Source organism: Marinomonas sp. KMM3893, from assembly GCF_004352855.1.
Classification (GTDB): domain Bacteria; phylum Pseudomonadota; class Gammaproteobacteria; order Pseudomonadales; family Marinomonadaceae; genus Marinomonas; species Marinomonas arenicola.
In genome coordinates this window covers 1-115343 of record NZ_SJSC01000001.1, presented here as the reverse complement: position 1 = coordinate 115343, position 115343 = coordinate 1, and the positions used below count along the sequence as shown (strand labels likewise).

The 115343-nt window shown below is 45.8% G+C and carries 109 protein-coding genes and 2 tRNA genes (1 of these 111 running past the window's edge); 70 read left to right on the top strand and 41 right to left on the bottom strand.

Annotation, left to right across the window (positions count from 1 at the left end):
* Window positions 1–1087 carry the 3' portion of a fatty acid cis/trans isomerase gene (locus E0D71_RS00545; protein ID WP_133001358.1) on the top strand. The gene continues 1262 nt to the left of window position 1, outside the view, so only the last 1087 of its 2349 coding nucleotides appear in the window; its start codon lies beyond the left edge, outside the window; its stop codon occupies window positions 1085–1087.
* Window positions 1088–1214: 127 nt separating this feature from the next.
* Window positions 1215–2210, top strand: a complete 996-nt coding sequence (locus E0D71_RS00540; protein WP_133001357.1) for an LLM class flavin-dependent oxidoreductase — start codon at window positions 1215–1217, stop codon at window positions 2208–2210.
* A gap of 46 nt (window positions 2211–2256) precedes the next feature.
* On the opposite strand, the gene E0D71_RS00535 is transcribed toward E0D71_RS00540, so the two are convergent.
* The gene (locus E0D71_RS00535) at window positions 2257–3186 is read right to left on the bottom strand and encodes a lipid A biosynthesis acyltransferase (RefSeq protein WP_133001356.1); all 930 of its coding nucleotides are present in this window, start codon (window positions 3184–3186) and stop codon (window positions 2257–2259) included.
* Complete coding sequence (locus tag E0D71_RS00530) at window positions 3179–3889, bottom strand: 3-deoxy-D-manno-octulosonic acid kinase (RefSeq protein ID WP_133001355.1); 711 nt, start codon at window positions 3887–3889, stop codon at window positions 3179–3181. The genes E0D71_RS00535 and E0D71_RS00530 overlap by 8 nt, the downstream gene beginning before the upstream one ends.
* Before the next feature lie 107 nt (window positions 3890–3996).
* Here E0D71_RS00530 and E0D71_RS00525 point away from each other — a divergent pair, with 107 nt between their 5' ends.
* A complete protein-coding gene (locus E0D71_RS00525) occupies window positions 3997–5025 on the top strand; it encodes a glycosyltransferase family 9 protein (RefSeq protein WP_133001354.1) in 1029 nt (342 codons plus the stop codon).
* Window positions 5026–5139: 114 nt separating this feature from the next.
* Here the strand turns inward: E0D71_RS00525 and E0D71_RS00520 are convergent, their stop codons facing one another.
* The gene (locus E0D71_RS00520) at window positions 5140–6096 is read right to left on the bottom strand and encodes a hypothetical protein (protein WP_133001353.1); all 957 of its coding nucleotides are present in this window, start codon (window positions 6094–6096) and stop codon (window positions 5140–5142) included.
* Window positions 6097–6276: 180 nt separating this feature from the next.
* Here E0D71_RS00520 and E0D71_RS00515 point away from each other — a divergent pair, with 180 nt between their 5' ends.
* The 4 genes from E0D71_RS00515 to E0D71_RS00500 all read left to right on the top strand — a co-directional run bounded on the left by E0D71_RS00515 (window position 6277) and on the right by E0D71_RS00500 (window position 9646).
* Window positions 6277–6816 (top strand): DUF1285 domain-containing protein, encoded by a 540-nt coding sequence (locus E0D71_RS00515; RefSeq protein WP_133001352.1) that lies wholly within the window; start codon window positions 6277–6279, stop codon window positions 6814–6816.
* A gap of 96 nt (window positions 6817–6912) precedes the next feature.
* A complete protein-coding gene (locus E0D71_RS00510) occupies window positions 6913–8259 on the top strand; it encodes a DEAD/DEAH box helicase (RefSeq protein WP_133001351.1) in 1347 nt (448 codons plus the stop codon).
* 108 nt (window positions 8260–8367) lie between these two features.
* Entirely contained in the window at window positions 8368–9270 is a 903-nt protein-coding gene (gene gcvA / locus E0D71_RS00505) for a transcriptional regulator GcvA (protein WP_279433431.1), read from the top strand.
* A gap of 85 nt (window positions 9271–9355) precedes the next feature.
* The gene (locus E0D71_RS00500) at window positions 9356–9646 is read left to right on the top strand and encodes a pyrimidine/purine nucleoside phosphorylase (protein WP_133001349.1); all 291 of its coding nucleotides are present in this window, start codon (window positions 9356–9358) and stop codon (window positions 9644–9646) included.
* A gap of 79 nt (window positions 9647–9725) precedes the next feature.
* Here E0D71_RS00500 and E0D71_RS00495 read toward each other — a convergent pair whose 3' ends face one another.
* Together E0D71_RS00495 and gloB are read right to left on the bottom strand one after the other, a co-directional pair.
* Window positions 9726–11366 (bottom strand): LysM peptidoglycan-binding domain-containing protein, encoded by a 1641-nt coding sequence (locus E0D71_RS00495; protein ID WP_133001348.1) that lies wholly within the window; start codon window positions 11364–11366, stop codon window positions 9726–9728.
* Between the two features lie 55 nt (window positions 11367–11421).
* Window positions 11422–12195 carry a hydroxyacylglutathione hydrolase gene (gloB, locus tag E0D71_RS00490; protein ID WP_133001347.1) on the bottom strand — a complete coding sequence of 258 codons (774 nt, stop codon included), beginning with the start codon at window positions 12193–12195 and terminating at the stop codon, window positions 11422–11424.
* A gap of 103 nt (window positions 12196–12298) precedes the next feature.
* On the opposite strand from gloB, the gene E0D71_RS00485 reads away from it, so the two are divergent.
* From E0D71_RS00485 to dnaQ, 3 genes are read left to right on the top strand one after another with little or no spacing between them, the layout of a single operon-like run.
* Window positions 12299–13039: a methyltransferase domain-containing protein gene (locus E0D71_RS00485; protein ID WP_133001346.1), complete on the top strand. Its 741-nt coding sequence runs from the start codon at window positions 12299–12301 to the stop codon at window positions 13037–13039.
* On the top strand, window positions 13036–13479 hold the full coding sequence (gene rnhA / locus E0D71_RS00480; protein WP_133001345.1) for a ribonuclease HI: 444 nt from the start codon (window positions 13036–13038) through the stop codon (window positions 13477–13479). Before E0D71_RS00485 ends, rnhA begins: the two co-directional genes overlap by 4 nt.
* Entirely contained in the window at window positions 13476–14189 is a 714-nt protein-coding gene (gene dnaQ, locus E0D71_RS00475; RefSeq protein ID WP_133001344.1) for a DNA polymerase III subunit epsilon, read from the top strand. Before rnhA ends, dnaQ begins: the two co-directional genes overlap by 4 nt.
* 94 nt (window positions 14190–14283) lie before the next feature.
* On the opposite strand, the gene nhaB is transcribed toward dnaQ, so the two are convergent.
* Window positions 14284–15783 carry a sodium/proton antiporter NhaB gene (gene nhaB, locus E0D71_RS00470; RefSeq protein ID WP_133001343.1) on the bottom strand — a complete coding sequence of 500 codons (1500 nt, stop codon included), beginning with the start codon at window positions 15781–15783 and terminating at the stop codon, window positions 14284–14286.
* Window positions 15784–15960: 177 nt separating this feature from the next.
* Here nhaB and sohB point away from each other — a divergent pair, with 177 nt between their 5' ends.
* On the top strand, window positions 15961–17010 hold the full coding sequence (gene sohB / locus E0D71_RS00465; protein ID WP_133001342.1) for a protease SohB: 1050 nt from the start codon (window positions 15961–15963) through the stop codon (window positions 17008–17010).
* A 237-nt stretch (window positions 17011–17247) separates the two neighbouring features.
* On the opposite strand, the gene E0D71_RS00460 is transcribed toward sohB, so the two are convergent.
* From E0D71_RS00460 to folX, 3 genes are read right to left on the bottom strand one after another with little or no spacing between them, the layout of a single operon-like run.
* Window positions 17248–18048 carry a CsiV family protein gene (locus E0D71_RS00460; protein WP_133001341.1) on the bottom strand — a complete coding sequence of 267 codons (801 nt, stop codon included), beginning with the start codon at window positions 18046–18048 and terminating at the stop codon, window positions 17248–17250.
* Entirely contained in the window at window positions 18045–21455 is a 3411-nt protein-coding gene (gene mfd, locus E0D71_RS00455) for a transcription-repair coupling factor (RefSeq protein ID WP_133001340.1), read from the bottom strand. Before mfd ends, E0D71_RS00460 begins: the two co-directional genes overlap by 4 nt.
* A 7-nt stretch (window positions 21456–21462) precedes the next feature.
* Window positions 21463–21831, bottom strand: coding sequence for a dihydroneopterin triphosphate 2'-epimerase (gene folX / locus E0D71_RS00450; RefSeq protein ID WP_133001339.1), 369 nt, complete (start codon window positions 21829–21831; stop codon window positions 21463–21465).
* A 451-nt stretch (window positions 21832–22282) separates the two neighbouring features.
* Here folX and E0D71_RS00445 point away from each other — a divergent pair, with 451 nt between their 5' ends.
* From E0D71_RS00445 to sthA, 8 genes are all read left to right on the top strand, one after another.
* Entirely contained in the window at window positions 22283–23620 is a 1338-nt protein-coding gene (locus tag E0D71_RS00445) for a Na(+)-translocating NADH-quinone reductase subunit A (protein WP_133001338.1), read from the top strand.
* 3 nt (window positions 23621–23623) lie between these two features.
* Window positions 23624–24820: an NADH:ubiquinone reductase (Na(+)-transporting) subunit B gene (locus E0D71_RS00440; protein WP_133001337.1), complete on the top strand. Its 1197-nt coding sequence runs from the start codon at window positions 23624–23626 to the stop codon at window positions 24818–24820.
* Window positions 24813–25613 (top strand): Na(+)-translocating NADH-quinone reductase subunit C, encoded by an 801-nt coding sequence (locus E0D71_RS00435; RefSeq protein ID WP_133001336.1) that lies wholly within the window; start codon window positions 24813–24815, stop codon window positions 25611–25613. The genes E0D71_RS00440 and E0D71_RS00435 overlap by 8 nt, the downstream gene beginning before the upstream one ends.
* Entirely contained in the window at window positions 25613–26275 is a 663-nt protein-coding gene (locus E0D71_RS00430) for an NADH:ubiquinone reductase (Na(+)-transporting) subunit D (RefSeq protein WP_133001335.1), read from the top strand. Before E0D71_RS00435 ends, E0D71_RS00430 begins: the two co-directional genes overlap by 1 nt.
* Complete coding sequence (nqrE, locus tag E0D71_RS00425) at window positions 26276–26884, top strand: NADH:ubiquinone reductase (Na(+)-transporting) subunit E (protein WP_133001334.1); 609 nt, start codon at window positions 26276–26278, stop codon at window positions 26882–26884.
* 41 nt (window positions 26885–26925) lie between these two features.
* On the top strand, window positions 26926–28152 hold the full coding sequence (gene nqrF, locus E0D71_RS00420; RefSeq protein ID WP_133001333.1) for an NADH:ubiquinone reductase (Na(+)-transporting) subunit F: 1227 nt from the start codon (window positions 26926–26928) through the stop codon (window positions 28150–28152).
* A 271-nt stretch (window positions 28153–28423) separates the two neighbouring features.
* Complete coding sequence (nqrM, locus tag E0D71_RS00415) at window positions 28424–28654, top strand: (Na+)-NQR maturation NqrM (RefSeq protein ID WP_133001332.1); 231 nt, start codon at window positions 28424–28426, stop codon at window positions 28652–28654.
* A 22-nt stretch (window positions 28655–28676) separates the two neighbouring features.
* Window positions 28677–30071, top strand: coding sequence for a Si-specific NAD(P)(+) transhydrogenase (sthA, locus tag E0D71_RS00410; protein WP_133001331.1), 1395 nt, complete (start codon window positions 28677–28679; stop codon window positions 30069–30071).
* An 86-nt stretch (window positions 30072–30157) separates the two neighbouring features.
* Here the strand turns inward: sthA and E0D71_RS00405 are convergent, their stop codons facing one another.
* Both E0D71_RS00405 and E0D71_RS00400 read right to left on the bottom strand, forming a co-directional pair.
* Window positions 30158–30709 carry a hypoxanthine-guanine phosphoribosyltransferase gene (locus E0D71_RS00405; RefSeq protein ID WP_133001330.1) on the bottom strand — a complete coding sequence of 184 codons (552 nt, stop codon included), beginning with the start codon at window positions 30707–30709 and terminating at the stop codon, window positions 30158–30160.
* 36 nt (window positions 30710–30745) lie between these two features.
* Window positions 30746–31588 (bottom strand): YihY family inner membrane protein, encoded by an 843-nt coding sequence (locus tag E0D71_RS00400; protein WP_165942933.1) that lies wholly within the window; start codon window positions 31586–31588, stop codon window positions 30746–30748.
* Between the two features lie 440 nt (window positions 31589–32028).
* On the opposite strand from E0D71_RS00400, the gene E0D71_RS00395 reads away from it, so the two are divergent.
* From E0D71_RS00395 to E0D71_RS00360, 8 genes are all read left to right on the top strand, one after another.
* A tRNA-Arg gene (locus E0D71_RS00395) sits at window positions 32029–32105 on the top strand.
* Between the two features lie 539 nt (window positions 32106–32644).
* Window positions 32645–33973: a trigger factor gene (gene tig, locus E0D71_RS00390; RefSeq protein WP_133001329.1), complete on the top strand. Its 1329-nt coding sequence runs from the start codon at window positions 32645–32647 to the stop codon at window positions 33971–33973.
* A gap of 74 nt (window positions 33974–34047) precedes the next feature.
* Window positions 34048–34680, top strand: coding sequence for an ATP-dependent Clp endopeptidase proteolytic subunit ClpP (gene clpP, locus E0D71_RS00385; RefSeq protein ID WP_133001328.1), 633 nt, complete (start codon window positions 34048–34050; stop codon window positions 34678–34680).
* A gap of 13 nt (window positions 34681–34693) precedes the next feature.
* A complete protein-coding gene (clpX, locus tag E0D71_RS00380; RefSeq protein WP_133001327.1) occupies window positions 34694–35974 on the top strand; it encodes an ATP-dependent protease ATP-binding subunit ClpX in 1281 nt (426 codons plus the stop codon).
* Window positions 35975–36177: 203 nt separating this feature from the next.
* Window positions 36178–38565, top strand: coding sequence for an endopeptidase La (gene lon / locus E0D71_RS00375; RefSeq protein ID WP_133001326.1), 2388 nt, complete (start codon window positions 36178–36180; stop codon window positions 38563–38565).
* A gap of 126 nt (window positions 38566–38691) precedes the next feature.
* Window positions 38692–38964: an HU family DNA-binding protein gene (locus E0D71_RS00370; RefSeq protein WP_133001325.1), complete on the top strand. Its 273-nt coding sequence runs from the start codon at window positions 38692–38694 to the stop codon at window positions 38962–38964.
* 7 nt (window positions 38965–38971) lie between these two features.
* Window positions 38972–39048 (top strand) — tRNA-Asp (locus tag E0D71_RS00365).
* Between the two features lie 78 nt (window positions 39049–39126).
* Window positions 39127–40959 carry a SurA N-terminal domain-containing protein gene (locus tag E0D71_RS00360; RefSeq protein ID WP_133001324.1) on the top strand — a complete coding sequence of 611 codons (1833 nt, stop codon included), beginning with the start codon at window positions 39127–39129 and terminating at the stop codon, window positions 40957–40959.
* A gap of 277 nt (window positions 40960–41236) precedes the next feature.
* Here E0D71_RS00360 and E0D71_RS00355 read toward each other — a convergent pair whose 3' ends face one another.
* From E0D71_RS00355 to E0D71_RS00325, 7 genes are read right to left on the bottom strand one after another with little or no spacing between them, the layout of a single operon-like run.
* Window positions 41237–42160, bottom strand: coding sequence for a Dyp-type peroxidase (locus E0D71_RS00355; protein WP_133001323.1), 924 nt, complete (start codon window positions 42158–42160; stop codon window positions 41237–41239).
* 41 nt (window positions 42161–42201) lie between these two features.
* The gene (locus E0D71_RS00350) at window positions 42202–44052 is read right to left on the bottom strand and encodes a BatD family protein (RefSeq protein ID WP_243711888.1); all 1851 of its coding nucleotides are present in this window, start codon (window positions 44050–44052) and stop codon (window positions 42202–42204) included.
* Entirely contained in the window at window positions 44046–45800 is a 1755-nt protein-coding gene (locus E0D71_RS00345; protein ID WP_133001322.1) for a VWA domain-containing protein, read from the bottom strand. Before E0D71_RS00345 ends, E0D71_RS00350 begins: the two co-directional genes overlap by 7 nt.
* Entirely contained in the window at window positions 45797–46795 is a 999-nt protein-coding gene (locus E0D71_RS00340) for a VWA domain-containing protein (RefSeq protein ID WP_133001321.1), read from the bottom strand. The genes E0D71_RS00345 and E0D71_RS00340 overlap by 4 nt, the downstream gene beginning before the upstream one ends.
* Window positions 46788–47264, bottom strand: a complete 477-nt coding sequence (locus E0D71_RS00335) for a DUF4381 domain-containing protein (protein WP_133001320.1) — start codon at window positions 47262–47264, stop codon at window positions 46788–46790. The genes E0D71_RS00340 and E0D71_RS00335 overlap by 8 nt, the downstream gene beginning before the upstream one ends.
* Window positions 47264–48175 carry a DUF58 domain-containing protein gene (locus E0D71_RS00330; protein WP_133001319.1) on the bottom strand — a complete coding sequence of 304 codons (912 nt, stop codon included), beginning with the start codon at window positions 48173–48175 and terminating at the stop codon, window positions 47264–47266. Before E0D71_RS00330 ends, E0D71_RS00335 begins: the two co-directional genes overlap by 1 nt.
* 5 nt (window positions 48176–48180) lie before the next feature.
* Window positions 48181–49149 (bottom strand): MoxR family ATPase, encoded by a 969-nt coding sequence (locus E0D71_RS00325; RefSeq protein ID WP_133001318.1) that lies wholly within the window; start codon window positions 49147–49149, stop codon window positions 48181–48183.
* A gap of 129 nt (window positions 49150–49278) precedes the next feature.
* Here E0D71_RS00325 and E0D71_RS00320 point away from each other — a divergent pair, with 129 nt between their 5' ends.
* Together E0D71_RS00320 and E0D71_RS00315 are read left to right on the top strand one after the other, a co-directional pair.
* On the top strand, window positions 49279–49500 hold the full coding sequence (locus E0D71_RS00320) for a DUF2835 family protein (protein ID WP_133001317.1): 222 nt from the start codon (window positions 49279–49281) through the stop codon (window positions 49498–49500).
* 40 nt (window positions 49501–49540) lie between these two features.
* Window positions 49541–50581 carry a quinone-dependent dihydroorotate dehydrogenase gene (locus tag E0D71_RS00315; RefSeq protein ID WP_133001316.1) on the top strand — a complete coding sequence of 347 codons (1041 nt, stop codon included), beginning with the start codon at window positions 49541–49543 and terminating at the stop codon, window positions 50579–50581.
* Window positions 50582–50710: 129 nt separating this feature from the next.
* Here the strand turns inward: E0D71_RS00315 and E0D71_RS00310 are convergent, their stop codons facing one another.
* Window positions 50711–50920 carry a ribosome modulation factor gene (locus E0D71_RS00310; protein WP_133001315.1) on the bottom strand — a complete coding sequence of 70 codons (210 nt, stop codon included), beginning with the start codon at window positions 50918–50920 and terminating at the stop codon, window positions 50711–50713.
* 121 nt (window positions 50921–51041) lie between these two features.
* On the opposite strand from E0D71_RS00310, the gene rlmKL reads away from it, so the two are divergent.
* From rlmKL to E0D71_RS00295, 3 genes are all read left to right on the top strand, one after another.
* A complete protein-coding gene (gene rlmKL, locus E0D71_RS00305; protein WP_133001314.1) occupies window positions 51042–53219 on the top strand; it encodes a bifunctional 23S rRNA (guanine(2069)-N(7))-methyltransferase RlmK/23S rRNA (guanine(2445)-N(2))-methyltransferase RlmL in 2178 nt (725 codons plus the stop codon).
* An 88-nt stretch (window positions 53220–53307) separates the two neighbouring features.
* Window positions 53308–54165: a formyltetrahydrofolate deformylase gene (gene purU, locus E0D71_RS00300; protein ID WP_133001313.1), complete on the top strand. Its 858-nt coding sequence runs from the start codon at window positions 53308–53310 to the stop codon at window positions 54163–54165.
* A gap of 191 nt (window positions 54166–54356) precedes the next feature.
* Window positions 54357–54617 (top strand): formyltetrahydrofolate deformylase, encoded by a 261-nt coding sequence (locus E0D71_RS00295; RefSeq protein WP_133001312.1) that lies wholly within the window; start codon window positions 54357–54359, stop codon window positions 54615–54617.
* A gap of 41 nt (window positions 54618–54658) precedes the next feature.
* On the opposite strand, the gene E0D71_RS00290 is transcribed toward E0D71_RS00295, so the two are convergent.
* Entirely contained in the window at window positions 54659–55732 is a 1074-nt protein-coding gene (locus E0D71_RS00290; protein ID WP_133001311.1) for a DUF3549 family protein, read from the bottom strand.
* Window positions 55733–55878: 146 nt separating this feature from the next.
* On the opposite strand from E0D71_RS00290, the gene E0D71_RS00285 reads away from it, so the two are divergent.
* From E0D71_RS00285 to can, 5 genes are all read left to right on the top strand, one after another.
* Window positions 55879–56178, top strand: a complete 300-nt coding sequence (locus E0D71_RS00285) for a YqcC family protein (RefSeq protein ID WP_133001310.1) — start codon at window positions 55879–55881, stop codon at window positions 56176–56178.
* Window positions 56179–57030, top strand: coding sequence for a DUF1853 family protein (locus tag E0D71_RS00280; RefSeq protein WP_133001309.1), 852 nt, complete (start codon window positions 56179–56181; stop codon window positions 57028–57030).
* Between the two features lie 46 nt (window positions 57031–57076).
* A complete protein-coding gene (locus tag E0D71_RS00275) occupies window positions 57077–59098 on the top strand; it encodes an EAL domain-containing protein (RefSeq protein WP_133001308.1) in 2022 nt (673 codons plus the stop codon).
* Window positions 59099–59232: 134 nt separating this feature from the next.
* Entirely contained in the window at window positions 59233–60096 is an 864-nt protein-coding gene (locus E0D71_RS00270; RefSeq protein ID WP_133001307.1) for a putative RNA methyltransferase, read from the top strand.
* Window positions 60086–60718: a carbonate dehydratase gene (can, locus tag E0D71_RS00265; protein WP_133001306.1), complete on the top strand. Its 633-nt coding sequence runs from the start codon at window positions 60086–60088 to the stop codon at window positions 60716–60718. The genes E0D71_RS00270 and can overlap by 11 nt, the downstream gene beginning before the upstream one ends.
* 88 nt (window positions 60719–60806) lie before the next feature.
* Here the strand turns inward: can and E0D71_RS00260 are convergent, their stop codons facing one another.
* Window positions 60807–61760 carry a LysR family transcriptional regulator gene (locus tag E0D71_RS00260; RefSeq protein ID WP_133001305.1) on the bottom strand — a complete coding sequence of 318 codons (954 nt, stop codon included), beginning with the start codon at window positions 61758–61760 and terminating at the stop codon, window positions 60807–60809.
* Between the two features lie 81 nt (window positions 61761–61841).
* Window positions 61842–63038: an AGE family epimerase/isomerase gene (locus E0D71_RS00255; RefSeq protein ID WP_133001304.1), complete on the bottom strand. Its 1197-nt coding sequence runs from the start codon at window positions 63036–63038 to the stop codon at window positions 61842–61844.
* Between the two features lie 165 nt (window positions 63039–63203).
* Here E0D71_RS00255 and E0D71_RS00250 point away from each other — a divergent pair, with 165 nt between their 5' ends.
* A complete protein-coding gene (locus tag E0D71_RS00250) occupies window positions 63204–64421 on the top strand; it encodes an ROK family transcriptional regulator (RefSeq protein ID WP_133001303.1) in 1218 nt (405 codons plus the stop codon).
* A gap of 34 nt (window positions 64422–64455) precedes the next feature.
* Complete coding sequence (locus E0D71_RS00245; RefSeq protein WP_133001302.1) at window positions 64456–65946, top strand: TyrR/PhhR family helix-turn-helix DNA-binding protein; 1491 nt, start codon at window positions 64456–64458, stop codon at window positions 65944–65946.
* Between the two features lie 63 nt (window positions 65947–66009).
* Here the strand turns inward: E0D71_RS00245 and E0D71_RS17365 are convergent, their stop codons facing one another.
* The 4 genes from E0D71_RS17365 to E0D71_RS00230 all read right to left on the bottom strand — a co-directional run bounded on the left by E0D71_RS17365 (window position 66010) and on the right by E0D71_RS00230 (window position 68905).
* Complete coding sequence (locus E0D71_RS17365) at window positions 66010–66171, bottom strand: hypothetical protein (RefSeq protein ID WP_165942932.1); 162 nt, start codon at window positions 66169–66171, stop codon at window positions 66010–66012.
* A gap of 180 nt (window positions 66172–66351) precedes the next feature.
* Entirely contained in the window at window positions 66352–67173 is an 822-nt protein-coding gene (locus E0D71_RS00240; protein WP_133001301.1) for an HAD family hydrolase, read from the bottom strand.
* 112 nt (window positions 67174–67285) lie between these two features.
* Complete coding sequence (locus E0D71_RS00235; RefSeq protein WP_133001300.1) at window positions 67286–67636, bottom strand: HopJ type III effector protein; 351 nt, start codon at window positions 67634–67636, stop codon at window positions 67286–67288.
* A gap of 72 nt (window positions 67637–67708) precedes the next feature.
* Complete coding sequence (locus E0D71_RS00230; protein ID WP_133001299.1) at window positions 67709–68905, bottom strand: Bcr/CflA family multidrug efflux MFS transporter; 1197 nt, start codon at window positions 68903–68905, stop codon at window positions 67709–67711.
* 283 nt (window positions 68906–69188) lie between these two features.
* Between E0D71_RS00230 and E0D71_RS00225 the strand changes: the two genes are divergently transcribed.
* Together E0D71_RS00225 and E0D71_RS00220 are read left to right on the top strand one after the other, a co-directional pair.
* Window positions 69189–71030, top strand: a complete 1842-nt coding sequence (locus tag E0D71_RS00225) for an ABC transporter ATP-binding protein (protein WP_133001298.1) — start codon at window positions 69189–69191, stop codon at window positions 71028–71030.
* A 30-nt stretch (window positions 71031–71060) separates the two neighbouring features.
* Entirely contained in the window at window positions 71061–71390 is a 330-nt protein-coding gene (locus E0D71_RS00220) for a multidrug efflux SMR transporter (RefSeq protein WP_133001297.1), read from the top strand.
* 60 nt (window positions 71391–71450) lie between these two features.
* Here E0D71_RS00220 and E0D71_RS00215 read toward each other — a convergent pair whose 3' ends face one another.
* From E0D71_RS00215 to E0D71_RS00205, 3 genes are all read right to left on the bottom strand, one after another.
* Complete coding sequence (locus E0D71_RS00215; protein ID WP_133001296.1) at window positions 71451–73217, bottom strand: alpha-amylase family glycosyl hydrolase; 1767 nt, start codon at window positions 73215–73217, stop codon at window positions 71451–71453.
* A 110-nt stretch (window positions 73218–73327) separates the two neighbouring features.
* A complete protein-coding gene (locus E0D71_RS00210; protein WP_133001295.1) occupies window positions 73328–74554 on the bottom strand; it encodes a glycosyl transferase in 1227 nt (408 codons plus the stop codon).
* A 125-nt stretch (window positions 74555–74679) separates the two neighbouring features.
* Entirely contained in the window at window positions 74680–75501 is an 822-nt protein-coding gene (locus E0D71_RS00205; RefSeq protein ID WP_133001294.1) for an HAD-IIB family hydrolase, read from the bottom strand.
* A gap of 246 nt (window positions 75502–75747) precedes the next feature.
* Here E0D71_RS00205 and E0D71_RS00200 point away from each other — a divergent pair, with 246 nt between their 5' ends.
* The gene (locus tag E0D71_RS00200; protein ID WP_207923299.1) at window positions 75748–76638 is read left to right on the top strand and encodes a DMT family transporter; all 891 of its coding nucleotides are present in this window, start codon (window positions 75748–75750) and stop codon (window positions 76636–76638) included.
* Window positions 76639–76844: 206 nt separating this feature from the next.
* Here the strand turns inward: E0D71_RS00200 and E0D71_RS00195 are convergent, their stop codons facing one another.
* A complete protein-coding gene (locus E0D71_RS00195) occupies window positions 76845–77273 on the bottom strand; it encodes a DUF3010 family protein (RefSeq protein WP_133001293.1) in 429 nt (142 codons plus the stop codon).
* A 326-nt stretch (window positions 77274–77599) separates the two neighbouring features.
* On the opposite strand from E0D71_RS00195, the gene E0D71_RS00190 reads away from it, so the two are divergent.
* Window positions 77600–78832, top strand: coding sequence for an alanine--glyoxylate aminotransferase family protein (locus E0D71_RS00190; protein WP_133001292.1), 1233 nt, complete (start codon window positions 77600–77602; stop codon window positions 78830–78832).
* Between the two features lie 87 nt (window positions 78833–78919).
* Here the strand turns inward: E0D71_RS00190 and E0D71_RS00185 are convergent, their stop codons facing one another.
* The gene (locus tag E0D71_RS00185; RefSeq protein WP_133001291.1) at window positions 78920–79849 is read right to left on the bottom strand and encodes an EamA family transporter; all 930 of its coding nucleotides are present in this window, start codon (window positions 79847–79849) and stop codon (window positions 78920–78922) included.
* A 388-nt stretch (window positions 79850–80237) separates the two neighbouring features.
* On the opposite strand from E0D71_RS00185, the gene E0D71_RS00180 reads away from it, so the two are divergent.
* The 6 genes from E0D71_RS00180 to E0D71_RS00155 all read left to right on the top strand — a co-directional run bounded on the left by E0D71_RS00180 (window position 80238) and on the right by E0D71_RS00155 (window position 86571).
* A complete protein-coding gene (locus tag E0D71_RS00180; protein ID WP_133001290.1) occupies window positions 80238–81230 on the top strand; it encodes a tripartite tricarboxylate transporter substrate-binding protein in 993 nt (330 codons plus the stop codon).
* Window positions 81231–81315: 85 nt separating this feature from the next.
* On the top strand, window positions 81316–81756 hold the full coding sequence (locus E0D71_RS00175) for a tripartite tricarboxylate transporter TctB family protein (RefSeq protein ID WP_133001289.1): 441 nt from the start codon (window positions 81316–81318) through the stop codon (window positions 81754–81756).
* A gap of 2 nt (window positions 81757–81758) precedes the next feature.
* Window positions 81759–83279: a tripartite tricarboxylate transporter permease gene (locus E0D71_RS00170; RefSeq protein ID WP_133001288.1), complete on the top strand. Its 1521-nt coding sequence runs from the start codon at window positions 81759–81761 to the stop codon at window positions 83277–83279.
* Window positions 83280–83400: 121 nt separating this feature from the next.
* Window positions 83401–84084: a response regulator transcription factor gene (locus tag E0D71_RS00165; protein ID WP_133001287.1), complete on the top strand. Its 684-nt coding sequence runs from the start codon at window positions 83401–83403 to the stop codon at window positions 84082–84084.
* On the top strand, window positions 84047–85516 hold the full coding sequence (locus tag E0D71_RS00160) for a sensor histidine kinase (protein ID WP_133001286.1): 1470 nt from the start codon (window positions 84047–84049) through the stop codon (window positions 85514–85516). Before E0D71_RS00165 ends, E0D71_RS00160 begins: the two co-directional genes overlap by 38 nt.
* Entirely contained in the window at window positions 85513–86571 is a 1059-nt protein-coding gene (locus E0D71_RS00155; protein ID WP_133001285.1) for an ABC transporter substrate-binding protein, read from the top strand. The genes E0D71_RS00160 and E0D71_RS00155 overlap by 4 nt, the downstream gene beginning before the upstream one ends.
* Here the strand turns inward: E0D71_RS00155 and E0D71_RS00150 are convergent.
* Window positions 86558–87292 (bottom strand): AraC family transcriptional regulator, encoded by a 735-nt coding sequence (locus E0D71_RS00150; protein WP_133001284.1) that lies wholly within the window; start codon window positions 87290–87292, stop codon window positions 86558–86560. The two genes, E0D71_RS00155 and E0D71_RS00150, sit on opposite strands and share 14 nt — an antisense overlap.
* A gap of 104 nt (window positions 87293–87396) precedes the next feature.
* Here E0D71_RS00150 and E0D71_RS00145 point away from each other — a divergent pair, with 104 nt between their 5' ends.
* On the top strand, window positions 87397–88017 hold the full coding sequence (locus E0D71_RS00145; protein ID WP_133001283.1) for a methylamine utilization protein: 621 nt from the start codon (window positions 87397–87399) through the stop codon (window positions 88015–88017).
* A 112-nt stretch (window positions 88018–88129) separates the two neighbouring features.
* Here E0D71_RS00145 and E0D71_RS17525 read toward each other — a convergent pair whose 3' ends face one another.
* Entirely contained in the window at window positions 88130–88264 is a 135-nt protein-coding gene (locus tag E0D71_RS17525; RefSeq protein WP_279433424.1) for a hypothetical protein, read from the bottom strand.
* A gap of 86 nt (window positions 88265–88350) precedes the next feature.
* Complete coding sequence (locus E0D71_RS00140; protein ID WP_133001282.1) at window positions 88351–88878, bottom strand: Mpo1-like protein; 528 nt, start codon at window positions 88876–88878, stop codon at window positions 88351–88353.
* 283 nt (window positions 88879–89161) lie between these two features.
* Here E0D71_RS00140 and E0D71_RS00135 point away from each other — a divergent pair, with 283 nt between their 5' ends.
* From E0D71_RS00135 to E0D71_RS00090, 10 genes are all read left to right on the top strand, one after another.
* Window positions 89162–89833 (top strand): YoaK family protein, encoded by a 672-nt coding sequence (locus E0D71_RS00135; protein ID WP_133001281.1) that lies wholly within the window; start codon window positions 89162–89164, stop codon window positions 89831–89833.
* A 948-nt stretch (window positions 89834–90781) separates the two neighbouring features.
* Entirely contained in the window at window positions 90782–90943 is a 162-nt protein-coding gene (locus tag E0D71_RS17360; protein WP_165942931.1) for a hypothetical protein, read from the top strand.
* A gap of 455 nt (window positions 90944–91398) precedes the next feature.
* Window positions 91399–92184, top strand: a complete 786-nt coding sequence (locus E0D71_RS00130) for a hypothetical protein (RefSeq protein WP_133001280.1) — start codon at window positions 91399–91401, stop codon at window positions 92182–92184.
* 574 nt (window positions 92185–92758) lie between these two features.
* Entirely contained in the window at window positions 92759–93454 is a 696-nt protein-coding gene (locus E0D71_RS00120) for a transposase (RefSeq protein WP_133001279.1), read from the top strand.
* A gap of 228 nt (window positions 93455–93682) precedes the next feature.
* A complete protein-coding gene (locus tag E0D71_RS00115; RefSeq protein ID WP_133002075.1) occupies window positions 93683–94612 on the top strand; it encodes a hypothetical protein in 930 nt (309 codons plus the stop codon).
* A gap of 124 nt (window positions 94613–94736) precedes the next feature.
* On the top strand, window positions 94737–95255 hold the full coding sequence (locus E0D71_RS00110; protein WP_133001278.1) for a hypothetical protein: 519 nt from the start codon (window positions 94737–94739) through the stop codon (window positions 95253–95255).
* A gap of 1 nt (window position 95256) precedes the next feature.
* Window positions 95257–96144 (top strand): Kiwa anti-phage protein KwaB-like domain-containing protein, encoded by an 888-nt coding sequence (locus tag E0D71_RS00105; RefSeq protein ID WP_133001277.1) that lies wholly within the window; start codon window positions 95257–95259, stop codon window positions 96142–96144.
* Between the two features lie 101 nt (window positions 96145–96245).
* Window positions 96246–96944, top strand: a complete 699-nt coding sequence (locus E0D71_RS00100; protein WP_133001276.1) for a hypothetical protein — start codon at window positions 96246–96248, stop codon at window positions 96942–96944.
* Window positions 96945–97097: 153 nt separating this feature from the next.
* The gene (locus E0D71_RS00095) at window positions 97098–97517 is read left to right on the top strand and encodes a type II toxin-antitoxin system RelE/ParE family toxin (protein ID WP_279433423.1); all 420 of its coding nucleotides are present in this window, start codon (window positions 97098–97100) and stop codon (window positions 97515–97517) included.
* A complete protein-coding gene (locus E0D71_RS00090) occupies window positions 97517–97810 on the top strand; it encodes a HigA family addiction module antitoxin (RefSeq protein WP_133001275.1) in 294 nt (97 codons plus the stop codon). The genes E0D71_RS00095 and E0D71_RS00090 overlap by 1 nt, the downstream gene beginning before the upstream one ends.
* Window positions 97811–98127: 317 nt before the next feature.
* Here E0D71_RS00090 and E0D71_RS00085 read toward each other — a convergent pair whose 3' ends face one another.
* The 3 genes from E0D71_RS00085 to E0D71_RS00075 are packed head-to-tail and all read right to left on the bottom strand — an operon-like array spanning window position 98128 to window position 100802.
* Window positions 98128–98931 carry an ABC transporter ATP-binding protein gene (locus tag E0D71_RS00085; protein WP_133001274.1) on the bottom strand — a complete coding sequence of 268 codons (804 nt, stop codon included), beginning with the start codon at window positions 98929–98931 and terminating at the stop codon, window positions 98128–98130.
* Window positions 98928–99830 (bottom strand): ABC transporter permease, encoded by a 903-nt coding sequence (locus tag E0D71_RS00080; protein ID WP_133001273.1) that lies wholly within the window; start codon window positions 99828–99830, stop codon window positions 98928–98930. Before E0D71_RS00080 ends, E0D71_RS00085 begins: the two co-directional genes overlap by 4 nt.
* A gap of 12 nt (window positions 99831–99842) precedes the next feature.
* On the bottom strand, window positions 99843–100802 hold the full coding sequence (locus E0D71_RS00075) for an ABC transporter substrate-binding protein (RefSeq protein WP_133001272.1): 960 nt from the start codon (window positions 100800–100802) through the stop codon (window positions 99843–99845).
* 42 nt (window positions 100803–100844) lie between these two features.
* On the opposite strand from E0D71_RS00075, the gene E0D71_RS00070 reads away from it, so the two are divergent.
* The 4 genes from E0D71_RS00070 (at window position 100845) to E0D71_RS00055 (ending at window position 103403) form a co-directional block, all read left to right on the top strand.
* Complete coding sequence (locus E0D71_RS00070; protein ID WP_133001271.1) at window positions 100845–101075, top strand: hypothetical protein; 231 nt, start codon at window positions 100845–100847, stop codon at window positions 101073–101075.
* A 159-nt stretch (window positions 101076–101234) separates the two neighbouring features.
* Window positions 101235–101876 (top strand): LysE family translocator, encoded by a 642-nt coding sequence (locus E0D71_RS00065; protein WP_133001270.1) that lies wholly within the window; start codon window positions 101235–101237, stop codon window positions 101874–101876.
* A gap of 112 nt (window positions 101877–101988) precedes the next feature.
* Complete coding sequence (locus E0D71_RS00060) at window positions 101989–102432, top strand: GNAT family N-acetyltransferase (RefSeq protein ID WP_133001269.1); 444 nt, start codon at window positions 101989–101991, stop codon at window positions 102430–102432.
* Between the two features lie 176 nt (window positions 102433–102608).
* Complete coding sequence (locus E0D71_RS00055) at window positions 102609–103403, top strand: pyrroline-5-carboxylate reductase (RefSeq protein WP_133001268.1); 795 nt, start codon at window positions 102609–102611, stop codon at window positions 103401–103403.
* A 29-nt stretch (window positions 103404–103432) separates the two neighbouring features.
* Here E0D71_RS00055 and E0D71_RS00050 read toward each other — a convergent pair whose 3' ends face one another.
* Entirely contained in the window at window positions 103433–104308 is an 876-nt protein-coding gene (locus E0D71_RS00050) for a mechanosensitive ion channel domain-containing protein (protein WP_133001267.1), read from the bottom strand.
* 158 nt (window positions 104309–104466) lie between these two features.
* The gene (locus E0D71_RS00045; RefSeq protein WP_133001266.1) at window positions 104467–105942 is read right to left on the bottom strand and encodes a RimK family protein; all 1476 of its coding nucleotides are present in this window, start codon (window positions 105940–105942) and stop codon (window positions 104467–104469) included.
* A 261-nt stretch (window positions 105943–106203) separates the two neighbouring features.
* Between E0D71_RS00045 and E0D71_RS00040 the strand changes: the two genes are divergently transcribed.
* From E0D71_RS00040 to E0D71_RS00025, 4 genes are all read left to right on the top strand, one after another.
* Window positions 106204–107340: a GNAT family N-acetyltransferase/peptidase C39 family protein gene (locus tag E0D71_RS00040; protein ID WP_133001265.1), complete on the top strand. Its 1137-nt coding sequence runs from the start codon at window positions 106204–106206 to the stop codon at window positions 107338–107340.
* 166 nt (window positions 107341–107506) lie between these two features.
* Complete coding sequence (locus tag E0D71_RS00035; RefSeq protein ID WP_133001264.1) at window positions 107507–108547, top strand: low specificity L-threonine aldolase; 1041 nt, start codon at window positions 107507–107509, stop codon at window positions 108545–108547.
* Window positions 108548–108682: 135 nt separating this feature from the next.
* Window positions 108683–109621, top strand: coding sequence for a slipin family protein (locus E0D71_RS00030; RefSeq protein ID WP_133001263.1), 939 nt, complete (start codon window positions 108683–108685; stop codon window positions 109619–109621).
* 2 nt (window positions 109622–109623) lie between these two features.
* Complete coding sequence (locus E0D71_RS00025; RefSeq protein ID WP_133001262.1) at window positions 109624–110088, top strand: NfeD family protein; 465 nt, start codon at window positions 109624–109626, stop codon at window positions 110086–110088.
* Window positions 110089–110189: 101 nt separating this feature from the next.
* On the opposite strand, the gene E0D71_RS00020 is transcribed toward E0D71_RS00025, so the two are convergent.
* Complete coding sequence (locus tag E0D71_RS00020) at window positions 110190–111038, bottom strand: universal stress protein (protein WP_133001261.1); 849 nt, start codon at window positions 111036–111038, stop codon at window positions 110190–110192.
* Window positions 111039–111057: 19 nt separating this feature from the next.
* On the bottom strand, window positions 111058–112548 hold the full coding sequence (locus tag E0D71_RS00015) for a SulP family inorganic anion transporter (RefSeq protein ID WP_133001260.1): 1491 nt from the start codon (window positions 112546–112548) through the stop codon (window positions 111058–111060).
* Window positions 112549–113007: 459 nt separating this feature from the next.
* Between E0D71_RS00015 and E0D71_RS00010 the strand changes: the two genes are divergently transcribed.
* Window positions 113008–113775, top strand: coding sequence for an undecaprenyl-diphosphate phosphatase (locus E0D71_RS00010; RefSeq protein ID WP_133001259.1), 768 nt, complete (start codon window positions 113008–113010; stop codon window positions 113773–113775).
* Between the two features lie 139 nt (window positions 113776–113914).
* A partial coding sequence (locus E0D71_RS00005) for a retention module-containing protein (RefSeq protein ID WP_133001258.1) occupies window positions 113915–115343 on the top strand: 1429 nt, incomplete at its 3' end.

Below are 115343 nucleotides of genomic sequence, written 5' to 3'. Positions count from 1 at the left end.
GGTGCAGCATTTGGATATGCCGGCGGTCAGTTCAAGTAATGCCTTGCCGTTGAGTTCTTGGGTGCGTTTTTCTGAGCAGCAGAAATCGTATTTGTCCGCGAAAGCTAAGTTGATTGAGAAAGAGGTAAATGCGGGTGCGCCGATTAATTTGGACCTTATTTGGGATGGCTATGGTTATAACAAAAATGCCGCACTGACCATTTTTAGGCATTTTGATAATGCGACCGTTGTGAAAGGGCTCGTCGGGCAAAAACCCAAAACAGCATGGCTAATTGATTACCCATTATTAGAGCGTATTCACTACTTGTTGGTGGCGGGCTTTGATGTGTATGGCAACGTGGGTCACCAATTAGACACTCGTCTTTATATGGACTTTTTGCGCATGGAAGGGGAAATGAACTTCTTGCTTCTTTTGCCAAAAGACCAGCGTGAGAAAGTTCGTCAGTATTGGTACCGTGACGCCAATCAAAGCATTAAAAACTACATTTTTAGTGACTACATCAAGGTGCCAGTACAATCGCAGATTCATTATAAGACAACCCATTATCAGTCTGAACTTTATGATCAGCTGCGCGAACATTTGTCGAAGGTGCTGGACCACAGTCGTGACTTGGAAACCAGTCGTTTAACCCGCAAAGAAATTGCCACCCTGAAGCACTTACAGACGCTCAAAGGGGAAGGCTTGCGTTATTTGCCTAATACCGCGTTGGTGTTGGTGACGAAAAATGGCGCACCAAAAGAAGTGATTAGTCTGATTCATAATAAAGCACACTCGAATATTTCAAGTCTGTTTGATGAAGCGGCGGCACGTTTGCCTAATGAAGACAGCGTAACGGTTGTTAAAGGGGTGTTAGGGGATTATCCGAATGCCTTTATGGAAGTGGATGAAGGCAAGTTGAAAGCCTTTACAGAAGAGATTGCTAATATGGCAACGGCAAAGGATTATTCGAACCTGATGGCGCATTTTGGCGTGCGCCGAACGGACCCTCGTTTTTGGTCTGTCAGTGATGCGGTTGATAAATACAATCGCGAAGCGAGACCAAGAGAAAGTGGTATTCTGGATTACAACCGTTTAGAAAACCGCTAGTACGAACGTTGTTTATAGATATATCGAGATATCTCGAATCTTTTGCATTTGCTGCAAACTTTGAGCCTTGTCTATTGAGTAGATTACCCCAGATAATGGGGTATATTCTATTCAATGGACGAGCGCTATGATTCCACTTTCTATTCTTGACCTTTCGCCTATTACGGAAGGGAGCAGTATCTCTGATTCTTTTGCTCAAAGTCGGTTAATGGCTCAGCAGGCAGAGGCGAAGGGGTACAAGCGCTTCTGGTTGGCTGAACACCACGGCATGACTAATGTGGCGAGTTCTTCGCCCGCTGTTTTATTGTCTCATCTCGGTGCGGCAACGAGCACCATTCGATTGGGTTCTGGCGGTGTTATGCTGCCGAATCACTCACCTTTGATTATTGCGGAGCAATTTGGCACCTTGGCGGAGCTGTACCCGAATCGTATTGATTTAGGTTTAGGGCGAGCGCCGGGCACCGACATGCAAACCGCAAGAGCCTTGCGTCGTAATATGAACGCCGCGGTGGATCAATACCCTGATGATGTACAGGAATTGCAGCAGTTGCTGGGTAAGCCGACGAGCAATCAAAAAGTCATTGCGGTTCCAGGTCGCAATACCCAAGTGCCTATTTGGATGCTAGGGTCCAGTTTATACAGTGCGCAAGTTGCCGCTGAGTTTGGCTTGCCTTATTCGTTTGCTTCCCATTTTGCCCCCGATCAATTAATTCAAGCCTTAACCGTGTACCGTCGCCATTATCGACCAACAGAAGAAAACCCTGTGCCTCGAACGATGGCGGGTGTGATGGCTGTTGTTGCACAGACGGATGAAGAGGCCGCCTACCTATTTACTTCCGTCCAGCAGCAATTTATCAATTTGCGTCGGGGTAATAATGTGCCCTTTGCGAAGCCTGTAGAATCAATGGATGCGCTTTGGTCTGCTAGCGAGAAACACATGATTCACCATACGTTGCAGTATGCGTTTGTTGGCTCAAAAGCGTCGGTGAAGTTTAAGATGAAAAGCTTTGTCGAAAAGACAGGCATTGATGAGCTGATTGTCTCTTTTCCCATTTTTGATGCCCAGAAACGCTTGCAGGCACTGGCTCTGATGGCGGAAGTGCGAGACGAATTGAGTGCTTAATAATAAGAGCCCCACAGGTTAGGTTTTGGGGCTCTTATATTCGGCTTTACTTGTCGTTGTAAGGGGAAGGATCGCCCTTTACAGGCTGAGTTTTAAAGCGACGGTGAGACCAAAGGTATTGCTCTTTTTTGGTCGAAATAGCGTCTTCCATGAGCTTGTTGATAATGGTGGCGTTGGTCACGTCGTCTTCGGTTGGGTAGTTTTCTACTTCGGTAAAGCGGTACGTGTAACCGTTTTCTGTGCGTCCGTAGTCCAACATCAAAACAGGTGCTTTCGTCATTTTAGCGATGCGGCCAATATGAGAAATGGTGGCGCATTCGCGACCAAAGAAAGGAGCGAAAACAGAGTGCTTGCGTCCGTAATCTTGGTCGACTGCGTACCAGACTGGCTTGTTTAACTTAAGGGATTTCAGTACTTCTCGCATGTCTGAGCGTTCGATGGTTTTGCTGTAGACTTTTTTGCGTTGATGCTCCATGACCCAGTTAAACACAGGATTATTTTGGCGTTTATAAATCGGGTGCAGGTCTAGGTGACTGGCAATAAGGGTGCCGCACAAATCCAATGGCGCAAAGTGGCCGCTGATCAGAATGCAGCCTTTGCCCGCTTCAAGGGCTTTATCAACCACGGCTTGTGAGTCGAAATCCACTCTAGGCATCAGTTTCGATGCTGGCTGATACCAGGCATCAAAGGTCTCTAGAAACCCTTTGCCAGCACTAATAAAGTGTTGGCGAGTGAGTGCTTTGCGCTCTTCTGGGGTCATGTCTGGGTAGCAGATTTGCAAGTTAACGTCGCATATGTGGCGACGACGAGCGGCGGTTTTATGCAGTAATAAACCCAAGTATTTTCCCAGTGTCTGCTTGGCACGCCAAGGCAGAAAGCTGACCAGATAGGTGATGGACATGGCCAGCCAAGTTAGCCAGTATTTGGGTGCAAGTAGCTGCTTGAATGTTAATTCTGTCGTGCTTTTCTTAGCCACGATATCCCTCCAGTAAATCACGCCACTGAGCATCAGAGACGTTAAAATTTGTGTGTATTTGAGACTCTTTATCGAGTGAACGCTTTAGGCGGTTGATGTTGCCTTGAGTCCACTCGTCATGTATTTCGCGTTGCTCGCATTTGTCAAAATCAATGATCCAAACTTTTTGCTGTTTGTCGATCATGATATTGTGACAGTTAAGATCACTATGATGTATGCCGTGTCGATGAAACTCTTGTATCACATGGCCTATGTTTTTCCAGTCTACTGAGTCGCTGTTGCCGGCTTTAAGTATGTCGAATAAGTCGGTAGCGTCTTCAATGGTTTGGGTTAATAAATGGGCGCGATAAAAGCCCCATTTTTTCCGATAGATACCCGCAATCGGCTGTGGTACTGGTAAGCCAAGCTCGACCATGGTTTCAAGCAAGCTTAGTTCTTGCCAAGGGCGCGTGTCGCTTGGTTTGGTAAATAAAAAGGCGTCTTTATTAAATTTCGCGATCAATCCACCGCGTCGATAGCGACGCATGACGAAGTTTCCAAACTCGCTGTTAATAAACCACACTTCACCACGACCGTGTCCCGTGCCGATCAGGGCATTTTTCTTTTGCCAATAATCCGCTGAGAACCAGTCTGATTCAATAGGCAGAGACGCCTTGCTACACAAGAGTGTGGTGTTGGCGTCAATAATATGAGGATCCGGCATAGGGCTCGCTTAATCATTGTTCATTTATTGTGCCAGATAAATTTAGACACATTCAAAGCAGCCTATTCTATAATAATCGCCGATTTTAAACAGCACTTGAGGATAAGATGACACAAGAAAGCATTCAACGAATTGCCATAGTACGATTGTCGGCGTTGGGCGATGTTTGCCACGCAATGTCTGTGGTAACCGCAATACAAGCGCGCTACCCCGATGCCCAAATCACCTGGATAACTGGGCCTGCTGAGGCGCAATTGGTTCGTTTGATGCCGAATATCGATGTGCGCATTTACCATAAAAAATCAGGGTTTAAGGGCTTGTTCGCCTTGGGTAAGTCGCTCAAAGGCGTCAACTTCGATATTTTGTTGCATATGCAGTGGTCATTGCGAGCGAGCTTATTAACCCGAGTATTGAGTGCGAAAAGACGCATTGGTTTTGCGAAGTCCCATTCTCGTGAAAAGCAGCATTGGTTTGTTAATGAATTGGCGCCAGAGCCCACAGGAAAGCATGTATTGGATGCCTTGATGTCATTAGCGCGAGCGATTGATGTGCCGAACCAAGCACCGGCTTGGCGTTTGTCTATTCCTGAGAGTGGTCTGTCGTTGCCGGAACGTTTTGTGGTGGTGAACCCTTGTGGTTCAAAGGTAACCAAAGACTGGACCTTAGCAGGCTACCGACGTGTGATTGAGTCACTTTTGTCGAAAGGGCTTGCTGTGGTGGTGACCGGTGGGCCGAGTGAGCGAGAAATGGCTGTCTGTAATGCGGTGAGTGAAGGGCTTGATGTGTTGAATCTGGTGGGCAAAACGAGCATTGCGTCGCTGCTGGACGTGATTCAAAAAGCGGCCTTGATCATTAGCCCTGACACTGGGCCTGCGCACATGGCGACGATAGTGAATACACCGGTTATTGCGCTGTTTGCCTTATCGAATCCAAAGCGTACAGGACCGTATAATGACCAAGAGAATATTGTCAGTGTGTATCGTGAGCTGGTGGAAGAAGAGTCTGGAAAGTCGGTAGAAGCACTGCCTTGGGCAACCACGGTACATCGTGAAGACGCCATGGCTCAGTTACCCCAAGACGCGGTGATGGCAAAGGTAGATAGTGTGGTTCGTCAGCTGGGTTTGCTGGCTCCCTAGCGAGTTTTGTTGGTTCACTAGGGCAAGCGACAAGGGTGACGTGATCCGTGATCAAGAATAAAGGGTTAAACGAGGCGCGCAAGTCGCTTTTAACCCTTTATTGCTGAGTGTGTATTAAAGCAGTGCTTGTTCCGCTAGTTTTAAATCCAGAGTGGCTTTTAGCAGTCTATAAAGGTGAATCGACGCATCGATCTCTTCTTTTCGGTTGGTGAGACTTTCTATGTTCAAGCCGAGTGGCACGCCATCAGGCAGCGCCGTTTCCATAATCAATTCCAATGCGCTGCGACAGATTTTAATAGATTCATCCAATGGGGTTTCTGAACCTAGAATGCGATTTTTGGTCGCAACAGGCACCGAGATGCCCAACCACTCCATAAATTCCAATGTTTTGGCGCTACCGCAAGGTGTGAATGTCAAGATCACTCGTTTTGGCGCTACGCCTTGTGCTTTGCAAGTCTGTGCATATTGACTGATTAAGTCAGCGGTCGCTTGAGGGTTATACACCGCTTGGGAGATGAAGAATTCACAGCCCGCTTCTGATTTGTTGATTAAGCGTAGGTGCTCGTCTTTTTTCTTGGCGTGACGTTCTGCAATCGTGACGCCACCAAGATTGAAATCAAGAGGCATCTTGCCAAGAGTAGCGTAGGCTTCAGACAGTGGCAGTTTGATGTCGCCTTCAGAAGAGGGGGAGCCAACCAAAACGATGTCTTTGATATCGAAGTCATCCCACGCTTCTTGTAACCACTGGGTGAATTCTTCTGTGGAGCGTGAAGACACGGATTTGTAAGTGATCACTGGCTTGTTGGACGCGTCTTTTAGGCGTTTTGACCAAGCGCGAGGGTCGTGTGTTTCCATAAAAGGAAAAGGGCGTGGTTTATCAATACGGCTACTTTCATCTTGAATGTCATAAACGATAAGGCCATCCACTTCAATATTATCAAGGCGTTGCAATAATTTTTGGCTGATAAGGTCAAGTTGCTCGTCTTCAATGGATGAGCGTGGTGGTGTGGTGCCGATGAAGTAAACGCCGCGGCTTGGGTCGGCAAACTTGGTTGCTAATTCCGATTTCATGATGACAGGCTCTAAGTAGATGAAACGCACGTCTTATTGCGAAGTGTTTCGTTGTTCTTTAATGTTGTGTATATCCTAACAGTGAATTGCTTTCAGGATCACCTGTTTGATCTTGAATAAAACTAAAGATGAGGTGAGTTAGTTTGATCCACTGACCTTATAACGAAACAAGAGGTTCCTATGCTTGATTTAAATGCGCTTGAAAAGGATAAGAAATCTGGCTTGCCGCCAGTGCATACATGGCATCCTGAGTTCTGTGGCGACATGGATCTGGTAGTAAAAGCGAATGGTGACTGGATTCACGACGGCGATAAAATAAAGCGCCCTAAGATGGTGACCTTGTTTTCGCATATTTTATGGTATGAAAACGGCGAGTATTTTTTGGTGACGCCGGTGGAAAAAGTGCGCATACAGGTAGAGGATGCGCCTTTTTTGGTGACCAAGTGGCGTTACATTGATACCGATAAAGGTCAAGCCATTGAATTCACTACATTAACCGATGATGTGGTTGTGTTAGGGGAGGATTGCGAGCTTTGGTTGGCGGGCGAAGAGCACGCTGAACGACCTTATATTTCCATGCGTTATGGCATGAAGGCGATGCTTCACCGAAATGTTTTTTATCAGCTTGTTGAAGAGCTGGTCGCGGTCTCTACGCCGCAAGGGAATGGGGTGGGCTTGATGAGTGCAGGGCAGGCGTATTTATTAATCCCAGATGAGTGAAATCCTCGTGTGTGCGCTTGCTAGGCTGGGGTATAATAGTCCGTATTCATCACGGCCGTTAGGTTGTGTTTTCGTTTTTAGAAAGGGGTAGGTTACTTGTTGTTCAAAGATTTTGGTTTTGATAATCGTATTTTAAAATCCATCGACCATTTGGGGTTTGAGGAGGCGACGGAAATTCAGTCGCGTGCTATTCCTGAAGCCCTGGCTGGGCGAGATTTATTGGCGTCGTCTAAAACCGGATCAGGAAAAACACTGGCCTACCTTTTGCCTGCTTTGCATCGCGTTTATAAAACCCGTGCATTGTCTAAGCGCGACCCGCGTGTTGTGGTGTTGGTGCCGACTCGAGAGTTGGCTAAGCAGGTTTATGGTCAGCTGCGCTTGTTGTTAGCGGGCAGTCGTTATACTTCTATCTTGATTCAAGGGGGGGAGAACTTTAACGATCAGCATAAACAGTTGCAAAAAGACCCTCACTTCATCGTTGCAACACCTGGACGCCTGGTGGATCACCTAAAGCAGCGTCATGTGTTTTTGGAAGGATTGGAATTGTTGATTCTTGATGAAGCCGATCGCATGTTGGATCTGGGGTTTGCGGAAGCAGTGCGTGCTATTAATTCGGCGGCCAGCCATCGTTTAAGACAAACGCTGTTCTTCTCTGCGACCTTGGACAACACAGACGTCAGTGAAATCGCCAGCGAATTGCTAAAAGAGCCTTCTCGAGTCGCCATTGGTCAAGGCTATGATGAGCACAAAGACATCGAGCAGCATGTTTATCTGTGTGATCATCTGGATCATAAGCAAGACATTCTAAAACAACTTATCACCGGTCAAACCATCAAGCAGGCGATTGTCTTTACGGCAACCAAAAGTGATACCGCTCGCTTGGCTGAGATGATTGAAGGATGGGGGCTGACGACTCAAGCGCTGAATGGAAACCTGTCCCAAGCCGCACGTAATAAGGTCATGGAGAGTTTTGCGAAAGGGCAATTCACTGTGTTGGTCAGTACCGATATCGCGTCGAGAGGCTTGGATATTGCCAGCGTCAGTCATGTCTTTAACTTTGACTTACCAAAGCAAGCCGAAGAGTTTGTGCACCGTACAGGTCGTACTGGGCGCGCTGGCTTCAAAGGGGATGCTTACTCATTAGTAGGCCCTAAAGATTGGCACAATTTTAAAGCCATTGAAGCCTTTTTGCAGCGCAAATTTGACAGCGACGTCATCGAAGGTTTGGAGCCGAAGTTCAAAGGTTTGGCGCCTGCGAAACCCGCTCGTAAATTCGACAAAACGCCGGTGGCGACTAAAGCGCGTAAGGCCACTAAAAAAGCGCCGCGTAAAGCCGCAGGGCAAGAGCGTTTCCATGATAACAAGCAAGACGGTTTTGAAGCCTTTAAACTTCCGCCAAAGCGTTTTCCAACGCCAACAGACACAGGCGATGAAGACGCCTAGTCTCGCCTCGTTGAGCGATCTAATGGTTTTATAACATTGTGCGTGATTTAGCGTTTTATTGTTTGACAGTTGAGCCTAAATCACGCTATTGATTAGTTTTCCTCTTTTATTGGAGATGGGCCTATTAATCGTTTACCGCCATTAAACTCATTGAAGTGCTTTGAGTCTGCTGCCCGTCATGGCAGCTTTAACAAAGCTGCTCAAGAGTTGTCTGTGACACCTTCAGCGATTAGCCACCAAATTAAGGGCTTAGAAGGCTTTCTTGGGATCGAGCTGTTTCGAAGAACGAAGCGCAAAGTGATTCTAACCGAAGCTGGAGAATCCTATTTAAAACCCATTAAACATATTTTTGAGCAGTTGGAATTTGCGACCGCTGAGCTGAAAAGCAAACAGAAAATAGGCTCGCTTAAGTTGGCGGTTGCGCCGGCGTTCCTTACTCGCTGGCTTATGCCACGAATGGAACGTTTTCAAGAGCGCTACCCTGATATTCAGATAGAGATTAGCTCATCAACCGGCTTAATCGATTTCTCGGCTGGCGACATTGATATGGCGGTGTATTTTGGTAATGGCGACTGGGCGGATGTGGAAGCCTACTATTTATCCCCCGCTAAGTTGTTCCCTGTGTGCAACCCTAAGTTAATTCGACCAGATCAGCCTCTTAATGAGCCGTCAGATATGCGCTTTTATCCCTTGTTGCACGTCACCAAGCGTAAGGATGAATGGCATGATTGGTTGCAGCAGAATGGCTTAGACCCGAAAGTATTTCGTCGAGGCCTGATGTTCTCAAGTGGCTCGTTAACAGCGGGAGCCGCGGCTCAAGGCTTGGGTATTTCGCTTTCTAATGTGGATTTGGTCAGACCAGAAATAGAAGCAGGGACCTTGAAGGTCTTGTTTGATCAGCATTTGGTGAGTACTCGTTCTTTTTACTTGGTGTATGAAAAACGCAGTACAGTGACGCCTGCAATGTCGGCTTTTAAAGAGTGGATTATTGAAGAAATGGTTGGGGATTAGTATAGTCATTGGGCAACGACAAAGCTGAAAGGAAACTGGCTTTGACCCAAAATTCGTTTTTAATATGAAAGGCTTGCGTATATTTATGAGTACCGAATTAAAAGTTAATAGTTATTTTAATGATAGTGTTAAGTCCATCGCTCTAGAAAACCAAGAAGGGGTTTCTACCGTTGGTGTGATGTCTGTTGGTGACTACGAATTTGGTACCAGCCAGCGTGAATACATGACCGTTGTTTCTGGTCGTTTAACCGTGAAATTGCCAGGCGAAGCGACTTGGAAAACTTTTTCAAAAGGCGAGACTTTTATTGTTGAGGCGAACTTATCTTTTTCTGTAAAAGTGGAAGAGACGACCGCGTATCTTTGTCGCTACGAATAAGTAGATCAGCTCACGAATACCGATAAAAAAAGGCTTCCAATTGGAAGCCTTTTTTTATGTCTTATTAACGCTAAGCTTGTTAGCCGCCAACAACGTTGACCAATAAGGTGACTTTGTCGCCAGGCTGAACGTATTTTTGTCCGCCAACAATCGGGTTCCATTTGCGGATATCATTCAATGAGACGCGGAATTTATTCGCTACCATGGCAAGTGAATCCCCTGAGCGAATGGTGTAGACCACTTTTTTCATCACGCTGCGGTTACTGTTATTTTCTTTGGGTTCTAGCCAGATCACCAGTTTTTTACCTAGGTGAAGAGGGTCTGCAAGTCCCATGTTGTTCCAGCGCGCGAGTGTTTTTGTGCTGGTGTCGTATTTGTTGGCAATCAACCAAAGGCTGTCACCGGCTTTGACTGTGTAGTTGATCTTGATTCGATTGCGACCCGGTGCGCGTGATTGTTTGGCTAATAAGCGCTGGTGAGAGCTTAATGTGTAGCTTTCAATTTTGTTGCCAGCGACCGGAATCATCAGCTCTTGACCAACGCGAATCATGGTAGAAGACATTTTATTCACTTCTTCTAACACACTCACTGTGGTGTTGTGATGTTTGGCTACTAACAATAGATTGTCGCCCGCTTTGACTGAATAACGTACCCAGGTAACGCGTTCGTTAGCTGGGATCTCGGCGAGTTTTTTGCGAAACAAACCGGCTTTTTTAACGGGGATCAATAAACGATGTGGGCCGTCAGGCGCGGTTGCCCATTGGTTGAAGCCCGGGTTTAGCAAGTAGACTTCATCGATGCTGATGTCTGCCATGTCCGCGGCTTGGGCAAGGTCGAGCTGGCCACCAATGTTGACGCTTTCAAAATACGGTTTGTTGGCAATAAAGTGCGTTTTGTAATGGTACTTTTGCGGGTCTTTGATGATTTTTGCCAGCGCAATCAATTTCGGCACATAGGCGCGAGTTTCATTGGGCAGGTCAAGTGACCAGAAATCTGTCGGTTTGCCGGCGCGTTTGTTTTTTCTAATGGCTCTTAATACCGTGCCTTCGCCTGAGTTGTAAGCGGCCAATGCTTGCAGCCAGTTGCCATCAAACATCTTATGTAGACGAGTGAGGTAGGCGATAGCCGCTTGGGTTGAGCCAACAATGTCACGGCGACCGTCGTACCACCAGTTTTGTTCTAAGCCATACATTTGGCCGGTGGATGGGATGAACTGCCAAGGGCCGGAAGCACGGCCATGGCTGTAGCCGAATGGATCAAAGCCGCTTTCTACAATCGGGAGTAGCGCTATTTCAGAAGGAATGCCGGCTTTTTCTAATTCGCTAACAATGTAGTAAAGATAGCGCTGGCCACGGACAGAAACGCGGTCAAGGTAGTTTAAATGTGAGCTATACCAACGCAGCTGGGAAGATAAGCGAGGTTTGTTAATATCAAGGTTAAGTTTGAAACCTTGACGCATTCTCACCCACAAGTCTTTCGGTGGTTGTGGCGCGCTCGAAACGGCATTGTCGGTTGCGTTGTCTTCTGCTGTTGCGTCTCCATCATCTGGCGAAACAGGAGGAACGGTATCAATAAAGCCGGTTTGTTGCACATCGGCTTCGACCGCATCAGAATCCGTTTCTAGATCTGCTTGGCTGTTTTCGTTCTGGACATTGGATGCTGTTTGGCAGCCGCTGAGTACTAGGCTTATAAACAAAACCCAAAGAAAATGCTTGGTCATGGAGCTCACAATATAAATTTAAAGTCGGGACATTCTAAAGGTGTGACCGTATAGGTCAACTAAAAGTGTCTTTTGCTCGTCTTACTTGGCTAAAGGCCGCGATTTCATTGCTGGCCATTTCTTCCCCTAATTGCTTGGCAGCTTGCGCAACAATTGCAGGGACATGGGTTCTTAAAAAGGGATTGGTTTGTTTTTCTATCTGTATGGAGCTGGGCAAGGTCACTGTATTGCGATCACGGCGTTGTTGGCACTCTTGCTGAGTCTCTATTAGGTCGTTGTTATGGTGATCTAGGTGCAAAGCAAAACGGTAATTTGCCAAGGTGTATTCATGGGTGCAATACACTAGGGTGTTGTTTGGTAAGGCAGACAGCGTGTTCATTGCTGCCAACATTTGTTCTGCTGTGCCTTCCATAATCCGTCCACAGCCGCCACGGAAGAGTGTGTCGCCAGAGAATAAAACGGGGGTGGCTTGGTCGCTGAAATAGCAAAGATGATCCAAGGTGTGCCCGGGGGTTTCTAGTACGCGAAAAGAGCGTGAAAACACCTTGACCGTATCTCCTTCTTGCAACGGATGAGTCACCATGGGAGAAAGGTGAGCAGGGCCATAAACGGGGCACTGAAATTGGTCTTTTAGCGATTGCACGCCGCCGGTATGGTCTTTGTGGTGATGGGTAATTAAAATACCTGACAAGGTGAGCTGTTGTTGGTGGCAATATTGACTCACCACTTCTGCGTCACCTGGGTCGACTGCCCAGATGTGTGCGCTATCTTTCTCTTGGATTATCCAGATATAATTGTCGCTGAAAGCGTGAAGTGGAATAAAAGTCATAGTACAGCCTATCTTTTGCTTTGTTTCATTGGTCTGTGGCGTCCAGTGAAGCATGAATAATAAGAATGACGCGCTTACGTCATTTTAAGTAGAGAATCATTGTATGTTGAATGATCAATCAAGACAATTGTTCCAGACATGGTATAAAACAGAGCTTGGACAAAGCCTGAGTGACTTAGAGTGTTCAGAGATTGAGCGCGAGATAGACCACGCAGTGGGCTATTATCTGGTTGTGCAATCGCCGCTTAATGCCATTTCGCTTGACCAACATCGCTTGCGAGAAAGTATCTTAATTGTGCCGGAGCTTGAGTTGGGCGCGCCTAAAAACGTTGTGGTGGCAAAAGCCAATGAGTTGCCACTTGAGTCCGATGGTGTGGATGTGCATGTGTTGCATCACACGTTGGACTTATCGTTAACCCCTCACGATGATTTGCGCGAAGCCGCTCGAACCTTATTGCCCAGTGGTAAGCTGATCGTGATTGGCTTTAACCCTTGGAGTTTGTGGGGGATTCGGCGCTTGTTCTCGAAGCGCATGAAAGCACCTTGGTGTGGTCGCTTTATTGGTCACAGACGTTTAGAAGATTGGTTGAAAGTGGCCGGTTTAACGCTAGAGAAAAAGCGTTTTTTGCACTATGAGCCTCCGCTTCAAAAGGCCGCATGGCGGCAGCGCTGTCATTGGATTGAGCGCTTGCTTAGCCCGTTTAAATTACCATTTGGCGGCATTTATATTATGACGGCCACCAAGCAAACGCGCCGTTACATTCCCCTTAAACCTCGTTGGAAAAGCGCTCGCGTGCGAGTGCCTCCTTTTACTAAGCCAGCGGCTAAAGAGATGAAAGATTGAAAGACGTAATTATATACACAGACGGTGCCTGTAAGGGCAACCCAGGCATTGGCGGATGGGGTGCTTGGTTGACCTTTGGGGAGCATGAAAAACGTTTATGTGGTGGCGAGCATGACACCACAAATAATCGCATGGAATTGATGGGTGCCATCGAAGGCTTAAGAGCCTTAAAAGAAAAATGCACGGTCACCCTTTATACCGACTCTTCTTATGTGCAAAAAGGCATCACTGAATGGTTGGCAGGCTGGAAGCGCAAAGGTTGGAAAACGGCGTCGAAGCAGCCAGTTAAAAACAAAGACCTATGGCAAGCATTGGATGAACAATGCCAATTTCACGACGTAACGTGGAAATGGGTAAAAGGGCATGCTGGTATTGAAGGCAATGAAATCGCTGACCAGCTGGCCAATCAAGGTATTGATGAGCTGAGGGCTGCACAGTGAGACAAGTTATTCTAGATACCGAAACAACCGGTATTGACCCCAAACAAGGTCACCGCATCATTGAAATTGGCTGCGTGGAAATGGTGGGGCGAAAATTTACTAAGCGTCATTTTCATGTCTATGTGAACCCTGATCGTGAAGTAGAAGAAGAGGCGTTTCGAGTTCATGGTATTAGTAATGAATATCTGGCGGACAAGCCAAGATTCCATGAAATCGCCAAGGACTTCTTTGATTTTATTAAAGGCGCAGAATTAATCATTCACAATGCGCCCTTTGATATTGGCTTTATTGATCATGAGTTTGCGCGCATTGGCGGTTATCCTAAAATTGCTGACGTGTGTAAGGTCTTTGATAGTTTGGTGTTTGCTCGGAAAAAGCACCCAGGCCAGAAGAACAACCTAGATGCTTTATGTAAGCGTTACGGGATAGATAACTCGCACCGAGAATTGCACGGAGCCCTATTGGACTCTGAGATCTTGGGTGATGTGTATTTGTTGATGACCGGCGGGCAAACAAGCCTTGGCCTTAGTAGTGGCTCAGATCAAGATTCGGGTGACGATGATAACCCAGGTGAAATTCACCGCTTGAGCGCGGATCGCCCTATGTTGAAGGTATTAAGAGCCAGCGATGAAGAGCTGAAAATGCACGAGGAACGTTTGGATTTGATCGATAAAAAATCCGGCCAGTCTTTGTGGCGTATTAAGCACTGATTGCGTGTTTATTATTTAATACAGCAAACTGCTTCAACAAAAAAATGCCCTTATCGTTTGATAAGGGCATTTTTTGTGTCTGAATAAGCGCTTCTTACAAGAAGTTAAGCACGCAAATCCCGCCAACAAGGCTCAATACTATGGTGTATGGCAACGCCATCCAAACCATTTTTCCGTAGGATAAGCGCAGTAACGGGGCAATCGCAGACGTTAATAGAAACAAGAACGCCGCTTGGCCGTTAGGGGTTGCCACACTCGGTAAGTTGGTGCCGGTGTTAATGGCAACCGCCAATGTGTTGAAATGCTCTCGAGTAATGTGACCTGCGTCTAGGGCGGCTTTGACCTCGCCAATATAGACGGTTGCCACAAACACATTGTCACTGATGGCGGACAATACGCCGTTGGCAATGAAGAACATGATGGGTTGAGAGTGCTCAGGCATGTTCAATACCAGATCGATAATCGGCTGGAATAAATGCTGAGTATGGATCACAGAGACGACAGTGAAGAACACCACAAGCAACGCGGTAAACGGCATGGCTTCTTCAAAGGCGTGGCCAATTCTGTGCTCTTCTGTGATGCCGTTAAACGCCGTTAATAGCACTATCACCATTAAGCCGACCAAGCCGACTTCCGCCACGTGAAACGCCAATGACAGCACCAATAGCAAGGCGACTATGCCTTGTACTATGAGTTGTGACTTGTGCTTGTTGGTGCTCTTTTTAGAATCCTCTTCTTCGAAGTTCTTTAAGATGTTGCGAACGTTCTCAGGCAAAGTCGCACCATAGCCAAACCATGACATTTTTTCTAATACAATGACGGTCAATAAGCCACATACCAGTACTGGCATGGAAATCGGCGCCACACGCATAAAGAATTCACCGAAATCCCAACCTGCTACCTTGGCGATTAGTAGGTTTTGTGGTTCGCCCACTAGGGTGGCGACGCCGCCGAGCGCGGTGCCCACGGCGCCATGCATTAACAGGCTTCTTAGAAATGCGCGAAACTGCGCGAGGTCTTGATAGTTGACGGGTAAAATATGGTCGTCACTGCTGTTGTCGTATTTGCCGCTGGCTTGGTCAGACGCCACTTTATGGTACACAGAGTAAAAGCCTACGCTGACGCTGATCAGAACCGCGGTGACGGTAAGGGCGTCTAAGAAGGCTGAGAGTACTGCGGCGGCTAAGCTGAAAACCAATGAGATAATGATTTTGGAGCGGATTTTTACCAATAGCTTATTAAAAATAAACAGCAGCATGTCTTTCATGAAGTAGATGCCGGCCACCATAAACATCAACAATAGAATGACGTCTATGTTGTGTATGACTTCTTTGTACACACCATTAGGGTTGGTTAACCCTAATAAAACCGCCTCTATTGCAATCAAACCGCCAGGTTGAAGCGGGTAGCATTTTAGCGCCATAGCAAGGGTAAAAATAAACTCAATAATAAGAATCCAGCCAGTAATGAAGGGGCCAACAGTTAATAGTAGAATGGGGTTGAGGATTAAAAATGCGATCACGGCTTGTTTGTACCAAAGAGGCGATCCTCCAAGGAAGTTGTCGCTAAGCGCGTGTGACAGGGTGGCCTTCATTTATTGCTCCTTTATGAGTGGATTGCTTGCGCATTTTATCCACACTGTGAGTTTATTGTAAGGATCATAAGGGATAATTCTGCGCGTATCTATATTCTTAATCTCTTAATAGAGATTGCTATTTCTTTTAATTGCCCCAATATCATCAATAACTTATCACTACAAAGGAAGAGAGACTTGGAATTTTTGACAGATTATGCAGGCTTCATGTTGAAGTTGGTCAGTGTGGCCATTGTGATTGGTGTGCTTTTAGCGATGATTGCGAGCGGCAAAAGTAAATCTCGCTCTGGCAGTCTATCAGTGACCAAGCTGAATGAAGGCTATGACAGCATGAAGGCGGAATTGAATAATCAATTGCTGGATAAAAAGGCCCTAAAAGAGCAAGCCAAAGCCGCCAAAAAGCAGCTTAAGTTGGAGAAAAAAGCTCAGAAGAAAGGCGGACAGAAAAAAGACGAGCAACAAGAGACAGGTAAAAACCGCCTGTATGTTTTGGACTTTGATGGTGATATAAAAGCGTCTGCTGTGACCACTATCCGTGAAGAAATTACCGCCGTATTGAGTGTGGCACGCCCTGAAGATGAAGTGGTTGTGCGTTTAGAGAGCGGTGGCGGTGTGGTGCATGGTTATGGTTTGGCGGCGTCGCAATTACAGCGCGTGAAAGAAGCCAATATTCCATTGACTGTGTGTGTTGATAAGGTGGCGGCCAGTGGCGGTTACATGATGGCGTGTGTGGCAGACAAAATCATTGCTGCCCCGTTTGCGATTCTTGGCTCTATTGGTGTGGTGGCTCAAGTGCCTAACGTACACCGACTATTAGACAAAGGCTTGATTGACGTTGAGCTTCATACTGCAGGGCGTTATAAGCGCACCTTAACCATGTTGGGTAAAAATACAGACGAAGGCCGTGAAAAATTCAAACAAGATTTGGAAGACACGCATGTGCTGTTTAAAGAGTTTGTATCAAGCCAGCGCCCAATTTTAGACATTGACGCTATCGCCACTGGGGATACTTGGTACGGTTCAGAAGCGTTAGAAAATAAGCTGGTGGATGCGGTAATGACCAGTGACTCTTACTTGGTTTCTCACTACGAAAATGCGGATGTTGTGCAGGTGGCCTTTAAGCAGCCTAAAGGCATGGCAGAGCGTTTTGGCTTGTCTGTGTTTTCTGCTTTTGAACAAAAAGCGGTGTCTTGGATTAGTAAGGTGATTCAATCTCGCGGTTACTAGCCAGCTAGTGTGTTATTGGGTTCGTACCCCTAATGCAAAAAAACTCGACCCATGGTGACATGGCTCGAGTTTTTTATTGTTCTGGGATCAATCACCGTGCATTGGTTGTGCGTTGCTAATGCGTGGTGCGTTGCTAATGCGTGGTGCGTTGCTAATGTGGTGGTGCTTAGGAAGGTACGAACAAGTCCTCTTGATTGAGGCTTAGACGACGTATTCGCCCCTTCCCTAAAGGCTTTGTTATTGATTGCCCGTTTGTTTTACGTCGTAGGTGGGTGCCAATTGAACGGCACTGCTAGAAGGCAGTTGGGCTTCTTCTGCGGTTGGTGTGAGTTTCTCCAGAGACACTTGTTGAATGGCGTCATCTAGGCTGATGGGCTCAAAATAAATCAAGGTGCCTATGATCGGGTGATCAAGGTAATTAAGTTTTTTGCTGGCGGTTTTGTTGCTCTGTTCTAAGTTGAGCACCCATGTTGGCTCAAGCGTCGCAGGCAGAGTTTGGGCGGGCAGAGCGCCTTGGCTGTCCGCTTGGCTTTCTTGTTCGCTGACCGGTGGCGCAGGTCGAGGGTCAAAGCGGTAATGTTTGTATTGGATGTCAGATTCTAAATAACGGCCGAGTTTGATCGCAATCTTACCGGTTAGCTCAGGGTAGCCGTTTTTCATGACGTCGCTGTGAAAGGTTTCATGCAAGGTAGCGCCAGTCGTTTTGAAAATGAGCGTCCACTTCTTATTGACCAGCACCTCAGCGTGGGGCGCTATTTTGTTTTTAAAGCGATCAAACGGCACTGACAATTGCGCAATGTTGGCCGCCGAGGAGCGGCTGGAGTCTGCGCTAGGGGACGGGTATCTCGGCAGATTGGCCGCAGACACGAGGCTTTTATAATCAACTTGCTCGCTGGAATCCTTGTCTGGCCAGACGAACGTCAACAAATAGGCCTCATAGGCGCGTGCGGTACTTGGGTTGTACTCTGTTTCGTTGGCGGCGAACAGCTGGCTGCTAAAAGCGGCGAGGGTCAACAGCAGTAAGTAATAAGTTTTCAATGTAATTGTTCCAATGTTTTGTAGGTTTGTTGAAAGCGCTCTTCCGCGTTTGTCATGCTAGCGATGTATTTTAACGTATCTGATCCTACCAGTTTATATTGATCTGGCTTGGTTTGTATCAAACGAATCAATTTCATCGGGTCAACTGGTGTGGTGCTACTAAAGAATATTTTACCTTCTTTTTGGTTGGCTTCAATTTTAGTGATGCCCAGTTTTTCAGCTTTTAGCTTGATGTCTGTTTGTCGAAAGAGGTTTTTCGTTGGTTCAGGCAACAGCCCAAAGCGGTCAATCATCTCCACTTGTAGGTCTTTTAGGTGTTCTTCGCTGGTGGCGCTGGCGATGCGTTTGTAGAGAATCAGTCGTGAATGAACATCGCCTAGGTAGTCTTCTGGTATCAAGGCTGGGATGCGCAAATTGATGTCTGTCATAGTGGGTGAGGTGATATCAACATTGGGCGATTCGCCATTTTTCAGGGATTTCACCGCCCGATCTAACATCTCCATAAACAATGAAAAGCCGATGTGTTCAATGTGACCACTTTGGCCATCGCCCAATAGCTCGCCGGTGCCGCGTATCTCTAAGTCATGGGTGGCGAGGGTAAAGCCTGCGCCTAATGTGTCGGCAAGGGTGATGGCTTCAAGGCGTTTTTCTGCGTCCTTGGTGAGTTTTCTATCTTGTGGTGTTAATAGGTAGGCGTACGCTTGGTGGTGTGAGCGACCGACGCGTCCGCGTAATTGGTGGAGCTGAGCTAGACCAAATTTGTCAGCCCGTTCAATAATAATGGTGTTGGCGTTAGGGATGTCGATGCCGGTTTCAATGATGGTAGAACACACCAAGACATTGGCGCGTTTGTGGTAGAAGTCTGACATGACTTGTTCTAGTTCGCGCTCGCGCATTTGCCCGTGACCCACAATAACGCGCGCTTCAGGAATCAGTTCGGCCAGGTCCGCGGCGGCTTTTTCGATGCTTTGTACGTCATTATGAAGATAATAAATTTGCCCGCCACGATGCAGCTCTCGCAAGATGGCTTCTTTGATTTGGTAATCGTCTTTTTGTTTAATAAAGGTTTTTACCGACAATCGCTTAGCAGGCGGCGTGGCAATGATGGACAAATCGCGAATCCCTGATAGAGACATGTTCAATGTGCGAGGAATCGGGGTCGCGGTGAGGGTTAATATATCCACCTCGGCACGCAGTGCTTTGAATTGGTCTTTCTGTTTGACGCCAAAGCGGTGCTCTTCATCAATAATAACCAAGCCTAAATTGGCAAAGTTAATGTCGCCTTGGATGAGTTTATGGGTGCCTATGACAATGTCAGCCTTGCCGTTTTCAAGTCGTGCAATGGCTTCATTGGATTGTTTTCCTGAGCGGAATCTAGACAGTAGCTCTATTTCGACAGGCCAGTCCGCAAAGCGGTCACAGAAGTTTTCATAATGTTGCTGAGCCAGTAGGGTGGTGGGGACCAGTACCGCGACTTGCTTGCCCCCTTCAACGGCCAAAAATGCGGCGCGCATGGCGACTTCGGTTTTACCAAAGCCCACATCACCACAGACCAATCGGTCCATTGGCTTTTGCGAGGACATGTCTTGAATGACCGCGTCGATGGCCAGCTGTTGGTCAGGGGTTTCTTCAAACGGGAAGCCGGCGGAAAACAGCTCGTATTGATCGTCAGGTTTATTGAAGGCGTGACCCACACGGGCTTCGCGCTTGGCGTAAATTTCCAATAATTCAGCGGCCGTGTCACGGGCTTTTTCAGCGGCTTTTTGTTTGGCAGTGTTCCATTTATCGCTGCCCAGTTTGTGCAGCGGTGCGGTGTCTTCATCGGCGCCTGTGTAGCGCGAAATCAGCTGCAGTGAGGATACCGGAACGTACAATTTGGCTTCGTTTGCATAGCCTAAAGTGAGGAGTTCGGTTTCTTGGCCGTCTATTTGTAGATTGGTTAACCCTAAATAGCGTCCCACCCCATGATCAATGTGCACAACAGGGGCGTTCATTCGTAACTCTGTGAGGTTGCGAATGATGGCGTCTTCGTTGACGTCACCGTGTTTGCGGCGACGTTTTTGTGAGACGCGCTCCCCTAGAATTTCGCTTTCGGCGATTAGTGCGATGTCGTTTTTGATTTGAAAGCCACGACCAATATTGCCTTCGGTAATGCAGAGGGATTTTTCAGTGGCTAAAAAGTGTGACCAGTTCTCGCAATAATCGGGCTGAATTTTGTGTTTTTTGAGTAATTCAAGCAGGGCTTCGCGACGACCTGCGGACTCAGCGACAATCAGTACGCGAGCGGATGAACGGTCGAGGAAATGGCTAAGATTGCCCAGTGGCGTGGGCGATTTTGATTCTATTTTTACATTGTCCAATGCACGGTAATTGGTGTTGTCCCCTTGCTCGGAGAAAATAACACTGGCGTATTGGTTAAGGTGTGAGAACAACTCGTCTTCACGTAAGCAAATTTCCTCGGGTTTTAAAATGGGGCGTTCAATGTCGTAGTTGAGGGATTCGTGCCGGCTCCGGTAATCCAGTTGTACGCTGGCAATTTGCTCATTGAAGGTGTCCATGCGAACGATCAGGGTTTGCGGATCTAGGTAATCGAAGAAGGTGCTGGTCTCGGTAAAGAAAAGCGGCAAATAATATTCGATGCCAGAGGGAATGATGCCGCTTGAGATGTCTTGATAAAGCGGGCTAGACAGTGGGTCTGTGTCAAATCGTTCGCGAAAGTTTTGGCGAAATTGCTGAATGCCTTGCGTGCTGGTGGGGAATTCCTTAGCAGGCAGCATTTTGATTTCAGTGACCTTGTCGGTGCTGCGCTGGGTTTCGGTGTCGAAGAAACGAATGGAATCAATCTCGTTGTCGAACCAGTCGATGCGAATTGGGTTGTGGGCTCCCATAGGGAACACATCCATTAACGCGCCGCGAATGGAAAACTCGCCATGTTCATGAACGTTGTCGACATTTAAGTAGCCGGCATCAGTGAGTCTTTTGGCCAGTTTTTCAAGGGCTAATAGCTGGCCTTCTTTAACATGAAAATGTTGCGCATCGAGGTGTTGTTTCGGGCACAGTCGCGTTAAACAAGACGCGGCCGTGGTTAAGACAATAGGCGCATCGCTTTCGGATAACTTTGCCAAGGTTTCTAGGCGCTGGGAAATAATGTCTTGATGCGGTGAAAAGGCATCGTAGGGTAAGGTTTCCCAATCGCTAAAGCGCAACACGGTTTGTTGGCCGCTGCTTAAAAAAGACAGTTCGTCTTCGAGCTCGTTTAGCTCGGCGATGGTGTTGGTGATGCACACAGTAGGGCGCTTATATTGTTTTGCAATGGACAGCAGTTGCAGCGCTTTTCGGCTGCCGTCGAGTCCTTCAATAAGGTTTTTGTAGCCAGATTTAAGGGTAAGAGATAAGGCATCTAACATGATGTTTTTAAGCGTCCCTTTGGGTCGATAAAGTAAGTGAGACTGAGTCGGCAAAACGCAGCGCATGGGGCTTGCTGATGGTGACTTTCGCGGCGGTTACGTTGTTTGCGTTGGCGCAAAGTGACAGTACCTCTGAAGTCAGTTTTTCCAATAGTAAAAAGCGATTGTTCTCAACATGGTGAATGATCTTTTTGCAAAGGGTACGATAGTTAACCGCTTTGTCTATGTCGTCGCTTTGGCTTGCTTCGCCCGCGCAATAGTCGATCCAAGCATTAATCACCACATCTTGTTTGTTCTGTTTCTCAGTTTCATTAAAGCCGATGTAGGTTCTTAAGCGAAGGTTTTCTATATGAATCTGCGCATTGAGCTGAGGCATGGTGCGTATCCTAAGAATGACTGCGTTTAATTAAGTCAGAATATTGTGTCGGTTTAGTGTTGGGATGGCAACTAGGGGGGAGGCTATCTGTTGCGTGGATTTGGCAATTCTCTGACGCTATGGGGTATTTGCGCTTTTATTGAAGTGATTACCCTGTATGAAAAAAGGATATTGTAAGAAAAAAACAACAGGCAATGTTTGTTTTTTGTCCGCATGCTAGGGCGAATGTGTAAAAAAGTACCTCAATGAGCAAAGGTTAGAAGCTAAAGGCTCTGTTGAATAGTAGTCAAGCCAGCTAATGATCACTATAATACAGCGGTTTTTTGGTGAAGTGAATTTACGTTTTATAACAACCTAAGCTGTTGTTATAAGTTCATGAATGTTTTCCCGGAGGGGGTTATGAGCAAAACGTACAGTGCTTTTGTGTTCAATTTACTGTTGGGCAGAACATATGTATAAAATTACAAAAGGCCTTGAACTCCCTATTAGCGGAGCTCCCAGTCAAGTGATTGAAGATGCGGCGGCAGCGAAAACTGTTGCGGTAATCGGTCCCGATTACCATGGTATGAAACCTACCATGTTGGTTGCGGAAGGAGATAAGGTCAAAAAAGGGCAAGTCATCTTTACGGATAAGAAAACCGAAGGTGTGAAATATACTGCTCCTGCTGCGGGTACTATTGCTGCGATCAATCGTGGCGAACGACGTGTATTACAGTCGGTTGTTATCAAGCTTGAGGGCGATGAGTCTGAAAAATTTGCGACTTACGCGGGTTCCGAACTTAAAGGTCTAGATCGCGATAAAGTGGTTGAGAACCTTGTTGATTCAGGTTTGTGGACGGCGTTCCGTACTCGACCTTATTCAAAAGTTCCTGAGATTGCGTCATTACCAAGTTCTATTTTTGTTACGGCGATCGATACCAATCCTCTTGCTGCCTCCCCTGAAGTTGTTTTAGCGGACCAAACGGAAGCGTTTGCAGACGGTCTTACTGTGCTAAGTCGTTTAACGGCTGGTAAAGTGTTTTTGTGTAAAGCGCCTGGTGCCAAAATTCCAACGACGACAGACGTTGTGGTTGAAGAGTTTGCCGGTGTGCACCCAGCTGGGTTAGCAGGAACTCATATCCATTTCCTTGATCCTGTTAGTGATAAGAAAACAGTTTGGTCTATTAATTACCAAGATGTTGTTGCTATCGGCAAGCTTTTTGTTACGGGTGAGTTGAGTGTGGAACGTGTTATTTCCATTGCTGGACCACAGGTGAAAAAACCGCGTCTTGTTCGTACTCAAATCGGTGCGAATTTGGATGCATTGCTCGCGAATGAATTGGCAGATGGCGATAATCGCGTTATTTCTGGTTCAGTATTGTCTGGCCGTAACACATTCGGTCCGTTTGCCTTCCTTGGTCGTTACCACAACCAAGTGACTGTTATTCGAGAAGGGCGTGAGCGCGAAATGATGCATTACCTGCGCGCGGGTACTGAGAAACATTCTGTATTGAATGTGTTCTTATCTAAGCTGACAGGCAAGTCGTCGTTTGATATGACGTCTACGACCAATGGTAGTGACCGTACTATGTTGCCACTGGGTCACTTTGAACGCTTAATGCCAATGGATATTTTGCCAACGCAGTTGTTGCGTGCATTGGTGGTGAATGATACTGAGCAAGCACAGAAATTGGGTGCGCTAGAGTTAGACGAAGAAGATTTGGCTCTTTGTACTTATAGCTGCTCTGGTAAATTCGAATATGGCCCGATCCTTCGGGATTGCCTAACTCTAATAGAGAAAGAGGGTTAATTCATGGGGCTTAGAAAAGTACTCGACAAAATGGAACCATCGTTCCATACCGGCGGAAAATACGAAAAATGGTATGCGCTTTACGAAGCGGTTGATACGATTTTTTACCGTCCTAGCTCGGTAACACGCAATGGCTCACACGTTCGTGATGCTGTGGATATGAAACGCATCATGATCTTGGTCTGGATGTGTACCTTCCCTGCAATGTTCTTTGGCATGTACAACATTGGCTTCCAAGCAAACACCGCGTTGCAAGCAATGAATGTGGGTGCTGGAGACGATTGGCGTCAAGCGATTATTGGTGGTTTGACTGCTTATAATCCAGCCAGCATTTGGGATAACATGATTTATGGCGCTATGTATTTCTTGCCAGTGTATCTTGTTACCTTTGTTGTAGGTGGTTTCTGGGAAGTGTTGTTTGCTGCCGTGCGTAAGCACGAAGTGAACGAAGGCTTCTTTGTTACTTCTATCCTGTTTGCCTTGACGTTACCGCCGACAGTGCCTTTATGGCAGGTCGCTTTAGGTATCTCTTTTGGTGTTGTGCTAGGTAAAGAAGTGTTTGGTGGTACCGGGAAAAACTTCCTGAACCCTGCGTTAGCAGGTCGTGCCTTCTTGTTCTTCGCTTACCCTGCCTCTATGTCTGGTGATTCAGTCTGGACAGCAGTAGATGGCTTTTCTGGCGCGACGGCATTAAGTCAGCTTGCGGCAGATGGCGTGGCGAACCTAACGACAACTTGGTCAGATGCCTTCTTTGGCTTCATGCAAGGTTCGATGGGTGAAACGTCTACCTTGGCTATCTTTATTGGTGGCGCTATCTTGTTGGTGATGAGAATCGCAGCATGGCGTATCGTGGCCGGTGTGATGATTGGCCTGATTGCTACTTCTGTTATGTTTAACCTTATCGGTTCTGACACAAACCCAATGTTTGCAACACCTTGGTACTGGCACATGGTATTAGGTGGTTTCGCATTCGGTATGATGTTCATGGCGACAGACCCTGTGTCTGCTTCGATGACAGAACGCGGTAAATGGTTCTACGGTGCATTAATTGGTGTCATGGTTGTGCTAGTTCGTGTTGTTAACCCTGCGTACCCTGAAGGTATGATGTTGGCAATCCTGTTTGCGAATCTGTTTGCACCATTTATTGATCACTTTATTGTTCAAGCAAACATCAAACGGAGGATTGCACGCAATGGCTAGCGGTAACGAAAGCATCAAAAAGACTCTCTTAGTCGCGTTGGCTCTATGTTTGGTTTGTTCTGTCTTTGTTGCCGCGGCAGCAGTGGGGCTTAAGCCTATTCAGAAAGCAAATAAAGACTTAGACCGTAAGCAAAACATCCTAGCGGCCGCTGGCATGTTAGAGCCTGGTAAGTCAGTTGATGAGATTTTCAAAAACGTTGAAACACGTATTGTTAACTTAAAAACGGGCGATTTTGCGACGCCTGCTGAGATCAAAGAAGCGGGCATTAACCCTGCTACTTACGATCAAAAAGCAGCGGCAAAAAATCCTAAGCTATCAATAGCATTGCCAGCAGACAAAGACCCAGCAAGCATTAAGCGTCGCGCTAAATACGCCGCTGTGTACATTGTTAAGTCTGGTGACAAGATTGATCGCATTGTATTGCCAGTACATGGCTACGGCTTGTGGTCAACAATGTACGGCTTTATGGCGCTACAGAATGACTTTTCTACCGTGGTTGGTTTTGGCTTCTACGATCAAGGTGAGACACCTGGATTGGGCGGCGAAGTAGACAACCCGAACTGGAAAGCCTTGTGGAAAGGCAAAGAAGTATACAACGACCAAGGTCAAGCTGTGATTGCGCTTGTGAAAGGCGGTGTTAGTAAGTCAGACCCTGATGCTTCTCATAAAGTAGATGGTTTGTCTGGTGCAACACTGACAAGTCGTGGTGTAACGCATCTTGTTCAATACTGGTTGGGCGATGATGGTTTTGGACCTTTCTTGGCGAAACTTCGTAGTGGAGGAGAGAAATAATGTCTGAAGTGAAAAAGGTTCTTTTTGGACCGATTCTCGCTAATAACCCAATTGCGCTACAAATCCTTGGTATTTGTTCTGCGCTAGCGGTTACTAGTAGCATGAATGTTAGTTTGGTTATGGCCATCGCACTGACGTTGGTTACCGCATTTTCTAACTTCTTTATTGCGATCATTCGTAACTACATTCCAAGCAGCATCCGTATCATAGTACAGATGATCATCATTGCTTCTTTGGTAATCGTGGTTGACCAGGTATTAAGAGCGTTTGCTTTTGAAATCAGTAAGCAGCTTTCCGTTTTCGTTGGTTTGATCATTACGAACTGTATCGTAATGGGTCGTGCTGAAGCGTATGCCATGAAAAATGGTCCAGGCATGAGCTTCTTAGACGGTATCGGTAACGGTCTTGGTTACAGCGCCATGTTGATGGTAGTCGCGTTTTTCCGCGAACTATTGGGCGCAGGTAAGCTGTTCGGTCATGTGGTTTTTGAAACAGTGCAAAACGGTGGTTGGTACCAGCCAAACGGTTTGATGCTTCTTCCGCCTAGTGCTTTCTTCGTTATTGGTTTGATTATTTGGGCGTTGCGCTCTTATAAGAAAGAGCAAGTGGAAGAGCCTGAGTTCAAGATTGCAGCTAACTCACGTGCTCAGGAGGCGCTATAAATGGAACATTTAATTAGTCTGTTTGTTAAAGCGGTTTTCGTTGAAAACATGGCTTTGGCCTTCTTCTTAGGTATGTGTACTTTGTTGGCGTTGTCCAAAAAAGTAGAAACAGCCCTAGGTCTAGGTATTGCGGTTGTTGTGGTGCTTGCCATCACGGTTCCTTTGAACAACTTGTTGTACCAAAACTTATTGAAAGACGGCGCTCTACAATGGGCCGGTCTGCCAAATGTTGACTTAAGCTTCTTGGGTCTACTGAGCTACATCGGTGTTATTGCGGCTGTGGTTCAGATATTGGAAATGGCGCTAGATAAGTATATGCCCGCGTTATACAACGCATTGGGTGTGTTCTTGCCACTTATCACAGTAAACTGTGCCATCATGGGTGCGTCTTTGTTCATGGTTGAGCGTGATTACAACTTTAGTGAAAGTGTTGTCTATGGCGTTGGTGCTGGTATCGGTTGGGCGTTGGCGATTGCTGCGCTTGCGGGTATCCGTGAAAAGCTTAAATACTCAGATGTTCCAGCGGGTCTTCGTGGTCTAGGTATTACCTTTATCACTGTTGGCTTGATGAGCTTAGGCTTTATGTCATTTTCGGGCGTGCAGCTTTAAACCTGCATACAATAGACAACCAAGAATAAGGTTTAACTAACATGGTCAACTTAGAAATTATTCTAGGTGTGGTGATGTTCACAGCTATCGTATTGGGTCTTGTGGCAATTATTCTTGCTGCTCGTGCTCGATTGGTAAGCTCTGGTGACGTAACAATCCGCATCAATGGTGAAAGGGAAGTAACAACCGCGGCGGGCGGTAAGTTACTTCAGACTTTGGCTGGCAATGGTATTTTCCTATCGTCCGCGTGTGGCGGTGGTGGTACCTGTGCGCAGTGTAAGTGTAAAGTGACAACCGGTGGCGGCTCTATGTTGTCCACTGAGCAGTCTCACTTTACTCGTCGTGAAGAGAAGGAAGGTTACCGCCTTTCTTGTCAGGTAGCGGTTAAGCAGGATATGGATGTCGAAGTACCTGAAGAGGTGTTTGGTGTTAAGGCTTGGGAGTGTACTGTTGAGTCTAACCCTAACGTTGCGACCTTCATTAAAGAGCTAACACTAAAATTACCAGAAGGCGAGAATGTCGATTTCCGCGCTGGTGGTTATGTTCAGCTTGAAGCGCCAGCTCACACGGTGAATTACAAAGATTTTGATATCGATGAAGAATATCGTGGTGATTGGGATAAGTTCAATCTTTGGAAGTTTGTCTCTAAAGTAGATGAGACGGTTATCCGTGCTTACTCTATGGCGAACTACCCTGAAGAAAGAGGCGTGGTTAAGTTTAATATTCGTATTGCTTCGCCACCACCAGGAAAAGACGACTTGCCACCAGGTCAAATGTCTTCTTATGTCTTTAGCCTGAAACCAGGTGATAAGATTAAAGTATATGGACCATTTGGTGAGTTCTTTGCGAAAGACACAGACGCTGAAATGGTGTTTGTGGGCGGTGGTGCTGGTATGGCGCCAATGCGTTCACACATCTTTGACCAGCTTAAACGTCTGCATTCTACTCGTAAGATCTCTTTCTGGTATGGTGCTCGTAGTGTGCGTGAAGCATTCTATGTTGAAGAGTACGATAAGCTTCAAGAAGAAAATGAAAACTTTGAATGGCATTTGGCTTTGTCTGATCCGCAACCAGAAGATAACTGGGATGGTAAGACTGGCTTCATTCATAACGTTCTTTATGAAAGCTATCTGAAAGATCACCCAGCGCCAGAAGATTGTGAGTTCTACATGTGTGGGCCTCCAATGATGAATGCGTCGGTTATTAAAATGCTAGAAGACCTAGGTGTTGAGAAAGAAAATATTCTCCTCGATGACTTTGGTGGCTAGTGTTCAAATGATAAGACCTGCCATTTAGGCGGGTCTTATTTTGTTTATGCATTGCTTGTGTGCAGTGTCTAAACAAAATAAAAGTGTGTCTCTGTTTTGTCTGTCTCATTGGGTTTTCTTATTTGTTTCTGAATTGAGAGCGGCTTGACTCACTCCCTGCACCATTAGTTGTTAAGGTGTAAGAGGATCAATTGGCGTTGTGATGAACGCCTCAACACAGTTTTAAGTTTGCGATGGTGGTACTGCTGCCCTCGTTTTTTGGAGAAAGAGTATGTTGACGATTGTTTTGGCGTTTGCGCTTATGTTGTTGTTGGTGGCGGCTATGGCCATTGGTGTCATTATGGGAAGAAAGCCGATTGCTGGTTCCTGTGGTGGTATGAGTGCTTTGGGTATGGAAGTTGCTTGTGATATCTGTGGTGGCGACAAAGGCAAATGCGAAAAAGAAGAAAAAACAGCTTCCAAAAGCGCTTCAAGTGAAACGTTTTACGACGCGTCTAAGTAAATGAATTTTTAAAGAGGATACTATGACGACAAGACATTACGATGTCGTGGTGCTAGGTACCGGCCCTGCTGGTGAAGGCGCTGCTATGAATGCGGCCAAGGCAGGAAAAAAAGTGGCAGTTGTTGAGGCTAGTCCACAAGTCGGAGGGAGTTGTACGCACCTAGGAACAATCCCATCAAAAGCCTTGCGTCACGCTGTAAAAGAGATTATCGCCTTTAATACAAATCCGATGTTTCGTGATATTGGTGAGCCTCGTTGGTTTTCTTTTCCTAAGGTATTAGACAGAGCCAATAAAGTCATTGATAAGCAGGTAATGGGTCGTACTGAATATTACGCTCGTAACCGCATCGATATCTATTTTGGTCGTGGTAAGTTTAAAGACGCAAACACCATTGAGGTGAATACCTACGAACGTGGTCCAGAGTTGTTGGTGGCAGAAAAAGTGGTCATTGCAACGGGTTCGCGTCCTTATCGTCCTGCGAATATTGACTTCACGCATCCTCGAATTTATTGCTCTGATACTATTCTGAGTTTGAGTCACACGCCGCGTTCTTTGATTATTTACGGTGCGGGTGTGATCGGCTGTGAGTACGCGTCTATTTTCTGTGGCTTGGGTGTGCGTGTTGAGTTGATCAACCCAGGTAAGAAATTGTTAAGCTTCTTGGACGATGAAATCACCGATGCCTTGAGTTATCACTTGCGCGATGGTGGTGTCTTGATTCGCCACAATGAGACCTATGAGTCTGTGGAAACCACGGAGCGTGGTGTTGTGATGAACATGGCGTCTGGCAAGAAATTGCGTGCCGATGCGTTATTGTTTTGTAATGGTCGCTCTGGCAATACAGATTCTTTGGGTCTGGACAGCATTGGTTTGGAAGCTAATGGTCGTGGTCAACTGGCGGTTAACGATACGTATCAAACGCAAGTTGAGAACGTCTATGCAGCGGGTGATGTGATCGGCTGGCCAAGTTTGGCGAGTGCTGCTTACGACCAAGGTCGAGCGGTAGCGGCCAATATGTTTGGTATTCAAGGTGGTCACTTTATCAGTGAAGTGCCAACCGGGATTTACACCATTCCAGAAATCAGTTCTATCGGTAAAACGGAAGCGGAATTGACGGCGGAAAAAGTGCCTTACGAAGTGGGTCGTGCTTTCTTTAAAAACACGGCGCGCGCGCAGATTACGGGTGAAGCGGTGGGTATGTTAAAAATACTTTTCCATCGTGAAAGCTTGGAGATCTTGGGGATCCATTGTTTTGGTGACCAAGCGTCAGAGATTGTTCACATTGGCCAGGCGATTATGAAGCAGCCAGGTGAGCAGAACTCGTTGAAATACTTTTTGAACACAACGTTTAACTATCCAACGATGGCAGAAGCGTACCGTGTTGCTGCGCTAAACGGCTTTAATCGCGTTTTCTAAGGTCGTTTACCGTTCATAAAAAAGGCATTCACTCTTGCGGGTGAATGCCTTTTTTTGTTGGTTCTGGGTGGGATCAAAGGGGGCGATTAGCTGCCTTTGATGGCATAAATGCCTTTCAGGTTTCTGAATGCACCCTTGTAGTCCATGCCGAAGCCGAACAAAAAGCGGTCTTCAACGTCTAGACCAATGTAATCAGGGGTCATGTCTACTTTGCGATCGTGAAGTTTATTAACGATCGTAGCGGAAAACACGCTGTTTGCGCCCTGTGCTTCAAACCATTCGATGATGGCTTGCAAGGTGTGTCCTTGATCGAAAATATCATCAACAATCAAGACGTCTCTGCCGCTGATGTCTGTCTGAGGGTAGCTCATCCACTTCAGATTGGTTCCTTCGGTTTCCATGCCGTAGCGTGAGGCGTGAACATAGTCCAGCTCAATAGGAAACGACAAGCGCTCGATCAAGGCTGCGGTCGGAATCAATCCGCCATTCATTACGCAAATAACAAGCGGTAGCTTATCTGCTAGGTCGGTGGTGATTTGTTTTGCCATGCTATCTAAAGCGGTGTCGATTTGCTGAGCATCGATAAGGCAGTCGGACTCATCTAAAATGGTATTTAGATCGTTGATTTTGTTGATCATAAGTAACTCTGCTTGTAATGATCGCGTGATTTTAACCTAATCTTGACCAGATGCTAAGTTTTTAATTTTATGGATGCTGGCGCACAAGCAAGTTGACGCCAGAATGATAACCCAAAGGGACTGCAGCCAGATCAAAAAGATGGGAAGGGCGGCGAACGCGCCATAAACCACTTGGTAGGAACTGAAGAAGTGGGCAAAGCGGCTGAATATCGTATTTAAAATAAAGAGGGCGATGGCGCCGAATAAGGATGCAATAGAGGCGAGCTTGAGGGACACCTCGGTGTTGGGTGTTAAAAAGTTAAGGGTCAGCAATATGAGAAAGTACATAGCAATGCGCCCAAAGCTTAATAGATTGCTGATCCAGGTGTTGGGTTCGATGTCGCGAATTTGAAAAGACAGCATGGTGCCAGATAGGCTCAAGGAGGCGGCCAATAAAATCGGCCCTAGCGTTAGCATTGCCCAGTAAGTGAGCAGCCTTTCGCGTACTTTGCGTTTCTTTTTGATGTTCCAGATGGATTGAACGCTGTCTTCAAAAGAGTTCAATAGTAAGAGTGCGGTAAAGACCAAGGCGACTAAGCCCGCGGCGGGTAGGTTTTTGGTTTGTTCCGAAAACTTGAGTAAGTAGGGGAAAATGGCATCACTGGTGCCGGCAGTCAGGTGAGACTCGATGAAGTCAAAAAACTGCGTTTGCATGTGCTGTAAGGCAGGAGTGAACCCTAGAATCCCAATGATGATAGTGATGATGGGGACGGCGGCTAATAGGCTGGATAGGGTGAGTTGGGCCGCTCTTTGGGTTAAATGGCTTTGTTGGAATTGTTTCCATGTCTCGCGCCAGTACATTGCAGCTGTTTGGACGTTGAATTGGGGGCGCTTTAGCATGGGGGTCTCCGTCAATAATATAGGGTGACGATAGCATAATTCGTCATGAATTAGACAGTGGAGTAGGGTGTTGTTGCACATTGCACAATAACAGTGCAAGTCGCTCTATTTTGGTGAGAGTCCATTGTGTTCGCGCTCTTTTATGCTAATATGGATCTCGTTCCTTTTGTGATATTTGTTCTGATGAATAACAAAACGTATGTTTTGTCTATTCTCGGTTCCTTGGTGACGAAAAGTCATTTTTAGCCCAGTTTATCTGGGCTTTTTTTATGCCTATCAGTTGACGACAAGTAATCCATCCCTATAATAGCGCACCATACAAATGACAATGAATACTCTATTTATCAATGAAATAGAGATTTTGGCTTTATGTGGAATGTCGTTTTATTCTGTATAGCTTTATGTTTTTTGTAAGCGTATAATATCGCGGAAATTGCAGTGGGCCAGTAGCTCAGTTGGATAGAGCACCCGCCTTCTAAGCGGGTGGTCGCGGGTTCGAATCCTGCCTGGCCTACCATTTTGCAATGATCTGCCCTTATTCTTAGTCGTGCTCTTTAACAGAGTTTCTCATCAAGAGAATTCCCCTTTTCGTGTGTTTGTCTATATAGCTCGATTAATTGAGTGTTTTCCTTTCTTCTTTAACGCTTTTTGTCTGTTGCCAAATCAGTCTGTGTGTTTTTTATGGGTTGCCCATGGTTCTCGAATTCAATGAGTGCGGTAAGTCTGTTCATTCGGCGTTTTGATAAAGGGTTTGACTCCTTAGTTATCCTTCATTAACATACCGCCACAATTTTCAGTGAAGTATACGTTGAAAGTACTGTAAACAGTGAGTTCAGTCATTTGGAACTGGCGACTGTGAGAGCGTGATCATTACGCTTAAATTGTAGGGTGTTTTGGGTTTATGTTTGCTGCGTTTTGCAGGCGATTCAAAGTGTTCTGTGTACAGGCTTTTAATGCATTATTTTGCACGTTTAAACTAGGTTTTGTTGGTCACTATTGGGTTGCGCTTCGCGCAACAACGCCGGCAAATAAAGCAAGTTCCCGAGAGGAAGTTTTATGCAAGTTTCTGTAGAGACAACGTCTCCAATCGAGCGCGTTCTTACCATCAGTGTTCCAGCTGCTCGTATCGAAGAAAAAGTAAGTGCCGAAGTGGCAAAAACAGCGAAAACAGTTCGCATTGACGGTTTTCGTAAAGGTAAAGTGCCAGTAAGTGTTGTTAAAAAACGCTACGGCCAAGGCATTCGTATGGAAGCGGTTGAGCAAATCATGCGTGACGCTTACATGGAAGCACTTCAAAAAGAAGAATTGCAACCTGCTGGTATGCCTGCAATTGAGCCTAAAAACTTCGCTGAAGGTGAAGATTTAGAGTTTGTTGCTAAAGTAGAAGTTTACCCTGAAATCACATTGGCTGATGCCTCTGCTATCACTGTAAATCGTGTTAGCTCTGACGTAACAGACGCTGATGTTGATACCATGCTTGAAACATTGCGTAAGCAAAATGCTGATTGGGCCGCTGTTGAGCGTGAAGCTGCAGACGGCGACCAAGTAACCATCGATTTTGTTGGTTACCTAGGTGACGAAGCATTTGAAGGTGGCGCTGCAGAAGGTCACAAACTAGTACTTGGCTCTAACACAATGATTCCTGGCTTTGAAACAGGCATCTTGGGCGCTAAAGCGTCTGAAGAGCGTACTATCTCTGTTACTTTCCCAGAAGATTACCAAGCAGAGAATTTGAAAGGCAAAGAAGCAACGTTCAAAATTACCGTTGCAGAAGTTGCTGAACAAATCGTTCCTGAATTGAACGACGCTTTTGTTGAAAAATTCGGTCTAGAAGAAGCGACTGTTGAAGCGCTTCGTGCTGAAGTTCGCAAAAACATGGATCGCGAGTTAAACCAAGCGGTTAAAGCAAAATTGAAAAACGCATTGTTTGATGGTTTATTGTCTATCAACGGTGACGTGCAAGTGCCTTCTGCTTTGGTTGATCAAGAAGTTGATGCATTGCGTAAGCAAGCGGCTCAGCAGTTTGGCGGTCAAGGTTTTGACGCTTCCCAATTGCCTGCAGAATTGTTCCAAGACGAAGCGACAAAACGCGCTAAACTTGGTTTGCTAATTTCTGAAGTTATCAAGCAAAACGATCTTAAAGTGGATGATGATCGAGTTCGTGCCTTCCTAGAAGACATGGCTCAATCTTACCAAGAGCCACAACAAGTTATCGATTACTACTTGAAGAACAAAGAGCAGCTATCACAAGTTCAATCTGCTGTACTTGAAGAGCAAGTTGTTGATAAACTGTTAGAAACAGCTCAAATTACTGATGTAACTTTGGGTTATGAAGACGCTATCAAGCCAGAAGCCCAAGCTGAAAAAGAAGGGCAAGAAGCATAAGATTCTTCTTATCTTTTTAAATAAGGCCGACATAGCATTAGTTATGTCGGCTTTTTTGTTTTAAGGAATGTGATATGAATTTGACTAATCCAACGACAGGCCCGGTTGCCATCACAAGTAACGGTCTGGTTCCAATGGTAATTGAACAGACAGCTCGTGGAGAAAGATCGTTTGATATTTATTCGCGATTATTAAAAGAGCGCGTTATCTTTTTAGTTGGCCAAGTAGAAGATCACATGGCGAACCTTGTTGTGGCTCAGTTGTTGTTTTTGGAATCTGAAAACCCAGATAAAGACATTCACCTATACATCAATTCACCAGGTGGATCGGTCACAGCGGGCATGTCAATTTATGATACTATGCAGTTCATCAAACCAGATGTGAGCACCATGTGTATTGGTCAAGCAGCAAGTATGGGTGCGCTTCTTCTTACTGCGGGTGCTGAAGGTAAGCGTTATTGCTTGCCAAATTCACGTGTAATGATTCACCAACCTCTTGGTGGGTATCAGGGGCAAGCGTCTGATATTGAAATTCATACTCGTGAAATTTTGAGCATTAAGCATAAATTGAATGAGATCATTTCGTTTCATACCGGTAAGCCAATTGAGCAAGTTGCCATCGATACAGATCGAGACAACTTTATGAATCCTGAAACGGCGAAAGAGTACGGTCTGATTGATGAAATTTTACAAAAACGTACGGTTTAAAAGGGTGGAATAAATGTCGGATGATAAGTTTAGCCGTGGCGACCACTCTGATCGGCTATTATATTGTTCTTTCTGCGGAAAGAGCCAAGACGAAGTTAAGAAGCTGATTGCAGGGCCTTCGGTCTATATTTGTAATGAATGTGTTGATCTATGCAACAACATTATTACTCAAGAGTTATTGCAAGGCGATACGCCAGGTGAGGCCAGTGATGAGCTGCCAACACCGGCTAAATTAAGTGCGTCTTTGGATGAATATGTTATTGGTCAGGATCGTGCGAAGCGCGTCTTGGCGGTAGCGGTTTATAACCATTACAAGCGTTTGCGTCACCAAGGTAAGACCGACAATAATATTGAATTAGGTAAGAGTAACATTCTCCTGATTGGTCCTACTGGTAGTGGTAAAACCTTGTTAGCTCAAACGCTTGCTCGCGTGTTGGATGTGCCGTTTACGATTGCGGATGCCACTACGCTAACAGAAGCAGGTTATGTGGGTGAAGATGTTGAAAACATTATCCAGAAATTGCTTCAAAGCTGTGATTACGATGTAGAGAAAGCGCAGCGCGGTATCGTCTATATTGATGAGATTGATAAAATCTCACGCAAGTCTGATAACCCATCGATTACACGTGATGTGTCTGGTGAAGGTGTTCAGCAGGCGCTATTGAAGTTGATTGAAGGAACCGTTGCGTCTGTGCCTCCACAAGGTGGGCGTAAGCATCCTCAGCAAGAGTTTTTGCAAGTAGATACTTCAAATATTCTGTTTATCTGTGGCGGTGCATTTGCTGGCCTAGAGCGCGTTATTAGTGAGCGTACAGAAAAAAGTAGTATTGGTTTCTCAGCCAAAGTGAAAAGCAAAGAAGAAGGTCGATCTTTCTCTGAAGCGGTTCACCAAGTTGAGACAGAAGACCTTGTTAAATTCGGTTTGATCCCTGAGTTTGTCGGTCGTTTGCCAGTGGTTGCTACCTTGTCAGAGCTTGATGAAGAAGCATTGGTTACCATTCTTAGCCAGCCTAAGAATGCGCTGACTAAGCAGTATCAGCATCTGTTTGAGCTAGAAGGTGTGGAACTTGAATTTACACCAGAAGCGCTAAAAGAAGCGGCTGCATTGGCATTGGAGCGAAAAACCGGTGCTCGTGGTTTGCGTAGTATTTTGGAATCCGCTTTGTTGGATTGCATGTACGACCTTCCTGCACGCAGTGATGTGTCAAAAGTAGTGATGGACGCCGCCTCTATGAAAGGTGAATCTGCGCCTTTGATGGTGTTGGAAAAAGAAGAATTAGCGAAAAACGGCTAATTTCTGTCTGACTTACTGCGAAAGCCGAGTTTGAATATTCTATTCGAACTCGGCTTTTTTTTTAGTGTTAGATTCAAAAACTGCATGTACACTGAATTCAACGTGCTGATACGGTTGTTTTTTTTATTATTGTCCTTATCTCTTTCCTAATCAAAGAATGAAATGAAAGTGCGCGGTATATTGCGCCCAGATTGGATATAAATATGTCAAAATTTTCAATGATGCCCATGCTGCCATTGCGCGATGTGGTTGTTTACCCTCATATGGTGTTGCCATTGTTTGTTGGCCGCGCAAAGTCTATCGCTGCACTTGAAGCGGCAATGGAAAATGATAAATATGTGTTTTTGGTTGCCCAACAAGATGCTTCTAAAGACGATCCGCAGCTTGAGGATCTTTATTCTATTGGTACCACTGCCAAAGTAATGCAGTTATTACGACTTCCTGATGGCACAGTTAAAGTGCTTGTTGAAGGCGGCTCTCGTGCGCGCCTTGATGCTATTGAGGAAGGTGAAGAGTATGTTTCTGGTCGCATTATGGCGCTTGAAGCAGAAGAAGAAAATGAATCCGAGTACAGTGCTATTCGCGGTGCTTTGCTAAAACAGCTAGACGAATATGTCGCGGGAAGTAAGCGTATCCCTGCTGAAGTGGTCACATCAGTAAAATCGATTGATGACCTTTCTAAGTTGATTGATAGCATTACAGGTCACATGAGCCTTAAGCTTGAAGACAAACAGCAAGTCTTAGAGATCAAGTCGTTAACCGCCCGTGGTGAATACTTAATTTCTTTGATGGATGGCGAGTTAGACATTGCTCATCTTGAAAAGAATATTCGCAGTCGTGTTAAGAAGCAGATGGAGAAAAGCCAGCGTGAGTATTATCTGAATGAGCAAATGAAGGCGATTCAGAAAGAACTTGGCGACATGGAAGACGGTGGCAGTGAGCTTGATATTCTGCAAGAAAAAGTCGAAGAAGCGGGCATGTCTCCAGAAGCGACTGAAAAAGCCGAAGCGGAATTGAAAAAGTTACGCATGATGTCGCCAATGTCTGCAGAAGCGACGGTGGTGCGTGGCTATATTGACTGGTTGATTTCCCTACCATGGAAAAAACGCAGCAAGGTACGTAACGATCTGGCGTATGCGGAAAAAATTCTGAACCAAGACCATTACGGCTTGCAGGATGTAAAAGAACGCATCCTTGAGTTTTTGGCGGTGCAGCAGCGTGTGAAAAAGGTCAAAGGACCGGTTTTGTGTTTGGTTGGGCCGCCAGGGGTAGGTAAGACCTCCTTGGGTCAGTCCATTGCCAAAGCGGTCAATCGTAAATACGTTCGCATGGCGTTAGGCGGGGTTCGCGATGAAGCGGAAATTCGCGGTCATCGTCGTACTTACATTGGTTCTATGCCGGGTAAATTGTTGCAAAAACTGGCTAAAATCAAAGTTAAAAACCCTCTTTTCTTGTTGGATGAAATCGACAAGATGGGGATGGATCAGCGCGGTGACCCAGCGTCAGCCTTGCTTGAAGTCTTGGATCCAGAGCAAAACCATACCTTTAGCGATCATTATTTAGAAGTGGACTATGATCTGTCTGACGTGATGTTTATCTGTACTTCTAACAGCATGAACATTCCGGGCCCTCTGTTGGACCGTATGGAAGTCATTCGTATTCCAGGTTATACCGAAGACGAAAAATTGAACATTGCCAAGCGCTACTTATTGCCTAAGCAAATTAAGTTGGCGGGCTTGAAAGAGAAAGAAATTCAAGTCTCTGACGAGGCGTTAATGGATGTGATTCGTTATTACACCAAAGAAGCCGGTGTACGTGGCCTAGAGCGTGAGCTGAGCAAGATTTGCCGTCGTGTGATCAAACAGCAAACCTTGAGTAAAAAAGCCGATGCAGTGGCTGTGACGTCTGAGAATCTGGAAGATTTTTCTGGTGTTCGTAAGTTCAGTTACGGCAAAGCAGAAGAGAAAAACCAAATCGGGCAGGTGACAGGTTTAGCTTGGACCTCGGTTGGTGGTGAATTATTGACGATTGAAGCCGCTGGTGTGGCCGGTAAGGGCCGTCATGTGAAAACGGGCTCGTTAGGGGATGTGATGCAAGAATCCATTCAGGCGGCTTTGACGGTGGTGAGAAGTCGAGCGGTAGGTTTGGGTATCGATGCTGATTTCCATGAAAAAACAGACCTGCATTTGCACGTGCCGGAAGGTGCGACACCAAAAGATGGCCCAAGTGCGGGTATCGCCATGTGTACTGCCATTGTTTCTGTGTTGGCAAAGATCCCTGTTAAAGCGTCTGTGGCGATGACAGGTGAGATTACCTTGCGTGGAGAGGTGTTGCCTATTGGTGGTCTTAAAGAGAAGCTCTTAGCGGCTCATAGAGGGGGAATTAAAACGGTCATTATTCCTCAAGAGAATGCGCGTGACTTGAAAGAGATTCCAGATAATATTAAGGCCGATATGAAAGTTATTCCGGTAAAATGGATTGATGAAGTCCTAGATATTGCTTTAGAGTACATTCCTTCACCAAAAAAGGAAGAAACCTTGGCTTCAAAGGAAAAAACTGTTGATGAACAAGAAACTGTGAGTCATCATTAGGCTAAACCCCGTGTTGACAAGGGGTAGGGAGGGCTTGTATAACTTTGGCTCGACCTTGTCGGTAGGCTTTTATACAGCGCCGAAAATAATTCTAAAGGAACCACGATAATACTGAAGGGGTAAAGCGTGAATAAATCTGAACTGATTGATGCTATCGCAGCATCTGCAGACCTATCTAAAGCTTCTGCAAGCAATGCACTTGATGCGACTCTAAAAGCAATTGAAGAGGCTTTGTCAAAAGGTGATCAAGTAACATTGGTAGGTTTTGGTACTTTTGCGGTTAAAGAGCGTGCGGCACGTACTGGCCGTAATCCTCAAACTGGCGCGGAAATTCAAATTAAAGCGGCTAAGGTTCCTGGCTTCAAGGCCGGTAAAGGTCTTAAAGACGCCGTAAACTAATGAATCAGGAGCAGTAGTTCAGTTGGTTAGAATACCTGCCTGTCACGCAGGGGGTCGCGGGTTCGAGTCCCGTCTGTTCCGCCATTAGACACAAAAAGGTGTATTCCAAGCGGAATGCACCTTTTTTATTTACGAAATATCATTCATTCATTCGGAGGCATAATGCTCCAAGATATAAGAGATAAGTCGCAAGGCATTGTGGTAAAGATCATCGTAGGCTTTATTGTCGTGACTTTTGCTCTATTTGGCGTCGATGCCTTAGTTCAAAGTTTTAATTCAAACGATAAAGTGGCGGAAGTAGATGGTACGGACATTACTCGTACACAAATGCTTCAAGGTGCTGAAACTCAGCGTCGCCAGCTAATTTCTATGATGGGTGGCAACGTAAACCCTGCATTGTTACAAGAGAATGTCCTGCAGAGCCGTGCTATCAATGAACTTATTCAGCGTGCACTGCTAAGCAATCAAGCGACAGCGCTTGATCTGGGTGTGTCTGATGAGCAAGTGAATGCCTACCTGTTGCAAGCTGGGCAATTCCAAACGGATGGTAAATTCGACCAAACCAAATATTTAAGCTTTATTAATTCTTTAGGCTATACGCCATTAGCGTTTAAAAATCGAATTAAAGAAGATATCTTGATTCAGCAGACACGAAATGCGATTGCTGGGTCTGAGTTTGTTCTACCTTATCAGGTAAACAGTATTGCTCAATTGCAGACACAAGAGCGTTCTTACGATTACGTTGAGTTTTCTTTAGCGGATGAAGCTGAGAATACAAACATCTCTGATGCAGAGTTAAAAGCCTACTATGATGCTCATCAGAGCGATTTCAAAACGCCAGAAGAAGTAAAAGTAGATTACGTTGTGATTAAATCATCTGATTTTAATAACAAGGTAAAAGTGACAGACGCTGAGCTGCAGGACGCTTACAAGGCATTCACAGCGGGTGCAGCGAAAGAAGAGCGTGATGCGTCACATATCCTGATTGACACATCAAGTCGCACTGAAGCTGAAGCAAAAGCGCGTTTGGCGGAAGTCAAAGCCAAGTTGGCCGCGGGTGCAAAATTTGCGGATCTTGCAAAACAGTACTCGGATGACATTGGTTCTAAAAACTCAGGTGGTGAGTTGGGCTATATTGCCAAGGGGTCCATGTTAAAACCGTTTGAAGACACCTTGTTTAGTATGAAGAAAGGCGATGTGGCGTCAGTGGAAACAAAATTTGGATTCCATTTGATCAAACTAAATGCCATTTCTGAAGCTAAAGTACCAAGTTTTGCAGACAAAAAAGCCGAGTTAGAAAAATCGCTTATCGCAAGCAAAACCCGTGATGCCTTGTTAGGGGCTCATGAAGACATTACGGATCTGGCTTACGCCAGTGATCAGTTAGACGCGTTAGCGAAAGAGTATGGCGTTAAGGTACAAACCAGTGATTACTTTAGCCGTCAAGGTGGCTCAGATGCATTAACAAGCAACCCTGCTGTGATCAATGCTGCTTTTGGCGATACGGTTCTTAAAGATGATCAAAACAGTGATCTTATTGAAGTGAATGACGATGAAGTTGTTGTTATTCATCTGAAAGATCATAAAGAAGAAGCTGTGCAGTCGTTTGCTGATGCGAAAGCAGCAGTGACCTCTAAAGTGGTTCAAGAAAAAGCCGTGGCTTCGCTTAAAGCGAAAGCAGAGGCGGCAAAAACAGCGTCTAGCACTAAATGGAAGAGCGTTGTTTCGGCTAAGCGTGGACAAGATGAAGTGACGTCTTTGGTGTTCACTATGCCGCATCCAAAAGACAAGCCAGTGGTTGAGGTGAAAACCTTAACGAATGGTGATCTTGCCTTGATTCGTTTGAACAAGGTGGCAGCGGGCTCTGAAGAAGCGACAGACAGCCAAAAACAGGCGTATGAAAGCTATCTGAATCAAACAGAAGCGACCATGAGTACGCAAGCGCAACAGAAATTGTTAGAAGACAATGCGGATATTGAGCGTACAGCGCTGTAATATTCTCGTTTTTTTAGACTAAAAGGGCCGCTCATTGAGCGGCCTTTTTTTGCGCTAATAATACGCAGTCGGTTTTAATGGCGTGGTTAGGTCGCTGTTTTAGCCAGTGAGTGCTGTGGCAGGCCAGTGCCCTTGAAAGTCAGTGCTCTCGAAGGTCAGTGCTCGTAAAGATGAGGGCTCATAACAGTGGAAGGAAACAAAATGGCCAAGGAAAAGGAGGAGGAAAGGCAAACCAGCGACCGTGTGTGGTGTCGCTGGGGTGTTGGAAAGGGAGAGGCTAGTCAGCGAGAGAGGCGAGCCAGCTGGTCGGAGGAATAAAAAATGCGTTGCCTGTGTGTGCCGTGGTGAACTTCATTAAGTGGTCGGTATGACCTTCTTCGTCGCCCTTGATCATGCTTTCTAGCATTAGGTTAAATACGCTTGGCGTTTTGCTGTAGCTGGCGAACATCAAGCCTTTTTCCGTTAGTGACGCAAAGGGCATGCTATGACGCAATATTTCTAACGATTGACCATTGGCGTCTTTTAACGAGGTTCGTTTGGTGTGAGCATGAGGCGATTTTTGTGCAGACGGGTATTCTTCGTTGGCGTATTTAGTACGGCCATAAACGTCTTCTTGGCTCTTTAGGTCTTGGTGTTCCCATTTTTCTAAATCGTGGACGAAACGCATCAAGTTTAGGTAGGAGCCGTGCTCAAAATCAGGGTCTTCTTTGCCGACTAAGGCAACCTGCTGGCGTTGTTCGCCTTCTGGGTTTTCCGTGCCGTCGACAAAACCGGTTAGATCTCGGTTATCAAGGTATTTAAAACAGCTGACTTCTTCTACTATCTCAAGGCTTTGGTCGAAGGCTTGGTACAAGGCGTTTGCCAACTGAAAGGTGACATCTCGGCGCATTGAGCGAATATGAAAGACCAGTTCGCCTGCGGTTTCATTGACGTCAACAGATTGGTTTTTAAAATGAGGGAATGGGGCTAAGTCACTAGGCTGTTTGGCGTCATCAAAAAGCGGCCAAACGGCATGGTTTAAACCGATAGAGGCGCACAATGAGGCGTCAGGAAACTGCTGTTCAATGGCCTGAATGATGTCTGTTGAGGCCGCTAGCGCTTGTTTCGCTTGCGCCACACGATCGCGTACTAGATTGAAAGTAACAAAAAGCGCATCACTGGATGCTTCTGGGATAATTCCAGTTTGAAATGCGTGCGTCATGGTTACTGTTTTCTCCATAAAATGGGTCTGCGCAAGCTCGTTTAAAAATTTGGATAGAGCGTTTTTAACTGGCTTGCTTGTGATTTTTTAGGTTGACCACTTTTGTATTCCTCAAGCGCTTCTGCCAACGGTGTTCCCTGCCATTGATTGCTTGGTTGGTTGGAATACATCATAAGTTCCGCTTCCATCAATAACTGTGTCAGCTTAACAGAAGAGGCTAGGCGTTTAATATCGTCGACGCTTTTAATTTTTTCGTCGCCCCATCTGTGTCTAGACCATTCTAATAAATGCGATCTTAATTCGGCAAGGTTGTCTTGTCGGCAGCACTGGATCAAGGTGCGAAAAGCGCTGCTTTCATCGTTTGACATTAACGGCGCGAACTCTTGCAGGGTAGGAACGCTGTCTTCACTGTTGGCCGAAGATTTTCTTCTTCTGATAAAAAGCACCAACCAGGCAATGACCATAATCGTAAGCAGGCTTGCCAAAGTGAAAATCGTGTATTGGCGCCATGACCATGGTGTCGAGTCATTATTGCTTATAGGGGCGGCGGCTGGTGAGGCGTCTTTTTCGCTTTTCTTCGCTAAAGAAATCGGAGCGTTAGAAGCATTATCGATAACTTTTTTGCTGCTTTGCGTGGTTTTATGGGCGATGGGTTTGCCCGCTTCTTCGTTGCTCTCAGGGGGCGGTGTTGCCGTCTTCGGAGTGCTCGTTGCAGGTAGCGCGGCAATGGTAATAGGATTGGTGGTGGCGCTGACGGTTGCGGTTTCTTCTTTGTTTGTGTCCCAGTAGGTGAGCGTGGCGGTCGGCATGGTTAATGGGCCAGATTGCGTAGGAACCACTTCAATTTTAATGGACTGATGGCCAGTAATACCGTCGCTATTTTTTTGGCTAGTGAATTTAATTGGTTGAGGGTAGAGCTTGTATCCGGCGGTGCTCTCAAACGTCATTTGAGGGATTTGTTCAGGTAAGGCGTTTTTTGCTGTGACCTCTATGTCCCAAATTAAGGTGTCACCCACTTTCGGCGTAGCGCTGGTTTTGCTGAGTTTTGTTGTGATGGTTACCGAGCTGCTGGGTAGCCAGTTATCACTAGGGTAGCTTGGTGGGATGGGCAGCACCTGTAAATCGATAGGGTCGCTCTGTACTTTAATAATGCGATTGCCAGACGCTGTGTTGATCATGGCGCGAACACTTTGAGGGGCGATGCTGATCTGCCCGCTTTTTTGAGGGAATACCAGGTATTGGCGTGTGAGTACTTGGTATCGAGTGCCGTTAATGGTTTGATAAGCCATTTGGTCATCGCTGAGGCGCTCGATGACTAAATCTGGGTTAGAAGGGCTGCTCAAATTGGCATTTTGCAAAGAAACGGACGTGTACAGTTGTTCGCTCAAAATGACTTGCTGTTGAAGATAAGGGCTGTTTTGGGAGATGTGCGTTTTGACCATCACCGGTGGGTTGCCTTTGTTATCTAATAGTTGAGGCGCATTGTGTACGATGAGTTTGAGCGGTTGTGATGCTTGATCGCCAATTTTGATGGCAGGGATTTCAAATGTGCCGACAGATTTCGGCATTAAGGATATCACCCAATAGGTCAGTGCGGTGTTTGAGCCCACATTGAAACTAAATTGACTGTTTTGGCTTTGTCCTAAGACATCGAAGTTCTTTTTCAGTGCGCTAAGGTCTGGCCCTTTTCCCGTATTGGTGAAGTCGGCTCTTAGGGTGAGTTGGACCACTTGGTTTTCAGCGACGTTATTCTTGTCTAATGAGGCAACGACGCTCTCTGCATGGGCGTAAAAAGGAAGAGATGCGAAGAGTAGGGCTATCATTGCGACTAACGTGTGGCGTATGACTCTGCCTAAGGCAAAGTCGGAATGAAATAGACGCATTGTTACCATGGGTTTTGCCCATCCTCTTGGCTAAATCGATTTTCGTGACGTTTTTCTTGATGTAGATACCAGAGTTTGCGTTGCAATAGCGTGCCTGGATCGTCTTGAATTTGTCTGAGCCATTGGTTAAGAGCCTGTTTCTGCTCGTTGTCTAATTTGGCTTCAGGCGATTTTTTCTGCTCATTTTCAGCCTTGTTTTCGTGCTCTTTATTATCCTCGGACGATGGCTTTTTGTCTTGTTTTTCAGAGGGTTTATTGTCTTTTTTTGGTGTTGATTGCGGATTTTCTTGGTCCGATGGCTGAGCTTTATCTTTATCGGATTGATTTTGGTGCTGATTTTTTTGCTGTTGATTCTTTTGTTTGTCTTTTTGTTGCTGATTTTTCTTATCTTGCTGTTTTTTTCGTTGTTGTTGCTGCTGTTTCTCTAAGTAATCAAGATTGTCTTTTGCTTGCTTGAACGAAGGGTCTAGCTCTAAGGCTCTTTTATAAGCGTCGATGGCTTTTTCTGTTTTACCCGCCAGCGCTAAGGCGTTGCCTAGATTGTAATGATCGGCTGCGCTGTGGCTGTGTGTTGCAAGCGTTTCGGCGGCTTGTTGGTAGTCGCCTAAGGCGTATGCCGAAGCGGCTTTCCAGTCAGGGCGTTGAAAGTGCTTGGCGGCGGTTTTCCAGTCACCGTTATCGACCGCTTGCTGGCCTTGTTGATCGGGCGTTTTAAACCAATCGAGAGGGGAGGCGGTCGCCTTGTTGGCAGGCAGGAAAAACACCCCTAACACAAGCGCAAATAACATGCCGCGACGAAATTGGAAGGCCAACCATAATAGGAAAGGGAGAGCGAGCCATTGCCCTTGGTCGATCCAGTGAATGCTTTTGTTGTCGGCTTGTTCGGTGTTGTCATTTGCCTCAGCTTGGCCGGTGATTTTGTCTAGCTCTGCGGGCGATAATCGACCTTGGTAGAAATGACCGTGAATGGTTTGGCTGAGTGCTTTTAAGTCTTCAATAGGGGTGGCAGGAATGACGTGTTTGCCGTTTGCTTTTAAAACCCGGCCGTCGGGAAGTTGAATCTCTCCGCCTTGTTTTGTGCCCACCGCAATGAGATCCACACGGGCTTGGTAATCTTCAAGCAGTTTAGGGATTGCATCTTGGTCTGATGAATCCAAGCTGTCAGTGAGTACGATAAGGTGGACGGGGGCTTTTTTGTCGTTAATAAGAGACAAGGCGGTTTGTATGCCGCTGGTAAGATTGCTGCCATAGACGGGCATAACCAGAGGGTTAAGAGCCAATAAAAAATGGGTGATGGTGTCTTTGTCTTGGCTAAATGGACTGATAGTGTAAGCGTCGCCAGCAAAGGCCACTAGGGCAATGTCACCATCTTTGCTTTGTGTCAGGATATCTCTAACAGTTTGTTTTAATTGAGTTTCTCTGTCTGGCTTTATGTCAGTTGCGTACATTGACATGGATTGGTCGACAACCAATATGGTTTTGCTGGTTGATTCAAACATGGTGGACGGTGATTGTGTCCAGCTGATGCCAGCAAGGCCGATCCAACACACGCTAAAGCACAGCAGCCCAAGCCATTTGTTGGCCACTCCTTGGGTGCCTTTGTGCTCAAGGTGCACGAGTAAATTGGGGTCAATGGCTTTGTTCAGTCCGTGGCTGGATGTGTGTTGGTATTGAATCACAGCAAACACGAGCCAGGTGACGGGAATAAACAGCAGCCAATAAGGGCGCTCAAAGTGGATAACGTCGAAAAGGGTCATGCTTTTCTCCCGATTCGTAAGGTGAACTTACCACTGGCAAGCAAGGCGAGGCCTAGAAAAATCATCGCGGCTAAGCCAAGCCAGTGAAAATAACTGGTGATAGGGCGTTGCCAAATGGCTTGAGCAGGGGTTGGCTCAAGTGCGTCTAAGGTTTTATAAATGCGGCGTAAGTCGTCTGTGCTTTTTGCTCTGAAGTATTCGCCACCGGTTTTTTGGGCGATGTTTTTCAGCATTTTTTCATCAAGATCATTGGATGGGTTAATGGTTTGAGGTCCGAAGAAGCCTTGAACTTGCATGCTGTCCGCCCCTATGCCTATGGTATGAATGCGCAAATGTTGAGAGGCCGCAAAGCTCGCTGCTTGATCGGGTTTGACTCGGCCAGCGGTGTTGGCGCCATCCGTCATTAGGATCAATACTTTTTTATCAGAAGGTTTGTTCTCGAGGCGCTTAATGCCCAAGCCAATGGCGTCACCAATGGCGGTTTGCTCGCCGGCAAAACCTATTTGCTCTTCTTGTACTAGCTGATTAATGGTTTTGGTGTCGAAGCTTAAAGGGGCTTGTAAGTAAGCTTTAGAGCCAAACACAATAAGCCCGATACGGTCGCCACGGCGATTCTTAATAAAGTCAGATAAGACCGATTTGGCCGCCGTCAAGCGATCCGTAGGGTGCCCGTTTAAGGTCATGTCTTTGATCTGCATACTGCCTGATAAATCTAGGGCAATGAGCAGGTCGCGGCCCGAAGGGGTTACCTGGGTGGGCGCGCCGAGCCAAGTGGGGCGTGCGATCGCAAAGACTAAACATACCCATGCTAGGCAGAGCAGCACCATGGGCAAACGAATGGATTTTTTAGACGGCAGATTTTCTTGTCTGTTTACCAGATAGCGAGCATTTGGGAACCATAAAGCATGGCCTTTTGGGGCGACTTTAGGGAGCAAGTAAAAAAGAATAGGAAGAGGCAAAAGACAGAGAAACCAAGGCCAGGTAAGTTCAAGCATGGTGCTTCCTTATCCAGTAACGAGTGGTGCTAAGTATGTGTTCTCGTTGCGCTGCAGACAGTGTGATATCGCCACGGTATGGGCCGCTAATAAAGTCTTCTGGGAGTGAACTAAAGCGGTGTTTGGCGGCGTTTTTTTGGTCAAGTGTATTGAACAGCTGAGGCGCGGGCAGCGCGGCCAATGTGGACTTGTTTTCACTGACTAGGCAGCGACGGATGAGTTCATGGCATAGGACAACCAGTTCTTTGTCTAATACCTTGTCGTCGGCGTGTTTTAGTGCGGCCAGTGCTTCGCGTCGGTAGGCGCGTTTTTTGTGTCTTATGATCAGCACTAATATCGCGCCAAACAGTATCAGAATAACGGCTGCCACAGCCAGCCATGTCCACCAAACTGGAGGCCACATTGGCACGGCATCCGGTAATAAATACGCCTTATGAGGTAAGGCAGAGAAAGTCGGATTTGCTGCCATTATCGTAACGCCCCTTGGTTTAATAGGTATCGAGCAATGCCTTCAGGGGGTTCGCTGATATCGAAAAGTTGGTGGCGAATGCCAATTTTGGCCAAACGTTGACGCATGGTCGCATTTTGTTCGAAAAAGTCTTTTTTGGCTTGTTCTGAGCTCTTTTTGCTGATTTTCACCGACGTTGTGCCCATCGCGTCAGCAAATTGATACTGCCCAGGTGGCAGTTCGAAAGAGTGATGATCAAATATTTGCACCCAATGGATTTGGTTGTGCTTAGCCAGCTGTTGTAACGCGGTTTGTTGCTTGGCATCCCAGTGCTGTTTGTCGGTCAAAATAATAATGTCTTTATTACGAGCTTTGCTGGTCACTTTGGAGCCATACCAACCCAGATCTGAGGTGGCTTGATGGTTTCTGTTGCTTGTTTTTGAGGCGTTTTTTAATTGGCTGATCATTCCCCAAACAGAACTTTTATTGAGATGCTCCAGACTTTGCCCACCAAAGCTTAAGTTATAAAGCAATTTGTCACCTTGTTGCTCTGAGCGCCATGCAATCAATCCTGCCAGCTGGATAAAGCGTGTGGAGATAAATGCGTAACGGGTGCTGAAGTAAGCGTCTGGGGATAAATCGAGTAATAATATTCGTTGGTGATCATTTTCTTGGGCGTAGAGGCGCGTGTGCGTATGGCCGGTTCGAGCAGTCACTCGCCAGTCTATGTGTCTTAAATCATCGCTCGTTTGATAAGGACGTAATTCCAGCATTTCCATGCCATGACCTTTCTTTTTCGAGCGCTTTTCACCGGACTTAAGGGTGAATCGAGCCGCTGACGAGGCGCGCCCTAAATGCTTTGCGTAATGGGCGAGCAAAGCAAAATCAGAGTCGTTCAGTTCTGGCGACGTTGGCGATAATAATGGGTTCATAGGGGCTATAGCGCTGGTACGTGACTGATGAGCCTATTGAGTAATTCGTCTTCTGAAAGCCCCGCGGCTTGTGCTTCAAAAGAAGTAATGATGCGGTGGCGCAACACGGGTAATGCCACTTGTCTAACGTCGTCTGGCGTGACGAAATCTCGGCCTTGCAGTAGGGCGTTCGCACGCGCGCAGCGGTCTAGTGCGAGTGTGCCACGAGGGCTTGCGCCAAAGTCGATTAAGCTGTTGCCATTTGCCGTATCACCTAAATAATGCTCAGGATGACGTGTTGCCATTACCAGTTGAACAATATAATGCTCGACAGATTCTGACATGTACAAAGACAGGGCTTTTTGTTGTAACGCCAAAATGTCGGCAGGGGTGCAAATGGTTTGGATGCTGCTGGAAAATGTTTTATGCAGGTCTTGTTGTCTGACCATGCGCAACACTTCGAGTTCGCTTTCGGCGCTGGGGTAACCCAGATTGATCTTCATCATAAAACGATCAAGTTGCGCTTCGGGCAAGGGGTAGGTCCCTTCTTGCTCAATGGGGGTTTGTGTGGCAATGACAAAAAACAACGCCGACAGTGGGTAGCTATTATTGCCCACAGTCACTTGTCTTTCTCCCATGGCCTCTAGCAGTGCCGACTGAACTTTTGCAGGTGCTCGGTTGATTTCATCTGCGAGCACTATGTCGTTCATGATGGGGCCTGGAACAAACGAAAATTGCCCTGTTTCTTGTTGGTAAATATCAGACCCTGTGACATCGCCCGGTAACAAGTCAGGGGTAAACTGAATGCGTTGAAAGCGGCTGTCTATTGCGCTGGCCAATGCTTTTGCGGCGGTTGTTTTAGCAATGCCTGGCGGCCCCTCTAACAGAACATGGCCATTGGCGATCAGCGCCACTAGTAATTCATTAGTTAAATCAGGTTGGCCAATAACGGCATGATTTAGATGGTCTTTTAACTTCTCAATTACTGATTCCATCGAACCTAAGTTCCTTATACTTCTGTCAAAAAAGGTGTCAACACAATATAATAGGTTCCATCTTATCGGATTCAAAACTTTACATACAAGGCGTTAGTTGTAAGAGATGCGTAAGCATAGGAAAGGAAAGTGGCAAAAATCGTAGTGGAAGTGATATTGAGTGCTTCTCAATACGAAGCAGCGTATTCAGGCATTGCAAAAAATGTCGTGGCTAGTAGCCTTGATGGGCGAAAAGTACAGTTGCCTTTGTCAGCCTTTCAGCGCTTTGTTTCTTATCGCGGCGTGAATGGGATTTTTGAAGTAGAATTCGATGACAGACACAAATTAGTTGGTGTGACACAAATACGTTAATCCACTTAGCCTCATACTCACACGGTTAGGAGCCCTGTCTATGTATAACCTTGCTCGCTCATTACTTTTTAAACTGGATCCTGAGGTCTCCCATGAATTGTCATTAGACCTTTTAGCGGCGAGTAGTCGACTGGGATTGACTAAGTTCTTTGAAGGTTTGCCTGCTACTAAACCGGTTGATGTGATGGGGCTACGTTTCCCTAACGCTGTCGGGCTAGCGGCGGGTTTGGATAAAAACGCGGATGCGTTTGAAGCGCTAGGCGCACTTGGGTTTGGTTTTGTGGAAGTGGGTACGGTTACACCAAAAGGGCAGAGCGGTAATCCTAAACCACGCCTTTTTCGTTTGCCGGAACACAATGCGATTATTAATCGTATGGGCTTCAACAATAAAGGTGTAGCGCATGTGGTTTCTCGTATAAAATCCCACCGCTATCCAGGTGTATTGGGGGTTAACATTGGCAAGAATTTGTCGACCTCAGTAGAGGATGCCGCCGCAGATTATCTTACTTGCTTACAAGAAGTGATCCCTTATGCGGACTACATTACTGCGAACATCAGTTCACCGAATACCCCGGGCTTGCGTAGCTTACAGTTTGGTGAAAGCCTGGCTCAGTTAATCGCCCCCTTGACCGAAGCGCGAAATCGCTACGAGTCAGAGCATGGCAAACGCGTGCCATTGGCGGTAAAAATTGCCCCAGACATGACAGACGATGAAATCAAATTGGTTTCTGATACGCTGCTTGCCCAAGGGGTTGATGGTATTATTGCCACAAACACCACCTTGTCACGCGACGCGGTTGCTGGGCATAAATACGCTTCTGAAGCGGGCGGTTTGAGTGGTGCGCCAGTACGAGATGCGTCGACCCATGTGGTGCGAGTGCTGGCAGAGCATTTGAAAGGTGAGTTACCTATTATTGGGGTAGGCGGTATTTCAAGTGGTGAAGATGCGGTTGAGAAACTGCAAGCCGGCGCGCAGCTGGTACAGCTTTATTCTGGGTTTATTTATCAAGGCCCTGAGTTGGTGAAAGAAGCGATTGCTTGTACGGATGGCTTCTATCGAGAATTGGATTTAGAAGGTTAACGAAAAAGAACGACCTTGCCTTGCTAAAGGGCAATATGAAGTGAGGCGGGTAGCAGTCCCGCCTCACTTATTTGTACAATTCGCTAAACGCGAATAGAGATAAAGATCGAGATTAAAAGAAACAAGACATTAATGCACTAGGCTAAATGTTTTATGGGTACCTTCTACAGGAGAGAGCCCATTCCACATGTCCTCGCGACCTTCTCGCCACCCAGCAAGCCAATCGGGGCGAGCGCTTTCTTGATATTGAATGGAAAGGCCTTTTGAACGGCCCGCCATTCCAGCACGATAGCCACGAAGGTAAGCGCGATGGTGAAGATCTCTTTTTTGTTTCTTCATAGGTGTCTTCCTCTTATTCTTTTTTTCAGATCGAGCTTTAAAAGCTAGTTTAGATGCGAGAGATTGTCTAAAAACACTTTGCTCTAATACATTCACAGAAAATTTAAAAAAGTAATTAAAAATGACAACAGATACACAGACGACAGACTCAGTAGAACAGGTTTATGCGTTAGAAATTACCTGTCCACTCGGATTGGAGAATGTCTTAGAGCAAGAGTTGCATGCTGAAGGATTGCTGCAAACTCGTTTAGGCGAAGGCCAAGTGAAGCTCTCGACAAATCTAGAAGGCATGTACAAAGCGTGTCTTTGGTCACGAGTGGCAACGCGCGTGATGTTCCCCGTTGCAAGCTTCAAAATAGAATCTGCGGATGACCTTTACGATGGCGTAAAAGCGGTAGATTGGTCGGCGCACCTGACGGCAACCAATACCATTGCCATTGATTGTCATGGCACCAATGACCATATTCGTAATACGCAATTTGGTGCGGTGCGTACCAAAGATGCGATTGCCGATTATTTTGTCGCCTTGTCTGGAGAGCGCCCAAGCGTTGAAAAAGAACAGCCAGATGTGCGAATCGCCGTGCGTATTAAGCGTGATACCGTCACCATTAGTATCGATTTGGCCGGCGAAAGTATGCACCGTCGCGGCTACCGTCAGCACGGCGGTATGGCGCCTCTGAAAGAAAACTTGGCCGCCGGTTTGTTGATGCGTGCCGGTTGGGGAAGAGATTGCGGCTTAACGCAATTAATCGACCCAATGTGTGGTTCGGGTACTTTTCTGGTTGAAGCGGCCCTGATGTCGCTGGACATTGCGCCAGGGTTGCGTCGCCAGTATTGGGGGTTCAAAGGCTGGAAGCAGCACGATCACCGTTTGTGGCAACAGTTGATGGATTTTGCGAAAAACCGCAAAAAAGACCCGGCAACATTAGGCATTCGTTTCCAAGGTACGGACCGTGAGCAAAAAGCCATTGCCGCGGCACGAGAGTGCATTAAGCGAGCGGGTTTAACGGACTTGATTGATGTCTCCATGACGCCTTTCCAAGAGCATGAATTCGAGATTAATAAAGAAAAACCAGGTTTGGTGATTTCAAACCCACCTTATGGTGAGCGTTTGGGCGATGAAATGACCTTGATTGCTTTATACCGTGATCTTGGGGAATGGGTGGTGAATCATGTTCGTGGTTGGCAGTTTATGATGCTAACCAGCAATGAGCAGTTGGCACGACAAATCCCTGTTCGACCAGAAAAAAGCACACGAGTGATCAACGGTGGCTTAGAGTGCCGCGCGTATCGCTTCCCGATTTTAGCTGGCAGCATTAAAGAAGACGTGGTGGCGCAATCTGTGATGTCGCCAGGCGCGAAAATGTTTGCAAATCGTCTGCAAAAGAACATGAAAAAGTTCAAAAAGTGGGCGGACAAAAATAACATCGAATGTTACCGAGTTTACGATGCGGACATGCCTGAATACGCCGTCGCCATCGATATCTATAAAGATTGGGCGCACGTTCAAGAGTATCAAGCACCAAAAAGCATTGACCCTGAGAAAGCAAAGCAGCGTTTGTTTGATGCTGTGTCTGCCATTCCTAGCGCCTTAAATATTGCTGAGTCGAATGTGGTGGTGAAGCATCGTCAGAAGCAAACAGGGAAAGCGCAATACGAAAAGCTTGACCAGTCTCAGCATGAAATGATTGTTGAAGAGTACGGTTGTGAGTTTATCGTCAATCTGAAAGATTACTTAGACACAGGTTTGTTTTTGGATCACCGTCCAGTGCGTAAATTGATTCAAGACAGAGCCAATGGCAAACGCTTCCTTAACTTGTTTTGCTATACCGCGACAGCGTCAGTGCACGCGGGTCAAGGGGGTGCGCGAAGTACCTACAGTGTTGATATGTCGAATACCTACACCGAGTGGGCGCGTCGTAATATTGAGCTGAATGAATTTTCGCCACGCGATCACAAAGTGGAGCGTGCCGATTGTTTTGAATGGTTGCGTACGAACAAAGATAAGTACGACTTTATCTTTATGGATCCACCGACGTTTTCTAACTCGAAGAAAATGGCCGAAGTGCTGGATATTCAGCGAGACCATGGCGATTTGATTCGCTTGGCGATGGCCCGATTGTCGAAAAAAGGCGAACTGATCTTCTCTAATAACTATCGTCGTTTCATTCTTGATGAGGCGTTAGCAACAGAGTTCGACATTGACAATGTGACTAAACAAACACTGGATCTTGATTTTGACCGCAACACTAAAATTCACCAGTGTTGGGTCATTCGACATAAGGAAGTGGCTCAATAGAGTGATTCAGCCTAGTGTTAAAGCTGAATCTAATTAACAAATATGTATTTCTAATATATTGAATTGTATAGGTTTATAAGTTTTTAAAATGAGAAAAACATTTCGTCTTGTTATTAGTTGCCCAGACCGTACTGGGATTGTGTCAGCCGTTTCTCAGTTTATTAAGGAGCGCGAAGGCTCGATTGTTGAAGCCAGTCATCATACCGATCTAGAGTCAAAATGGTTCTTTATGCGCCATGACATAGATGCACAAAGCTTGTCTGTTGATGTGGCGACTTTTCGTGAAGAGTTCGCGGCGATTGCGGAAGAGTTTGATATGCGCTGGTACGTCAAAGACAGTGAAGATCGCCCTAAAGTGATGCTGTTGGCAACCAAAGAATCCCATTGCTTAAACGACATCATGCACCGTTGGCACACTGGTGAGTTAAACTGCGACATTGTTGGTGTTATTGCCAATCATGAGTCGCTGCGCTCTATGGTGGAATGGTACAAGATCCCTTATCACTGCATTTCAGTGCCGAAAGACAATAAAATGCCGGCGTTCCAAGAAATTGAAGCTTGCATCGATAATGCTCAGGCCGACACGATTGTCTTGGCGCGTTATATGCAGATTTTCCCAGAATACTTGTGCAAGAAGTACCGTCATAGGGTGATCAATATTCATCACAGTTTCTTGCCGTCGTTTATTGGCGCCAAACCTTATCATCAAGCCGCTGTACGCGGTGTTAAATTGATCGGTGCGACCTGTCATTATGTGACCGCCGATTTGGACGCTGGGCCGATTATTGAGCAGGATGTAATTCGTGTTCGTCATAGTCATGCGGCTGCGGACATGGTGCGTCTTGGTAAAGACATCGAGAAGCTTGTGTTGTCACGAGGCTTGCGTTATCACCTAGAAGACAGAGTACTGGTACACGGTAATAAAACGATCGTATTTGCTGACTAGCAAGGGATGGATCTGCAAAAAAGGGAAGGCATTTTTGTCTTCCCTTTTTTATTGGCCCACAGCCAGCCTAGGTCCGTGTGAAAGAGAGAGGGCTCTTTATTGATTTTCTCCTGCTCGCTTTTTGTTCTATCGATTATTGACTATAGTTAAGCGGAAGCATTCTAAATAGAGACGGCTATGAGGGGAGAACTATGAAGCTCAAATTAACGCCAACTCAGAATCTATGTGTCGGCTTTTTAGAGTCAGGGTTTGAAATTGTTCAGTTAGATGAGCAATTTTATTTTGTGAAGGGGGATAAGCGTCAAAAAGTTTTGCCCAAAACATTGGAAGCTTTGGTAAATCGAGGGGCTTTAGAATGCACCGAGCAAGGTGACTATCTATTAAGTGAGGCGTTTGTTGAGCATCGTAAAGAGATGCGTTCAATGCGCAAAAGCCAAGTCACTCACCACTAAATAATGGCCAACTGCAACGGATCGCCATTGGCCATGTTTGGTTACTGCACGGACGTTGGCGTCTGTGTGAATAAATGACTGATTGCCTGCGCTAAGCTTGGGCTAATACGTTCACTTCTGAATAAATCCCATAATGGTTGTCGTGTTTCAGGATGCTGGCTAAGCTCACTGGAAACCTGTCTAAATGCCACATAAGCGTCATTTCGATGCGCCAGTTTCTCCATCACGATTCTCAATAGCTGGGGGTTCTTGGCTAGCCAATGGGGGCATTTCGCCGCCAGTGCTGCAATCGGATGTGTTTGCTCATCGGAGCATTCGTTGACGCTGCCCAATATGGCAAACAGCGGCAGCAATAACGCGTCGTCTAATTCTGAGCGCGACAAGGCACGAAGGTAGCTTGCTTGCATTAAACTGTCTTGCTCTTGAAGTAGCTTCTCAGTAATGGCAGAGATTAATTCATTTGGTAAGGTTTCGTGCTCGAGAGCATGGCAAAGCGCGCTGACTAATGGGGCTGGAGCCTGCTTGATGGCTTTTAGGATCAGCGTCGCAAAGTTTTCTTCATTCACCTTGACGGCCAATTCAGCGATGCCTTGTAGGCCAAGCTTTTGCCACTCATCTTGATCTTCTGTTAAGGCTGTATTGGTTAAATAGTCGATGACATCTTGAAAGTATACGGATCTTTCACCGTTTACATTGGTCGCAAGAATGGCGTGAAAACTGGCCATACGTTCTTGATCAGGTTTGAAAACATACGGGTTATCTTCGAGCGCCTCAGACAGTCCCGCGGCCTCGCCTTTGTGAAGGATTTTATCGACAATGGATTTAATAAAATGATCTCGAGTGCCTAGATTTAGGCAGCCTGCTTCGTCCAAAGGCAGTTTAATAAACCACACAACACCGGTGTCGCGGGCGTCTTTCTTTTGGCTGTCTTTGCTTTTTAAAAAACAAGCAAGCCAAGCGCATTGGCGAAAAGGAAAAGGATAGGCTTGTTGTTTTCGGTCAAATTGAATGACTTGTTGCGGTGTGATTTTTGTAATGTGGCGGCCAAGATCGTAAAAGGTGGCATCACAGCCAACCATATCAAAAAGATCGCAAAGCGATTCAATGTTTTTCATGGTAAATTACAGACTCATTTGAATTGTGTTAGCGCCTTTTAAAACGGCGATGATAAACGAAATATGGTGCCATATTACCGTTTTTTACAGGAGAAATCAGGTTGAATAGTCGGTTCGAAAAACATTATCTTCTGGCGGATAGGTTAATGGATTTGGAAATGGCGTTAAGAGAATGTGGCGCTTGGGAGTGTGATCCGCCGAGCGAAGAGGCGCTGGCGAGTGTGACGCCATTTTGTATTGATACCATGAGCTTTGCTCAGTGGCTGAGGTTTGTCATGATGGCGCGTTTTAAGCAGATGTTAGAGGAGGGCGCAGCCCTGCCGACACGGTGTCATATATCGCCGATGGCCGCGGACGCTTTTAGCGCTTACCCTGCCCATCATGTGGCCAATATTGTGGCTGCCTTGGATCGTATTGATGCGCATTTGAATGGCAAGAGCCAATAGATGTCGTCTCCTTATGTGAACGACTTACGGTGGCTGATGGAAGGTCACCTTATTGAAAGCGATCTTGATCTGTCGGTTTATTGGCATGGAGACTGGTCGCAGAGTTTGCAAGCCTTATCCGCTAACCCGCGTCCTCTTGAAGAGGCCGTAGCAGCCTGTAAATCTCACTTTTTAGGAAGTTACTTCGAGGTGTTGTTTTCGTTTGCGATACAGCATTTTTCAACCTTAAAGGTGCTTCTGGAGCATGAGCAAATAGTAGATCAAGGGAAAACCTTGGGCGAAGTGGATATGCTGGTGGAGACTCCTGACGGGGATTTATTGCAATTTGAAATTGCCATTAAGTTTTATTTGGAGCGTCCGGATCTTTATCCAGAGCATTGGATAGGGCCGAATAAAAATGACAGCCTACACAAGAAAGTATCGCGGGCTAGGGCGCATCAGCTGACGATTTTAGAGACAGATAGCGCGAAAAAACAATGCCAGTCAGTGATTAAAGGGCGACCGATTAGGCCCTGTTTATTGATTTATGGTCGCTTGTTTTTGTCTTTAAACGCAAGCAAGAACGCGTTGGGCTTGATGAATGATAGTGGCTTTGGCGGTTGGATTTATGCCTCAAATGCCCCCTCATTACTGACACAGTTTTCTTCTGTTAGGGCGGTAGAAAAGCCCCATTGGCTCTCTTTATCTGGATTCCAGAATGCTTATGAGGTCTTCAACACAGCGTGCATTAAACGCTGGCTTGAGGGCTTTAATAATGATTCTCGCCCACAGTACCTGTGTTTCTCCCAAGACGCTAAAAATATTCAGTCGACCACGAAATATAGTGTCTTTGTTGTTCCTGATACGTGGTAATCTAGTGCTCCAAACACGTCTTTTTATTGCAGTAGAATAATATCGAATGATAGAACGTCCTAATATATTAAGCCCTAAGATCAGTCAGTCCACTTGGGTTGTTGATATTGAGAGAGCTAGTATTTCATGGAGTAATAAAGAGGCTAAATGGTTATTTAGTCACTTTTTCAATGGCGACGACCTATCCTTGTTTAGCATTGACGAAAGCCTTTTACTTCGCCTCCAAAATTTCGCAAAAAGCCAACCAGATGGTGCCTCTTTGCAGTTTATATGGCCTTGTTCTGACACCGGACAAGAGCGTGTGAATTGCATTGGAACCTTGATTTCTCTAGGGGGAAACCATAAAGGGGTGTCCGTTAAGGTGCAGTCTTTAGCGGTGAATGATACCGCTGTGGTTGACCGTGTGTCTGGAATGACGTGCTCTTCTTTCGATATGGTTCAATGCTTTAATACCTTGCCTATGGCGGTTTTTGACGGCAAAGGCGTCAGTGTTGAAATGAACGATAGCTTTTCTTCGCGCTTTGGTCGCGTCGAAAAAATAGAAGAGCTGTTTGTGGTCTCAAGTGCAGCGCATAGCATGATAGATATGCTGTCGAACAAGTCATTGTTGACCCAAGAGATTCGTTTATCGACTCTGCGAGGGGTGCGCTGGCATCAAATAGAAGTGTGTTATCAAGCATCGAGCGATCGAGTGTTCTTTTTAGCGCACGATATTCAAGAAGAAAGGGACCATGAAATCGTCCTTTATAAATTGAATAATTACGATCCATTAACTCAATTGCCCAACCGCAACCTACTTTATAGTCAGCTTGAAAGGGCGTTGGTGAATGCGCGAAAAAGGGGCCTTAAATTTGGCGTTTTATCGCTGGATCTAGATGGTTTTAAAGTGGTTAATGACACCTTCAGCCATAGGGTTGGGGATGAATTAATCCAGCAAGTGGCGGAGCGGATTAAAAGCACAATTCCACAATCGGCGTGCTTATATCGCTTAGGCGGCGACGAGTTTGTGATTGTCCAAGAGCACGCAACAGGAATGGAAGAGTTGACAGCCATTGCTGACACCGTGATAAAGCATTCCATCAAGCCTTATCCTGTGTCTAAAATGGAAATGATGATTACCGCGAGCATTGGTATCACCTGCTACCCTGAGCATGGTGAAAGCATAGATAACCTACTTAAAAATGCCGATGCGGCTATGTATCGCGCAAAATCCATTTCACACAATTCCTACTGTATTTATGACGCCGCGATGGCCGATACCATCCGAGCGCACCTAACATTGGGTGGTGGTTTGCGTAAAGCCATAGAGGAAGAGCAGTTTGAGCTTTTTTACCAGCCTAAAATTCGTTTGTCTGATAAAGCCACGGTGGGGGCTGAAGCGCTGATCCGCTGGATGCATCCTGAACTTGGCATGATTAGTCCCGACCAATTTATTCCTTTGGCTGAAGAGAGTGGTTTGATTTTGCCATTGGGTGAATGGGTGATTCGACGTGCCTGTTATCAATTAAAAGAGTGGCGCGAACAGGGTTATCCTCCTATTAGTTTGTCGGTGAATTTATCGGGTCGACAGTTTATGCAGTCTGATCTGGTGGAAATGGTCAGTCAGATTTTAGAAGAAACCGGTGTTGATTCACATTACCTAGAGTTAGAATTAACCGAAAGTATGTTGATGGCGGATGCTCAGCAAACCATCGAAAAACTGCATGCTTTTAGAGCATTAGGTTTAACCTTATCCATTGATGATTTTGGTACTGGGTATTCGTCTTTGGCGTATCTCAAAAAATTCCCTATCCAAACGCTAAAAATAGACCGTTCTTTTGTGAATGATTTAGGTTTTGATAATGACGATGATGCCATTGTCAAAGCGACCATAGCGATGGCCAATAGCTTGAATTTAAAAGTGATCGCCGAAGGGGTCGAAAATCACTCCCAAGTAGAGGTGCTAAATGGCTATAATTGCGAAGAAGTGCAAGGCTACTTTTTTGCTCGACCGATGAATAATAGTGATTTTTCTGTCTATATGGACAGCCATTTGATGGGGCAAACAACGCTGTTAGCGGTACATTAATTGGCAATATTCTGTATCGAATCTGAAAAATACCCATCTATTTTTGCGCTTTTGTTTCTCTCGGCGCGAGTTAACTTGTTTATAGAGGGATATCCTCATAAACTAAACACAAAATTATCTTCAGCGGAAACATTGTGCCAACGTTTGAACACCTTTCCTGCCCGATTGATAAACAACCACTGAGCTCACAAGAGCGCAGTTTGGTTTGTTCCAATGGGCACTCTTTTGACATTGCCAAATCTGGTTATATCAACTTATTACCTGTCCAAAATAAACGCTCCAAAGACCCTGGTGACAGTAAGGAAATGGTGTCTTACCGACAGTCTTTTCTGAATCTTGATCACTATTTCCCCATCGTAAAACATATTATCGATCAATGGCCTAGCGCCCTTATTGATAGCTCACCTTGCCGTGTATTAGACGCCGGTTGTGGTGAAGGCTACTACTTACACCATTTGGCTGCTGAATTTGCCAAGCGCAATGTTGCCTTGCAGAGAGTGGGGTTAGACATTTCCAAGTGGGCGGTCACCGCCGCCAGCAAGCGCGATAAAGATGCGACCTGGATTGTGGGCAGTAATGCCAGTTTACCGATGCCGAATGATTGTTTGGATGTGGTGTTGTGTTTATTTGGCTTTCCGGTCTTTAGTGAGTTTGCTCGCACCCTGTCTGATAAGGGCTACCTGCTTCTTGTAGAATCAGGGGCGGATCATTTATTGGAATTGCGTCAGATCTTATACCCGAGTATTCACCCTTATAAAGCGACCCACAGTGACGGTATTGAAGGCTTTGAATTGATCAATGAAAGTTCTCTTCATTATCCATTCAGATTGGACTCTCAAGAGGAAATACAGCATCTTTTATGCATGACACCGCATATACACAAAGCCTCCTATGATGGCAAAGAAGCGGTAAAACAATTGAACACCATTAATTTAACTGCACATGTAAATTTTCGTTGGTATCAAAAGACGACAGAGGAAGATCATAATGCCAAATAGTTTGAGTCATCTTTTTCAGAAAAACAGAGAGTGGGCTGAAAAAGTAAACAGTGAAGATCCAGATTTCTTTGAAACGCTGTCCAAGCAGCAAAGACCAGAATATTTATGGATTGGCTGTGCGGACAGTCGTGTACCGGCGAACCAAATTGTTGATTTAATGCCAGGTGAAGTGTTTGTTCACCGCAATATCGCCAACGTCGTTGTGCATACGGACCTGAACTGTTTGTCCGTTATTCAATTTGCTGTGGATGTGTTGAAAGTGAAGCACATCATGGTAGTAGGGCATTACGGCTGTGGTGGTATTAAAGCGGCAATGGACGCGGATGAGCACGGCTTGATTGATAACTGGCTGCGCCATATTAAAGACGTGTACCGTCTGCATAAGAAAGAAGTCGACGGCATTGAAGACGATCATCAGCGTTTTGATCGCATGTGTGAGCTTAATGTGATGGAGCAGGTGTCTCATGTTTCGCAAAGTAGCATAGTTCAAAATGCGTGGAAAAATGGTCAAGACCTGCACGTTCACGGTTGGTGTTACAGCATTAATAATGGTCATATTACCGACCTTGATGTAACGGCGTCGTCTTTAGAAGATGCGGAAAGAAAACTCAATGAGCTTTAATTTCTGATGGCTCAGTAGAGCGATGAGAAGACACAAAAAAACGAGCCAAGCGCTCGTTTTTTTGTGTCGTACAGTGAACGGATCTGGTTTATAGGCTATTGTTTTCAGCAATTGCCCGAGCACAGCCCGCAATCGTGGATCGTAACCAGATGTGGCCAGGATCGTGTTGCAGCAGAGGGCTCCACAGCATTTTCAGTTCAACTGGCGGAATTTCAAACGGTGGCGGCAGGACGATGACATTATTATTGCCTTCCATCAATTTTGTCGCCAAAGACGGTAAGGTAGCGATCAGGCCTAGTTGCTCTGTTGCTCGCATCGCCACATTGTAGTTTCGCGTAAACAAGCGAATGTTTCGCTTATGCCCAAGATCGGCTAATGAACTGTCGACCCAGCCCAGCTTTTGCACTTCTTCTGGTTGAATACCAACACCAACACCAAAGCCTGTTTTACTGACCCACACGTGAGGGGAAGCAAGGTAGGTTTCTAGGGTGAAGTTTTTCGCAATGTCTGAATTCGCTGGCACCAAACAAGAGAAGCGATCTACCCAGACGGATTTTTGGTGAAACGACTGAGGCAGTGTTTCAAAGCGGTTAATCACCAAATCGACCTTGCCCTTTTCGACATCGTGAAAACTGACATCGCTAGGGTTCATGACGTCTAAAATCACGCTAGGCGCGTCGCTTTGCAGCTTTTTCATTAGGGGAGGGATCAGAGTGGCTTCGGCGTAATCACTGGCCATGATGCGAAACACACGGGAGCTGGATTCGGCTTCGAAGTTTTGACCAAGGTGCAGTACTTCATCAACAGATTGCAAGATCCGCTGAACGCGAGGTTGCAGCTGAATAGAGAGCGCCGTTGGCATCATGCCATCGCTAGTACGAACCAATAATGGATCGTGAAATAGATCTCTTAATCGTCGTAGGCCATTACTCATGGCAGGCTGGGTAATACCTAATTGGTTTGCTGCGTGAGTAACGTTTTGTTCTCGTAACAGGGAGTCTAAATAACGAAGTAAGTTGAGATCTATTTTATCTAACTGCATAAGGGGCTCATGTCGATTAGCATTGGGCTGCATCATACTGCATTTTCCCAATGATTAGAACGATGAACCCCAATATTAGCGTTAGTTTGCGGTGGTTCTGCTTAGTTGCTCAATGACTTCATAGCAGGCTCCCATGGTATGGTAATCGGTTTTTCCGGCTGGGCTTTTGCAATCGTCATAGGCGCGATTGTCTTGATGCAAAATTCGGAACCAAGCCCCAAATTTATGATCAATCATGTGGTCCCAGCTGTATTGCCAAAGTGCCTCATAGCGTTCCCAATAAAGCGCGTCCTTTGTTTCCAACGCCAGCATGGCCGCCGCGGCAAATGACTCAGCTTGTACCCAAAAGTACTTATCGCCGTCACAGACTTCGCCTTCAGGGTTGTAGCCGTAGCACAGGCCACCGTTGTCGGCATCCCAAGATTGAGACCAAGCGTGTTCAAAGAGAGACACGGCCTTTGGCACGAGCCAGTCTTGTGGTTTGCGTTGTTGAATAAGCAGCAACAATTTGGACCATTCCGTTTGGTGTCCTGGCTGGAACCCCCAAGGACGGAACAGGTTTTTAGGGTCTTCTTTGTTGTATTCCCAGTCAATTTCCCACTGCGTGGTGTAGTGCTCCCAGATTTGGCCTTGGCCTAGTGCGGCTTGGCGTTGGCAAATATTTTGCGCCAGTAGCAAGGCGCGATCTAGGTAGTGTGACTCTTGAGTGGCATCAAAAGCGGCAATAAGGGCTTCGCAGCTGTGCATATTGGCATTTTGTCCACGATACTCAGAGACAGTCTGCCAATCAGCGGAAATTTCGTCTTTGTACAATTCGAACTTGGCGTCCCAAAAATGCTTTTCCATTAGTTCGAAGGTTTCAGCAATCCACGGCTTGGCTTCTTCAACACCCGCTTTATAAGCAATGGAGTAGGCGAGTAGTACAAACGCCAAACCATAGCAGTGGTTTGTTTCGTCTAGGTTTTCGTCTTTATTGAGCAGCCAAACATAGCCACCGTTGTCGCGTTTATGGCGCTCGCGCAGATACGCTAAACCGTGTCGTGTGGCGTCTAAATATTCGCTTTTACCTTCGTTAAGGTAGGCTTTCGCGTAGTTGAATACAAAGCGAGTGCTGCTGACTAGATGGCGGGTGTCACGATCGTAAATGTCGCCATTGTCTTTGAAAAACTGGAAGAAACCACCTTCAGGATCGATGCAGTTTGGATGGTAGAAGTCCATCGTCGACTTAATGTGCTGATCTAAGAAAGCGGTTGAGCGGAAGTCTGGAGATTGGCTCATAGGGTTTTCCTTGCGGTATGGTGTATTAATGGTTTTTTGTTGTTAGGTGTCTGTGGATCAATATAAAAGAATACCATGGCATACTAGCGCCTTTTAGTATTAAATCAATTAGATTTAATAAAAAGAAATCGCTAGTTTACAGCCTTCATAGCAGAGCAGTCACGTATGAAATCGTCGGGTAGCACCTCAGAACAAAGTCGTATTTACAATGAACGTATCATTCTTCAATTAGTTCGCCAAACACCGGGCGTGTCGCGAAGTAACATTGCGCAGCAAACAGGGCTAAGCGCGCAGACCATTTCTGTTATTACCTCTTCACTTCTTGAGCGTGATTTGTTGAAAATTGATGGCAAAGTAAGGGGTCGTCGAGGCCAACCATCAGTGCAATTAAGTTTGAATCATCAAGGGGCTTATGGGCTTGGCATTAATGTAGACCGTGATCGTATTAGCGCAGCCTTGCTTGATTTTAGTGGTCATTGTGTTGTTTCTCTTGAGCAGCAAGTGTCCTTTCCAACAGAGCAAATGGCGAAAGAGATTGCCCAAACATTGCTTAGCGAAGTGAAAGTACGCTTGCAAGGTGATTGGGCGAAAGTACAAGGGGTTGGTCTAGCGAAACCAGATTATATGGATGCCTGGCTTGATTCGTTGGTGACGGACGCTGAGCAGCGCTCTGATCTGGCAGGATTACAGGCCGAGTTAACCTATTGGCAATCGTCTGCCTTTGAAACATGGCTTTCAGAGCAAACCGGTTTGCCTTGCTACACAGAAAATGACGCCGTGGCAGCGGCCACCAGCGAGCTTTTGTTTGCTTCGACAGCACCACGAAAGCACTTCTTCTATTTGTTTGTCAGTATTGCCTGTGGTGGCAGTGTGGTGGCGGATGGAGAGTGTTACACAGGGGCGCACGGTAAAGCGGGCAGCTTTGGGTTGATTCCTACTGCAACCGGAAAACATGGGCGCTGGATATTAGAAGCGTTATCGGTTTCCTCCTTAACGCGTTACTTTGCACTGCACTCGTTGGCGTGGCCGGAGCTTGCTGGAGACTGGCAGCGACAGGAATACCGACAAATGATTGATCAGTGGTCGCAAGAAGTGGCGTTTGAGATTCAGCCAGCCTTGAGTGCTGTGATTGCCTTATATGACCCAGAAGCCATAGTGATCGGTGGGCGCTTGCCGAATGTAGTACAGTCGATGCTGATTGGTGCCGTGCAGAAAATCTTGGCGCAGCAGAGTGTGTTGCCAGTACCGGATATTTGTTCGGCCCATGCAGATGATGCCGCCGTGACACTCGGGGCGGCGGTATTGCCACTTTACGAAACCTTCGCGCCACAACGAGAGTTGTTATTATTGGCTTCTTCTCAGTCAACCAAGCAGTCACTATGACGTCATTCATCGGCTTGTTTATCAGGGGCAGATCATGAGATTAGAAATACAGTGTGAAGACAGAATCGGTATGGTGCGAGAAGTGCTGGATCTGTTTGTCCCCCACCAGATAGACATCCGATTAATTGAAGCAGACACCAAAAACCATTGTGTCTATTGTGGTTTTCCTGATATTGAGTTTGCAAAGTTGCAGCAATTGCTGGGTGAACTGCGTCGCTTAGACGGGGTAAAAGACGTAAAACGGGTGGTGTTTACGCCTTCCGAGCGAGAGCACAATGCGCTGTATACCTTATTAGAAGCCCTGCCAGACGGCGTGATTGCCGTGGATTTGAAGGGCACCATTACCATGGCAACGGACCTTGCGGCACAAGACTTAGGCGTGCCCATCGCAGAATTGCTCTATCGTCCTTTGCAGCAGTTTATTAAAGGGGTGAGTTTTGCCAAGGTGACTTGGGATGACATAGTGAATGGGGTGAGTAAGCGCATTCGCATCCGTAACAAAGCCCTATTGCTGGAAATGAAGCCTATTTTTGTGCCCGATGAATGTGGCAAATCAAACCCTGCGGGCAGCGTTATTCATTTAAAATCGCAAGCGCGATTGAATCGTCAGGCGGCTAATTTCAAGCAGGCTCCCAATGCCGAGAGCGATCTGGCGCAATATTTTCACGCCGAAGTGAGTCAAAGTGTGGCAATGCAAAATATGTTGCAGCGCGCAAAAGCCTTTGTGAATCGAATAGAGCCTTTGCTTATTGAAGGGGAGGCAGGCACTGGCAAGCGAGATTTGGTGCAAGCCCTGTTTCAACACTGGCAAGGGCTTCAATTCGACCAATCGGGGCAACTTATTATTCGTCATGCTCGCGATATCGGCGTAGCGGATGTGAAGAAGTTAGGCCACTTTAATGGTTGGCTGGTGATTGAAGAAATAGAGTATCTGCCTGCGGATACTCAGGTGGCGCTGGCAAATTGGTTAACACGAAGGCCAGAATTTTCGACAAGTTTTGAATCTCTATGTCGGGTGGTGTCGTTAACAACCCACTCAGAATCAAGACTGACGGCAGAACATGGGTTAAATAAGACCTTGTACTTCGCGCTATCGAGTTTATTTTTACGCGTGCCCTCTGTTAGAGAGCGACGTGAAGATTTGGCTGGTTTGATTCGTCAAACCTTGCTTGCGTATACCGAGCGCTACGGTGTGATCTTGCCAACCATATCAAAAGGCGCCTTGCTGAAACTGTCGCTTTATTCTTGGCCGGGTAATCTGAAAGAGCTGCAAAATGTGTGTCTGCAGACATTGAGTTTGAACAAAAAAGAATGGCAGCCAGAAGATATTAGTTTGCCAAAAGACGATGAGGCGCGGCCTTTGGTGTTAGTGGAAGATTCATTAGAGAAAACGATGAAGCAGTTTGAGGCGGCTTTGCTTAAAACACTGTATCCCAAGCACCCAAGTACCAGACGGCTGGCGAAAGCGGTTGGCGTCAGTCACAGCGCGATTGCTAATAAGCTGAAAGAATACGGTATTGGTTGAGTCGTGCGCATAAAAAAGCCACCTATCAAATGATCAGTGGCTTAGTTTAGTTAAGAGCAAGTCTTAATATGGGCGACGGTGAGCGGGCGCTTTCTTACGAGGTGTTTCACGCTCAATTTTAATCGGTTGCAATTTCACCTTTGGTTGAGAGGCGATCTTTTGAATATTGCTTGCTAGCACGGCGATAACAGCACAAGCAGCAACAAATAGTAAAAATTCAAACATAGTGTCTCTCCAAACTTATTCTTCTTGAGCCTATCATGAGCCATTATAAGGACAGGGTAAAGGCCATTTTAGTGTATTTAAGTAAATGGGGGTGCTTTTCTATATCACAAGCCTTATGGGCTTTTTAGTCCCATTATGGGCGCTTTCCTTCCTTAAAAGTGACTGAGAAAGGTGAATGCCTTACAGGTCGTACCGTTTTCGTAGATAACGGGCGACGCCATCTTCATCATGATGACCAATAACATCCGTCGCCGCCTCTTTTACGTGATCCAAGGCGTTTTGCGTGGCAAAAGCCTCGTCGGATGTATCAAACATAGACAGGTCGTTGTCGCCATCGCCAAATACGATCACTCGTTCGGCACCCATTTCTGCTTTTAGTTCCATTAAAGAGGAACCTTTGCAGGCATTGCTATGGTGAATGTCGAGCCAATAGGCATCAGGTGTGTAAATCCCGCCACCTGAATAGGCGGTTAAGTGGGTGTGCTGCTGGCAGGAAGCCACTAAGCTTTCAACCAGTTCTGGTTTGCCCATGGCGCTGATGTTGGTGATAACCGCATGAGGGGACAATTCCTCAATGGGGTGTAGACTCAGTAGGTCATGTGACCCTAGCTCGTTAGCAATGTGGTCGCTCAAGTTTCCATTTAAAGGGGCATGATAGACTTTATGGGAGCCATCTTGATCCAGACAAAAAACAAACGGCGTCACCTCATGATCGGCAAAAGCCAAGAGGGTCTCTGTGATCAGATCTGGGGTTAGAAAGTTACGATGGCGATAAGAATTGTCACTCGGGTTCCACCATTCCACGCCATTTTTAAATATCTGCCAATGGGGGAAATCGTGGCCTGCGATGCACGCTTTTGCAGCAAAATGGGTTCTTCCAGTGGCGACCGTATAGGCAATGCCTGCCGCATCTAAACGCCTTAGTGTGTCACAAGTGTATTCTGAAAGACGCTGCTGACGGTTTAATAAGGTGCCGTCTAAATCAAATGCTAATAAGTCCATAACTACCTCACCCTTAAGTCGGCATAACACTAGCGTACTTTGTCTTACTAAGGAAGTGATAAGAAGGAGAGGACAAAGCAGACTAATCTAGATCGACTAGTCTGCTTTTTTATTAGGCTTTCTTGGTAAGGGCAGGCGATTGAAATTGAATGCCTTTCCAGCCAGAGATCATAAACTGGCGAATGTTTTGATGGTCATTGGCATCGGGGTTTTCCAACACATCCACACGGTAAAAGTTGCCGAACAAGTGCAGTGTTTCTTCTTCGTTAAGCTGCTGTAAGGCGGCAAATGAAAATATTTTGCAGGAACCGTTGTTTTCATTGATGCCATTGTTTTGTTGGCCATTCGAAAACGCAGTCGGCGTAAAATCATACTCGGCTTCGATAACACCGATAACCTCTTTAAATTGAACGTCTTGTGGCGTGCTTTTTAGTGTTGCTACTAGAGTGTCGCTGTTTAGCATGGAATCTCCATTATGGGTGATCAAAAAATACGATCAAGGTTGAGTGAAAAGGGGCATAAATGACCAAAAACGTTAATGTTTGTTTTCATCGGGCTCAAATTTATGCGTGACAAATTGGTAAGTGACAAAAGAAAGAATGCCACACAGAGCCATGATTAGGAGCATGGGGGTGGCTGTGCCTGTATGGAATAGGCTCACGGCCACACCGCTTAATGCTCCTGAAGAAAAACGAAAGGAACCGGCGAGCGCGGCCACGCTGCCATTATGATTGCCGGCGTTACGCATTGCGCCCGCCATAAAACCACCGCCCAATATGCCCATTGTTCCCATGAAAAAGATGCAGCTAATAACAATGAAGGGAAACGCCGGTTGATTGAAGCAGCCGATGATAATCATGCTAATAGAAGCGCATAGCAAAATAGCAATGGCGTATTTGGTGAGCGTATCAACCCCCAGCTTTTCCACGAGACGGCTATTGATGGTGGTGGCCGTCATCATGCCGATGACATTGAGCGCAAAAATAAAGCCAAAATGAGACGGTTGAATGCCATACAATTCGATGTAGACATAAGAAGAGCCCGTGATAAAACACATCATGCCAGCAAAGTGGAAGGAACCTGCTGCAATGTACCCCATGACCGCTGGGTTTTTAAGTAAGGTATAGTAGTTGGCTAACGCCCCGCTTAAGGACAGTTTTTTACGGTGATCCTTGTGCAGGGTTTCAGGAATGGTTCTGATAAACAAAACGGCGCCAATTGCGGCAATCAAAGCCAGAAAAACGAAGATGAAATGCCAATTTAAAAACACCAAAATCGCCCCCCCTATAATAGGAGCAGCAAGCGGTGCCAGTGACATGGTAAGCATCACCATGGACATGGCTTTGGCGAACTGGTTGGTGGACATTTTGTCTTTGACCAGCGCCGGAATGCTGACGGCAACCGCGGCGCCACCAACGGCTTGAATGGCACGCCCCAGGATCAGCATGTCGTAATTTGGTGCACAAGCGCAGATAACACTGCCTAGAAAAAAAAGACCAAGACCGCTTAACACGACTTTGCGACGCCCAATGGCATCAGAAATCGGGCCAAAGAAGAGCTGCAAGACAGCAAACACAATCAAATACATGCTAAGGGTCATTTGTACCAACCCAATGTCAGTATTTAAGTCCTTTGCAATCGAAGGAATACTCGGTAAATAGGCGTCTATGGCAAGCGGTGTTAAGCCGGATAATAAGCCAAGTACAAGAATGATAGGAAAAGTCAGCTTCATATAGGCGCAACAAAGTATGGGGTTAGTGACTCAAGGCGAATTGGTTAAAATACGTCAAGCAAAGGTTTAATAATTATAATCACTTATTCGCATCTAATGCTCTTGAATTGTGCAAACACTAGGAAAGCCGACGGATTATTTCTTTCCTGCTGCGCTTTACAAAGGGGCTTTCGGTATGATTCGCTCATCCATCATTGAGTCTAGGTCACGCTTTCTCGCTAATCTGCGATAGCGCCCTTGATATAAAGGTTTGTAGACGATTTTCTGATTACTAAGGAATGTTATGTTACGGTTTTTCGAACGCTGGATAGAGGCTTATCCTACGACTGAGCCAGCGCAGGCGCCCAATACGCTGTATGCGTTTTGCCGATACTATTCAAAAGGCGTTGAAGTCCCTTTAATTCTGATGTCATTGCTGACCGCTTTGATTGCCATGCTGGAAGTGACCCTATTCAGTTTTATGGGTCAGCTGGTGGATTGGTTGGTGACAAAAGACCCTACGACCTTTTTATCAGAAGAAGGCGGACGCTTACTTGGCATGGCATTAATCGTATTGTTAGTGATGCCTTTGGTCACATTTTTACACTCCGCCATTATTCATCAAACCTTGTTGGGCAATTACCCAATGCGCATTCGCTGGTTGGCGCACCGCTATGTTCTCAAGCAAAGTGTCACGTTTTTCCAAGACGATTTTGCGGGTCGCGTTGCCACCAAAGTGATGCAAACCTCATTGGCTGTGCGCGAAAGCGTGATGAAGCTGCTGGATGTGTTGGTTTATATCGTCGTCTATTTTGCTTCCATGTTGGTGCTGATTGCTAAAGCCGACTATCGATTGATGCTGCCAATGTTGGTGTGGTTGGGCATTTACATCGCCCTGCAATTTTATTTCGTACCAAAGTTGAAGCGTGTGTCCACCAAGCAGGCCGACGCTCGCTCCACCATGACAGGCCGCATTGTGGACAGTTACACTAACGTTTCCACGGTAAAGCTGTTTTCTCACACTCAGCGTGAAGCCAGTTACGCCAAAGAAGGCATGGATGGCTTTTTAAAAACGGTACACCAACAAATGCGTTTGGTGACTGGGCTCAATGTTGGCGTTCAAGTGTGTAACTATTTGCTGGCGTTTAGTGTGGCTGGGGTCGCCATTTTGTTGTGGACCTACGGGCAGATTAGCGTGGGGGCGATTGCCATAGCGGTGAGTTTGTCGTTGCGTGTAAATGGCATGGCGCAGTGGATCATGTGGGAAGTCAGTGCCTTGTTTGAAAACATTGGTATGGTGACGGATGGCATGAAAACACTTTCCAAACCACTGCAAATTCAGGATAAAAAAGGCGCTCAACCATTAACAGTGAAGCAAGGCGATATTCGCTTTGAACAAGTGCATTTTCACTATGGCCGACAAGACAGTAAAGTGATTGAAAACCTGAGCTTGGCCATCAAGGCGGGCGAGAAAATCGGTGTGGTAGGTCGCTCTGGGGCGGGTAAATCGACGATTGTTAATTTGTTGATGCGTTTTCATGACATCGAATCGGGTCGTATTTTGATCGACGGTCAAGACATCAGCCAAGTTCAACAAGACACCTTGCGCGCGAATATAGGAATGGTGACTCAAGATACTTCCTTGTTGCACCGCACGGTACGCGACAATTTACTTTATGGGCGTCCCGATGCCAGCGAAGAAGACATGATCGCCGCAGCGAAGAAAGCCGAAGCCCATGAGTTTATTCAAACTCTGACAGACCCTTATGGCAACAGAGGATACGATGCCATGGTAGGGGAGCGGGGGATTAAATTATCGGGTGGTCAGCGCCAGCGCATTGCCATCGCTCGTGTACTACTAAAAGACGCCCCCTTGCTTATTTTAGACGAGGCCACGTCGGCGCTTGATTCCGAAGTTGAAGCGGCCATTCAAGAAAGTTTGTATCGTCTAATGGAAGGCAAAACCGTGATTGCGATCGCGCACCGATTGTCGACGATTGCGGCGATGGACCGTTTGATCGTACTGGATAAAGGCGTTATTGCAGAACAAGGCACTCACGATGAGCTGATTCAGCAAGGCGGTATTTATGCCAAACTGTGGGCCCATCAAACAGGCGGATTTTTAGCCGAAGACATCAGTCTATAACGAGACTTTAGTTTACAGCGAGAGAGTGGCATGACGTATTTGATCTTATGTTTGGCGATTTTGTGTGAAGTGTTCGCGACCACCGCATTGAAGGCGTCAGACTCCTTTTCTCGTTTGGCGCCGAGTTGTGTTGCAGTGATTGGTTATGCGGTGTCTTTGTACCTGCTGACCATCGTCATGCGCTCCATGCCAACGGGCATAACCTATGCCATTTGGTCTGGCTTAGGCGTTGTGTTGATTTCTCTGTTTGGTTACTGGTTTGCCAACGAGAAACTGGACTTGGCGGCTTGGCTGGGCATGTCGATGATTGTCGCCGGTGTGGTGGTGATTAATGTGTTTTCAAAAACCGTTAGCCATTAGCTATTAGCCATAGGTCACAGCAGGCGAAAAAAAACACGGCACCGGCCGTGTTTTTTTGTTTTATTCCGCTTGGGTCACTTTGACCTTGCCTTTCTTATTGGCCAACCACAAAAATTGATAAGGCATTAGGGTCACCTTAGCCAGATGGTCTTCATAGACTTGATCGGTGACCAAGTCAGTCCAATCGTCTGTGGCAATTAAATTAAGCTCAGACAGGTTAAAGTTTTGTGGCTGATCGGTCATGTTGTAGACCGCAAACAGGCTTTGTCGACGATCCAAACTTTGGCGCCAAAAAGCGAACAAATTGTCTCCCATGTGCAATATATATTGCGTGGCGTTGGGGTGGAAGGCGGTTTGCGCTCGGCGAATTTGTGTTAAGCGTGATATCCCTTGAAACACTTTTTGATGGTGGGTTGGTGTGTTTAACACGTGTTCTAGATCGTCCATTTTCCAAATATGACGATTAATAGAACGAAATTGGCCAGTATTGTCTACTCGCTCGTTGTCGTTTTCGGTGGCAAAGAAGCTGTGAATGTAAAACGCCGGAACCCCTTCCAATGCCATCATCACACCGGCTGCACACATAAAACGCGCAAATTGCCACTGATCCGGCCCTTGCTGTACCGAACCGGCCAACGCGTTCCACAAGCTGATGTTGATTTCATACGGCTTGGCATCACCTTGTGGTGTGGTGCGCGAGCTGAGGCGACCGCCAAAGCGTTTCATGGTGTTGATCAGAGTATCTAGCTCCCATTCAGACAGAAGTCCTTCAGTAGGGCGCAATCCAATGCCGTCGTGAGACGCGATGAAATTCAGGTACGTGGTGCCTTGTTGTGCAGGCGGCATAGACATAAGCCATTGTTTTAAATGCGTACAATTGCCTGTGATCAGGCTGTTGATGAGCAATGGCGGCAAAGAAAAGTTGTAAATAAGGTGCGCTTCGTTGGCGTTGCCAAAATAGGTAAGATTTTCTTGGTTCGGAATATTGGTTTCAGTGATGATCACGGAATCCGGCGCATAATGTTCGATCATAAGGCGCAGTAAGCGAATCATTTCGTGGGTCTGTGGCAAATTGATGCTAGGCGTGCCGGGAATTTTCCAAAGAAAAGCCACCGCATCGAGACGAAACCAGCGAATGCCTTTTTCGAGGTATAAGCGAATGATGCGCAGAAACTCCAATAACACATCCGGATTTTCAAAATTCAAATCAACTTGGTCATGACTAAAGGTACACCAGACGTGTTTTTCGCCATTTTTGGTTTGTACTTCTCGTAACAAAGGGGAGGTTCTGGGGCGGACTACCGCGCTTAAATCGGCATTAGGATCGGCTTCGTAAAAAAACGAAGCGCCTGGATCAACCCCTGCTTTGTAGTTTTCAAACCACATGCTGCGACTTGAACAATGGTTAATCACCAGATCGCCCATCACTTTAAAGTCTTTAGCAATGTTGGAAATATGCTGCCAGCGCCCTGATGCTGGGTTCACCGTGGTGTAATCCATCACGCTAAAACCATCGTCTGAACTGTAGGGGAAAAAGGGCAATAAATGCACCGCAGAAATGCTGTCAGCCAACTTGCTTTTGACAAACTTTTGCAAGGTTTCTAACGGCGCTTCTCCTTCAGAACGTAAGGTGTCCGCGTAGGTGATGAGCATGATGTCAGATTGGTCCCATAAATTACGGTGCGGTCGCGGCGACTCCGTTTTTGGGTCCAGATTGAAGGTGTTGAGGCAGGTGCGAGCAAGTTCGCTGGCGTCGACATTGGGATACAGCGTTTGCAAATGGCTCATTAGCCGTTGTTCTAAATGCGATGGGGCAATGTTTTCCATGACAACCTACCTGTACTTTTTTTGAAAAGAGTCCCACAGCCCATTTTTAATGGGCTGTGGCTTTAGTAAATCGTCGACCTTGTTAAGAGATCGACGTCGTAAATAGACCGTTATTGTGGGCCAAATTCATTCATGTCTTGTTCAACCGCGACCGCCAGCTGTTTCATCACGCCAGGAAAAGCGCTCACAACACGGTTCCAGCTAGGAATAAACGGCGCTTCCATCGGGTTAGCAAGGTACATTTCGCCCGCTTTCATGATGTTGCCAGCGAACAATTCAACCGCTTGTTCTTCCAAATGGACATCCAATCTCAGGCCATTAATTTCAGCGTCATTACGGTATGTTTCAATGAAATCCAAGGCGACTCGGTAGTAGGTGGCTTTGATGGTTCTGAAGGTCTCTTGGTTGAAAATAATGCCGTTGGTCGCCAATTTTCGGAAAATGGCTTTGGTGATGTCGATGGACATTTTGGATAGCCCACCATCGTCGTTTTCTGCGGACAGCTCTTGGTGTTTATGGTCGTAAACGTCGGCAATGTCGACTTGGCATAAGCGATTGTTTGAATAGTTGCGCTGCATTTCACTTAACACGCCAATCTCTAGCCCCCAATCGCTTGGAATGCGAATGTCTGTCATCACATCGCGTCGAAAAGAGAACTCGCCCGCTAACGGGTAGCGGTAGCTGTCGAGGTAATCTAAATACTCTAGATTGCCGAAGACTTTTTTCAAGGAATAAAGTAAAGGTGTTACTAACAAACGGCTGACACGACCATTCATCTTGCCGTTGGCCGTACGCGCATAGAAGCCTTTACAAAACTCATAGTTAAATCTTGGGTTGGCGACGGGGTAAATTAATCGTGCCAGTAACTCTCTATCGTAAGTGACTATGTCACAGTCGTGCATGGCGATGGATTCTGCTTTACCAGCGGCCAAGTTGTAGCCCATACAGAACCAAACGTTGCGACCTTTGCCCGGGGCGCTCGGTGAAAGGTGCTCACCTTTTAACACGCTATCAATGGCGCGTAGGCGCGGGCCATCATTCCATAACACCTTGTGCTTTTGCGGCAACACACTGAAAAACTCCAATGCGTGACGGTATTGCTCTTCGGTCGCACGGTCTAGCCCAATGATGATTTCTTCTAAATAAGTGACTTTTTTAAGATGCTCAATAATGTTTGGCATCGCATCGGTTTCTAATTCAGAATACAAGCAAGGCAAAATAAGGGACATAGGTCGAGTTTTAGCAAACTCGCACAATTCTTTCTCCATTTCTTCAAGTGGACGGTGCGCTAAATTGTGCAATGTGGTGATAATGCCGTTTTGGTAAAAATCGCCCATAATATTTCTCCTAATGTCGTTGTGCCGCTGTGGGACACAAGCGTCGTTATTGTTGTCTTAAGTCGGTTATGTCTAAAATCGTTACTGTCCTGTCTTTGTTTTTTCGCTGAAATACGCCAGCTTACCTACAGAATGCCTTGTTTTATCAGTACCTTATCAATGGCTTGCGCCCAGCCTTCGGGGCCATAGCCATCGGTTAACCAAGCGTCATGGCGATAGGGCACTTCCGGTGGCGCGTGGACAGGGGAGCGAATCACCACTGGAATATCCGCTTTGCTGAGCATGCCAACGTCATTGTCACCGTCCCCTAAAGCCATGGTGGTAACCGCTTCTTGGAAATGGGTCTCGTAACGGGCACTTAGCCACAACATGGCGCGGGCTTTGTCGCAGTCGATGCCCATTAAATGAATAAAGCGTCCGCCTTTTTGAAGTTGAACACCTTGTGGCTCAAGGGCTTGTTTGAGAGTGTTGAGGGCAATGTTCGAATCTTGCCAGACCATGGGCTCGGTGAATTCCCGCTGCATGGCGAGTTGCGCATTGGCTTCGGAGAGTCCGGTTAAATCGACGATGTTTTGCGTCTGCATGTCGCAGAAACTTTGAAAACGGTAGTGTGTTTTGTATTCGCTGATTAAGTCGATCAGGGTTTGGCGCTTTGGGCCGAAGGATTTAAGCCAATAGTCTCCATGATCTTCCATTGACGCATCGACAGGTAATCCAAGGTGCTTGGGAATATAAACGGCGGCCCCGTTCTCAACGATAAATGGGTCTTGATGATTAAGTTCGTTTCGTAATTGGGTGAGTTCAGCGTAGGTTTTGCTGGTGTTTAAAATACAAGGGATAGTAAAAGTCTTGAGCGCTTGAAAAGCCTGTAACGCAGGCTGAAAACTGTAAGTGTGATGGTCAAGTAAGGTGCCATCAAGATCTGAAAATACTAAAAGACGAGTCATCAGTGTGGGATCTATTCAAAGGCGCAAAAGGCGATGGTATGCTTCGCGACGGTTAAATGATCTTGTACCTCCTAATTAGCGGTGCAACTTACAGGGTCTATTGTTCGTTGCTGTTTCACTCAAACTATCCGGTGAAAGATTATTCACTGATCTTGCAAAACTGGTGCCAGTCAGTGAAAGTACGCTCTCATCAGAGTTCCTTCTTGAGCTCCTGCTTTTACACTAACGCTTTAATTGAACAAACGTATGACAATGAATTTAAAACTGACTTTTTCTACTTTTTTGGCGTTAGTCGCCTTCGCGGCAAACTCTATTTTATGCCGTCTGGCATTGGTGCAAGATGACTCTGGGGGATTGATTGATCCAACCTCTTTTACCTTGGTTAGACTGGTAAGTGGTGCCTTAATGCTGCTGATTTTATGCCTGCTTTATCGGGACAATCGTGACACGGCAGAGGCCCCATCTCGACTCAAACAAGTGTGGCAATCTGGTAGCTGGTCCTCGGCAACGGCGCTGTTTATTTACGCGTTGGGTTTTTCCTACGCCTATGTGTCATTGGCCACAGGGGTTGGTGCGCTCATTTTGTTTGGGGCTGTGCAGATCACCTTGATTTTATTGTCTTTTATAAACGGGCATCGCATGAAATGGCTAGAATGGCTGGGGCTCGCGGTGGCCTTTTCTGGCTTTGTGTATTTGGTGTTGCCGACGCTCTCCACACCGTCTGCGGTCGGCTTTGTGCTAATGGCATTTGCCGGTATGGCTTGGGGAATTTATACCTGGCATGGCAAAAAAGTCAGCAAGGCGTTGTTTGCAACAACCTCTAACTTTATTCGAACCTTGCCACTGTTATTGATAGCACTGGTTTTTGTCGGCTTTCAGTTGGACATCACGTTAAAAGGGTTTTGGTTGGCGGTCGCTTCTGGTGCGCTTATGTCTGGCATGGGTTACGCCATCTGGTATGCGGTGTTGGCGCACATGAGTGCGTCTGTGGCGGCCGTTTTACAACTTTTGGTGCCAATACTGGCAACCTTGGGTGGCGTCATATTTGCGAATGAAGCCGTTACCTTGCACTTGATTCTAGCGTCGGCCGCGGTATTAGGCGGTGTGTTGATCGTCTTGATTGGTAAGAGAAAATAGAATCATGCGCACCTTTATTGTGCGTTCTTTTGTTTTTGCGCCAATTTAGACGCGTATTCTGCATCAGAATTGTCTTTTAACGGGCGTGGTTTGAAGGTGTTTTTGAGCGCGGGGTGGCCGCGTTTGTTGATCTAAAAAAAAGAGAAGCGATGGGGCGCTTCTCTTTTTTTGGTCTTCTGTTTTTGGTCTTCTGTATTGGCTTCTGGTTACTGATCTTCGCAAAGCGCAGCGTAAGCAACGGTAAAAGCGCCTTCTTGGAACGCTTTAAGGCCCGTTGATTTAAAAGGCACTGGGAAAGGATTGTCTTTTACAACTTCTTTTACTTTGACGCCAGTTAATAGCTCAACATCGACGGTGTCGATCAGCTGAATACAGGCTTCGATTTTGAATCCGACCGCACCGCCAGCAAATTTCCCCTTGGTAGGGCGTTCGCGAATGATCACGCGGGAGACTTTGTAATCCTCAAACAGTTTCTTAAGCATAAATTGAAATTTACGCACGCTTTCACTGTCGTTTGAGTTGCTTAAGGTGTGACGCACTTGGCGGCAATCGGCAATTTGAAAAAGGCCGTCTTGTTTAGATAGCAGGCAAAGAATGACTTCGCTGCCTTTGATTTCGATACCACAAGTATTCATAACTTGTTCCTGTCATAGGGAATTTGTTGAATTATCGCATAGATTGATGAAATACGTGGAGTAAAAAACGCGAGGGTCAGAGTAAAAAACACTGCTTGCTCAAGGCGCTACACGTCAGATCTAGGGGAAAAGGTAGGCTAACTGGAATATCGCACTGTTTTCGTTTGCCTGTCTCTTTTTTTATATAAGAATATTGTACTATTTCAATATATTATTTCGAAAAAACTAAAATCACGATATTTTATGCTGGGAAAGTGTAAAAAATGTGCTTTTAGTTTTTCCAAAATAGCTCACCCACTGTAATTTTTTAACATAGGCTGTACATCATGACTGCTCCATCGCCAATGGGTATTTCTCGTCCCCAGGTGAAATCGTTAGATGAAATTCTTCCTCGTGAACCATTATTAATGATGGGCGCGGGACCTGTTCCGATTCCTGAGTGTGTGGCTAAGGCCAACTCTGTTGTCATTAACCATTTGGGAGGGGTCATGGCGCAAGTGATCCACCAGGTAAAGGCAATGGCCAGGTACGTATTCCAAACCCAATCTAAGTGGGTGTTGGGCGTAGCGGGACCGGCATCGGCCGCGATGGAGATGGCCGTATCTAACTTGATGCAGCAAGGCGAGACCATTTTGTGTATCAACAATGGTTTCTTCAGTCATCGCATGGCAGAAATGGCAACACGCATAGGGGCAGATGTTCATGAATTGCATGTGCCTGTACTCGAAGCTGCTGATCCAGAGTTGGTGCGAAAAGCGATTGAAAAAGTACGCCCTAAAGTGGTTACCTTGGTGCAAGGTGAAACCTCCAATACGGTGTTTAACCATTCACTGGAAGAAATCGCTAAAATCGCCAAATCCTATGGTTGCCTTGTGGTGGTGGACGCGGTTTGTACCTTGAGCACCATGCCACTCAAAATGGATGAATGGCAGATCGATGTGGTGATCACCGGTGGTCAAAAAGGCTTGTCTTCTATTCCTGGTGTGTCTTTATTGGTGTTTTCTGATGAAGCATGGGCCAGCGTAAAAAGCCGGACTCAGCCTGTGGCTCAGTGGTGTTTCGATGCTCAACTGGCGGAAAATTTTTGGCATAAAGATGGTTACCATTACACCGCGCCTGTGTCTGGCATTATGGCCTTGCATGAAGCGCTAAAATTGGTGTGTGATGAAACATTAGAGCAACGTTTTGCTCGCCATTTGCGTTGCTCTAAGGCGCTTCAGTCTGGGGTCGAGGCAATGGGTCTGGAGCTGTTTATTCCGTCTGAATCGCGTTTGAACTCTGTGGTTGGGATTAAAATTCCTGAAGGCTTAACCGCGGGTGATATTTGTCGCCATATTTCCGATGTGTACCGAGTGGAAATCGCCGGTTCATTTGGGCAGCCGATTGTGCGTATTGGTCAAATGGGCGAACAGTGTCGTGAGCATAACTTGTTCCGTACTTTGCATGCCTTTGGCAGCACCATGCGGGATTTAGGCGTGAAAGTTGACCAGCCTAACGGTATGGCGGAAATGGAATCTTACTTGCAGAGTGTGCCACGGACGTTATACCACGTTGCATAAATAGCACGTAGCGTAAAGAGCAGGTTGCATAAACCACAGGTTATTTAATGAAAGGCGCTTCGATGAAGCGCCTTTTTTTTGCCCAGATTATGGGTTATTGATGTTGCTTCTCTGTGCTGGAGTGGCGCTTGTTAGACGGTGTCGTTTTTTTGTTGGCATTAGGCTGGCAAACAAGGCGCCAGCGGTAATCATTAAGCAAGCGATGATTTGCCCTTGGGACAATACTTCCTCGGTAAAGAGGCCAAGCCAAGCGGTAGACAGGGCCGGTGCGGTGTAAGATAAAACCCCTAAAAGAGAAAGGTTGCCGCGTTTTACGCCCATGTCCCAACAGAAGAAAGCGATGCCCACAGGGCCAAAACCAAGGCCGATGATCGCGACCCAAGTGCTGGCAGAAAAAGACCATTGAGTGGGCTCCAATGTGAGATGGGAAAGCCCAGCTAATAACGTTGTAATCAGGCAATACCAAAGCACTGAGCTTGATGGCACGTGCGCAAAACGGCGGTTGCTGACCGAATAACCAGACCAAATAATGGCGCACGCGAAGGCCGCCCCATAGCCCAGAACGCTGCCTGTTATTTGAGAGTCTTGAGCACGAGATTGCAGCATAATGCCAGTACCAATAAACGCAAGAATGGCACCAACCAAGTGGGTCCATAATAGCTTGTTGCCGCTGGTTGTGCCTGCTAATAGCACGATCAGCAGCGGCCATAAATACGCGATTAACCCCGCTTCGACCGGTGGCGCGTGTTGAAACGCGTAAAAATAGCAAAAGTGGTAGAAGAAAAACCCTAATCCGCCCATTAGCATGGCGCTGGTGGGCGTTTGTTTCCACGAGCGTCGTAATTCCCCCTTAAAGAGATACACAATAAAAAACAGTAGGCTGGCCACGCCAAAAGTCAGCGTGAGCAGCAGCAAGGGTGGCACTGCATTGGCTTGAGTCGTAAAGAGCGCCAGTGTGCTCCAAAGAAGAATGGCGATGGAGCCAACGAGAGTGGCGCGTGGGGTTGCAGACGACATGACTATTTTCCTTTACGAATCGAGATTAATTGAGTGTATTAGCCTACCGGTTATTGTGTTTTCTGGCATTGTCATAAATCCGTGAAGGTGCTTGTCATAAATCCGCGCAGCTTGTGTTCCACTTTGAATAGGGCGGACGGTGTGAGCCAATTCAAGCGCGCTGTTTTTAAAGCATGATGCTTGCTCTTGCTTCTTTTAGTGGTTGAAATCGTCAATCAATAAGTCTTATTGTTAATAATGTTTACACAATTAAGCTGGAAAAGTTATAAATGACAGGATGGTGACAGTTTAAACAGGTAATGTTTCCGCTGCAGTATCGAGTATGCGAATCTTGAAATTTGTGACTCATCAGAATCTCTAATAAAAAAATAACAAACTGGAGAAAGCTATGTTGAAAAAAATGTCTCTAAAGACGGTACTTCTGTCAAGCGTCGTTGCATTGACCGCGGCCAGCCAAGCGTATGCTTTTGAGCCAGCGCGCAGTGCCGATTGTATTGCACCAGCATCACCTGGTGGTGGCTGGGATTTCACCTGTCGTAGTGTCGGTAAAGTGTTGGTTGACCAAGGTTACATTAAAGGCAACGTGCAAACCATTAACATGGGCGGTGCCGGTGGCGGTGTGGCTTTTGCTCATACAGTGAGTAAACGTGATACTGATGAAAACCTTATTGTTGCGGCAAGTACTGCAACAACAACTCGTCTTGCTCAAGGCCAATACCCTGGTATGAGCACCGATCAAGTTCGCTGGGTTGGCACTTTAGGTGCGGATTACGGTGTGATCGCAGTGGCTAAAGACTCCAAATACACCACATTAACTCAAATGATGAATGCCCTTAAAAAAGACCCTTCTGCGGTGAAATTCGCCGGTGGTAGTGCGTCTGGTGGCTGGGATCATTTGAAAGTACTGATGACGGCAAAAGAAGCTCACGTTGGTAACCTTCCTAAAATCCGTTACCTAGCATACGGTGGCGGTTCAGAAGCCTTGGTTCAAGTGGTCGGTGGTCATGTTGATGCCTTCACGGGTGACATTTCCGAAATCCGAGGTTTCATGCAATCTGGTGACATTCGTGTGTTAGCGGTTTTGTCTGAAAAACGCTTACCAGCACCATTTGATACTATCCCGACGGCCATGGAACAAGGCATCAGCTCTGTTGCGCCGAACTGGCGTGGTTTTTACGTACCAGGTAAGGCAAGTAAAGCGTCTTACGATTGGTGGGTAAACACACTAGACGAATTGTACAAAACACCTGAATGGAAAAAAGTAATGGAGAAAAATGGTTTAATGCCATTCCATAAATCTGGTGAAGATCTGACTAAATTCGTCAATGAGCAAACCCTAAACATCAAACTACTTTCTAAAGACATTGGTCTGATGAAGTAAGCCTCGATCGGTAGGGGGAGCTTTCTCCCCCTATATTATCTTACGATTTTCCCTCTATACGTTTTAACTAATTCGGAGCAGAGACATGCGCATTAATGACCGTGTGTTTGGCATGCTGATGCTGGTTCTCGCCGTAGCTTACGGTTGGGAAGCAACACAATTTCCAATTCCATTTGGCGGACAAGAAAGTGTCGGCCCAGAAACTTTTCCTATTTTATTGTCGGTGATTTTGGCGATTAGCTCAGTCTATATGATGGTAAAACCCGATCCAGATGAAAAATGGTCACCGCTGCCGATGTTGATCGAATTAGTCGTCGTTGTGCTGTCTATTTTGTTCTTCGCTTGGGCGATTGAGCCGATCGGATTCATTCCTGCTTCTACGTTTGTGGTTAGCTTTTTAAGCTGGCGCATGGGAGCAAGCTTTGCTAAGAGTTTGATGACAGGCGTGATTGCGTCTTTGGTTATCTTCTTCTTGTTTAACAATGTGCTAGAACTTGCACTGCCTCTTGGTCTGTTGGAGCTATAGTCATGGAAACAATGAGTTTATTGATGCATGGCTTTGCGGTGGCATTGACCCCTGAAAGCATCATGTTCGCCGTTATTGGTGCCATCTTAGGTACATTAATTGGTGCGTTACCGGGCCTTGGCCCTGCTAATGGGGTGGCGATTTTAATACCGCTGGCCTTTAGTTTAGGATTGTCTCCTACTTCGTCGTTGATTTTGCTGACCTCTGTTTACGCAGGTGCCATGTATGGCGGTCGTATTTCTTCTATCCTGCTGAACATTCCTGGTGATGAGCCAGCGATGATGACGTGTCTGGATGGTTATCCGATGGCGTTAAAAGGAAAGGCCGCCGAGGCGCTTGCGATTTCTGCTATTGCGTCTTTTATTGGTAGCTTTATCGCTACGATCGGTTTGGTGATCTTAGCGCCTATCTTATCTAAATTTGCATTGAAATTTGGTCCTTCTGAATACTTCGCTCTGTTTGTGTTGGCGTTTGCCACATTGGGCGGCGTGACTGGTAAGAATCAATTTAAAACGATCACGGCCGCGGCCATTGGTCTGATGATTTCGACAGTGGGTATTGATATTTCCACTGGTGTGCAGCGTTATACCTTCAACACACTTGAGCTGTTTGAAGGGGTGGATTTCATTATCGCGATCGTAGGTTTGTTTGCCATTAGTGAGTTGTTCTTCTTCCTTGAGCGTCATGCGGGAGATGGGCTAAAACAAGTGGCTATTAATAAGCTTAAGTTAACGGCAAGAGACATTATCAATGTGTTACCAACCTCAATTCGTGGTGGTATTTTAGGTTTTATTGCTGGTGTTTTACCAGGAGCCGGAGCGTCATTGGGTTCGTTTATCAGCTACTCATTAGAGAAGAAAATCTCTGACAAAGGGGAGTTCGGTAAAGGGGATCCACGTGGTGTGGCGGCGCCAGAATCTGGCAACAACGGTGCTGCGTCGGGTGCCTTGGTGCCTATGTTGACTCTGGGTGTACCAGGCAGTGGTACCACAGCAGTGCTATTGGCCATGTTGATATCGTTGAACATTTCCCCAGGTCCTATGTTGTTCACTCATAACCCTGATCTTGTTTGGGGTGTGATCGCGGCCATGTTTGTGGGTAACGTAGTCTTGTTGTTGCTTAACATTCCAATGGTCGGCATCTTTGTGAAGTTGTTGAGCGTACCGCCTAAATACTTGATGCCAGTGGTGACCTTGATCGCTTCTGTGGGTATTTATTCTGTTAGCCATAGCCCAACCGATTTGTACTTCATGGTGGCGTTTGGTGTGATGGGTTATATCTTACGTAAAGTCGGTATTCCATTGGTGCCAGTGATTCTAGGTCTGTTGCTTGGGCCTGAAATGGAGAAAAGCTTGCGTCATGCCTTGGTGCTTTCTGATGGCGATTGGAGTGTGTTGTTCAATAGCGGATTAAGCATTGGTCTATGGACGGTTGCTATTCTTGGTTTGATTCTTCCACTGATTGTGGGGCCGATTATTCGTGCGAAAATGCGCAGATCAAAAGACTCTGTTAAAGACGTTTAACACCTGTAATACTAAGTAAAAGGTGTTTTAAAAAGTTCGGGCTGTGTTTGCAGCTCGAACTTTTTGCTTATTGTGCATTTATTAATTTGAGACCGACTCATTAGCTTTGGTAATCATGTGTATGCGAATTTTGGTGGTGGAAGACACTCAAGTGTTAGGGCAGGCCATTTGTGAGCGTTTGGCCAGTTTAGGACATGGTGTCGATTTAATTGACGATGGCAAACGCGCCGATGACTTGCTCAAGTATCAAACATTCGATCTGATTTTGTTGGATCTAAACCTGCCAGGCCTATCGGGTTTGCAGTTGTTGCAAAAGCTTCGCCAGAGAGACGACGCAACGCCAGTGTTGATTTTAACGGCTCGCGACCAGATCGACGATCGGATTCGCTTGTTAGACGAAGGCGCGGATGACTATTTGACCAAGCCGTTTGATTTTGGTGAGTTAGAAGCTCGCTGCCGAGCCTTACTGCGTCGTAAGCAAGGTTATGCAGCGAACGTCAGCGAACATGGCAATATTACGGTTAACCGCGACAGTCGTCAGGTGTTTGTGAACGGCGAATTGACGGCGGTCACGAACCGAGAATTTCGTCTGTTAGAGATTTTTCTAGGTCATTTGGGGCGTGTGCTCAGCAAAGATGAAATTACCGACCATTTGTTTAATTTCGACGAAACCCCCAGCGCCAATGCGATTGAGCTGTATGTGGGCCGCTTGCGTAAAAAACTGTCTCAGGGCGACCTTGTGATCAGTACCCTAAGAGGAATTGGTTATGTGGCTGAAATCGCTACAGCACCCAAGAGCCACTGAAGGCAGCCTTGACGAAGAGCGAGAGGCGCTAAAACGAGCGCCTTCGTTACGCTTTCGTCTGATCGGCATTGGTTGTTTGGTCATCAGTATTATTGCGGCCTTGTCGATCAATTTTGTGTTTGATTACAGCCGCCGCCTAGCGGATTTGTCCTATGATCGCTTGTTGCGCAGTGCTCTGCTGCAAATGGACGAAAACGTTGGTCTGATCAACGATGAAGTGAGTATCGATATTCCTTGGTCCGCTTTTGCCACGTTAGCGCAAGCCAATGAAGATAAGGTGTTCTACAAAGTAGAAAGCTCTGCCCAAGGCTTTATTACAGGCTATAAAGACTTAGACATGACTCCGCCGCAAAAAACCACCTACGATAAAATACAATTTTTTAATCGCGAATATTCTGGCGAAATGGTGCGTTTTGCCTTTTTAGAGCGGCATTTAACGGAACCGGACGCCACTGGCACAGTGCGTATTATTTTGGGCCAAACACGTTTGTCACGGGAAGAGCTTGCTTCTGCGGTGACGCAGCGTGCGGTCGATATTGTATTGATGATTGCCTTGGTGGCGATTGCTTTGATTGTCATCGGGAGTCATTTAGTTTTGCGTCCTTTACAGCGCATAGAGCGAGTCTTGGAGGAGCGTTCGCCTGGGGATTTAACGCCGCTGGATATAAAAACCCCCAAAGAAACGCACCATTTGAAAGTGGCGATCAATCACTTTATGTCACGCCTTCAAGACAACTTAGAGCAGCTTGAACATTACACGGCAGACGCCGCCCATCAATTACGGACGCCACTCGCTGGGTTGCGCGCCTTAGCTGAAAACGCCCGCGATCAGACGTCACCAGAACGCCAATACCAAGCTTTAGAAGACATTGTTAATCAGTGCGATGCCTTGAGCCAGACCGTGACCTTACTGCTGAATCAGGCGGTGGTGTCGCACCGTATGCAAACCCGTTACCGAGAACCGATAGACCTGCTGTTACCGATTGCTGCATCGTGTCGGGAGCAGGCCGTGACGGCCTTGCACCAAGGGGTGCACCTTTCTTTAGACACAGAGCTGGAACACGCCATGGTGTTGGGGGATGCGTTTGCGCTGCAGCAAATGATGCAGAACCTAATCGAAAATGCCGTGCGCTACAGCAATCAGGGGGAGCAACAAGCGGCAGAAGTGGTGGTGACCATCGCCGAGTTTGCTGCTTATTATCAGGTGCAAGTGATCGATCATGGTGAAGGGATTCCTGAGGCTGAGAAGGAGCGGGTATTTGAGCGTTTTTATCGTGGTCGTTACGACATAGCCGGCAGTGGTGTTGGCTTAGCGATGGTCAAAGACATAGTGGACCACCACAGCGCGCGCATTCGTATTTTGAATACTCAGCCAAAAGGCACCACGTTCCAAATTGATATCGCGAAATTTCAAATGGGGGTTACCGAATGAAGACGTTATTGGTGCTTTTCAGTGCCCTGAGCATCTTGTGGTCAACGCTTAGCATGGCGGCGCCTGTTTGGTTTGGTGACCTGAAGGCTACGCGCACTTTGCGGATTAATTCTTCTTTGGATTTGGCCTCTTTTGCTCCCTTGCTAGAGCGTTTTGTGGCTTTACATCCTGATGTGCGGGTGTCGTATCTGGATGTGAACACGTTAGAGCTTTATCAAAAAACCATACAAGAAAAAGATCACCCCAGTGCGAGTCTGGTCATCAGCAGCGCCATGGACTTACAGCTAAAATTGGTCAATGACGGATACGTTCAGACTTACCGTTCACAGGCGACAGAGCAACTGCCCAGTGACGCTAAATGGCGTAGTCAGGTGTTTGCTTTTTCGTTAGAGCCTGTGGTGATGCTGGTGAATAAAGACCAGTTCCCTGGAAAACTGCCGGAAGACCGACAAGATTTGTTGCGTGCGATCCGCCAATATGAAAAGCAGATGACGGGAAGAATCGGCACGTACGATATTCGTAAAAGTGGGGTGGGGTATTTGCTGGCCAGCCAAGATGCTCGCCAAGCGGACGCAACATGGGGGCGTTTAATTGAAGCATTTGGGAGCCATAAACTGCAAACCTATTGCTGCACCCATCAAATCATTGACGACGTGGCGAGCGGAAAATTGGTCGTTGGCTACAACTTGCTGGGGTCCTATGCGTCGCAACGGGCGCGAGTGGATTCGCGCCTTGAAATGATCTTGCCTAAGGATTACACCTTGATGATAAGGCGGGTGGCCTTGATTCCTAAAAAAGCCGCTAATGTTGAAGACGCGGGTCTGTTTTTAGACTTTTTATTGTCAGACGAAGTACAGGGTATGATGCAAACGAAAGCCTTGTTGTTTCCTATTCGTCCTGATGTCACCCCAGTGATTACCCCTTATGTTGTGGAAGCAACGGGGCCTAAGCGAGCGATTGAGTTAGATCAGCAGTTGTTAGTGGGGCGAGATTATGCGAAACAGCGCCGCTTTATTAAAAGCTGGGAAGTGGCGTTAGAGATCAACGACAAATAGCGGCACGAGCGGCCTCTCGGTATTGCCCTGGGGAGCGGCCAAGTTGCTTCGTAAAGAGACGACTAAGGGCGCTCGCATCATGAAAACCAACGGCCAGAGCAATGTCTTCTAGCCCTTTGTTGGAGGTTTCTAATAGGTGTTGGGCTTGCGTAAGGCGACGCTTTAAAAGGTATTGCTTAGGCGTTAGGCCAAGGTGTCGTTTGAACAAAATCGTCAATTGACTGTGGCTTAGGTGAACGTGCTGAGCGAGTTCATTGATTGAGCAAGGGGTTTGAAAATTGGCATCAAGGTATTGCTTCGCGAGCGTTATTCGCTGGTCTCCTTGGTAAATCGTTTCTTGTGGGATTGGCAGTAAACACTCAATGAGTTGCAACGCGTTGGCTTGTGTTTGTTGGCTGGTTTGGTGCTGGGCTAAAGACGACAAAAAGGGCAAATAGGCTTGCGCTTGAGGCGATAAAGTAATGAACGTATCTGTGCTGCTGATGTCTTTATTCCAGCAGGCTAAGTTGTTGATAATCAAACAGCGATTATCACCTTTTGCCAAGTGAGTATGGGCGTAATCGGAAGAGATCAAACAGGCCTGTCCCGCCTGCACAAGGCGTTGTGAATTTTCTACCTCAAGAAATAAGCTACCCTGTAGTGGTAAGACAATCTGGGTGTGATGATGCACATGTGAGTGGGCTGTTTCTTTGTAGGTAATAATTTCTATAGAGTCACGCATAATTCTCTGGACAGTACCCTCTAACGAACCTCGTAATGCCATCGAGTATAGCATGCGAAGGACGAAACAATTAAAGAGAAATCAGTGACAGAATGGAGACAATAATGACGCGTTTTTTGATGATGCTAGTGGCGTTCACCGTGCAAAATGTTTGGGCGGATATGACCATCCAAGTGGTGGATAAACAAAATAATCCCGTGCCCAATGCGGTGATTAGTGTGCCCGGCCTCAAGGTGAACACACCGGCAGATTTGGCGATTATGGATCAGGTATATGGCCAGTTTAGCCCTCGTGTTTTGGTGGTTCAAAAAGGGCAGAGCGTGAGTTTTCCTAATAGCGATGAGATTCGTCATCACGTTTACAGCTTTTCTAAGCCAAAAGCGTTTGAAATTAAGCTCTACAAAGGCAACGCAACGGCGCCACTCTTGTTTGATAAAGCGGGCTTAGTGGTGCTTGGTTGTAATATTCACGATGACATGATTGGTTATATCTACGTGGCGGATAACCATTTCGCGGTCAAAACAGACGAACAAGGCAGAGCGACATTGCCGGCCAAAGCGGGAGACGAAATCACCATCTGGGATGAGAACCTTGCCTCTACATTGCATGCCAAGAAAACCCTGATCGCAGAAGGGGAGCAAGAGCAAATTGTAGTGTTGGATCTGCTGCCGTCCGTTGCCATCAATACTCATGACCATGCTAGTGGGCTTGCGAATACACTCTAAGTTCGCGTTGTGTTGTTAAAAAACGCCAAGTAAAACGACCTTTTAATCAGTAAGGTCGTTTATCACGTAAAAAAGCGACACAGAGTCGCTTTTTTACGTGATAAACGGTGGCTTAATAGGAGCAGTAGCCACCTTTGTGGTGAGACCCTGTTCCACCGTGAGGATGCTCTCCTTTTGGGCACGCTAATGCGGAAAACGAAGCCGTAGTCAGCAGGGCGACAAAGAACACCGCGAGCATTTTTTTCATCATAAAATCCTTCTGTTTGATGTTTGAGCAGAGCCAACAGAATAGACCCTTGGCAGCCCATTGTACAATGGGCTTTGCGCTTGTCTTCAATGGGTGACTGACAGGGCGTTTTCTCTGTTCTTTTTACGGCAGAAAATATCGATTTTCTCTTCCCATTCTCGCTTTAGTCCCAGTACAAAAAGACACTCCACAAAGACAAACAATGGCCCAATAATGAGCCCGGTAATGTCGTCTACAAACGCGGGTTTCTTGCCTTCAAAATAATGCCCAATAAATTGAAAGACCCAGCCCACTACAAATAAGCCAATCGCCGCGATGAGCCATGTTTGCGTACTTTGTGCCGCGAGCGCGTTCGCTATCCAGACGGACAAGGCGAGTAACAGCGACATCATAATGCCAATGACAAGGTCGAGCTTGATATAGAAGACGCCACTGGCGATCGCGATCAGTATGGCGGGAGTGAAGTCGAGATCAAAGAGGGAGAAATGAGGGCGTGCCAGCAAAGCTGTGATGCCCACCACTATCATGGGAATGCCGATAAAGTGCGTCGCCACATTGCGTTTGTCTTGATGGTAAAAAGCATATTGAGATAGGTGTTCGAGCATGGTTTTCATTGAGTGTCCTTGTTTTTATTATTGCCGTGATATCAGTTAAATCTATTTCTTCTTAAATTAAAAATCATTTTTTGATATATCACCCATCCATAAAAACCGCATTTTTGCTTAAGATCTTAGTGAGTTGACCATTGCCATGTCGATTTTCTTTGAAAAGGAATAGGATAGAGGGGTTGGGCGATGGCCAAATAAGTGACTGCGCACAATGGTTATCTGTTGGGCTAGGCCTGAGCGTAGGCAGGTCAATCAATCTACTTTTAAATATTTATATTTCGGAGGACTCTTGATTTCACGGTTGCCAAAATGGATTGAATACGGGGCGTTTATTCTCGCCTTTGTGGCCGGTTTTATTAATGCCATTGGGCTGATTAGCCTTGATCATCAGGCAATATCTCACCTTTCTGGTACGGTCACGTTATTGGGGGCCAGTTTTCTCGATGGCTCATTACAAGGAACGGCTAACCTGGCTGGTGTGTTGTTGTCTTTTTTATTTGGCGCCTCACTCTCAGGCGTTTTGCTGCACAGCCACACATTGAAACTGGGCCACCATTATGGCTTGGCACTGACCATTGAAGGCGTGCTGATCTTATGGGCTATCTATCTTTTTTCTGCGGGTTCTTATTACGGTTGCTACGCGGCCTCAGCCGCCTGTGGTGTGCAAAATGCCCTCGCCACAAAATACAGCGGCGCGATTGTGCGAACCACGCACATGACTGGCATATTCACCGACTTGGGCATCATGTTTGGTTCCGCGCTAAGAGGGGAAACCTTCGATAAAAGAAAATCGATACTCTTTTTACTGATTATTTCAGGCTTTATCTGCGGAGGCACATCAGGCACTTACCTGTTTAACCTGTACCTGTTTGATGCCTTGTTTATCCCAGCGTCGATTTGCTTTATTTTAGCCTTTGTTTATACCCTATATTCTAAACGACACCAGCCCGTGGTGATTTAGGTAAATCTAAAGAATGCTAAGCGAAGCTTTCGGACTAAGGGGTCACTTCCCTTTAAAATTCTACCTTATCGAAAACACCGGTTGAGCTTACCTGAACGTAGGCCAGCATGAACGGAGGCACGACGGGAATCTGACGATGAAAGCAACGCTTTCACAAGCGCCCACCGGACTAAGGGGTCATTTCCCTTTAAAATCCTACGGAATTGGTGACATCTAAATTCGCTGCGTTTAAAGGGATTTGACCCCGGCTAGCGACCACCTGACCTCGGCCTCACTGCTTGACTATCACTCGCTCAATTGCTGTTTCTCTTCGGCACTAACTATGCCTGTCCTGTTGGCGATTTTTGTACTTTCCATTCAAACGCTTTGCATACCTGACCTTTATTCCGCTCTGCTGAGCGGGTAACTTTTGCCCAGATCCGCAAAAGTAACCAAAAGGTCTCTTTTAAGACCTTTAGCGTATCTTTTTCGTAGCACAGGAAAGCTTTTGCACGTCGATCATTTAAGGAAGGTGTTTAGCGTCTTTTTAGATGGAGAAACATCATCAAACACTGCCTCAGAAACGTCATCAAGTCGCGCAACTTCGTTGCATCGAATTAAGGTATTTATAGCTTCAAAGCTTTATAAATCATCGAAAACACCGATTGAGCGTAGGTCTGCATGGACGGAGGAACGACGGGAATCTGACGATGAAAGCAACGCTTTCACAAGCATCCAACGGACTAAGGGGTCATTTCCCTTTAAAATCCTATGGAATTGGTATATCTGGATTCGCTGCCTTTAAAGGTATTTGACCCCGACGGGTAGCCGCCAAACTTGCTATTTACCAGCCCAACCGACGTTTCTCTTCGGCACTTCTTCACACCTGCCGCCCACCTCATCGAAAACACCAATTGAACTTACCCAATCGTAGGTCAGTATGAACGGAGGCACGACGGAAATCTGACGATGAAAGCAGCGCTTTCACAAGGCGATGTTGACGCAGCACTGGATGAATACCAATGTTTGTTCTTACGTTCTTCTCTTGGCTCTCTGAGCAAACCAGAACCACAAACCAAAAAACGGCAAAGCAGTCTGGTAATCTCAATCAACTCGCGTTACATTTTGTAAACAAAGGAATGGAAGCAAAGTAACTAACGGATGGTTAAGCCTCGTATAACACCTTCTTTCTATTTCCTCATTAAAAATTGCAACAACTGGGCTCTAATGGCCAGCATTAAGGCGGCTAGGTAGGTAATGCATGATAGAAAAATCAATAAGCAGAAAAGGTTATTTTTAAACGAATTTATTGCTTGCTCATTTAGCCATTTTGAATAGCTATCTTTTGCGTGTTTACAATGGAATAGAATAAAAAACGACCTTAAGATCAATGACTAATGATTCACAGTACTGAGATAAGAGGCTGGGGATAAACGTAATAACGCGCACGCTCGTTTAGCCAATTTTGGATATTATGAATAACTTTATAAAACACTTTAAATTCAGTTGGTTATAGAGGTATTTAGACAGTTTTTGAAATGTGTAAATGCGCGTGCGCACTATTACAATGTTAGGTTTCATAAACGATGAACTTCGAATCTTTTTCCAAAATAGCTACACGCTTTGTTATTCAAGCATGTTCAACGTATGACTTAGCCGAAAGCGCATACAAAATGATGATGTGGGAGAATGTTGGTTCTGAAAAGGAAGCTTGGAAGGAAGCTCCTTATATCACATCACCTGCCAACAAGCCGGATATCAACAGGAATTTCCCATACATATTGGCCATGAGTGATTATCAAAAAATAGTTGCTCCATTTGAGTGCGGTGAAAATCCAACACCTCGTGAAAATGGAGGCGTTCCTATGGGAATCAATTTTAAGGAACGTGCTCACGAACACTTACTATCAAGCCAAACAATAATCACCCTATTCGCAATTCTTGAAGATTATGAGTTTCAGCTCTTTGAAAAAAGCTTAGAAAAGAACATTCAGTTGTTCGATAAAACCAATTACAAGCTAGAAGAAATTCAAGAAAAAGGAATTGAAAATATTAAGTCAAGCGCAATAAAAGAGCATTCAGCTCGATATCAACGTACTCCGGTTACCAAAAGGCTTAAAGAAATACTCCCAAAATTGGAAATCACTTTAAACAGCGAATGCATAAAAAACTATCAAGAAATATCTGATAGGCGAGCAGAATTAGCTCATGAAGTTGACCCCGATCCTGCAAGCATGAAGGAGGTAGTTTTTATATTCGTGGAAACATTAGATATTGGCAAAATAATTGGCTCCGCGTTTAACGACGAAACCGCTATTAACTACAAATTTCCTTCACACATACTTTCAAAACAAGAATCTTCAAAGTCATGAAATATAAAACTTTAATCATTCAAAATAACCTAACAAACGCATCAAATCTGACGGCTCACATTGTCCGATTTTTTGCTTAAAAGAAAATGACGCAAAAAAGCGTCCAACATGCTCCGCAGCTTATGCGGGCGTTAGTAATTTTGGGGTCAGAGTAAAATTAAATCAAAGGGATACGCTACAGGCAGAAGGTAGCGAAAAAACCTAGTAAGAATAGAAGAGGATGCTTAATTTTACTCTGACCCCAATTATTGAAATTATGCAACTGTGCGAATTCAATTGGACATTTATGTCCCAATCCGGATCAAATAGGTAATGATGCACACGGGGATTACAGTTCAGTATCATCTCTTACGAGAGATCTTATTGAGTGCTATCTAAAATTTTATTATCTGTGCGTGGATGTATGCCCGAAAGATGAGTGGGATGCTCGATGGAATTTAATGAATCTACATGACCACATGTCCAGAATTAAAATATTGATTGGGGTCAGAGTTAAATTAAACTTATTCCCTAGAAAACAGTTCCCCGTATTAACCTTAGTGATATCGTAAAAGTATGAGAGAAAGGAGTCTCCATGCCACGTCGTCCAAGAGTTTCAATTCCGGGTTATGCTGAGCATATTATTCAACGCGGTAATAACCGTCAGCCTATTTTTGGCCACGATGAAGACATTAAAGCTTATGCTTATTGGCTAGGTGAATACGCCGAAAAATTTGAAGTATCGATACATGCTTGGGTGTTCATGACTAATCATGTTCATTTGTTGTGTACACCTAGTGATACAACTGGCATTTCAAAAATGATGCAATCGTTGGGGCGTCAATACGTACGGTATTTTAACTACACCTATCAACGAACAGGTACTTTATGGGAAGGGCGCTTTAAGTCTTGTCTTGTACAAGACCAAAGTTATCTTTTTCATTTGTATCGTTATATCGAACTGAATCCAGTTAGGGCTGATATGGTCAAAGACCCTGCGGATTATTCTTGGTCGAGCTACCGATGTAACGGCTTAGGTGTCAGTAGTGATTTACAGACACCGCATGAGCTTTACTTGTCATTGGGGCGAACAAAAGAAGAGCGGTGTAATACGTATCGAGATATGTTTCAGTATCAAGTAGATGATAAATTACTAGAAGATATTCGTTTAACAGCAAACAAAGGATTGGCGTTAGGGAGTGATAGATTTAAAGAAGAAATAGAATTACTAAGTGGTCAACGACAAACGGAAGTAAAGCGAGGAAGAAAAAAAGGTTGGCGTAAAAGGTAACTGTGGGCTTGTTCGTTGATATTTAATTTTACTCTGACCCTAATTATTATTTAATTTTACTCTGACCCTAATTATTATCCAGGTTTATCGAACGAATAAATACGCATAACAAGGCAATTTAAACGGAACTAAAACAGTTTGCCATGTTTCGTTCCTCAACAAGTTTGGCAAATAATTTTAGTCCGCTTAATGTGGGCGTTAGCTGAATAATGGAGTTCAATGAATAGTATGGCAATATTTGATCTGTTTTCTAAAAGACAAAAGAGACTGAGAGGTGAAGTTTCAGATGTGTATCAGTATGATAAATTGCCTCAACAATTAAAAGTTCAGATCGTTCATATAGTTAGAGATACCATTGGTATAGAAACTTCATATAATGAACTAACTAATGGAGTATACCGACAAATCCATAAAGTACTGTGTAAAGAATACGGCGTATTCTCTCTTAAGCAGTATGAAGAATCGCACTTTGCAGCTGTGTATGATAGTTTTTTGAATGAGAATAATGTAGAGAAAAGCTTAGATGTAATTGAATTGAGTTTTAGAATAATTGATAAGCATGTTAGGGAGAAACAATATCGTTTTCAGCAATCTACTGGAGTTTCACAAAATAGTGATGATGCAATTAATGAGTTAAATTATCGATTTAAAGAAGCCGGTGTGGGTTATCAATTTGAATCAGGTGAGCTAATCAGGGTCGATTCGCAATATTTACATTCAGAGACTGTAAAGCCAGTATTACATGTTCTAGGTAGCAATAAATCATACATTGGTGCGAATGATGAGTTTCTTTCTGCTCATGAGCACTACAGGCATAAACGGTATAAAGAATGTTTAAATGATTGTCTTAAAGCATTTGAAAGCCTGATGAAGGCTATTCACGACAAGCATTCTTGGAGTTATAAACCCAATGATACAGCCAAAAAATTAATAAACAGTTGTCTGGCAAATAATTTAGTACCAGAGTATCTTCAAAACCAATTTTCATCAGTTAGAATATTAATGGAAAGTGGTATACCAACAGTAAGAAACAAAGAGGGAGGTCATGGACAAGGTAGTGAAATAACGACTGTTCCTGAGCATTTGGCTAGTTACACATTACATTTAACTGCAACCAATTTATTGTTTTTAGCTAACTGCGAAGCACAATACAGCTAACAAGTTAATCAACTGGACGTATTACGGTTGTCATCATTTTTGCAAAAGAAAAAGTGCAAAAATAACACCAACCTACACGCCAGTTATTAAGGCGTTAGCATGCACTTCGAGCTAAGGAATGAATGTGTTAAGTACACTAGCCAAAATTTTACTTACTAGCACTGCAATAGCACCAGTAGGCTTTACTTATGCGTGGGTGGCGTGGTTTGATGGCGAAAAAACATTTGCAAGCTTGGCTATTGCCGCTTCATTATCTTTAGTACTCGTTTGCATCTGGATACTTCGCTATGCAAAGAAAAATCTAGAACGCTTCAATTTTACTGTAGCGACTGTTGAAGCTGCTGATCGTGAGAATATGGGCTTTCTTCTTTTATATTTGCTTCCTCTTTTTACCGCAAGTTTTACAGCACTAAACTGGACAGTTTGGATTCCGACATTATTAATATTTGCAGTGATAACCAGTACTGGATATAGCTATCACTTCAATCCTCTTTTGGGCATCATGAAATGGCATTTTTATAAAGTAGGTACGCCAGAGGGGGTAACTTATGTACTTATCACAAAAAAAGAACTTAGACATGCTAGCCAACCTTTAACGGTGGCTCAGTTAACAGAATATATAGTTATCGATGTAGAGGAATAAAATGACAGCACAGCAGAATTTTTTCGCATTTATTAAGGATGATAGCGGCAGCTGTCAAATTAAACGAATTAGGGTAAATAATCCACTTCAATTAGAGCTGATTCAAATATTCGAAAATCAACGAGTGCTCTTTGAGCAGGGAGTAGATACTGAAGTGGATTTTAATGGTGATTGGAAGCCAGACACAAATGAAGTCCTCACTATTGATGATATTAGTGAATCAACGTTGATGAGGGATGCAATCAATGCAAATGCATCATCTTTTTCTGATGTGAATATTTCCAATTTTTCAAATGAACCGATAAAAGCAATATTCACAGGCATAGCTACAAATGGTCAAACCAAAATTTATGTTCAAAAATTTTCATCAAGACAGGCTCTCTCGCTAAACCAGCTTCCTCTAATAAAGATGCAAACTGGCAATACGTTCGTTAAAACAACTGATGACATATTTACGATTGATAATAAATTAGTAGCAATCATTGAAGGCAATAAAACGAAATTTAAAAGCTTCCACAATGCTCGAATGGTTTTTGACCTGTCAGAGTTTTATAGAGAAGCAACTGACGAAGACTTAACTCAGATGTCTCAACATGCTTCATTGGAAATTGCTGATCTTGCGAGTTTCATCTCAGAAGCTGATACGCAAGTAAGAAAGATGGCGCATTCTATTAAGAGTTCGGGTGTATTAGACAACTATACTGTTACTCAGATATCTACTGCCGCTGCCAATTTTCCAGATATTCCAGTGGCTGTTAATAATGGAAAAATCACATTGCCACGTGGCAAAAGAGAACTTAAAGAGGTCCTACACTTTTTATTAGAAGATATATACAAAGGCCCATTGTCGGGTAGTGATTTTTTAACCAATTCTAAGCGTGAACTTTAGCATGCTAACAAGTCACTGCACACGGAAATTTTACTCGCTTCGCTCCCAAGACTCCGGTGAGCAAGGCGTTATGCATCCATTCATAGAGGAGTTGAACTTCATTGGACACTTTAATAAATGTGCTTCAAAAGTACGCAAATGATACCCTCCTTAAAGAGAATTTTGAGTGGAATATTCCTGACGATTGTCCTTTGAAAATACCAAATGATATTTCGGACGTTTATCTTAGAAATATCTTTTTGAAAGAAAATCTACACACCCTATTGTCATCAGAAAGGTCACTTGAAAATCGATACTGGGTCATACAAAAGTGGGGGGGGGTAAGATCTTTGAAGGCAACCGATCGTAACAATCTCATATTGAATAAATTAGATTCAGAATTAGAAAAAGGTATTCTGACGAAACCTACTTTTAGTATCATTTCTTCAACTTCCAAAGTAGCATCATTCCTAGATCATAGACAGTATGCAATTTATGACTCTAGAGTGATTTATGCTCTTAATTGGTTATTATTTAAATATACAAATCAAACTGAATTTTACCCTCAACCTTCGGGTAGGAGTTCTGATTTAGCTAAATATGAATTTTCTACAATACTCAATTTATCTGGGAAGTCATATACATGGAAAAGTCACAAAACTGCATATCATGAATATTGTAATTTAATGAAAGAGTTTTCATTAAAAATTTATAAAAATAGAACCCCATATTTAGTTGAAATGTTGCTTTTTATTATTGCCCCAAAACAAATAGTTAGTGATATAAAAAATAGTGTTTCTTTAAATATAAGTGTTCAATAAAATGCATACAAGTCGTTAAAGTCGGATTCGTAACAGTTGGCTCGGATTCGCTTCACTCAGAAAATTTAGCCAACGAATTCTCACTTCTTAACAGGGCATTGGGGCTGTAGAGTTACTCTTCATATAGAAAAATAGCCTTTTTATGGGGTCGAGATGCATTACCTAGAGCCTGAAAAGCGCTTAGGGTTGAGCTCAACGACTCGGTTTTTAATTAAATTTGGCTGTTGGAGTAATTCTATAGCCTCGTTATGTTCCTTCTGTACACCTGTTGCGCAACGCGCTACACTTTCAGTTATGATTAAATCATTTAAGCATAAAGGACTAAGAAAGTTCTTTGAGTCAGGCAGTAAGGCTGGCATTCAAGCGAAGCATGAGCGTCGGCTTAGAATGCAACTTGCCGCTATTGATACTGCGACTGTTTTAGACGACATCGACTTACCTGGGTTTAAGTTGCATGCCTTAAAAGGTAAACGAGATGAAATTTGGTCAATTACTGTAAATGGTAATTGGCGAGTCACATTCGAATTTAAAGATGGCAATGCTTTTATTTTAAATTATGAGGATTATCACTAATGAATATGCATAATCCACCGCATCCGGGTGAATTTATTTCCGATGTTTATATGGAACCATTTGGCTATAGTTGCCGATTTGTTGCAAAACAATTAGATGTTTCTCCTTCAACTTTAAGCCGTATCTTAAAAGCTAAAAGTGCTATTACTCCGGAAATGGCTTTACGACTATCGAAAGCACTAGGGCGTAGCCCTGAAAGTTGGCTATCGATGCAAGATAATTATGATCTTTGGCAAGCAAAACATAATGTAAACTTAGCTAAAGTTCATCCAATTGATTTTGCAGTGGCGTAAAGGAATATAAAAAGTGCCTCAACTACGACAATGATTAGTTGTCATCGTTTTGGCAAACAACGCAAAAAGCCACGCTAACACATTGCGTGTTAGACGGGAGCATCCAAGATAAGCATGCATATAATTCAATAAAACAGAAACCTTTGTTTTCTCTTTGTTTTAACTGTGCCTGTCCTGTTAGCTCTGTCCTTCTGCTGCCTTAGAAGAAGGTCGCGTTTGTGTTTAAAAAGCATAAAAAAGCCCCCATTTAGTGAATCGATATCATTAAGTGGGGGCTTTTGTGACTTATTTCTTTTAAAGAGAATAAGAAGCGGGTTCTATTCTCCTAGCAGCAACTTATCGTCGTCTAACTCTTCGCCGTCATTGCGGGCTTGAGCAAACAATTGCAGAAGGTCTTTCACGTCATAGTCTGCTCGGTTATCGCCTGATAAATCAAAAATGATTTTCCCTTCGTGGAGCATGATGGTTCTAGAGCCATGATCCAACGCTTGACGCATGGAGTGTGTCACCATCATAACGGTAAGCTGTTTCTCTTCAATGATTTGCGACGAGATATCCATAATGAGCGCCGCCGTTTTTGGGTCAAGCGCCGCTGTGTGTTCATCCAATAAGAGAATACTGCTAGGTTGTAACGCCGACATCAGTAAGCTCACTGACTGCCTTTGTCCGCCTGAGAGTAACCCCATTTCGGCGCCAAGGCGGTCTTCAAGACCAAGATTAAGGCGGCTTAACTGTTCCTTGAAAATTTTTCGCAGATTGTCATTTAAAGCAAACGAGAGGTTGCTTCTTTTGCCTCGCCCATAAGCGAGTGCCATGTTCTCTTCTACCGTCAAGTTGCCACAAGTACCCGCCAGAGGATCTTGAAACACACGAGCGATGTCTTTAGTGCGTCCAGTGGCTGGAAGTTTTGTGACATCTCGATCAGAAAATAAGATCTTTCCACGGGTCGATTCGATGTCACCGGCAATGGTGTTAAGTAAGGTTGATTTACCTGCACCATTGGAACCGATCACGGTCACAAACTCACCGCTTGGGATGCTTAAATCCACGCCACGTAGGGCGAGTTTTTCGGTTGGTAGGCCGTGATTAAAGGTAACGTGTAGATTTTCGCAGCGAATCATACTCTTTCTCCCTTCGCTTTCTTGGTCTTCCATTCACGACGTAATTTGGGAAACACCAGCGCCAATGCCACTAGAACAGCGGTCAGCAAGTTGAGGTCAGACGCTTGGAAACCAAGGAAATCTGCATTGAGCGCCATAGAAACGGCGACTCGATACAAGAGGGAGCCGATAATACAGCTCATCACAATGACGAGAATAGAGCGCGTTGAGAACAGTGACTCACCAATAATGACCGCGGCCAAGCCAACGACAATCGTACCGATACCCATGGTGGAATCAGCAAACCCGTTCGTCTGGGCAAACAAGGCACCCGCTAAACCAACGAGGCCATTCGACAATGCCAAACCCACGTAGACTTTCTCGTTCACCACAATGCCGTTCGCTTGCGCCATACGTTTGTTGGAGCCAACCGCACGCATAGCAAGACCGTATTGTGTGTTTAAGAACCAAGCAACCAGTAACCCACCAATCACGGCACAGAAGGCCACAAAAATCACCTTCATGTACATCGCCGGAATGCCAAGCGCCTCAAAAGGCGTCAACATAGTCGGTTCCATAATCAGGGCAACATTGGGTTTGCCCATCACCCGAAGGTTGATGGTATAAAGGGCGGTCATGGTTAAAATACTGGCTAACAGATGCAATATATTAAAGCGCAAATTCAGCCAGGCGGTGACAATACCCGCGCAGGCGGCGGCTAACGTACCGAGCAAAGTCGCCAGATATGGGTTGTAACCCAGCACGATCAAGGTAGCAGTAACAGCCGCACCAAGGGTGAAGCTGCCGTCTACGGTTAAGTCAGGAAAGTCTAATATTCGGAAGGTAAGGTAGACACCCATGGCAACCAAACCATAAATAAAGCCTATCTCTAGTGTTCCTAAAAAAGCATAAAGTGACAAAGTATCTTCCTATTATTCGATTATCTTAGTCGCTCGCGCGAGTACAGTTGCAGGAACACTTATACCCATGCGTTTGGCCATTTTAGGGTTTACAAACAAGTTGGTCCCTTTTGCCATTTTCACATCAATGTCACCGGCTTTTTCGCCTTTAAGAATGCGTACAACGATTTCACCTGTTTGGCGCCCAAGATCAAAGTAATCGTAGCCAACCGCAGCAACGGCGCCGCGGGCAACCGTATCAGTATCACCAGCAAATACTGGGATTTGTGCGTCAATGCCCACTTTAACAACGGATTCTACGGCGCTGATAATGGTGTTATCGATAGGCGTATAAATCGCATCGACTTTGCCAACCAGTTGCTTGGCGGCAATCATAACGTCGGATGTTCTAGGCGCTGGTGCCTCAATGATTTTAATCCCCATTTCAGCGGCGACTTTTTTCACTTGCGCTAACATAGAAACAGAGTTCGACTCACCTGGGTTGTAGGGAATACCCACTGTTTTTAAATTCGGCAAAAACTCTTTAATTAATGACAAATGCTCTTTGATGTTCGCCATGTCGGATAAACCGGTCACATTGCCACCTGGTTTTTTCAGACTCGGTACTAATCGTGCCCCAACCGGGTCAGTAACGGCAGAAAAGACAACGGGAATGGAGTCGCTTACTGTCACTGCTGCTTGTGCTGAAGGGGTGGCGATAGCCACGATGACGTCTGGTTGGTCTCCGACCATCTTACGAGCGATCTGTGCGGCAATATCGGGTTTTCCCTGAGCACTTTCGTAAGTGAATTTCAGGTTGTCGCCCTTGTAACCATTTTCATTTAGGGTTGCTTTGATACCATCACGAACCGCATCAAGAGCAGGGTGCTCAACAATGGCCGTCGTTGCCACGTAAACCGGGTCAGCTTGCACAACGCCGCCTGCAATTGCGCTGGCCACAATCGCACTTTTAAAAATGGAACTGAATTTCATAGTAAATCCTTTGTCGTGAATATGTACAGAATGATACTTTCGATGAATTATTCTGTAAAAATATCACAGCATAGAGGCCAAAAACTAGATGAATCATCAGCGTGTTGGTCGATCAGCGTTAAGATAGTAAGAATTAGGCAAAATAAAGAGCAAAAACAAGCTTATAAGGTCGAAATTCCTCCATTTATAAAGCAAAAGCTCCCCCCAGATTTTGCTTGTTTAACGATTGGCGTTGCTGACGAAAGCAAGGGCAGATTAACCATCCTTCTCTGAAATCGCTCTTAGAACGTAAGTCAGCATCATTAGACAGATCCATTTAATCACCATTGTGCTGATCAATGTGTTCGTTGTACCTTTTATTAAACGAGAAGGGCGCATTTGAGCTCCTTCTTTCAGCCTTTGTAATTAACTCCCACTCAGGAGACATTCAATATGGACGTTCATAATCTCTTTACCTTCATGGCCGTTGCCGCTTTATTGGTTGTGTCTCCTGGCCCCAATGGTTTTCTTATTGCTAAGACGGTGCCCTTGTATGGGAAAAAGGCCGGTTTTTTAAACGTGTGGGGATTTGTTGCGGCTTTTTATGTGCATGGGACTCTGTCTATTTTTGGTATTTCTTTGTTGTTGGTTCAATCGGCTGAGGCTTTCTTCCTTTTTAAACTGTGTGGCGCTGCGTATCTTATCTGGATTGGCATAAAATCTTTGATGGCCGCGTTTAAAGCTCCCTCTCTTGAGGCTGTAAAAGCGCCTCAGACAGTGAAAAAAGCGGTATCAACCCGAGGTGCTTTTGTAGAAGGCTTTTTCACCAATGTGCTTAATCCTAAAGTCTCTATGTTTTACTTAGCCGCCTTCCCACAATTCCTTTCTGTAAACGACAGTCCATTAACTGCGTATGCTTTGGTGACGGCGCACTCTATGGTTAATTTAATTTGGTTTTCTCTTATGGTGCTTATGTTGTCGCGAGTTAAAAGCATGGCGAATAGTGCGCGTTTTAAAAGCGTATTAAACTCAGTCACTGGCGTGATATTTATTGGCTTTGGCGCAAAATTAGCGCTTATGAAAATCTCGGATTAATCGAAAAAGTAAGGTGGTTTTGCCATTAATTCGCTTTCACTATTAATGGCTCAATTCGATATTGAGCGCAATATACTAAACGGGCAGTCAGCAAATTTGAGATGGAGGTGTTATGCAGTTTGACCTAGTAAAAGCAAACATGGCGTTTTCAACGGAGATGAATCAACTTACCTCTGAGCTTGGGTATGAGGTGAGCATTGATGACACCAAACGCTGGTTAGAGGCGTTGCTTAGCTCCGCTTCATATGCTGTGTTTGTGGCAGTGTCAGGACCAAAGGTTTGTGCTTGGGTAGTGGTAGAAAAGCGTCTTTGTCTTGAGTCTGGGTTTAGTGCAGAAATCACAGGTCTTGTTGTTGGCGCAAGGTTTCGTCGTAAGGGCATTGCACAAGCGCTGGTGAATGCAGCGCAACATTGGGCGCAAGAGCAAAATTTAGAGCGTCTTGTGGTCAGATCCAATGCATTACGAAAAGAGTCCCATATCTTTTATCCTTCGATCGGCTTTAGCCATTCTAAAACTTCTCAGGTCTACGTTAAAAGCCTCGCTTGTGTCGAATAGTGGCCTTGTTCTGGTAAATGTTTCTGATAAGAAAAGTATTACGGTAAGTTGATTTTCGCGAGCTAGCTTAAGCCGCCAGCTCTTCAAGTCTCTGCTAAGGCTAACGCCGACAGACATACAGCCACCGAAGACGATAATAGCGCTCATGAAGCAAACATCATAAGGAAGAGAAAGGTATGAAAATTGGATTTATCGGCACGGGTGTCATCTCTGATGCCATTGTCCGTGGTCTCATGAAAAGTGATACAGAGATGAGTTTTCTGTTGTCTCGTCGTAGTGCGTCACTGTCTGAGCGTCTTGCGAATGAGTTTTCTAATGTAGAGGTGGTTGATGATAATCAAGCCATTATTGACGCCTCAGATGTGGTGGTGTTGGCGGTGCGTCCGCAAGTGGCTGAAGCGGTATTGGCTGGGCTTACTATTCCTCCAGAGAAACAAGTCATTAGCCTAATCGCCACTCTAACACACGAGACATTGAGATCTTGGTTTGGTACTGAAGTGTCTATTTGTCGAGCGATTCCCTTGCCTTTCGTGGCCGACCAGCTTGGTATTACGGCCATTTACCCTGATCAAGCGGCGGCGAAAACGCTTTTTACTCTGCTTGGCACAGTCGTGGCGGCGACATCGCAAGTTGAGTTTGATCGTTATGGTATCGCCAGTGCGACTATGGGACTCTATTTTGAGACTGTCTCGACGTTGTCTGAATGGATTATTAAAGAAGGTGTGCCAGAGAGTCATTCCCAGTTGTATTTTTCCGCCTTGTTGCATGGGCTTAATCAAACGGCTCTAAAACAAAATGAGACCTCTTTTCGCGACCAAGTGGCAGCACACAGCACGCCAGGAGGGTTAAATGAACAAGCGGTCAGCGTGTTTAAGCAGCAGGGCGGCCCTGAGGCCTTGATTTGTGCTCTAGAGAGTATTAAGGCGCGTATTTTGGCCAATTCGGCGCCAAACCCTGAAGAACCCAAATAATCAAAGGCATCTGGCTTCTTTAAAAGGGGTTAGTCTAGCGCCTTGTTTCTAACTAGCGTCAAGCTGCCGTCGATGTGTATGTCTCTTTGTGGGTAGGCGATGACGATGCCATGGTCGGCGAAGAGCTCATCGAGGCGAAAGCGTATGTTGCTTTTGGCCATGCGCAAGCCGCCTTCCACGTTGGATTGTATCCAAAAGTTCACATCGAAGATGAGGGCGTTGTCGCCAAAGTCTTCAAAGATGACCTGCACTTTGGGGTCGGTGAGCACGCCTTCTTGCTCTTCGGCGGCTTGTTGCATCAATTCAGCGACTTTCTTCGCAGGTGAGCCGTAGGCGACGCCGATTCTTACCGAGGTTCTCATCAATTTATCGACTAGGGTCCAGTTCACTATGGTGTTTTCGAGCAGCTTGCTGTTGGGGATAAGCATGTGAACACCGTCCACACGGCGAAAGCGAGTTGAGCGGGTATTGATCTCTTCGACGACACCTTTGGCATTTTCTACTTCTAGGAAGTCGCCGATGCGAATCGGTTTTTCCCACATCAAGATCCAGCCACTAATGAAGTTGTTGATGATGTTTTGCGCGCCAAAACCGACGCCAATGGCAATGGCACCGGATAAAAAGGCAAAGGCAGTCACCGGAATATTAATGATCTCGAGCGCGGTGATCGTGATGATGCAAATGGCGATGACATACAACAAACGCTGAATAAGGTGGATGATGTTTGGGTCTGTGTGTCGGTTCGTCAGCTTTGAAGTGAGCAGTCGAACGAGGTATTTTGTGACCCAGAAGCCAATAAAGGCAAGCGTTGGGATCAATAGTAAACCGCCGACAGTGACGGCTTGTCCTGAGACAGAAAAGAGGGTGTAGTTTAATGCGCTGTCGATATGGTCTAGGTCTAGCAAAGGTGTGACTCCCGAATAACAATAAAGATATTAAATACTATTTTTATAGTGGGTGCCTTATAAATGTGCAGGAAATGTGTTTTACAAATTGACAGAGACAAGTGACCAACCCCTATCCGACCCCTTCCCACGAAGGGAAGGGGAGGTTGAATGGCTGATCAGCTCGCTGTGTCACCACGCTTCATTTGCATACGACGTAAAAACTCAGACATGATGTGCATGTAGAGTTCGTCCCCTAGGTATTTGTCTTCGACACCTCGGTCTATGCTCGGGTTATCATTCACTTCAATGACGTAGCCGCGGCCGTTGATTTCTTTTACGTCTACGCCATATAAACCGTCGCCAATGGGCTTGGTGGCGGCGATGGCGGCTTGCAACACTCGGCGCGGTACTTCAAACGTGGGGAGTGTGTCGAAGCCACCGCTTTCGCTGGCGCTGTCACTGTGCTGGTAGATCTGCCAGTGGTCTTTCACCATGTAGTAACGACAAGCAAAAATCGGTTTGTTGTTTAGTACCCCAATACGCCAGTCGAATTCAGTGTACAAATACTCTTGCACCAAGAGTAAAGACGATTTTTTAAACAAGGTGTTTAAGCTTTCAGTCAGTGCCGCGCGATTCTCGGCTTTAATAACGCCTTTAGAAAAGGCCCCGTCTGGGATTTTCACGACCATTGGGTAGCTAATGGCTGCTTCTAAGGCATCTTCGACGCTTTTCTCACCCTTGTGCACGATGCGTGTTTTTGGGCACGGCACTTTATGGGTGTTGAATAAGTCCGCCAAATACACCTTGTTGGTGCAACGCATAATGGACTGTGGATCGTCCATGACGACCAAACCTAAGCCTTCGGCTTTTTTGGCAAAGCGGTAGGTGTGGTGGTCAATGTTGGTGGTTTCACGAATAAACAAACCGTCGTATTCTGGCAGACGCATGATGTCTTTTGGGCCGATTGTGTCCACGTGAATGCCCAGCTGTTTACCCGCTTGGATAAACTTCTTGATGGCTTGGGTGTCGCTTGGCGGCAAGGCTTCTTCTGGGTTAACCAAAATGGCCATGTCGAATTTCGCTGCCCGTTGAATACGACCTTTACTCCAGACTTTGTTGCTGAAGGCTTCTAGTGATTCTGCGAATAAGGTTTCTTCTTCGTCGTTCAGCTGGCGCTGGGAAGTGGCTTGTAAGGCGGTCACTTGCCATTCTTTACGGTATTTCAAGGTGACTTCAAGCACCGGACTTGGGAAGCTCTCGAACAACTTGCGAGCAAATTCTTTCATTTCTGGCAAAATCGTTTTGCCAAACACACAGTGGAATTTTAACTCCATTGGGGCTTCTGGCGTCGCCAGTTTTTTGGCAAGCAAAGGCAGCCAGTGGGAAATTTCCAGCTCGTATAGGTCTTTTTTGCTGAGGTCGTTTAACACGCGTACCGACGGCATAACGTGATGGCCGCGACTTTCTGCCAACAGCGAACAGTAATACCCGTCAGACAGGTATTTGCTGCTTTTACAAAGGTTGATGATGCGGGTGCGCCCTTGGCTTTTGGTGGCCAAGTTTAGGTATTGAGTAAAGGTGATCACACGATCACTGGGTAAAAACGCGGACCAATCTTTGGCCTGATCAACAACAATGTACGTCTGTGACATTGGCTTTGCTTTTCCTTTTATGAAGAGCAGTAAGTGAGTGTTTTTCACACGATGAATTTTTGCGAATAGTGCGCCTGTTTTGGTGTTTGTACAATAGTTTAAAACGAAAATATAAAATGTTTTTTTGACCAGTATTTGTACTATCTTTTGAGTGGATTTCGCCCTAGAATGCGCGAAAAATACCCTCGTCAATTATTCGGCGATCTGTTCCGATTAACTGTGCGATTCACCCCACTGTTTGCCCTTTTCTGAGGCGCTTAAATGACTGTTAATAGTGTTCCAATTTCTGGGTTGTTGCTTGATGTTCGTTCGGCTCATATCGACGATTTAAACGCATTGTTGGCGTTAGAAGCGCAAGCCTTTACTGGCGATCGCTTGAGCCGCCGTAGCTTTCGTCGTGCCATTACCAGTGGGGGTTCTGTTTTGTTGGTGGCGGCGAGTGAGCAAGGGTTATTGGGGTATGCTTTGTTGCATTTGCGCCAAGGTACTCGACTGGCGCGTTTGTATTCGTTGGCGGTGTCGCCCAGTGCGCGTGGGCTAGGGGTAGGCAAAGCCTTGCTTGTGGCGTGTGAGAAAAAAGCCATTAAGCAAGGTAAGGCGTTGCTGCGTCTTGAGGTCAGTGATGTGAACCTGGGGGCCATCGCTTTGTATCGTAAAATGGGCTATCAAGAATTTGGTCATTATGATGATTATTATGAAGACCATACGGACGCGATTCGGATGCATAAAATCTTGCGTCATCAAGGCGATGAACAGACATCTCGTTCTGTGCCTTGGTTAGCCCAAGGTACGCCCTTTACCTGTGGGCCTGCGTCGTTACAGATGGTGTTGTCGGCTTTGAGCAAAGAGTATCAAGCAACGCCAGACGATGAGCTGGAGATTTGGCGCGAAGCAACGACCATTTTTATGACTTCTGGTCACGGTGGTTGCCACCCGATGGGGTTGGCGTTGGCGGCTCAAAAGCGTGGCTTATCGGCACAGTTATGGCTCAGCGAAGAAGGGCCTTTGTTTGTGGATAGCGTACGTGACGAACTGAAAAAAGACGTGATTGCTCGAGTGCATCAAAGTTTTGCTAAGCAGTGTGATGCGGCGGGTATTCTGGTGAATTACAGTGTGATGCCACTAACGCAATTAATAGACGCGTTTGATGCGGGCGCGTTGGCCTTGATCCTCATCAGTACCTTTCGAATGGATGGTAAAAAAGCCCCCCATTGGGTGGTGATGTCTGGCTACGATGAACATTGTATTTTGGTGCATGACCCAGACTTCGAAGAAAAAGACGACACCCAAAGCCCGCTTGATTGCCAGTATTTGCCCATCGCCCGAGATGAGTTTGAGAGGATGTCTCGCTTTGGTCAGCGACGTTTACAGGCCACAGTGGTGTTGCATCGGGTTTGATGCGTGGTGTTTTTCTGGTGAGGAGAATGGTTAAATAGCATTTAAAGAGCAATAAAAGCTAGGGGATGAGACGTCTGTTGTTACACCCGTTTTTATGCCTGTTTTTATGACCATTGTTATTGCTCGCTTTTTTGAACGCTACTGATGAACTAAGTGAAGGATGACTATGAAAATCGCGTTAACCAGTGACAATATTGCCGGGGCGTCTGACTCTGTATTAGAGGCCATGATGGCGGCTTCCAAAGGGGACGCCATGCCTTATGGTAATGATGAGACAACGGCAGAAGTGACGAAGATGCTGTCTGAGTTGTTTGAATGTGACTTGGATGTGTTTTTGGTCTCGACCGGGACGGCCGCAAATGTGTTAAGTGTGAGTGCGATGACGCCGCCTTGGGGCAGCGTGTTGTGCCACACAGAAAGTCATTTGATGAATGATGAAAGTACCGCACCAGAGTTTTATACCGGCGGTGCTCGCTTTGTTGGAATTGAGGGCGCCGATGCCAAAATGGACCCTGTCTTACTAAAGAAAGTGGTCAGTCAAAAAGTTGGCGATGTGCATTCTTGTCAGCCGTCGGCGGTGAGTCTTTCTCAGGTGACAGAGGTGGGCAGTGTGTATTCTTTGGATGAGATCCGTGCCCTAACGGATGTGGCAAAGTCCGCTGGTCTACCGGTTCATATGGATGGCGCTCGTTTTGCCAATGCGTTGGTGGCTTTGGGTTGCTCTCCTGCTGAGATGACCTGGAAAGCGGGCGTTGATATCGTTTCCTTTGGTGCTACTAAAAACGGAACCATGGCGTCGGAAGCGATTGTTGTTTTTAATAAAGCCTTGTCCAAAGAGCTGGGTTTTCGCCGTAAGCGTGGTGGGCATTTGCATTCAAAAATGCGTTTGTTGTCGTCGCAGATGGTGGCGTATTTAACGGACGATTTGTGGCGTAAAAATGCGACTCATGCCAATGCCATGATGGCCTTGTTGCAGGAAGGGTTAAAATCTGTGCCTGGGGTGGTGATTAATACGCCGGCGCAAGCGAACATGTTGTTTTGCACCTTGCCCGCTGGCATGGCAGAGCATTTACAAGCAGAGGGTTTTGCTTTTTATGGTGGTCGCTGGGAAGAGGGTGTTGTTCGCTTGGTGACATCGTTTAGAACACCCGCAGAGGGGATCGATGCCTTTGTCGCAAGTGCAAGGCGTTTTGCTGACTCTGTGTAGTTGCATTTTAGTAATGACTTTTGGCAATGGAAAGTGCCTACTGTGAGTGCGGTGATCATATCGTATTCTCTGTGCCTCGCTTTTTTGGGTGAGGCACAGTGATGGCTTATTCAGAATGATAAAGGATCTATGACTATGGAAGAGTTACTCCATTATGTATTGAACGTGCAGGTGCTCGTACTGGTGCTTGCGGTTGTCTTGTTGAAAAACTCCATTAAATTTGTGCCTCAGAATCAGGCGTATGTGATTGAGCGTTTTGGTAAATACCAATCAACAAAAGAAGCGGGTTTAAACTTCATCCTCCCCTTTATTGACCGAATTTCAGCAGATCGTTCGTTAAAAGAGCAGGCCGTTGATGTGCCTGAGCAAAGCGCGATTACCAAAGACAATATCTCTTTGCACGTAGACGGTGTTTTGTATTTTCGTGTACTAGACCCTTATAAAGCCACTTATGGTGTTGATGATTATGTGTTTGCGGTGACTCAATTGGCGCAAACAACGATGCGTTCTGAGCTGGGTAAAATGGAGCTGGACAAAACCTTCGAAGAGCGTGATGTGCTCAATACCAATATTGTCGCCTCGATCAACGACGCAGCGGGCCCTTGGGGTATTCAGGTGCTGCGTTACGAAATTAAAGACATAGTGCCGCCACAGTCTGTGATGGAAGCCATGGAAGCGCAAATGAAGGCTGAGCGTGTTAAACGTGCGCAAATTTTGGAATCCGAAGGGGATCGCCAAGCCGCGATTAACCGTGCAGAGGGTAAAAAAGCGTCTGTGGTGCTTGCTGCTGAAGCGGATAAAGAAGAGCAGGTATTACGCGCAGAAGGTGAGGCAAAAGCGATAGTGGCTGTTGCATCGGCTCAGGCTGAAGCCTTGCGTCAAGTGGGTGAAGCCGCTGCGACGGAAGAAGGGCAAAAAGCCATTCAGCTAGATTTGGCAACGAAAGCCATTGAAGCGAAGCGCGCGATTGCGAAAGAATCGTCTGTTGTGTTGTTGCCAGACGGCTCGACTGAAGCGTCGGCCGTTGTCGCGCAAGCCATGACGATTATCCAGAAAATGACGAAAGGGAGCTAGTCATGGATTTCTTTACCAATAATCTGGCTGAAAGCTTATTGATCATTGGCTTGATTCTATTGGTCATTGAAGTGGCCGTGTTGGGCTTTTCTACTTTTGTGCTGTTTTTTGTTGGCTTGGCGGCGATGGTCACTGGGGCGTTACTCTATGTGAGTATTTTGCCAGACAGTGGTCTAGGCGCGCTGTTTAGTACCGGTATTCTGACCATTGTTTTTGCCATTGTGTTGTGGCGCCCTTTGAAGCGCATGCAATCAAGCGTGAGTCCGAAAAAAGCGCAGGGGGATTTGGTGGGTCATCAGTTTGTTTTAAAAGACTTTGTGTCGCCTGCTGTGTCTCCGTCTTATCATTATTCTGGTGTGAATTGGACATTGATTAGTGACGAGGCCATTGAGGCGGGTACACGGGTTGAGGTGATTGACGCAGAAGTCGGTGCGTTCCATATAAAGGCTGTCAATTCGAGCCAATGATCGTTGTGAATGTGAATCGGCGGTGATAGGTAAATTGCATAAAAAAAGGGCTTCTTAATAGAAGCCCTTTTTTGTGTCTTTTTTGCTTAGCGAGTTTTTACTTAACGAAGAATCAAGAGCGGAATGTTGCTTTCGATAATCATTTTAGAGGTGTTGCTGCCGACGAAGAAGCGTTTTACTTTGGAATGGGCGTAGGCGCCCATAACCATCAGTTCGATGTCATTCGCTTGGCGATATTCGGTGAGTACTGGGTAAATATCCCCAGCGATCAAAGACGCGGTAACATCAAAACCTTCTTTTTCTAGCAATGCTTTGGCATTTTCAAATTTACTGCGTCTTGCTTCGGTGTTTTCTCCAGCCATGACTAGGTGGCAGCTTAGGCCTTTTAGTAATGGGCTTTTGATAATGCGCGCAATAGCGTTGTCGGATGTTTCTCGACCATCGTAGGCAATCATGAAATTGGTTGGTGCTTTAAATTCCCCAACGGTGATCAAGATCGGACGATGCAGTGCTCTGGCAGCACGTTCAATATGAGAGCCAATGGTGTTGGCGTTCATGTTGTTGCCACCACAGCGACCGAGTACGACCAAGCGAGTGCTTTCTTCAAGGTCTGTCAGGGTTTCAACAAGGTCCCCATGACGTTGCAATAGAGCGGTGTCTTTGGTGCCGGCTTCTTGAGCGTGCTTTTGAGCGTCACTCAGGATGGCTTTACCTTGCTCAAGCGCCAATTTGGCACGTTTTTCATCCAACTCTGTTAGTTCGCTTAGCAAGTATTCTCGACTGCCGAAGCCAATAGAGCCGGATAGGTCGTTGTTGCTTGTAATAGGCGCTTTTTCAAGAGAGTGCAGCAAGGTGAGTGGGGCTTCCATTTTAATGGCAGCCCAGACAGATGCTTTTGTTACGTACTCAGATAAAAAGGAGTCATCGATACACGCAATTACGTTTGTCATTATTGTTCTCCTATTTGCCTTAATGGCCACTTAGCAATTTATCGGCTTCTTCAGGTTTGTTATGAACGCCGAATTTGTCCACCACGGTCGCGCTGGCTTCGTTCATTCCGATTATATCAACCTGAGCGCCTTCACGACGGAACTTGATCACCACGGTGTCGAGTGCGTTGACGGCGGTAATATCCCAAAAGTGCGCAGCGGATAAGTCGATAGTAACTTTCTCAAGGGCTTCTTTGAAGTCGAATGCTTGATTGAATTGATCTGAAGAGGCAAAGAACACTTGGCCGACGACTTTGTAAGTGCGGTGTGCGCTATTTTCGTCCTTGCTGCTGGAGATGGACATAAAACGTCCGACTTTATTAGCGAAGAAAAGAGAAGCCAATAGTACGCCAACCAAAACACCAATCGATAAGTTATCTGTCGCCACAACAACGGCCACTGTCACTATCATGACGATGTTTGTTGAAAGCGGGTGTTTCTTAAGGTTAATAATGGAATCCCATGAGAAGGTTCCGATCGATACCATGATCATCACGGCAACCAAGGCAGCCATTGGAATTTGACCAATCCAGTCGCCTAAGAAGACCACCATGATTAACAGAAAGAAACCGGCAATGAAGGTGGATAGTCGTCCACGACCACCAGATTTTACGTTAATGACGGTTTGTCCGATCATGCCGCAACCAGCCATGCCACCAATGAAACCGGTGAAGATGTTGGCAACACCCTGGCCTTTACACTCACGGTTTTTGTCGCTGGTGGTGTCAGTAAGTTCGTCCACAATGGTGGCCGTCATCATAGACTCAAGCAAACCCACAACCGCCAAGCTTAGAGAGTAAGGCAGTATGATCAAAAAGGTGTCTAGGTTTAAAGGGATATCAGGAAGCAAGAAAACAGGCAAAGAGTCAGGTAATTCACCCATGTCACTTACGGTATTAATGTTAAGGCCATTCATCATTGAGAAAATGGTCAATACCACAATACAGACAAGAGGCGAGGGAAGGTTCTTGCCGAGTACGGGGACGTATGGGAATAGGTAGATAATGCCCAAGCCAGCCGCCGTCATGGCATAAACAACCCAGGTGACGTTGGTTAATTCAGGAAGCTGCGCCATGAAAATTAGAATCGCCAAGGCATTCACAAAGCCAGTCACAACGGACTTAGAAACAAATCGCATCAGATTGCCGAGTTTTAAATAACCCGAAATAATCTGAAAAAGTCCTGCGAGTATGGTGGCTGCCAACATATATTGCAGGCCATGATCTTTAATAAGATCCATCATGACCAATGCCATAGCGCCGGTTGCTGCAGAGATCATCGCAGGACGACCGCCAAAAATAGAGATGACGACGGCAATACAGAAAGAGGCGTAAAGGCCTACTTTAGGATCAACACCTGCAATAATGGAGAAGGCAATGGCTTCAGGAATAAGAGCAAGGGCCACAACCGTTCCTGAAAGGGTGTCGCCTTTTATGTTTGAGAACCAGTCTCGTTTAATTGAATCGATCATTTGTTACCTTTTATATCGCTATTTTTTACGTGCCATGCTTCGTTTTTCTAGGCTAATGCCCAGTTTAAACTTACTGTTTTTAACGTTAATGAAGCATGGTTGGGTATGTATCGTCATAAGGCTATGACGTTTGCATGCTTACCATTTGGTTGCATGCGATAGGAAGGTACTTTAAGCGACACAATCTGCGTGTGTTGCGCCACGCCGTATTTACAGCGAAAGTTAAAAAGTAGCGAAATTATAAAGTTTTAGTCTAAATATGACAACCAAAGTGGGGGCTTGTAGAAGGGGTTTCATAAAAGAAAACGTAAGAATCGTAAAGAAGGGCTTTGGATCGGCTGAATTTATTTGGGTGCGGTGACTTTTTCATTTTTCTTTTATGAAAATTTATTTATAGTTCGGCGGTTGTTTTTTTATATTGTCTTTTTTTTAACGTTTTTAAGTAGTAAGTAGCTGTTTATGGATATTGTTCAGAGTCTCATTTTGGGCGTGGTTGAGGGGGTAACGGAATTCCTTCCTATTTCGTCTACAGGGCATTTGATTGTTGTTAGCCAATGGTTGGGATTGGAACAAACAGATACGAATAAAGCCTATGAAGTGATTATTCAGTTGGCGGCCATTTTAGCTGTGGTTGCCAACTATCGTGAAAGGTTCACATTTAAACACACCGGGTTATGGTTAAAAGTGCTGGTGTCTTTTCTGCCGGTTGCGTTTGTCGGGTTGCTGTTTCACTCTCAGATTAAGTCGATCTTTTCGGTTCCAGTTGTGGCCGTCATGTTTATCGTGGGCGGGGTCGTCTTTCTTATTACTGAAAAGGTGATCAAGGACAAAACGCCGCTGGTGGAAGATTTGGAGGATATTACGTTCAAGCAATCCTTGCTGATCGGCATTGCTCAAGTGTTTGCGCTTATTCCTGGGACGAGTCGAGCGGGGTCGACGATTGTTGGGGCACTGTTTGTTGGTTTGAGTCGTAAAGCCAGTGCAGAGTTTTCGTTTTTGTTAGCGTTACCGGTTATGGTGGCGGCTTCAGGCTTAGATCTGGTTTCTAACTATCAGGTTTTTAGTGGCGAGAATTTGATGGTGCTGCTGGTGGGGTTCGTTACGGCATTTATTAGTGCGTTTTTAGTGATGAAATTGTTTATGGTGTTCCTTCAAAAATTCACCTTTGTTGCCTTCGGTTGGTATCGAATCGTGTTCGGGGTAGGCTTGCTTTTCTTCGCTATTTGATTGTAACGAAACGTATTGATTTGTCAGTAAAAGGTTGTGATAGGCCGCTATAGTACCAAGGTACAGTAGCGGCCTTTTTCGTTCTTGGCTAAGCTGCAAGTAATTGAAATTTTATTCGACTTGTTTAGGGAATCTAACAATGAGCGACAGCCAAACATCTTTTGCAACACTAGGGTCTCCAATCGGAACTATCATTCAAATTACTGGGTCTGTGGTTGTTAAATCCATAGATGGAAATGAGCGCGTTGTTCAAGTTGGTGACCCTATCTTTTACGGCGAAACCGTAGAAACAGGTAGTGGCGCTAGTGCGACTATTAAATTCATCGACGGTTCAGAAGTAGTGATTGGTGGCGACTCTATTGTTGTTATCAATGACGAAGTGTACACGCCTGATGATATTGACGGCCTAGCTCAAGATTCCAGTTCAGATACTGAAGCATTGCAACAAGCCATCGCCGACGGCGCTGACCCTACCTTAATTCAGGACGCACCGGCTGCCGGTGAAGAAACGATTGCTGAACAACAGCGAGTAGACGTAGATGTTGCTAGGAACCAAGACGGGTCATTGCCAAACTTTGGTTTTGATACCGGTCTTGATAGTTCATTGCCAAGTTATGGCTATGATACTAATAATTCTTTCTCGACACTTTCGTCTACCACGCAAACTTCCTCGAGCTCAAGCCGCACGGCAGACAACACAGCGGACATCGATAACAACTTGACGGTTTCTGTCTCTGCATCCGATCAAACAACAAATGCCAGCGAAGCCAGTAGTGTTTCTGTGACATTGAGTGGCGTTGATAATGATGCCGCCCAAATTAGCGTTGTTTTTAGTGATGGTTCTTCTTCAATTACAACAAATGCAGTACAAGACGGTGCTGGAAACTGGACGGTACCTGATACCGATATTAGTTCTCTCAATGATGGCACAGTGTCAGTCACGACGACTGTGACTGACAGTACTGGGAATACGGCCACTGCGACCGACACCCTAGATTTAGACACCACTGCTGATGCGGACGATAACTTTAGTGTGGCCGTGGCTGAAAGCGATGCAGTGACCAACGCAGACGAAGCGGACTCTGTTAGCGTGACCTTGAGTGGCGTGGATGCGGATGCACAAACCGTGGCCGTGACCTTCAGCGATAGCGACGACAGCACTGCCGATGTGGTGGTTAACGCAACGCAAAATGACGACGGCGCCTGGTCTGTTGCAGACACCGATCTTTCTACTTTAAACGACGGCAATATTACAGTAACCGCCACCGTTACCGACGATGCGGGCAATACGTCTACTACTACCGACACCCTAGATTTAGACACCAGCGCTGACTCTGATGACACGGCGTTGTCTGTTAGTGTCGCTGATTCTGATACGATTGTTAGTGCAGCTGAAGCGGGATCTGTAAGCGTCACTTTAGATGGCGTCGACAGCGATGCAGAAACGGTTACGGTTACGTTCAGTGATGGTGATGACAGTACTGAAGACGTGGTCGTTGAAGCGACTCAAAATGACGACGGTACTTGGTCTGTTGCAGATACCGATCTTTCTACTTTAAACGACGGCA

Coding starts and splice junctions, on each gene's coding strand:
- E0D71_RS00060 (WP_133001269.1), top strand. CDS start 101,989: ATGCAGTTTGACCTAGTAAAAGCAAACATGGCGTTTTCAACGGAGATG.
- E0D71_RS00245 (WP_133001302.1), top strand. CDS start 64,456: ATGAGATTAGAAATACAGTGTGAAGACAGAATCGGTATGGTGCGAGAA.
- folX (WP_133001339.1), bottom strand. CDS start 21,831: ATGCCTCAGCTCAATGCGCAGATTCATATAGAAAACCTTCGCTTAAGA.
- E0D71_RS00345 (WP_133001322.1), bottom strand. CDS start 45,800: ATGACCCTTTTCGACGTTATCCACTTTGAGCGCCCTTATTGGCTGCTG.
- E0D71_RS00065 (WP_133001270.1), top strand. CDS start 101,235: ATGGACGTTCATAATCTCTTTACCTTCATGGCCGTTGCCGCTTTATTG.
- E0D71_RS00185 (WP_133001291.1), bottom strand. CDS start 79,849: ATGTCGTCTGCAACCCCACGCGCCACTCTCGTTGGCTCCATCGCCATT.
- E0D71_RS00220 (WP_133001297.1), top strand. CDS start 71,061: ATGACGTATTTGATCTTATGTTTGGCGATTTTGTGTGAAGTGTTCGCG.
- E0D71_RS00010 (WP_133001259.1), top strand. CDS start 113,008: ATGGATATTGTTCAGAGTCTCATTTTGGGCGTGGTTGAGGGGGTAACG.
- E0D71_RS00170 (WP_133001288.1), top strand. CDS start 81,759: ATGGAAACAATGAGTTTATTGATGCATGGCTTTGCGGTGGCATTGACC.
- can (WP_133001306.1), top strand. CDS start 60,086: ATGCCAAATAGTTTGAGTCATCTTTTTCAGAAAAACAGAGAGTGGGCT.
- E0D71_RS00525 (WP_133001354.1), top strand. CDS start 3,997: ATGACACAAGAAAGCATTCAACGAATTGCCATAGTACGATTGTCGGCG.
- E0D71_RS00095 (WP_279433423.1), top strand. CDS start 97,098: ATGCATTACCTAGAGCCTGAAAAGCGCTTAGGGTTGAGCTCAACGACT.
- E0D71_RS00530 (WP_133001355.1), bottom strand. CDS start 3,889: ATGCCGGATCCTCATATTATTGACGCCAACACCACACTCTTGTGTAGC.
- E0D71_RS00085 (WP_133001274.1), bottom strand. CDS start 98,931: ATGATTCGCTGCGAAAATCTACACGTTACCTTTAATCACGGCCTACCA.
- E0D71_RS00310 (WP_133001315.1), bottom strand. CDS start 50,920: ATGAAGAAACAAAAAAGAGATCTTCACCATCGCGCTTACCTTCGTGGC.
- E0D71_RS00205 (WP_133001294.1), bottom strand. CDS start 75,501: ATGACTCGTCTTTTAGTATTTTCAGATCTTGATGGCACCTTACTTGAC.
- E0D71_RS00145 (WP_133001283.1), top strand. CDS start 87,397: ATGACGCGTTTTTTGATGATGCTAGTGGCGTTCACCGTGCAAAATGTT.
- E0D71_RS00075 (WP_133001272.1), bottom strand. CDS start 100,802: ATGAAATTCAGTTCCATTTTTAAAAGTGCGATTGTGGCCAGCGCAATT.
- E0D71_RS00190 (WP_133001292.1), top strand. CDS start 77,600: ATGACTGCTCCATCGCCAATGGGTATTTCTCGTCCCCAGGTGAAATCG.
- nhaB (WP_133001343.1), bottom strand. CDS start 15,783: ATGAAGGCCACCCTGTCACACGCGCTTAGCGACAACTTCCTTGGAGGA.
- E0D71_RS00175 (WP_133001289.1), top strand. CDS start 81,316: ATGCGCATTAATGACCGTGTGTTTGGCATGCTGATGCTGGTTCTCGCC.
- E0D71_RS00090 (WP_133001275.1), top strand. CDS start 97,517: ATGAATATGCATAATCCACCGCATCCGGGTGAATTTATTTCCGATGTT.
- E0D71_RS00140 (WP_133001282.1), bottom strand. CDS start 88,878: ATGAAAACCATGCTCGAACACCTATCTCAATATGCTTTTTACCATCAA.
- E0D71_RS00330 (WP_133001319.1), bottom strand. CDS start 48,175: ATGAACCCATTATTATCGCCAACGTCGCCAGAACTGAACGACTCTGAT.
- E0D71_RS00435 (WP_133001336.1), top strand. CDS start 24,813: ATGGCTAGCGGTAACGAAAGCATCAAAAAGACTCTCTTAGTCGCGTTG.
- E0D71_RS00515 (WP_133001352.1), top strand. CDS start 6,277: ATGCTTGATTTAAATGCGCTTGAAAAGGATAAGAAATCTGGCTTGCCG.
- E0D71_RS00340 (WP_133001321.1), bottom strand. CDS start 46,795: ATGCTTGAACTTACCTGGCCTTGGTTTCTCTGTCTTTTGCCTCTTCCT.
- E0D71_RS00195 (WP_133001293.1), bottom strand. CDS start 77,273: ATGAATACTTGTGGTATCGAAATCAAAGGCAGCGAAGTCATTCTTTGC.
- E0D71_RS00275 (WP_133001308.1), top strand. CDS start 57,077: ATGATAGAACGTCCTAATATATTAAGCCCTAAGATCAGTCAGTCCACT.
- lon (WP_133001326.1), top strand. CDS start 36,178: ATGTCAAAATTTTCAATGATGCCCATGCTGCCATTGCGCGATGTGGTT.
- E0D71_RS00115 (WP_133002075.1), top strand. CDS start 93,683: ATGGCAATATTTGATCTGTTTTCTAAAAGACAAAAGAGACTGAGAGGT.
- E0D71_RS00165 (WP_133001287.1), top strand. CDS start 83,401: ATGCGAATTTTGGTGGTGGAAGACACTCAAGTGTTAGGGCAGGCCATT.
- purU (WP_133001313.1), top strand. CDS start 53,308: ATGAGAAAAACATTTCGTCTTGTTATTAGTTGCCCAGACCGTACTGGG.
- clpP (WP_133001328.1), top strand. CDS start 34,048: ATGAATTTGACTAATCCAACGACAGGCCCGGTTGCCATCACAAGTAAC.
- E0D71_RS00070 (WP_133001271.1), top strand. CDS start 100,845: ATGAATTATTCTGTAAAAATATCACAGCATAGAGGCCAAAAACTAGAT.
- E0D71_RS00020 (WP_133001261.1), bottom strand. CDS start 111,038: ATGACAAACGTAATTGCGTGTATCGATGACTCCTTTTTATCTGAGTAC.
- sthA (WP_133001331.1), top strand. CDS start 28,677: ATGACGACAAGACATTACGATGTCGTGGTGCTAGGTACCGGCCCTGCT.
- E0D71_RS00035 (WP_133001264.1), top strand. CDS start 107,507: ATGAAAATCGCGTTAACCAGTGACAATATTGCCGGGGCGTCTGACTCT.
- E0D71_RS00280 (WP_133001309.1), top strand. CDS start 56,179: ATGTCGTCTCCTTATGTGAACGACTTACGGTGGCTGATGGAAGGTCAC.
- E0D71_RS00240 (WP_133001301.1), bottom strand. CDS start 67,173: ATGGACTTATTAGCATTTGATTTAGACGGCACCTTATTAAACCGTCAG.
- E0D71_RS00295 (WP_133001312.1), top strand. CDS start 54,357: ATGAAGCTCAAATTAACGCCAACTCAGAATCTATGTGTCGGCTTTTTA.
- E0D71_RS00055 (WP_133001268.1), top strand. CDS start 102,609: ATGAAAATTGGATTTATCGGCACGGGTGTCATCTCTGATGCCATTGTC.
- E0D71_RS00520 (WP_133001353.1), bottom strand. CDS start 6,096: ATGAAATCGGAATTAGCAACCAAGTTTGCCGACCCAAGCCGCGGCGTT.
- mfd (WP_133001340.1), bottom strand. CDS start 21,455: ATGTTAGATGCCTTATCTCTTACCCTTAAATCTGGCTACAAAAACCTT.
- E0D71_RS00150 (WP_133001284.1), bottom strand. CDS start 87,292: ATGCGTGACTCTATAGAAATTATTACCTACAAAGAAACAGCCCACTCA.
- clpX (WP_133001327.1), top strand. CDS start 34,694: ATGTCGGATGATAAGTTTAGCCGTGGCGACCACTCTGATCGGCTATTA.
- nqrE (WP_133001334.1), top strand. CDS start 26,276: ATGGAACATTTAATTAGTCTGTTTGTTAAAGCGGTTTTCGTTGAAAAC.
- gloB (WP_133001347.1), bottom strand. CDS start 12,195: ATGACTTTTATTCCACTTCACGCTTTCAGCGACAATTATATCTGGATA.
- E0D71_RS00260 (WP_133001305.1), bottom strand. CDS start 61,760: ATGCAGTTAGATAAAATAGATCTCAACTTACTTCGTTATTTAGACTCC.
- E0D71_RS00230 (WP_133001299.1), bottom strand. CDS start 68,905: ATGAAGCTGACTTTTCCTATCATTCTTGTACTTGGCTTATTATCCGGC.
- tig (WP_133001329.1), top strand. CDS start 32,645: ATGCAAGTTTCTGTAGAGACAACGTCTCCAATCGAGCGCGTTCTTACC.
- E0D71_RS00315 (WP_133001316.1), top strand. CDS start 49,541: ATGTATAACCTTGCTCGCTCATTACTTTTTAAACTGGATCCTGAGGTC.
- E0D71_RS00105 (WP_133001277.1), top strand. CDS start 95,257: ATGACAGCACAGCAGAATTTTTTCGCATTTATTAAGGATGATAGCGGC.
- E0D71_RS00215 (WP_133001296.1), bottom strand. CDS start 73,217: ATGGAAAACATTGCCCCATCGCATTTAGAACAACGGCTAATGAGCCAT.
- rlmKL (WP_133001314.1), top strand. CDS start 51,042: ATGACAACAGATACACAGACGACAGACTCAGTAGAACAGGTTTATGCG.
- E0D71_RS00210 (WP_133001295.1), bottom strand. CDS start 74,554: ATGGGCGATTTTTACCAAAACGGCATTATCACCACATTGCACAATTTA.
- E0D71_RS00040 (WP_133001265.1), top strand. CDS start 106,204: ATGACTGTTAATAGTGTTCCAATTTCTGGGTTGTTGCTTGATGTTCGT.
- E0D71_RS00285 (WP_133001310.1), top strand. CDS start 55,879: ATGGATTTGGAAATGGCGTTAAGAGAATGTGGCGCTTGGGAGTGTGAT.
- E0D71_RS00540 (WP_133001357.1), top strand. CDS start 1,215: ATGATTCCACTTTCTATTCTTGACCTTTCGCCTATTACGGAAGGGAGC.
- E0D71_RS00495 (WP_133001348.1), bottom strand. CDS start 11,366: ATGACCAAGCATTTTCTTTGGGTTTTGTTTATAAGCCTAGTACTCAGC.
- E0D71_RS00290 (WP_133001311.1), bottom strand. CDS start 55,732: ATGAAAAACATTGAATCGCTTTGCGATCTTTTTGATATGGTTGGCTGT.
- E0D71_RS17365 (WP_165942932.1), bottom strand. CDS start 66,171: ATGTTTGAATTTTTACTATTTGTTGCTGCTTGTGCTGTTATCGCCGTG.
- E0D71_RS00025 (WP_133001262.1), top strand. CDS start 109,624: ATGGATTTCTTTACCAATAATCTGGCTGAAAGCTTATTGATCATTGGC.
- E0D71_RS00030 (WP_133001263.1), top strand. CDS start 108,683: ATGGAAGAGTTACTCCATTATGTATTGAACGTGCAGGTGCTCGTACTG.
- E0D71_RS00400 (WP_165942933.1), bottom strand. CDS start 31,588: ATGCTAAAGCGCCCCCAATTCAACGTCCAAACAGCTGCAATGTACTGG.
- E0D71_RS00440 (WP_133001337.1), top strand. CDS start 23,624: ATGGGGCTTAGAAAAGTACTCGACAAAATGGAACCATCGTTCCATACC.
- E0D71_RS00430 (WP_133001335.1), top strand. CDS start 25,613: ATGTCTGAAGTGAAAAAGGTTCTTTTTGGACCGATTCTCGCTAATAAC.
- E0D71_RS00355 (WP_133001323.1), bottom strand. CDS start 42,160: ATGACGCACGCATTTCAAACTGGAATTATCCCAGAAGCATCCAGTGAT.
- E0D71_RS00120 (WP_133001279.1), top strand. CDS start 92,759: ATGCCACGTCGTCCAAGAGTTTCAATTCCGGGTTATGCTGAGCATATT.
- nqrM (WP_133001332.1), top strand. CDS start 28,424: ATGTTGACGATTGTTTTGGCGTTTGCGCTTATGTTGTTGTTGGTGGCG.
- E0D71_RS00500 (WP_133001349.1), top strand. CDS start 9,356: ATGAGTACCGAATTAAAAGTTAATAGTTATTTTAATGATAGTGTTAAG.
- E0D71_RS00250 (WP_133001303.1), top strand. CDS start 63,204: ATGAAATCGTCGGGTAGCACCTCAGAACAAAGTCGTATTTACAATGAA.
- E0D71_RS00225 (WP_133001298.1), top strand. CDS start 69,189: ATGTTACGGTTTTTCGAACGCTGGATAGAGGCTTATCCTACGACTGAG.
- E0D71_RS00445 (WP_133001338.1), top strand. CDS start 22,283: ATGTATAAAATTACAAAAGGCCTTGAACTCCCTATTAGCGGAGCTCCC.
- E0D71_RS00160 (WP_133001286.1), top strand. CDS start 84,047: ATGTGGCTGAAATCGCTACAGCACCCAAGAGCCACTGAAGGCAGCCTT.
- E0D71_RS00335 (WP_133001320.1), bottom strand. CDS start 47,264: ATGGCAGCAAATCCGACTTTCTCTGCCTTACCTCATAAGGCGTATTTA.
- E0D71_RS00350 (WP_243711888.1), bottom strand. CDS start 44,052: ATGGTAACAATGCGTCTATTTCATTCCGACTTTGCCTTAGGCAGAGTC.
- E0D71_RS00405 (WP_133001330.1), bottom strand. CDS start 30,709: ATGATCAACAAAATCAACGATCTAAATACCATTTTAGATGAGTCCGAC.
- E0D71_RS00130 (WP_133001280.1), top strand. CDS start 91,399: ATGAACTTCGAATCTTTTTCCAAAATAGCTACACGCTTTGTTATTCAA.
- E0D71_RS00155 (WP_133001285.1), top strand. CDS start 85,513: ATGAAGACGTTATTGGTGCTTTTCAGTGCCCTGAGCATCTTGTGGTCA.
- E0D71_RS00015 (WP_133001260.1), bottom strand. CDS start 112,548: ATGATCGATTCAATTAAACGAGACTGGTTCTCAAACATAAAAGGCGAC.
- E0D71_RS00180 (WP_133001290.1), top strand. CDS start 80,238: ATGTTGAAAAAAATGTCTCTAAAGACGGTACTTCTGTCAAGCGTCGTT.
- E0D71_RS00325 (WP_133001318.1), bottom strand. CDS start 49,149: ATGGAATCAGTAATTGAGAAGTTAAAAGACCATCTAAATCATGCCGTT.
- E0D71_RS00255 (WP_133001304.1), bottom strand. CDS start 63,038: ATGAGCCAATCTCCAGACTTCCGCTCAACCGCTTTCTTAGATCAGCAC.
- E0D71_RS00360 (WP_133001324.1), top strand. CDS start 39,127: ATGCTCCAAGATATAAGAGATAAGTCGCAAGGCATTGTGGTAAAGATC.
- E0D71_RS00200 (WP_207923299.1), top strand. CDS start 75,748: ATGACAATGAATTTAAAACTGACTTTTTCTACTTTTTTGGCGTTAGTC.
- nqrF (WP_133001333.1), top strand. CDS start 26,926: ATGGTCAACTTAGAAATTATTCTAGGTGTGGTGATGTTCACAGCTATC.
- E0D71_RS17525 (WP_279433424.1), bottom strand. CDS start 88,264: ATGAAAAAAATGCTCGCGGTGTTCTTTGTCGCCCTGCTGACTACGGCT.
- E0D71_RS00045 (WP_133001266.1), bottom strand. CDS start 105,942: ATGTCACAGACGTACATTGTTGTTGATCAGGCCAAAGATTGGTCCGCG.
- E0D71_RS17360 (WP_165942931.1), top strand. CDS start 90,782: ATGAAAGCAGCGCTTTCACAAGGCGATGTTGACGCAGCACTGGATGAA.
- E0D71_RS00235 (WP_133001300.1), bottom strand. CDS start 67,636: ATGCTAAACAGCGACACTCTAGTAGCAACACTAAAAAGCACGCCACAA.
- E0D71_RS00485 (WP_133001346.1), top strand. CDS start 12,299: ATGTTGAATGATCAATCAAGACAATTGTTCCAGACATGGTATAAAACA.